The sequence below is a fragment of the Aeromonas hydrophila subsp. hydrophila ATCC 7966 genome (assembly GCF_000014805.1).
GTDB lineage: Bacteria > Pseudomonadota > Gammaproteobacteria > Enterobacterales > Aeromonadaceae > Aeromonas > Aeromonas hydrophila.
This window is the reverse complement of the sequence record NC_008570.1, coordinates 992,672-1,107,637: the sequence shown is the minus strand read 5'-3', so window position 1 is coordinate 1,107,637 and position 114,966 is coordinate 992,672. Positions and strand designations below refer to the sequence as shown.

The 114,966-nt window shown below is 62.4% G+C and carries 103 protein-coding genes, 1 pseudogene and 1 riboswitch (2 of these 105 only partly in view); of the genes and pseudogenes, 53 read left to right on the top strand and 51 right to left on the bottom strand.

What is annotated here, in order from left to right:
* Nucleotides 1–3,224, bottom strand: partial view of a response regulator gene (locus tag AHA_RS05135; protein WP_011704957.1) — the 5' portion only. Its footprint begins 205 nt before the window's first position; 3,224 of the gene's 3,429 nt are visible here — the first part of the coding sequence; its start codon is at nt 3,222–3,224; its stop codon lies off the left edge, out of view.
* A gap of 121 nt (nt 3,225–3,345) precedes the next feature.
* Between AHA_RS05135 and AHA_RS05130 the strand changes: the two genes are divergently transcribed.
* Nucleotides 3,346–3,984, top strand: coding sequence for a response regulator (locus AHA_RS05130; protein WP_011704956.1), 639 nt, complete (start codon nt 3,346–3,348; stop codon nt 3,982–3,984).
* Between the two features lie 24 nt (nt 3,985–4,008).
* Here AHA_RS05130 and AHA_RS05125 read toward each other — a convergent pair whose 3' ends face one another.
* The 4 genes from AHA_RS05125 to AHA_RS05110 all read right to left on the bottom strand — a co-directional run bounded on the left by AHA_RS05125 (nt 4,009) and on the right by AHA_RS05110 (nt 8,932).
* Nucleotides 4,009–5,166, bottom strand: a complete 1,158-nt coding sequence (locus AHA_RS05125; protein ID WP_011704955.1) for a hypothetical protein — start codon at nt 5,164–5,166, stop codon at nt 4,009–4,011.
* Nucleotides 5,167–5,185: 19 nt separating this feature from the next.
* Nucleotides 5,186–7,621 carry a fimbrial biogenesis outer membrane usher protein gene (locus AHA_RS05120; protein ID WP_011704954.1) on the bottom strand — a complete coding sequence of 812 codons (2,436 nt, stop codon included), beginning with the start codon at nt 7,619–7,621 and terminating at the stop codon, nt 5,186–5,188.
* Nucleotides 7,622–7,700: 79 nt separating this feature from the next.
* The gene (locus AHA_RS05115) at nt 7,701–8,180 is read right to left on the bottom strand and encodes a fimbrial protein (protein ID WP_011704953.1); all 480 of its coding nucleotides are present in this window, start codon (nt 8,178–8,180) and stop codon (nt 7,701–7,703) included.
* Between the two features lie 29 nt (nt 8,181–8,209).
* Nucleotides 8,210–8,932: a hypothetical protein gene (locus AHA_RS05110; protein ID WP_011704952.1), complete on the bottom strand. Its 723-nt coding sequence runs from the start codon at nt 8,930–8,932 to the stop codon at nt 8,210–8,212.
* Between the two features lie 252 nt (nt 8,933–9,184).
* Between AHA_RS05110 and AHA_RS05105 the strand changes: the two genes are divergently transcribed.
* From AHA_RS05105 to AHA_RS05095, 3 genes are all read left to right on the top strand, one after another.
* Entirely contained in the window at nt 9,185–9,922 is a 738-nt protein-coding gene (locus AHA_RS05105) for an EAL domain-containing protein (protein ID WP_011704951.1), read from the top strand.
* A 232-nt stretch (nt 9,923–10,154) separates the two neighbouring features.
* Entirely contained in the window at nt 10,155–11,516 is a 1,362-nt protein-coding gene (gene trhP / locus AHA_RS05100) for a prephenate-dependent tRNA uridine(34) hydroxylase TrhP (protein WP_011704950.1), read from the top strand.
* Nucleotide 11,517: 1 nt separating this feature from the next.
* Nucleotides 11,518–11,766: a YfhL family 4Fe-4S dicluster ferredoxin gene (locus AHA_RS05095; protein ID WP_005334896.1), complete on the top strand. Its 249-nt coding sequence runs from the start codon at nt 11,518–11,520 to the stop codon at nt 11,764–11,766.
* 113 nt (nt 11,767–11,879) lie between these two features.
* Here the strand turns inward: AHA_RS05095 and alr are convergent, their stop codons facing one another.
* The gene (gene alr, locus AHA_RS05090) at nt 11,880–12,953 is read right to left on the bottom strand and encodes an alanine racemase (protein ID WP_011704949.1); all 1,074 of its coding nucleotides are present in this window, start codon (nt 12,951–12,953) and stop codon (nt 11,880–11,882) included.
* A 468-nt stretch (nt 12,954–13,421) separates the two neighbouring features.
* Nucleotides 13,422–14,816 carry a replicative DNA helicase gene (gene dnaB / locus AHA_RS05085; RefSeq protein WP_011704946.1) on the bottom strand — a complete coding sequence of 465 codons (1,395 nt, stop codon included), beginning with the start codon at nt 14,814–14,816 and terminating at the stop codon, nt 13,422–13,424.
* 432 nt (nt 14,817–15,248) lie between these two features.
* Here dnaB and AHA_RS05080 point away from each other — a divergent pair, with 432 nt between their 5' ends.
* The 6 genes from AHA_RS05080 to AHA_RS05055 all read left to right on the top strand — a co-directional run bounded on the left by AHA_RS05080 (nt 15,249) and on the right by AHA_RS05055 (nt 21,767).
* On the top strand, nt 15,249–16,103 hold the full coding sequence (locus tag AHA_RS05080; protein ID WP_011704944.1) for a Tim44 domain-containing protein: 855 nt from the start codon (nt 15,249–15,251) through the stop codon (nt 16,101–16,103).
* 178 nt (nt 16,104–16,281) lie between these two features.
* Nucleotides 16,282–17,823, top strand: coding sequence for an EAL domain-containing protein (locus tag AHA_RS05075; RefSeq protein WP_011704943.1), 1,542 nt, complete (start codon nt 16,282–16,284; stop codon nt 17,821–17,823).
* 232 nt (nt 17,824–18,055) lie between these two features.
* Entirely contained in the window at nt 18,056–19,894 is a 1,839-nt protein-coding gene (locus AHA_RS05070; RefSeq protein WP_011704942.1) for a bifunctional metallophosphatase/5'-nucleotidase, read from the top strand.
* An 86-nt stretch (nt 19,895–19,980) separates the two neighbouring features.
* Nucleotides 19,981–20,322: a DUF2956 domain-containing protein gene (locus tag AHA_RS05065; protein WP_011704941.1), complete on the top strand. Its 342-nt coding sequence runs from the start codon at nt 19,981–19,983 to the stop codon at nt 20,320–20,322.
* 126 nt (nt 20,323–20,448) lie between these two features.
* Nucleotides 20,449–20,784 carry a hypothetical protein gene (locus AHA_RS05060; RefSeq protein ID WP_005303968.1) on the top strand — a complete coding sequence of 112 codons (336 nt, stop codon included), beginning with the start codon at nt 20,449–20,451 and terminating at the stop codon, nt 20,782–20,784.
* Nucleotides 20,785–20,897: 113 nt separating this feature from the next.
* Nucleotides 20,898–21,767, top strand: a complete 870-nt coding sequence (locus AHA_RS05055) for a tetratricopeptide repeat protein (protein WP_011704940.1) — start codon at nt 20,898–20,900, stop codon at nt 21,765–21,767.
* 89 nt (nt 21,768–21,856) lie between these two features.
* Here the strand turns inward: AHA_RS05055 and AHA_RS05050 are convergent, their stop codons facing one another.
* Together AHA_RS05050 and fkpA are read right to left on the bottom strand one after the other, a co-directional pair.
* The gene (locus tag AHA_RS05050; protein WP_011704939.1) at nt 21,857–23,263 is read right to left on the bottom strand and encodes a sigma-54-dependent transcriptional regulator; all 1,407 of its coding nucleotides are present in this window, start codon (nt 23,261–23,263) and stop codon (nt 21,857–21,859) included.
* Between the two features lie 151 nt (nt 23,264–23,414).
* Nucleotides 23,415–24,221: an FKBP-type peptidyl-prolyl cis-trans isomerase gene (gene fkpA / locus AHA_RS05045; protein WP_011704938.1), complete on the bottom strand. Its 807-nt coding sequence runs from the start codon at nt 24,219–24,221 to the stop codon at nt 23,415–23,417.
* Between the two features lie 119 nt (nt 24,222–24,340).
* Here fkpA and AHA_RS05040 point away from each other — a divergent pair, with 119 nt between their 5' ends.
* Together AHA_RS05040 and AHA_RS05035 are read left to right on the top strand one after the other, a co-directional pair.
* Nucleotides 24,341–25,309 carry a WD40 repeat domain-containing protein gene (locus AHA_RS05040; RefSeq protein ID WP_011704937.1) on the top strand — a complete coding sequence of 323 codons (969 nt, stop codon included), beginning with the start codon at nt 24,341–24,343 and terminating at the stop codon, nt 25,307–25,309.
* Nucleotides 25,310–25,323: 14 nt separating this feature from the next.
* Nucleotides 25,324–25,539: a SlyX family protein gene (locus AHA_RS05035; protein ID WP_011704936.1), complete on the top strand. Its 216-nt coding sequence runs from the start codon at nt 25,324–25,326 to the stop codon at nt 25,537–25,539.
* A 64-nt stretch (nt 25,540–25,603) separates the two neighbouring features.
* On the opposite strand, the gene AHA_RS05030 is transcribed toward AHA_RS05035, so the two are convergent.
* Together AHA_RS05030 and AHA_RS05025 are read right to left on the bottom strand one after the other, a co-directional pair.
* Nucleotides 25,604–26,242 (bottom strand): FKBP-type peptidyl-prolyl cis-trans isomerase, encoded by a 639-nt coding sequence (locus AHA_RS05030; protein WP_011704935.1) that lies wholly within the window; start codon nt 26,240–26,242, stop codon nt 25,604–25,606.
* A gap of 146 nt (nt 26,243–26,388) precedes the next feature.
* On the bottom strand, nt 26,389–26,595 hold the full coding sequence (locus AHA_RS05025; protein ID WP_011704934.1) for a YheV family putative zinc ribbon protein: 207 nt from the start codon (nt 26,593–26,595) through the stop codon (nt 26,389–26,391).
* 39 nt (nt 26,596–26,634) lie between these two features.
* On the opposite strand from AHA_RS05025, the gene AHA_RS05020 reads away from it, so the two are divergent.
* From AHA_RS05020 to AHA_RS05010, 3 genes are all read left to right on the top strand, one after another.
* The gene (locus AHA_RS05020; protein WP_115586404.1) at nt 26,635–27,321 is read left to right on the top strand and encodes a hypothetical protein; all 687 of its coding nucleotides are present in this window, start codon (nt 26,635–26,637) and stop codon (nt 27,319–27,321) included.
* A 181-nt stretch (nt 27,322–27,502) separates the two neighbouring features.
* Nucleotides 27,503–28,402, top strand: coding sequence for a chemotaxis protein (locus tag AHA_RS05015; protein ID WP_011704932.1), 900 nt, complete (start codon nt 27,503–27,505; stop codon nt 28,400–28,402).
* A gap of 67 nt (nt 28,403–28,469) precedes the next feature.
* Complete coding sequence (locus tag AHA_RS05010) at nt 28,470–29,453, top strand: hydrolase (protein WP_164927557.1); 984 nt, start codon at nt 28,470–28,472, stop codon at nt 29,451–29,453.
* Here AHA_RS05010 and AHA_RS05005 read toward each other — a convergent pair.
* Nucleotides 29,435–30,595 carry a sensor domain-containing diguanylate cyclase gene (locus AHA_RS05005; RefSeq protein WP_164927556.1) on the bottom strand — a complete coding sequence of 387 codons (1,161 nt, stop codon included), beginning with the start codon at nt 30,593–30,595 and terminating at the stop codon, nt 29,435–29,437. The two genes, AHA_RS05010 and AHA_RS05005, sit on opposite strands and share 19 nt — an antisense overlap.
* Before the next feature lie 83 nt (nt 30,596–30,678).
* On the opposite strand from AHA_RS05005, the gene AHA_RS05000 reads away from it, so the two are divergent.
* Nucleotides 30,679–30,921, top strand: a complete 243-nt coding sequence (locus AHA_RS05000; RefSeq protein ID WP_011704929.1) for a YheU family protein — start codon at nt 30,679–30,681, stop codon at nt 30,919–30,921.
* Nucleotides 30,922–31,350: 429 nt separating this feature from the next.
* Here AHA_RS05000 and AHA_RS04995 read toward each other — a convergent pair whose 3' ends face one another.
* On the bottom strand, nt 31,351–32,697 hold the full coding sequence (locus AHA_RS04995; RefSeq protein ID WP_011704928.1) for a UDP-glucose dehydrogenase family protein: 1,347 nt from the start codon (nt 32,695–32,697) through the stop codon (nt 31,351–31,353).
* A gap of 220 nt (nt 32,698–32,917) precedes the next feature.
* On the opposite strand from AHA_RS04995, the gene arnB reads away from it, so the two are divergent.
* From arnB to AHA_RS04950, 9 genes are all read left to right on the top strand, one after another.
* The gene (gene arnB / locus AHA_RS04990; protein ID WP_011704927.1) at nt 32,918–34,054 is read left to right on the top strand and encodes a UDP-4-amino-4-deoxy-L-arabinose aminotransferase; all 1,137 of its coding nucleotides are present in this window, start codon (nt 32,918–32,920) and stop codon (nt 34,052–34,054) included.
* A 6-nt stretch (nt 34,055–34,060) separates the two neighbouring features.
* On the top strand, nt 34,061–35,041 hold the full coding sequence (gene arnC, locus AHA_RS04985; RefSeq protein WP_011704926.1) for an undecaprenyl-phosphate 4-deoxy-4-formamido-L-arabinose transferase: 981 nt from the start codon (nt 34,061–34,063) through the stop codon (nt 35,039–35,041).
* Nucleotides 35,038–37,029 carry a bifunctional UDP-4-amino-4-deoxy-L-arabinose formyltransferase/UDP-glucuronic acid oxidase ArnA gene (gene arnA, locus AHA_RS04980; protein WP_011704925.1) on the top strand — a complete coding sequence of 664 codons (1,992 nt, stop codon included), beginning with the start codon at nt 35,038–35,040 and terminating at the stop codon, nt 37,027–37,029. Before arnC ends, arnA begins: the two co-directional genes overlap by 4 nt.
* Nucleotides 37,022–37,921 (top strand): 4-deoxy-4-formamido-L-arabinose-phosphoundecaprenol deformylase, encoded by a 900-nt coding sequence (gene arnD / locus AHA_RS04975; RefSeq protein ID WP_011704924.1) that lies wholly within the window; start codon nt 37,022–37,024, stop codon nt 37,919–37,921. Before arnA ends, arnD begins: the two co-directional genes overlap by 8 nt.
* A gap of 69 nt (nt 37,922–37,990) precedes the next feature.
* Nucleotides 37,991–39,634, top strand: coding sequence for a lipid IV(A) 4-amino-4-deoxy-L-arabinosyltransferase (gene arnT, locus AHA_RS04970; protein ID WP_011704923.1), 1,644 nt, complete (start codon nt 37,991–37,993; stop codon nt 39,632–39,634).
* Complete coding sequence (locus AHA_RS04965; protein WP_011704922.1) at nt 39,634–39,978, top strand: EamA family transporter; 345 nt, start codon at nt 39,634–39,636, stop codon at nt 39,976–39,978. The genes arnT and AHA_RS04965 overlap by 1 nt, the downstream gene beginning before the upstream one ends.
* The gene (gene arnF, locus AHA_RS04960; RefSeq protein WP_011704921.1) at nt 39,975–40,418 is read left to right on the top strand and encodes a 4-amino-4-deoxy-L-arabinose-phosphoundecaprenol flippase subunit ArnF; all 444 of its coding nucleotides are present in this window, start codon (nt 39,975–39,977) and stop codon (nt 40,416–40,418) included. Before AHA_RS04965 ends, arnF begins: the two co-directional genes overlap by 4 nt.
* A gap of 175 nt (nt 40,419–40,593) precedes the next feature.
* A complete protein-coding gene (locus AHA_RS04955) occupies nt 40,594–41,463 on the top strand; it encodes a phosphoribulokinase (RefSeq protein WP_011704920.1) in 870 nt (289 codons plus the stop codon).
* Between the two features lie 15 nt (nt 41,464–41,478).
* A complete protein-coding gene (locus tag AHA_RS04950; protein WP_011704919.1) occupies nt 41,479–42,009 on the top strand; it encodes a DUF4136 domain-containing protein in 531 nt (176 codons plus the stop codon).
* Between the two features lie 57 nt (nt 42,010–42,066).
* On the opposite strand, the gene AHA_RS04945 is transcribed toward AHA_RS04950, so the two are convergent.
* The gene (locus tag AHA_RS04945) at nt 42,067–42,363 is read right to left on the bottom strand and encodes an MliC family protein (protein WP_011704918.1); all 297 of its coding nucleotides are present in this window, start codon (nt 42,361–42,363) and stop codon (nt 42,067–42,069) included.
* 49 nt (nt 42,364–42,412) lie between these two features.
* Complete coding sequence (locus AHA_RS04940) at nt 42,413–42,817, bottom strand: OsmC family protein (protein WP_016349708.1); 405 nt, start codon at nt 42,815–42,817, stop codon at nt 42,413–42,415.
* A 311-nt stretch (nt 42,818–43,128) separates the two neighbouring features.
* Here AHA_RS04940 and crp point away from each other — a divergent pair, with 311 nt between their 5' ends.
* On the top strand, nt 43,129–43,767 hold the full coding sequence (gene crp, locus AHA_RS04935) for a cAMP-activated global transcriptional regulator CRP (protein ID WP_011704916.1): 639 nt from the start codon (nt 43,129–43,131) through the stop codon (nt 43,765–43,767).
* 125 nt (nt 43,768–43,892) lie between these two features.
* Nucleotides 43,893–44,693, top strand: a complete 801-nt coding sequence (locus AHA_RS04930; RefSeq protein ID WP_011704915.1) for a putative RNA methyltransferase — start codon at nt 43,893–43,895, stop codon at nt 44,691–44,693.
* Between the two features lie 58 nt (nt 44,694–44,751).
* On the opposite strand, the gene AHA_RS04925 is transcribed toward AHA_RS04930, so the two are convergent.
* The 4 genes from AHA_RS04925 to AHA_RS04910 form a co-directional block, all read right to left on the bottom strand.
* On the bottom strand, nt 44,752–46,674 hold the full coding sequence (locus AHA_RS04925; RefSeq protein WP_244832120.1) for a glycoside hydrolase family 19 protein: 1,923 nt from the start codon (nt 46,672–46,674) through the stop codon (nt 44,752–44,754).
* 83 nt (nt 46,675–46,757) lie between these two features.
* A complete protein-coding gene (locus tag AHA_RS04920; RefSeq protein ID WP_011704913.1) occupies nt 46,758–49,136 on the bottom strand; it encodes a M66 family metalloprotease in 2,379 nt (792 codons plus the stop codon).
* Nucleotides 49,137–49,208: 72 nt separating this feature from the next.
* Nucleotides 49,209–51,818 carry a glycosyl hydrolase family 18 protein gene (locus AHA_RS04915; protein WP_011704912.1) on the bottom strand — a complete coding sequence of 870 codons (2,610 nt, stop codon included), beginning with the start codon at nt 51,816–51,818 and terminating at the stop codon, nt 49,209–49,211.
* A gap of 110 nt (nt 51,819–51,928) precedes the next feature.
* Nucleotides 51,929–52,016: riboswitch (cyclic di-GMP riboswitch) on the bottom strand.
* A 174-nt stretch (nt 52,017–52,190) separates the two neighbouring features.
* Nucleotides 52,191–55,691 carry a hybrid sensor histidine kinase/response regulator gene (locus AHA_RS04910; protein WP_011704911.1) on the bottom strand — a complete coding sequence of 1,167 codons (3,501 nt, stop codon included), beginning with the start codon at nt 55,689–55,691 and terminating at the stop codon, nt 52,191–52,193.
* Between the two features lie 219 nt (nt 55,692–55,910).
* On the opposite strand from AHA_RS04910, the gene AHA_RS04905 reads away from it, so the two are divergent.
* Both AHA_RS04905 and AHA_RS04900 read left to right on the top strand, forming a co-directional pair.
* Complete coding sequence (locus AHA_RS04905) at nt 55,911–56,522, top strand: DUF2975 domain-containing protein (RefSeq protein ID WP_011704910.1); 612 nt, start codon at nt 55,911–55,913, stop codon at nt 56,520–56,522.
* A 7-nt stretch (nt 56,523–56,529) separates the two neighbouring features.
* On the top strand, nt 56,530–56,739 hold the full coding sequence (locus AHA_RS04900) for a helix-turn-helix domain-containing protein (protein ID WP_011704909.1): 210 nt from the start codon (nt 56,530–56,532) through the stop codon (nt 56,737–56,739).
* A gap of 84 nt (nt 56,740–56,823) precedes the next feature.
* Here AHA_RS04900 and AHA_RS04895 read toward each other — a convergent pair whose 3' ends face one another.
* Nucleotides 56,824–57,963, bottom strand: a complete 1,140-nt coding sequence (locus tag AHA_RS04895) for a 3-phenylpropionate MFS transporter (protein WP_011704908.1) — start codon at nt 57,961–57,963, stop codon at nt 56,824–56,826.
* A gap of 288 nt (nt 57,964–58,251) precedes the next feature.
* Nucleotides 58,252–60,345 (bottom strand): TonB-dependent hemoglobin/transferrin/lactoferrin family receptor, encoded by a 2,094-nt coding sequence (locus AHA_RS04890; RefSeq protein ID WP_011704907.1) that lies wholly within the window; start codon nt 60,343–60,345, stop codon nt 58,252–58,254.
* A 188-nt stretch (nt 60,346–60,533) separates the two neighbouring features.
* Here AHA_RS04890 and AHA_RS04885 point away from each other — a divergent pair, with 188 nt between their 5' ends.
* The 3 genes from AHA_RS04885 to AHA_RS04875 are packed head-to-tail and all read left to right on the top strand — an operon-like array spanning nt 60,534 to nt 62,558.
* Nucleotides 60,534–61,502 (top strand): ChaN family lipoprotein, encoded by a 969-nt coding sequence (locus AHA_RS04885; RefSeq protein WP_011704906.1) that lies wholly within the window; start codon nt 60,534–60,536, stop codon nt 61,500–61,502.
* A gap of 60 nt (nt 61,503–61,562) precedes the next feature.
* A complete protein-coding gene (locus AHA_RS04880; RefSeq protein ID WP_011704905.1) occupies nt 61,563–62,114 on the top strand; it encodes a cysteine hydrolase family protein in 552 nt (183 codons plus the stop codon).
* A gap of 39 nt (nt 62,115–62,153) precedes the next feature.
* Complete coding sequence (locus AHA_RS04875; RefSeq protein ID WP_010634919.1) at nt 62,154–62,558, top strand: lipoprotein; 405 nt, start codon at nt 62,154–62,156, stop codon at nt 62,556–62,558.
* Nucleotides 62,559–62,628: 70 nt separating this feature from the next.
* On the opposite strand, the gene hutZ is transcribed toward AHA_RS04875, so the two are convergent.
* Both hutZ and hutX read right to left on the bottom strand, forming a co-directional pair.
* Nucleotides 62,629–63,186, bottom strand: a complete 558-nt coding sequence (hutZ, locus tag AHA_RS04870; protein WP_011704904.1) for a heme utilization protein HutZ — start codon at nt 63,184–63,186, stop codon at nt 62,629–62,631.
* Nucleotides 63,183–63,695, bottom strand: a complete 513-nt coding sequence (gene hutX / locus AHA_RS04865; RefSeq protein WP_011704903.1) for a heme utilization cystosolic carrier protein HutX — start codon at nt 63,693–63,695, stop codon at nt 63,183–63,185. Before hutX ends, hutZ begins: the two co-directional genes overlap by 4 nt.
* Nucleotides 63,696–63,863: 168 nt before the next feature.
* On the opposite strand from hutX, the gene AHA_RS04860 reads away from it, so the two are divergent.
* From AHA_RS04860 to AHA_RS04850, 3 genes are read left to right on the top strand one after another with little or no spacing between them, the layout of a single operon-like run.
* Nucleotides 63,864–64,703, top strand: a complete 840-nt coding sequence (locus AHA_RS04860; protein WP_011704902.1) for a heme/hemin ABC transporter substrate-binding protein — start codon at nt 63,864–63,866, stop codon at nt 64,701–64,703.
* Complete coding sequence (locus AHA_RS04855) at nt 64,700–65,731, top strand: FecCD family ABC transporter permease (protein WP_010634923.1); 1,032 nt, start codon at nt 64,700–64,702, stop codon at nt 65,729–65,731. Before AHA_RS04860 ends, AHA_RS04855 begins: the two co-directional genes overlap by 4 nt.
* Nucleotides 65,732–65,745: 14 nt before the next feature.
* A complete protein-coding gene (locus AHA_RS04850) occupies nt 65,746–66,534 on the top strand; it encodes a heme ABC transporter ATP-binding protein (protein ID WP_011704900.1) in 789 nt (262 codons plus the stop codon).
* Nucleotides 66,535–66,639: 105 nt separating this feature from the next.
* Here the strand turns inward: AHA_RS04850 and AHA_RS04845 are convergent, their stop codons facing one another.
* Entirely contained in the window at nt 66,640–67,266 is a 627-nt protein-coding gene (locus AHA_RS04845) for a YitT family protein (RefSeq protein WP_011704899.1), read from the bottom strand.
* A gap of 322 nt (nt 67,267–67,588) precedes the next feature.
* Here AHA_RS04845 and AHA_RS04840 point away from each other — a divergent pair, with 322 nt between their 5' ends.
* Entirely contained in the window at nt 67,589–68,602 is a 1,014-nt protein-coding gene (locus AHA_RS04840; protein WP_011704898.1) for an NAD-dependent epimerase, read from the top strand.
* Between the two features lie 5 nt (nt 68,603–68,607).
* On the opposite strand, the gene AHA_RS04835 is transcribed toward AHA_RS04840, so the two are convergent.
* The 4 genes from AHA_RS04835 to xapA all read right to left on the bottom strand — a co-directional run bounded on the left by AHA_RS04835 (nt 68,608) and on the right by xapA (nt 72,554).
* The gene (locus tag AHA_RS04835; RefSeq protein ID WP_011704897.1) at nt 68,608–69,519 is read right to left on the bottom strand and encodes a DMT family transporter; all 912 of its coding nucleotides are present in this window, start codon (nt 69,517–69,519) and stop codon (nt 68,608–68,610) included.
* Between the two features lie 56 nt (nt 69,520–69,575).
* On the bottom strand, nt 69,576–70,379 hold the full coding sequence (gene deoC / locus AHA_RS04830; RefSeq protein ID WP_011704896.1) for a deoxyribose-phosphate aldolase: 804 nt from the start codon (nt 70,377–70,379) through the stop codon (nt 69,576–69,578).
* Nucleotides 70,380–70,441: 62 nt separating this feature from the next.
* Nucleotides 70,442–71,701, bottom strand: a complete 1,260-nt coding sequence (locus AHA_RS04825; protein WP_011704895.1) for a NupC/NupG family nucleoside CNT transporter — start codon at nt 71,699–71,701, stop codon at nt 70,442–70,444.
* 25 nt (nt 71,702–71,726) lie between these two features.
* Entirely contained in the window at nt 71,727–72,554 is an 828-nt protein-coding gene (gene xapA / locus AHA_RS04820; protein ID WP_011704894.1) for a xanthosine phosphorylase, read from the bottom strand.
* A gap of 330 nt (nt 72,555–72,884) precedes the next feature.
* Here xapA and AHA_RS04815 point away from each other — a divergent pair, with 330 nt between their 5' ends.
* A complete protein-coding gene (locus AHA_RS04815) occupies nt 72,885–73,823 on the top strand; it encodes a LysR family transcriptional regulator (RefSeq protein ID WP_011704893.1) in 939 nt (312 codons plus the stop codon).
* A gap of 197 nt (nt 73,824–74,020) precedes the next feature.
* Nucleotides 74,021–74,209 carry a hypothetical protein gene (locus AHA_RS04810; protein WP_011704892.1) on the top strand — a complete coding sequence of 63 codons (189 nt, stop codon included), beginning with the start codon at nt 74,021–74,023 and terminating at the stop codon, nt 74,207–74,209.
* A 33-nt stretch (nt 74,210–74,242) separates the two neighbouring features.
* Here the strand turns inward: AHA_RS04810 and AHA_RS21820 are convergent, their stop codons facing one another.
* On the bottom strand, nt 74,243–74,605 hold the full coding sequence (locus AHA_RS21820) for a hypothetical protein (RefSeq protein WP_237701966.1): 363 nt from the start codon (nt 74,603–74,605) through the stop codon (nt 74,243–74,245).
* A gap of 181 nt (nt 74,606–74,786) precedes the next feature.
* Between AHA_RS21820 and AHA_RS04800 the strand changes: the two genes are divergently transcribed.
* Both AHA_RS04800 and AHA_RS04795 read left to right on the top strand, forming a co-directional pair.
* Complete coding sequence (locus AHA_RS04800) at nt 74,787–75,641, top strand: lytic transglycosylase domain-containing protein (RefSeq protein WP_011704890.1); 855 nt, start codon at nt 74,787–74,789, stop codon at nt 75,639–75,641.
* 108 nt (nt 75,642–75,749) lie between these two features.
* Nucleotides 75,750–76,586: a phosphorylase family protein gene (locus AHA_RS04795; RefSeq protein WP_164927555.1), complete on the top strand. Its 837-nt coding sequence runs from the start codon at nt 75,750–75,752 to the stop codon at nt 76,584–76,586.
* 90 nt (nt 76,587–76,676) lie between these two features.
* On the opposite strand, the gene AHA_RS04790 is transcribed toward AHA_RS04795, so the two are convergent.
* Together AHA_RS04790 and AHA_RS04785 are read right to left on the bottom strand one after the other, a co-directional pair.
* Complete coding sequence (locus AHA_RS04790; protein ID WP_049047672.1) at nt 76,677–77,186, bottom strand: YgjV family protein; 510 nt, start codon at nt 77,184–77,186, stop codon at nt 76,677–76,679.
* Nucleotides 77,187–77,243: 57 nt separating this feature from the next.
* On the bottom strand, nt 77,244–77,819 hold the full coding sequence (locus AHA_RS04785) for a Crp/Fnr family transcriptional regulator (RefSeq protein WP_011704887.1): 576 nt from the start codon (nt 77,817–77,819) through the stop codon (nt 77,244–77,246).
* A 240-nt stretch (nt 77,820–78,059) separates the two neighbouring features.
* On the opposite strand from AHA_RS04785, the gene ettA reads away from it, so the two are divergent.
* The 3 genes from ettA (at nt 78,060) to AHA_RS04770 (ending at nt 81,834) form a co-directional block, all read left to right on the top strand.
* Nucleotides 78,060–79,727 (top strand): energy-dependent translational throttle protein EttA, encoded by a 1,668-nt coding sequence (ettA, locus tag AHA_RS04780; RefSeq protein WP_011704886.1) that lies wholly within the window; start codon nt 78,060–78,062, stop codon nt 79,725–79,727.
* A gap of 163 nt (nt 79,728–79,890) precedes the next feature.
* A complete protein-coding gene (locus tag AHA_RS04775; protein ID WP_077392336.1) occupies nt 79,891–80,226 on the top strand; it encodes a hypothetical protein in 336 nt (111 codons plus the stop codon).
* Nucleotides 80,227–80,490: 264 nt separating this feature from the next.
* Entirely contained in the window at nt 80,491–81,834 is a 1,344-nt protein-coding gene (locus AHA_RS04770) for an NCS2 family permease (RefSeq protein WP_005304142.1), read from the top strand.
* 76 nt (nt 81,835–81,910) lie between these two features.
* Here AHA_RS04770 and djlA read toward each other — a convergent pair whose 3' ends face one another.
* Genes djlA through AHA_RS04755 form a run of 3 tightly spaced genes read right to left on the bottom strand, consistent with a single transcriptional unit; the run spans nt 81,911 to nt 84,436 of the window.
* Entirely contained in the window at nt 81,911–82,741 is an 831-nt protein-coding gene (gene djlA, locus AHA_RS04765; protein ID WP_011704885.1) for a co-chaperone DjlA, read from the bottom strand.
* Nucleotides 82,742–82,760: 19 nt separating this feature from the next.
* Nucleotides 82,761–83,429, bottom strand: a complete 669-nt coding sequence (gene murU / locus AHA_RS04760) for an N-acetylmuramate alpha-1-phosphate uridylyltransferase MurU (RefSeq protein WP_011704884.1) — start codon at nt 83,427–83,429, stop codon at nt 82,761–82,763.
* The gene (locus tag AHA_RS04755) at nt 83,426–84,436 is read right to left on the bottom strand and encodes an aminoglycoside phosphotransferase family protein (RefSeq protein WP_011704883.1); all 1,011 of its coding nucleotides are present in this window, start codon (nt 84,434–84,436) and stop codon (nt 83,426–83,428) included. The genes murU and AHA_RS04755 overlap by 4 nt, the downstream gene beginning before the upstream one ends.
* 174 nt (nt 84,437–84,610) lie before the next feature.
* On the opposite strand from AHA_RS04755, the gene lptD reads away from it, so the two are divergent.
* Genes lptD through AHA_RS04725 form a run of 6 tightly spaced genes read left to right on the top strand, consistent with a single transcriptional unit; the run spans nt 84,611 to nt 91,379 of the window.
* Nucleotides 84,611–87,043, top strand: a complete 2,433-nt coding sequence (lptD, locus tag AHA_RS04750; RefSeq protein WP_011704882.1) for an LPS assembly protein LptD — start codon at nt 84,611–84,613, stop codon at nt 87,041–87,043.
* Nucleotides 87,044–87,073: 30 nt separating this feature from the next.
* Nucleotides 87,074–88,372, top strand: coding sequence for a peptidylprolyl isomerase SurA (gene surA / locus AHA_RS04745; protein ID WP_011704881.1), 1,299 nt, complete (start codon nt 87,074–87,076; stop codon nt 88,370–88,372).
* Nucleotides 88,372–89,367 carry a 4-hydroxythreonine-4-phosphate dehydrogenase PdxA gene (gene pdxA, locus AHA_RS04740; RefSeq protein WP_011704880.1) on the top strand — a complete coding sequence of 332 codons (996 nt, stop codon included), beginning with the start codon at nt 88,372–88,374 and terminating at the stop codon, nt 89,365–89,367. The genes surA and pdxA overlap by 1 nt, the downstream gene beginning before the upstream one ends.
* Nucleotides 89,357–90,184, top strand: coding sequence for a 16S rRNA (adenine(1518)-N(6)/adenine(1519)-N(6))-dimethyltransferase RsmA (gene rsmA, locus AHA_RS04735; protein WP_016349619.1), 828 nt, complete (start codon nt 89,357–89,359; stop codon nt 90,182–90,184). Before pdxA ends, rsmA begins: the two co-directional genes overlap by 11 nt.
* 4 nt (nt 90,185–90,188) lie before the next feature.
* On the top strand, nt 90,189–90,551 hold the full coding sequence (gene apaG / locus AHA_RS04730; RefSeq protein ID WP_011704878.1) for a Co2+/Mg2+ efflux protein ApaG: 363 nt from the start codon (nt 90,189–90,191) through the stop codon (nt 90,549–90,551).
* 6 nt (nt 90,552–90,557) lie between these two features.
* Nucleotides 90,558–91,379, top strand: a complete 822-nt coding sequence (locus AHA_RS04725) for a symmetrical bis(5'-nucleosyl)-tetraphosphatase (protein WP_011704877.1) — start codon at nt 90,558–90,560, stop codon at nt 91,377–91,379.
* Between the two features lie 165 nt (nt 91,380–91,544).
* Here AHA_RS04725 and AHA_RS04720 read toward each other — a convergent pair whose 3' ends face one another.
* Complete coding sequence (locus AHA_RS04720) at nt 91,545–92,045, bottom strand: 2TM domain-containing protein (RefSeq protein WP_011704876.1); 501 nt, start codon at nt 92,043–92,045, stop codon at nt 91,545–91,547.
* Between the two features lie 235 nt (nt 92,046–92,280).
* Complete coding sequence (locus tag AHA_RS04715) at nt 92,281–93,270, bottom strand: luciferase-like monooxygenase (protein ID WP_011704875.1); 990 nt, start codon at nt 93,268–93,270, stop codon at nt 92,281–92,283.
* A gap of 155 nt (nt 93,271–93,425) precedes the next feature.
* On the opposite strand from AHA_RS04715, the gene AHA_RS04710 reads away from it, so the two are divergent.
* The 3 genes from AHA_RS04710 (at nt 93,426) to AHA_RS04700 (ending at nt 97,311) form a co-directional block, all read left to right on the top strand.
* Nucleotides 93,426–96,398, top strand: a complete 2,973-nt coding sequence (locus tag AHA_RS04710; protein ID WP_011704874.1) for an HD domain-containing phosphohydrolase — start codon at nt 93,426–93,428, stop codon at nt 96,396–96,398.
* A 132-nt stretch (nt 96,399–96,530) separates the two neighbouring features.
* Nucleotides 96,531–96,881, top strand: coding sequence for a hypothetical protein (locus AHA_RS04705; protein ID WP_011704873.1), 351 nt, complete (start codon nt 96,531–96,533; stop codon nt 96,879–96,881).
* Between the two features lie 76 nt (nt 96,882–96,957).
* Nucleotides 96,958–97,311 carry a hypothetical protein gene (locus AHA_RS04700; protein ID WP_011704872.1) on the top strand — a complete coding sequence of 118 codons (354 nt, stop codon included), beginning with the start codon at nt 96,958–96,960 and terminating at the stop codon, nt 97,309–97,311.
* Between the two features lie 42 nt (nt 97,312–97,353).
* On the opposite strand, the pseudogene AHA_RS04695 reads toward AHA_RS04700, so the two are convergent.
* The 5 genes and pseudogenes from AHA_RS04695 to rplU form a co-directional block, all read right to left on the bottom strand.
* Nucleotides 97,354–99,048 (bottom strand): annotated as a pseudogene (locus AHA_RS04695) (AMP-binding protein).
* A 171-nt stretch (nt 99,049–99,219) separates the two neighbouring features.
* Nucleotides 99,220–100,590 (bottom strand): YjiH family protein, encoded by a 1,371-nt coding sequence (locus AHA_RS04690; protein ID WP_011704871.1) that lies wholly within the window; start codon nt 100,588–100,590, stop codon nt 99,220–99,222.
* Between the two features lie 394 nt (nt 100,591–100,984).
* Nucleotides 100,985–102,187, bottom strand: coding sequence for an Obg family GTPase CgtA (cgtA, locus tag AHA_RS04685; RefSeq protein ID WP_011704870.1), 1,203 nt, complete (start codon nt 102,185–102,187; stop codon nt 100,985–100,987).
* Nucleotides 102,188–102,377: 190 nt separating this feature from the next.
* Nucleotides 102,378–102,635, bottom strand: coding sequence for a 50S ribosomal protein L27 (gene rpmA, locus AHA_RS04680; protein WP_005339028.1), 258 nt, complete (start codon nt 102,633–102,635; stop codon nt 102,378–102,380).
* Nucleotides 102,636–102,652: 17 nt separating this feature from the next.
* Nucleotides 102,653–102,964: a 50S ribosomal protein L21 gene (gene rplU / locus AHA_RS04675; RefSeq protein ID WP_005304210.1), complete on the bottom strand. Its 312-nt coding sequence runs from the start codon at nt 102,962–102,964 to the stop codon at nt 102,653–102,655.
* Nucleotides 102,965–103,206: 242 nt separating this feature from the next.
* Between rplU and ispB the strand changes: the two genes are divergently transcribed.
* On the top strand, nt 103,207–104,178 hold the full coding sequence (ispB, locus tag AHA_RS04670) for an octaprenyl diphosphate synthase (protein ID WP_011704869.1): 972 nt from the start codon (nt 103,207–103,209) through the stop codon (nt 104,176–104,178).
* Between the two features lie 87 nt (nt 104,179–104,265).
* Here ispB and AHA_RS04665 read toward each other — a convergent pair whose 3' ends face one another.
* From AHA_RS04665 to AHA_RS04620, 10 genes are all read right to left on the bottom strand, one after another.
* On the bottom strand, nt 104,266–104,454 hold the full coding sequence (locus AHA_RS04665; RefSeq protein WP_011704868.1) for a DUF2065 domain-containing protein: 189 nt from the start codon (nt 104,452–104,454) through the stop codon (nt 104,266–104,268).
* 111 nt (nt 104,455–104,565) lie between these two features.
* Entirely contained in the window at nt 104,566–105,450 is an 885-nt protein-coding gene (gene hflC / locus AHA_RS04660) for a protease modulator HflC (protein ID WP_011704867.1), read from the bottom strand.
* 3 nt (nt 105,451–105,453) lie between these two features.
* The gene (gene hflK / locus AHA_RS04655) at nt 105,454–106,605 is read right to left on the bottom strand and encodes an FtsH protease activity modulator HflK (RefSeq protein ID WP_011704866.1); all 1,152 of its coding nucleotides are present in this window, start codon (nt 106,603–106,605) and stop codon (nt 105,454–105,456) included.
* A gap of 91 nt (nt 106,606–106,696) precedes the next feature.
* A complete protein-coding gene (hflX, locus tag AHA_RS04650) occupies nt 106,697–107,983 on the bottom strand; it encodes a ribosome rescue GTPase HflX (RefSeq protein ID WP_011704865.1) in 1,287 nt (428 codons plus the stop codon).
* A gap of 63 nt (nt 107,984–108,046) precedes the next feature.
* Nucleotides 108,047–108,310 (bottom strand): RNA chaperone Hfq, encoded by a 264-nt coding sequence (hfq, locus tag AHA_RS04645; protein ID WP_011704864.1) that lies wholly within the window; start codon nt 108,308–108,310, stop codon nt 108,047–108,049.
* 70 nt (nt 108,311–108,380) lie between these two features.
* Entirely contained in the window at nt 108,381–109,298 is a 918-nt protein-coding gene (miaA, locus tag AHA_RS04640; protein ID WP_011704863.1) for a tRNA (adenosine(37)-N6)-dimethylallyltransferase MiaA, read from the bottom strand.
* Nucleotides 109,299–109,390: 92 nt separating this feature from the next.
* Nucleotides 109,391–111,259, bottom strand: coding sequence for a DNA mismatch repair endonuclease MutL (mutL, locus tag AHA_RS04635; RefSeq protein WP_011704862.1), 1,869 nt, complete (start codon nt 111,257–111,259; stop codon nt 109,391–109,393).
* Nucleotides 111,260–111,488: 229 nt separating this feature from the next.
* Nucleotides 111,489–113,054, bottom strand: coding sequence for an N-acetylmuramoyl-L-alanine amidase (locus tag AHA_RS04630; RefSeq protein ID WP_011704861.1), 1,566 nt, complete (start codon nt 113,052–113,054; stop codon nt 111,489–111,491).
* Nucleotides 113,045–113,518, bottom strand: a complete 474-nt coding sequence (gene tsaE, locus AHA_RS04625) for a tRNA (adenosine(37)-N6)-threonylcarbamoyltransferase complex ATPase subunit type 1 TsaE (RefSeq protein WP_011704860.1) — start codon at nt 113,516–113,518, stop codon at nt 113,045–113,047. Before tsaE ends, AHA_RS04630 begins: the two co-directional genes overlap by 10 nt.
* Before the next feature lie 8 nt (nt 113,519–113,526).
* Nucleotides 113,527–114,966, bottom strand: the 3' portion of a protein-coding gene (locus AHA_RS04620) for a bifunctional ADP-dependent NAD(P)H-hydrate dehydratase/NAD(P)H-hydrate epimerase (protein WP_011704859.1). The gene runs 72 nt beyond the window's last position; 1,440 of the gene's 1,512 nt are visible here — the last part of the coding sequence; its start codon lies off the right edge, out of view; its stop codon occupies nt 113,527–113,529.

The window sequence follows — 114,966 nt, the reverse complement described above, 5'->3', positions numbered from 1 at the left end:
CAATTTGCAAGCGCCTTGTCATCCTCATGGCTCAAGCCAAGGGACTGTTCCAGCTCCTGACGAAACGACACCAGCATTGTCTCAAGTGAAGAACCAAATGCTGCCTGTAACAGGTTGATATCGAGCAACCTGAGTACCGGCAATATCTGCCATTTCATCAGCATCTGGCGCAGTCCGTCCATGAGTACGGGCTTGCCCAGCACATCATTCATGCCGGCCGCCAGACAACGCTGTGCCTGCTCCGGCAACACATTGGCCGTCATGGCAATGATGGGGAGTTGTGCCAGCCCCTCTGTGGCCCGCACCCGACGGGTAAACTCATAACCATCCATCACCGGCATCTGGCAATCGCACAGGATCAGGTCATAGCGATGAAAAGTCAGCATGGCGAGCGCCTGTCGACCATTCTCAGCCAGATCGCACTGCAGATTGAGCTGTTTGAGCTGGCGCTGCACCAAAACCTGATTCAGGTGGTGATCCTCGACGACCAGCAATCGCTGTGGCAACAGTGGTTGATCCGCTCCAACTGACGAAAAATCGGACGACAGTTGCTCGGCCAGGTCCAGCTGGCGATAACAGACATCCCTCACGGCCTGCCAGGTCAGGGGATTACTGTTGAGGCAATAATGACCATCATCACGAAGCTGATAACCCAGCACATTGCCAAGCGGCGCGACCCGGATGGCGGCCGGCTCATTCAGGTCGCCAAACAACAAGTGCGCGCCCTGTGGGGCCTCACACAGCCGCAACCCCAGCGACAGCAGATGCAACCGTAGCGTGTGGTGCAGTTTGCCATCCGGCAATGCCATGAAGACGTTCAGCCCCGCCAGCTTGGGATCCGGCTCATAGCGCGCTTCCAGTGCCAGGGGGATAGACAAGCCGATATGGGTACCCAGCCCTGGGGCACTCTCAAGCCTCAATCGCCCCCCCATCAAGGTCGCCAGTGTCTGACTGATACTGAGACCAAGTCCGGTCCCGCCATAACTGCGGGTCGTGGCGCCATCCGCCTGCTCGAAGGCATTGAAAACACGGGCCTGCACATCTTCGCTCATACCGATGCCGGTATCCTGCACCCCAAGCAACAGCCACTGCTCTTCATCCGTCTCTCCCTCTACTCTGATCGACAGTTCGATGAAGCCGCGCTCGGTGAACTTGATCGCATTGCTGGCCAGGTTGAACAGCACCTGCTTGAGCCTCAGCACATCACCATAGAAACGGGCGCCCACTTCATCATCAACACGCAGATAGAGTTGCAACCCTTTGCGCTGCAACTCGCTACTGGTCATTGTCAGCACGCTGTCGATAAGCTCACGCAGCAGAAAGCTGGTGGGTGCCAACGCCATCTTGCCGGCATCCAGCTTGGAGTAATCCAGCACATTGCCTATCAGCTGGAGCAGTCCTTCCGCCCCCTGATTGATGATACCCACCATCTGGCGCTGCTCAGGATCGAGCGAGGTAAAACGCAGCTGCTCCGCCATCCCGATGATGCCGTTCATGGGGGTCCGGATCTCGTGGCTCATGGTGGCGAGGAAGTCGGCCTTCTGCCTGGCGGCCAGCTCGGCCGCCTCCTTGGCTAAAGCCAGATCGGCCTCCACCTGACGCCGGCGGGTTATCTCCTGGCGCAGGTGAAAGTAAGCGATAGAGAGTGAAAGAATAAACAGGGTGATACCGGCGCCGACAGGGATCAGGGTACTGACCAGCTTGTGCCACGAGATCCCTTCGCTGTAGTTCACCGCCAACCAGCTGTTGCGGATCTGACGCTTCTCCTTGTCACTCATGCTGTCCAACACCCGGTTAATGAGTGGCAGCAAAGGGGCATAAATCTCTCGTACGGCAACCGCGAGCTCATCCCTGAAAGGTGTAGGCGCGACAATATGCAGCGAGTCATCAAAGTGCTCGTTGATGAGCCGTGATATCACCGCCAGATTGCCCATATAGGCATCGCCCTTGCCGGAGGCCACCATCGCCAACCCCTCTTTTGGACTGGAAACAACCGTGGTCTGTATGTCAGGGATCCGGGACTTCAACTCGGTAATCAGCAAGCTGTCGGTGACGATCAAGTGCTTGCCCGCCAGCTCTGCAAATCCCCCAAAAGTGCTGCTGCCACGAGACATGGCAATGACCACGGGAAAGGACGCAATAGCTTGGCTCACCTGCCAACCCGCAACCCTCTGGCTGATTCGAATAGGAATGACCGCAATATCAGCGTCTTGATGAAGCAATGCCTGCAGCAGCTCTGGCCAACTCTGATCAACACGGTATTGATAGGCCAAGCCCAGCTTGTCCTTGAACACATCCAGATAATCGCCTATCAACCCCGTCAATTTACCCTCGTGATCCGCATAGGAAAACGGCACCCACCCAGGAATAAAACCCAGCCTGAGGGGAGGCAGACGGGAGAGCCACTCACGCTCATCAGGGCGCAGTAAAAAACCGCTGTGTCCCTGAAAACTCAAGCTGCCATCACTTAACCAGCTCTGTTCAAGAGCACTGCGCTCTTCCACCGTCAGCGCCTGAATCGCGGTATCAAACCGGACTCCCAGTCTGGATTTATGTTTGCTGATACCAAGGTGCAGGCTCTCCATCAACAAGGGGGCCTGAGCAACCACGGCCAGTTCTGGATGCTGGGCAATAAACTGATTCGTGACATGCAAATTGCCGATATAGGCATCGGCTCTCTTGTCCAAAACGGCTTGCAGAGCCATGTCGGTATCTCGAAACAACAGACGCAATACATCCGGATAGTAGGCTCTAACCAGCTTCTCGGTTAAAAAACCTGCCTCTATAGCCATTCGAGATTTACTTAACCCACTGACATCTCTAAAAAAAGGAGAGTCATGACGTACCACCACCACTGTTGGTGAAGAGTAATAAGGACGACTGTAGGTAACACACTCTCGTTCATCTGCACGAAAGGCATCCAGCAGAATATCAACCTGACCCGCACAACTCGCCATATATAACTGGTTCCAATCCGGATAGGCTTTCCATTCAATGCGATAGTCAAGGTTCTTGGCCAATATGGTAATCAACTCGACACTGAAGCCGCTGGCATTATGTCCATCCCACCGCTGAAATGGTCCCCAGCCGCCAGCTAATAACCCGACTTTTATTGTTGGTAATAAGGTGTCTTTATGAGCGAATGCTAACTTTGGAAATATGCAAAAATTAAATACCGTTATAACGATTATGCATCGATATATGCTCATATGAAGACATCTCACTATACCAATTCTGAAAAGGCAGACATTATCTGAATACTAAAAAAATGGTCGTGCAAAGTAGTATAGAAATGAAATGTTTGCTAGTGTAAATATTACTCTAATTTTCATATAGGGCTCATATATGTCTTCCAAGATCATTCTTGCCGACGATCACCCGCTGATACTTACCGGGATCCGCAGCCTTATTGCACAACACCAAGCTGGTTGCGAAATTGTTGCCGAAGCACATCAAGTTTCTGAATTATTCAAAACATTGCAGCAACATCACTGCGATCTTTTGATAACTGACTTCAGTATGCCGGGTGACTCACGTAGCGATGGCCTGGCCATGATCCAGAGTTTAAAAAGGAATTACCCACAGCTATCCATTATCGTGCTGACGCAGATACAAAATGCCGGAATACTCCGAGCCTTGCTGCAACTTGGTGTCAGTGGAATATTATTGAAGAAAGCTGTCATCAGTGAACTATCGGATGCCATTCACCATGTTTTGTCTGGTCAAGAATATCTTGGCCATTCGGTGAAAATGTTATTGGCAGAAAGCGGTATGACTAACCCAGATGAACCACTGCAACTGACCCCCAAGGAAAATGAAGTCGTACGTCTACTGGCCAGCGGCATGTCAGTTTCTCAAGTTGCCGAGTATTTGAATCGCAGCATCAAGACCATCAGCACCCAGAAGAAGAGCGCCATGCAGCGGCTCGGTCTGCACAGCGACAGTGCGCTGTTTCAATATGCCAAAGAAAAAGGGTTGGTTTAACCCTTTTTACCAATATCAAACGACCTATATAATTGCATCAAATACAATGACTACAGTTCCTGTGTATACCCCGCCTGGATTTTTTAAGACCTGACTTAAGTTGGCTTTATCTATTCTAAAAATAATCTTCTGATCTTTACCAAATATCCCCGCTCCATCCTTATCAACAGGAAATCTGTTAGCACTAACGGGGGAAAGCATGGTTTCCTCTCCCAGCGCGTTCATATTGTATACTGTCAGCCGAGACGTATAACCTGTCTGTGAATTTTTCAATAAACAATTTGTGCCACTGAGACTACCACACCTTACAAATACAGCATAATCAGAAGTTGCCCATATTTTATATGATATATCACCTTCCAAATAAGGAGGGGTTCTTCCAGTTTGCATCCATTCAGTCCAACCATGAGGAGGCTTCAGCTCAACTTTACTTGCATCAGCTGGCATCTCCACCTTTATCTGGTGCTTGACCGTTATGACAAGATTAACCTCCCAATATGTATCACCATACGTCCCCCCGCCAAGGTCAAAATCTTTATTTTCCCCCATTAGAAAGACCAATTTCCCACGATAAACACCATTTTCCATAAGTAACGGGCTGGGAGATTGCAGTTTATACCCCAAATACAGATTGGCAATTCTGACCGTCTTGCTCAAATGGTTTTTGTCGCTATAGCAGAGGCCACCAGATAACTGCCTGGACTCCTTTATTTTGCTAAAATGAAATGATGCGAAATTACTTTCAGAATATCTATCATTAATGCAATCACCTTGTTCTGGCAGCATATTAGGGTAATCCATCAATATCTGGGTTCCAATATGTGTCAAGATAAACTTGAAGGTATAGGAACGCCCCGTTGACGAATTGAAAACTGATACATCCCGAGCAGCCGGAAACGTAAGGTAATGAATGCCCCAGCGCTTGTCATCGGTATTTTTCACCTGCCGATAGGTATTGGTCGAAATCATAACCGCATGGGGTTTATCGATCGATGCCGTGCCCGACGAACACCAGTTCACCGACGCCTGGGCACAAGGGGTGGTATTGATAAATATCGCCCGGTCTTCAACATAGTTGGCCGGGTTATACTCGGCCGTGATGGTAATCGCGCCGGCATGAGCCAACCCGGTCAGACAGGACAGCAACAGCCACCCATAACGATACAGCATTGCAGCCTTCATCTTCTTTTCCTACGTAACATCATTGACGAGCCAACTCCTGAGCCATGCAGGTCAGATCCCCCAGCAAGAGCACCTCCTGCTGACGCTCGACCCGGCTCATGTCGAGCGATACATCACACCGCTGACCGCCGTGATGTTCTACCTGCAAGCTGGGATTGTGCTCGCTCATCTCGACGGCAAAGAAGCCGTCAGCTTCGCTCACGGTACGGCCAGCGTGGTTGATAACCATGGCCCCCTTTATGGGAGAACCCTCACCGTCCAGCAAACGACCTATCACGGTCACCGTTTTCATGACATTGACCTTGTGATACGCCACTCCCCCCTTATTAAGGTGGTAGGGCAACACGTTCGGTCGGATGTTCATCGATGGGGCATCGTGCCCAGCCAGGTCGAGCTGCACCACACTGCGGCGATAGGCGGTCACAGGAACCAGATTACGGCCCGGTTTCAGCACCGTATAACGGCCCTGCTCGTCATCGGCCCGCAGGGTCAGCTCAGGCATATCAGACTCCACATCCACTATCATCCCTGCTTCATATCCTTGCGGTTGTCCGGTTATGGCCAGACTTCCGTCATTACCCAACGCCATGGTGCTATCCAGATTGAGCCCACCGCTGACGGCCTGGTTGTAGGAGGAGGATTGCAAGTGGACATCACCACTCAGCTGCTGTCCCTCAAAACGGGCATATCCAGCCGTTCCCACCCCGTAGCTATCGGACGTCAAACTGGCACCGACACTTTGCAACGCCCCCCATTCCAGCAACTGCTGATAACTGAGGGATCCATTGCGTTCCTGTCCACCGGAGCGGGAGGTTCGACTGCCGATACCGATGGCCAGCAGGCTGCGCTCCCCCCCCAGGTTCATGCTCAGGGAAAGCATGCCCCCCCGATCACGGGCATAGGCCGTGCTGATGCTGCCGGGCCGGTCAAACACCGTCAGACTCCAGCTCATGTTCTGGCTGAACAACTCGCCGTTATAACGCCATCCGAGGTCAGCACCGGCCCCGTAACCCGGTTGATGGGATAAATAGAGGCTGGCTGAGTGACTGTCACTGAGGCGCTGCTGCAGCGACAGCGTGCTTTGGGTCGTATTGTCAGGCGCCTCGCTCTGACTCAAATATTGCTGCTGATGACCCAGCACCACACTGCCGGAACCATAGTGATGGAGGAGCTGCAAATCGAAGCCATGTCCTACCCCTTGGGTGGTCATCAGGTTGCCAAGCAGTCGCCACTGCTCAGTCAGGCCCCAATCCGCTGACAGACCGTTTTGCCAACGTTCATCGATATATTGGCTGGATGCGCCGACGATGACGGAAGGTGCCAGCAGATGGTTGACCATGACCCCGCTGCTCAAGCTGCTGACATCACTCTCATCCCAATTGCTGAGCAAGCGGGTCTGCTGACCGGCAAACAGGTTGAACCGCCAAGTCTCGTCCGGATTCCGCCAATTCATCGGCTTGTAGATCGTCTCACGTCGCCGCTCGGTGACTTGACCATCTTCCAATATCCGTAGCTCTACTTCGTAGATACCGGCTGGCAGCACTCGGGTATCCAGCGCCTGTAACCCGGCGATCACTTGCTGCGAGTTGATGAGCTGTCCATCCCGGTATATTTCAACCATACCGGGCCGACTCGGCGTCACGTAAACAGGAGTCGCGCTCGCCTGCCCTTGCTCAATCAACAAGGTATCGGAATCACCCAGCATCACCCCCAGCACGGTAGGGGTACGTCCACCAAACAGTGCCGGCTGACGAACCAATCCCTGGGCATAAGGCGAGAAATATCCCAATCGGTAGAAACGGCCAGCCCCCTCATGCTCGGCATAGAGTTGCTGAATATGGTGCAACGTCCCCTGACCGTCACCAGATTGACTTAACTCCCCTTCCAACAGTGGACTCCACTCGCCCATACTGCCCTGCGCCGTCAGGTTGTAGCGACCGCTGCGCTGTTCGCCTTCTCCTTGGCTGAGGTTCAACTGATGGCGCAGCAGAGCGCCGTAACTGCCCCCCTCGGGCAGAGCATGGTAGCGGGTCGGCTGTCGTCCCTTCTCCACGTTGGCGGTCAAGACGGAGAGCTGGGAGTTTTCAAGGCTATATTCCAGCGCTAGCACTCCGTCCTTGCACTTCTGCAGGCAAGGCCCCAATTGATGGGGACTGGATAAAATCTGGCTCCAGTGCTGGCGATCTCGCTCACTCAACTCGGATTCGTAGCTGTCCGTCAATGTCAATAATTGCACGCTGGTATCTTTGCCCAGCACTACCTCGCCTTCCCCCAGCAACTGCCCATCCAACAGGATGCGCACCGCCAGCGGAACACCGAAGAAGTGATCGGCAAAGTCATCAGGCAAGCTTTCCGCTTGCTGCAAAAGATCAAGCGGCTGCGTTACACGTGCCTCATTGGCCCAGGCCGGCCAGCACAACACCACCAGGACCAGCAGGAACGGAGAATACAACACTGTTCATCTCACTCTTCTCGATGCAGACAGAAAGGCCCCCTGTCGCAGGGAGCCTTGAAAGGAAGGCTTATGCGCCAGCCTAGGGTGCTTCTGATTCAAAAATCATGTTGACCACGCCCTGGTAATTACCTGGCTTGTAGCCAGTGACGGGGGCATCGGCAGGGATCACTTCCAGCTCGAGCAGCTTGCCGGTCTTGGCATCGTCAGCCTTGATCACTTCAGCAGACGTCGTGGACAGCGCAACACCACCAAGCTTGACGCTCAGCGCGATGTTGTCACTGCCGCTGGCAATCACGGCCGGGTTGGTCAGGTAGCCGGTGATGGCGCCGATCGTGCTCTTGGCTTCCATCTGCTTGCTCAGCTTGTCCAGCTTCTTGGTGTAAGGGTTGTAGGCCAGCTTCTGCGGGGTGCTCATCCAGTCGTCACCACCGATGGGCTGCACATAGAACGCCTCGGTCGGGATCTGGGCGGTCACGGTGACCTGATGCTCGACACGTTCGGCAGCCATCAGGTTGGCTGACATCAGCATGGCCAAAGGCGCTGCTATCCATACTTTCATTGCTCTCTCCTTTTTTGAAATACGAAACATCAGTGACCGATCACCATGTTTCTACTCTTGTCACCCTCTATCAGTGCAAACCGATATAGGTGATCGCTCTTCTTCATCAACTGCTTTTTCATATTTGGCAACAGATGAATTTTGGTTGGACTGGAACAGTTCTTTTTCCGTCCATCACATTCTTCAAAAAAATCCAGCATGAGTGTTGTGTTGCCTTTATTGATAATGGTGGTCATCTTCTCATCTTCGATAATTTGAGTATCAAAGTGACTTTGTCTAGGCATCACGAACAGGATTGAACCAAACCCGGTCAATATGTTTACACCAGCAGATACTTGTTCACGCTCTTCCTGGATAGTCGCAGCATCAATATCAAAGCCATCCTCTGCCTTGGGCAGGACTGGTATAAAACGTACCCTGAAGTAGCGCTCTTTATCGCGCTCTCCCATAAACAGAAAACGGCTTGCCTGCACACCACTTGCCGGAATAATGAGCCTGGAGGGGCTAGCAACCAGTGCCCTGTTGCCTTCTGTCAGCTCAGGAGACTCCTGTGGCTGGCCTTCACTGTCATAAGTGATTTCGTGGATCGCCACCTTTACAAAGGCGGTTGCATCGCCTTGATTGCGAACCCGTTTCAAATAGGTGCTCTGCTGGCCAGACATATAATCATATAGAGTACCGATACTGATTTCTGCCGATGCAGAAGCATTGCCGCTGAACAGCAAAAACAAGATTGAATATATTTTTCTCATTACCACCCCAGGCGTTTACCTATACAGGCGGGGATGAATTAAGCAATCACCATGGTCAAGTGTTAAGGCTCTTTAATAATCATCCCACCGTATATTTACCCGGCCAGTTTATGACGCAAACGAGCCAGCGTTAATCGGAATAGTCCTATATTGCAGGCGTTAATTAACGTCAATTATCAGACGATTCCTACAGGCTTTTCCGATCTCTTCTGCTGTATTATCCGCAACCCTATCCGTCAACAGGTGAGTGCCGTGTTTGCATTTCAAGAAGAGTACCCAATCAGTGACATGGCAAGCATCGCGGTGGCCGATCTTGCCGTGCCCTTTTATCAGCCGATCATCGGTCGGGATCATCAGGTCAAGGGTTATGAGGTGCTGGCCAGACGCTGGGAGCCGGCCCAGCAGAGCTATCAGGGCATCGACTTTGCCTCTCTCAGTGAGGAGCAATCCCTCCATCTGGACATCGTCATGCTGCGGGCCATCATGCGGGATCTGCCGACCCTGGCAAAAGGCGGACCCTATTTTCTTTCCATCAATCTCAACCCGACCCTGAACAGCCCCACCTATCAGAACCTGTTGCTGCTGGTGCTGATGCAAGCGCGCAAGCTGGGGATCGAGATCTGGTTCGAGGTGCTGGAACAGGCCCCGCTGCTACGGCAGCACAGGGCGCTGATCGAGGTACTGCGCAGCCACGGTGCCCATATCGCCTGCGATGACTTCGGCACCCTCGAGTGCAACTTCCAACGCATGCTGGCGCTGCCCTACGAGGTCATCAAGCTGGATCGCTCCTTGCTGCTGCAAGCCAGCAAGACACCCCATGCCCTGCGCATGCTGACCGGTCTGGTGGAGTACCTGCAGCGGCTCGGCATGAAGGTGGTGTGCGAAGGGGTCGAGACCCTGCAACACATCGAAATCGCCAACCGGCTCGGTTGCGACTATCAGCAAGGCTACGCCTACGCCATGCCCTCCCCCCTCTCTCGCTGGGCCTGAACCGCCCATTTTTGGCCGCCGACTCGCGCCGGGGGCGTTCCCCTGCCAAATTGCATGATGCGGTGAGGGCGAGTACAATCTCGCACCCCGTTTATCCGGTGCATGCTGCTGCAGCACGGATATGCCGTTATCGGGTCGCGCCGAGCGAGTACCCACTCCCGGCGCAGCTCAACCCATACGGCGCCATCAGGTGGCGCCGTCCTGATTTGCAATCAGATACGAAGAGTCCGCCATGTTTAAACCAGAATTGCTCTCCCCCGCAGGTTCCCTCAAGAACATGCGTTACGCCTACGCCTATGGCGCCGATGCCGTCTATGCCGGTCAGCCCCGTTACAGCCTGCGGGTGCGCAACAACGAATTCGATCACGAGAACCTGCAGCTCGGCATCAACGAAGCCCATGCCCTCGGCAAACAGTTTTACGTGGTGGCCAACATCCAGCCCCACAACTCCAAGCTCAAGACCTTCATCCGCGACATGCGTCCGGTGGTGGAGATGAAGCCGGATGCGCTGATCATGTCCGACCCCGGACTCATCATGATGATGCGCGAAGCCTTCCCCGACATGCCTATTCACCTGTCGGTGCAGGCCAATGCGGTCAACTGGGCTACAGTGAAGTTCTGGCATCAGATGGGCCTGACCCGGGTCATCCTCTCCCGCGAACTGTCGCTGGACGAGATCGAGGAGATCCGCATGCAGGTGCCGGAGATGGAGCTGGAAGTGTTCGTCCACGGGGCGCTGTGCATGGCCTACTCCGGCCGCTGCCTGCTCTCCGGCTACATCAACAAGCGTGACCCCAACCAGGGCACCTGCACCAACTCCTGCCGCTGGGAGTACAAGGTGCACGAAGGCAAGGAAGATGACGTGGGTCAGATCGTCCACCGTCAGGAGCCCATCGCCATCCGCCCGGACAACACCCTGGGCCTGGGCAAACCGACCGATGCGCTGGTGCTGCTGGAAGAGTCCAACCGCCCGGGCGAGTACATGAGTGCGTTCGAAGACGAACACGGCACCTACATCATGAACTCCAAGGACTTGCGCGCGGTCGAGCACGTAGAACGACTGACCAAGATGGGCGTGCACTCCCTGAAAATCGAAGGCCGCACCAAGTCCTTCTACTACTGCGCCCGCACCGCCCAGGTCTATCGCAAGGCGATCGACGATGCGGTAGCCGGCCGGCCGTTTGACCGCAGCCTGATGGGTACCCTCGAAAACCTGGCCCACCGCGGCTATACCGAGGGCTTCCTGCGCCGTCACAACCACAGCGAATACCAGAACTACGACTACGGCTACTCCGTCTCCGACACCCAGCAGTTCGTCGGCGAGATCACCGGTCGCAACGGTGACATGGTGGAAGTCGAGGTGAAGAACAAGTTCCTGGTGGGCAACAGCCTGGAGCTGATGACCCCGCAGGGCAACCTCAGCTTCAATCTGGAGCAGATGCAGAACCGCAAGGGCGAGCTCATCGACACCGCGCCGGGCAACGGCCACGTGGTCTATGTGCCGGTGCCGAAGGAAGTGGACGTGAACTACGGCATCCTGCTGCGCAACCTCGGTGAGCGCCAGGATACCCGTCAGCCGCACTCGGCCGCCTGAGATGGCACTGCTCATCACCGACAAGTGCATCAACTGTGACATGTGCGATCCCGAGTGTCCGAACCAGGCCATTAGCCTCGGCGAGGAGATCTACGAGATCGACCCCAGTCGCTGCACCGAGTGCGTCGGTCACTACGAGAAGCCGACCTGCATCAGCGTCTGCCCCATCGACTGCATCATCTGGGATCCCGCTCACGTGGAGACAGAAGATCAGCTGATGGAAAAGTTCGTGCGGATGCACCGGCAGTAACCTCTGCATCAGTGTCTACGACTCACAGGCATTAAGAAGAAGCCTCAGCTCGCGACAACATCATAAAAAAAGCCCCGCATACGGGGCTTTTTGACGTTTGGCGCTCACGGCACCTAGACGTATTCCATAAAGACGCGGGAGGTGAGCTTGGTGATGAGCTCGTAAGGGATGGTGCCGATCTGGTCGGCCACCCGCTCTACCGGCAGCCCTTCACCCCACAGCACCGCCTCGTCGCCAGCCTTGTCGGTGGCGCCGGGGCCGAGATCCACCGTGGTCATGTCCATGGAGACCCGACCCACCAGCGGCACGATGCGGCCGTTGACCAGCACCGGCGTGCCGTTGGGGGCCATGCGTGGATAGCCGTCGCCATAGCCGATGGCAATCACCCCGAGCCGGGTATCGCGATCCGACACCCAGTTGGCGCCATAGCCCACCGGCTCGCCCGCCTTGTGATCCCGCACTGCAATCAGTTGTGTCTTGAGGGTCATCACCGGCTGCAGGTCGTAATCGGCCGCCACCGTGTTGGGGAAAGGGGAGACGCCGTAGAGGATGACGCCGGGGCGCACCCAGTCGCAGTGGGAATCCGGCCAGGCCAGGATGCCCGCCGAGTTGGCCATGGCCCGCTCACCCAACAGCGGCGCGGTCAGCTGGCTGAACAAGTCGATCTGCTCGCGGGTGGTGGGCTGCTCCAGCTCATCGGAGCGGCTGAAGTGGGTCATGATGTTGAACGGTTGAACCACGTTCTTGCACTTGGCGAGGCGCTCGATAAAGGCCGGCATCTCGTCGGCCCGCACGCCGAGGCGGTGCATGCCGGTGTCGAGCTTGAGCCAGGCCACCACGGGAGCAGGCAGATCCGCCTGCTCCAGCGCTTCGAGCTGCTCCCAGGTGTGCACTGCGGTCTGCAGGTTGTTGGCCGCCAGCACCGGCAGGTCAGCCGCGCTGAAGAAGCCTTCCAGCAGCACGATGGGTTTGACCACGGCGCAGGAGCGCAGCATCAGCGCCTCTTCGATGCGGGCCACCGCATAGGCATCCGCATCCACCAGGGTGCGGGCGACCGGCAGCAGCCCATGGCCATAGGCGTTGGCCTTGACCACGGCAATGATCTTGCATTGGGGGGCGTGGCGTTTCACCACGGCGAGGTTGTGGCGCAGGGCCGCGGTATTGATTTGGGCGATAGCCGCTTTCATCTGTTTTCCCTTACGAGGGCATGATAACGCGCGAACGCGCCAGGCACCGGGGGGTGTCAGCCCTTAATTGTCATCGTCTAAGGCCGGACCGGCAGAATTGTCGAACCGGGAAAACTGTTTCTGGATACCGGGAGCAGGCTCCCGGCTTACTTAGTAGTCATCATCAAACGCCGGGCCCGCGTAGTTGTCAAAACGCGAGAACTGACCCTGGAAGGTGAGGCGCACCTGGCCGCATATTGGCACCGTTACGCGGCTTTGCAGCGATGACTTTCACCACTTTCTTTCTCTTCAGGATCACGCTGACGATGATCAGTAGTCATCATCAAACGCCGGACCCGCGTAGTTGTCAAAGCGCGAGAACTGACCCTGGAAGGTGAGGCGCACCCGGCCGCATATTGGCACCGTTACGCGGCTTTGCAGCGATGACCCTCACCACTTTCTTTCTCTTCAGGATCGCGATGACGATGATCAGTAGTCATCATCAAACGCCGGACCCGCGTAGTTGTCAAAACGTGAGAACTGACCCTGGAAGGTGAGGCGTACCCGGCCTATGGGGCCGTTACGCTGCTTGCCGATGATGATCTCGGCGATCCCCTTGTCGGGGCTGTCGTCGTGATAGACCTCGTCGCGGTAGATGAACATGATCAAGTCCGCATCCTGCTCAATGGAGCCCGATTCCCGCAGATCCGAGTTGACCGGGCGCTTGTCGGCCCGCTGTTCCAGGCTTCGGTTGAGCTGGGAGAGCGCCACCACCGGGCACTGCAACTCTTTCGCCAGCGCCTTGAGGGAGCGGGAGATCTCGCCGATCTCCAGGGTCCGGTTGTCAGAGAGCGCCGGCACCCGCATCAGCTGCAGGTAGTCGATCATGATCATCGAGAGGCCGCCGTGCTCACGGGCGATACGACGGGCGCGAGAACGCACGTCGGTCGGGGTGAGGCCGGAGGCGTCATCGATGTACATCTTGCCCTTCTCCAGCAGCAATCCCATGGTGGAGGAGAGCCGCGCCCAGTCCTCGTCGTCGAGCTGACCGGTTCGCACCTTGGTCTGGTCGATGCGCCCCACCGAGGCGAGCATACGCATGATGATCTGCTCGGAGGGCATCTCGAGGGAGAAGATCAGTACCGGCTTGTCGGCGGTGAGCGCCGCATGCTCGCACAGGTTCATGGCAAACGTCGTCTTGCCCATGGAGGGACGGGCCGCGACGATCACCAGATCCGAGCGCTGCAGGCCGGCGGTCATCTTGTCGAGATCACCGTAACCGCTCGATACCCCGGTCACCCCGTTGTGGGGCGTCTTGAACAGCTCTTCAATCTTGTCGACGGTCTGCTCGAGAATAAGCTTGAGCGGCTGGGGCCCCTCGTTGGCGCTGCTGCGCTGCTCGGCAATCTTGAATACCTTGCTCTCGGCCAGGTCGAGCAGATCGCCGGAGGTACGCCCTTGCGGCTCATAGCCTGCTTCGACTATCTCGTTGGCGACCGAGATCATCTCCCGTACTACCGCCCGCTCACGCACGATCTCGGCGTAGGCACTGATGTTGGCGGCACTCGGGGTGTTCTTGGCGATCTCCACCAGATAGGCGAAGCCACCGGCCTCTTCCAGCTGTTCGGAGCGCTCCAGCTCCTCCTGCAAGGTGATGAGGTCGATGGGATTGCCCGCGTTGGAGAGGCGGGTCATGGCCTGGAAGATAAGGCGGTGCGGGCGGCTGTAGAAATCCTTGTCGATCACCCGTTCGGCAACCCGATCCCAGGCCTCGTTGTCCAGCATCAGGCCGCCCAGTACGGACTGTTCGGCCTCAAAAGAGTGGGGAGGTACTTTCAGCTGTTGTGTCTTGGCGTCTTTTTTCGCCGTCACTTGCTCTGCCATACACATAAAAACCGCAGCGGGAAGGGGACGGGAATTTTACAAAAGAAACCCCGTCATCGCGAGTGCAAATGCACGCTATTCACTTCTGTCAGCCACAACCGCCCTCCTGATGGTTGCTGGCGCCGCCTGCCGATGAAATCCGTCTCGCATTCATACAATCATGAAGGGCCAGACCAGGGTCTGATCCTGCGGTTTGGCTCTCGCCTTGTTGCGCAGCTTGCGCTCCTTGCGGCTCGGTCGTCGACTTTTCATGGCCTGTCTCCTCGCAACGCCCCCGATCGGGGCAATCTGTTCATGAATAATTCATGCCAATCGTGTTAATCATAGTCGCAAGCTGCAATACAACGAGGGACAGGCAGCCTGCCATGCGCCTCGCTGAGCTTGCCAAAGCAGAGCATGCCCCACCCACTGATGAGAGTGAAAAGAGTCAAAATGAAAAAGATGCTGACCCTGTTTGCCGTGATCCTGGCCATTGGCCTGGGGGCACCCATTGCCGAGGCCAAGAAATTTGGCGGCGGCAAATCCTTTGGCAAGAGCTATAAAACGGCTCCGGCCCAACCGGCCGCCAAACCCGTCGACACCAAGAACCCCACCGTGGGCGCCCAGGCACCCAAGAAGGGCGGCATGATGGGCGGCCTGCTCGGCGGCCTGCTGGCCGGCGGTCTGTTCGCCTACCTGCTAGGCAGCGGCGCCTTCGAAGGTCTGCAAGGGATGGACTTCCTGCTGATCGCCCTGCTGGCACTGGGGGCCGTATTCCTGATCCGCACCCTGCGCAAGGGCAAGATGGCGGCGCCACAGCAACAGACGGCCTATGCCGGCTATCAGCCGCCCCAGAGTGCGGCGCCCCAGCAGTTCGAGCAGAACCACAGCGCCCCGCAGGCCACCGGTTTTGCCGACAGCGACGTGCCGTTCCGCCTGCCGCCAGGTTTTGACATGAACGGTTTCCTCGCCGGGGCTCGCGATCACTACCGCACCCTGCAGGAAGCCTGGAACAAAAACGATCTGGAAAAGGTACGCGAGTACGTGAGTCCTGAGCTGTTTGAACAGCTCAAGGCCGAGCGGGCCGAGCTCACCGGTGAGCAGCATACCGAAGTGATGTATGTGGACACCCAGCTGGTGCGCGCCGACTACGGCAGCGACTGGGCCCAGGTCAGCGTGCGCTTCAGCGGCCGCTACATGGATCGCCAGGAGCAGGTCGAGGAGGACATCAAGGAGGTGTGGCACCTCGAGCGCAACCTCGCCAAGGACAATGCCCCCTGGCATATCGTCGGCATCGAGCAGCTGTAAACGCGCTTTTCCTGCGATGACAAACAAAGGCGGCCTGCGGGCCGTCTTTGCTTTTTGGCATTTCCAACCCCCTGCGCCCGCCCATGCCGCCCCTTGTACCGGCTATGAGATTGAGGTGTGATTGTGTAGTATGACCGACCTTTTTTTGTTCAATTGACTCTTCATCGAGGCGTGGCCCATGGCTCTTCCCTTTCTGCGTCGCAGCAACATGCCTCGTCTCCTGGCCAGCCTGCTGTGCTGCGCCACCCTGATCCTCATCTCCCTCGTCACCCTCTACTGGCAGACCTGGTCGATGACGCGCCAGCAGGCCCAGACCGCCGCCGAACGCGCCATGACTCAGATCGACAGCGCACTGCACCACTCGACCCTGGCGGCCAAGGCGGCGCTGCCGCTGGCCAGCCGTCCCTGCCGCGAGGTGGCCCGCGAGCTGCGGGTGCTGGTCGCCACCTCCCCCTATGTGCGCTCGGTCAATCTATCCCGCAACGGTCGCCTCTACTGCTCCTCCATCTTCGACGAGATCGATCTCAAAGACCGGCTGCAGAACAGCCAGCACGAGCTGCTCAGACTGGAGGCGGTCACCCAGCTCGGACGCAAACCGTCGCTGCTGTTCTACCACCTGAGCGAAGGGGATCATGCGGTGGTGGTCGCCATCAACCCCTATCATCTGAGCAAGCCGTTGCAGTGGCACCTCGCCGGGCCCCACAGCTGGGTGCAAATCGGTGAGCAGTGGCTCGACCTGCAGGGCAAGGTGCACGATGGCCAACCGCCCAGGCTGCGGGGCTTCAATTACCGGCTCGACTCGGCCACGTTCGGCTACAGCCTCAACCAGGGGTTCCCGCTGAGTGCCGTACTGGCCATGACTCTGCAAAAGCAGGGCAGCATGGTGCTGCTGATCCTGGCCTTGGGGGGGCTGGCCGGCCTTGCCACCTACCGCTGGTGGAGCCATATCTCGACCCCAACCCAGGAGCTCAGGCGCGCCATCATCAAGCAGGAGTTCGTGCCCTATCTGCAGCCCATCGTCGTCAGCCAGAACGGCCAGCTGCATGGCTGCGAGGTATTGATGCGCTGGCAGCACCACCGCCAGGGGCTGATCCGGCCGGATCTCTTCATTCCGCTGGCGGAGGAGAGCGGCCTCATCATCCTGATGACCCAGACCCTGATGCAGCAGGTGCGGCTGCAGTTCGCCCCCCATGCGGCGGCGCTGCCGCCCCGCTTTCACTTCAGCTTCAACATCTGTGCCCGCCACTGCCAGCAGCTGAGCCTGCTGGATGACTGCCGCAGCTTTCTCGCCGCCTTCACCGCCAACCCGATCACCCTGGTGCTGGAGCTGACCGAGCGCGAGCTCATCACCCCCAACCACCTCACCGAGCGGCTGTTTGAGGAGTTGCGGCAGATGGGGGTCAGGATCGGGCTGGACGACTTTGGCACCGGCCACTCCAGCCTCACCTATCTGCAGCAGTTTCACGTGGACTATCTGAAGATCGATCAGAGCTTCGTCGCCATGATCGGCACCAACGCCCTCTCCCGTCATATTCTTGACAGCACCATCAGCCTGGCGACCCGGCTGGGGCTGCAAACCATCGCCGAAGGGGTCGAGACCCAGGAGCAGGCCGACTTTCTGGTCGAGCGGCAGGTCGATTACCTGCAGGGCTACCTGTATGGCCGCCCGCTCACTCCGCAGCAATTTCTGCAGCAGCTGAGCCCCACGCCTGCGCCTTGAAGCTCCTCTGACGCCAATGGGGTTGCATTGACACCCATGCTGGCGGAAAATCCCCGCCGCGCCTTCCTCTGCTCTGCCAAATAGAGCAAACGTTTATTTGCTTTATTAATGTGCAGTAGCTCAAAGGAATCAGCTCTGTTTATTTCCAATTATTACTTTTTGCCTAGAATCGCCACACTCCTGTCATGCAGGAACGATATACAGGACTATAACAACAAGAGGAATATTACCGATGAAGAAGACGCTACTGGCCGTCACCGTCTCTATTACCCTGTTCGGGCTGACCGCCTGCAATTCAGAAAACAGCAGCAAGGAACATATTCCGCTGGATCTGACCATTGCCCACATCAATGATACCCACGCCCACCTCGACCCGACCGAAAATGCGCTGGCGATCCAGCCCACCGGCCAGGAGCTGTTCAAGTTCAACGCCAAGCTGGGCGGCTATCCGCGCCTGAAGTTCAAGCTGGACGAGCTGCGCAGCCAGGCTGCCAACGAGGGCCGCAACTTCATGGTGCTCAACGGTGGTGACGCCTTCCAGGGCACCCTCTATTTCACCCAGTTCAAGGGTGAAGAGGAGTCCCGGCTGCTCTCCGACATGGGTATCGATGCCATGGTGCTCGGCAACCACGAATTCGATCTGGGCAACCAGGCTATTAAAGACTTTGTCTCACGGGTGAATTTCCCGGTATTGGCTTCCAATATGGTGAAATCCAGTAGCGCCACCCTGAAGGACAGTGAAAATATTCATGAATATGTCATTAAGGAAGTCAATGGCGAGAGCGTGGGTATTTTCGGGCTAGTGCTGGAAAATATGCATGACATCTCCTCACCGGATACCGACACCAAATTCCTGCCGATGATTGAGACCGCCCAGAAAATGGTCGACACCCTCAAATCCAAGGGTGCCAACAAGATCATCATGGTCACCCATATCGGCCTGCAAAATGACCAGGCGGTCGCCAAGGCCGTCAACGGCATCGACCTGATCGTCGGCGGTCACTCCCAGACCTTCCTCGGCGACATCACCGAGCTCAACAGCATCGGCTACACCGCCCACAACCAGAACCCGGCCGACGACAATACCTATGCCCAGATCGTCAGCAACCCGGACGGTGGCAAGACCTGTATCGTGCAGGCCGGTGAATGGGCCAAGGGCTACGGCCTGGTCAACGTCTCCCTCAGCAAGGAAGGCCAGCTCACCAAGTGCGAGGGCCGCAACACCCTGATGACCGGCGACGACTTCACCAAGGAAGTGGCCAAGAAGAAAGTGCCGCTCAGCGGCACCGAGCAGACCAACGTGGTCGACTTCATCAACAAGTCCCCGGTCATCGAGATCGTGCCGGAAAACACCGCCATGCGCGATGTGATCGACACCGAATACAAGCCGGCCGTGGCCGAGCTCGAAGCCAAGATCATCGCCGACGTACCGACCAAGCTGACCCACGTGCGCGTGCCGACCACCCCGGACGGCGCCGGCCTCATCGATCCTCTGGTGGCCGAGTCGCTCTACTGGAAGCTCAACAAGCTCAACACCAAGGTCGACTTCACCATCCAGAACGCCGGTGGTGTGCGTGCCGACGTGAACGCGGGCCCGCTCTCGGTCGGTTACGTGATGGGTACCCTGCTGCCGTTTGGCAACAAGATCGCCGCCTTCAACCTCAAGGGCAAGGACGTTCGGGCCACCCTGGAGTACGCCGTTGACTACTCCATCGGTCTGGAGACCGGGATCGCTGCTTCCAGCGGTGCCTTCCCCTACGTCGGCCACCTGAGCTACACCTACGACGGCAAGCTGGCCAAGGGCTCCCGCATCACCAAGCTGGAACTGCTGGACGCCAACGGCCAGTGGCAGCCGCTGGATGACGAGAAGGTGTACCGGGTCGGTGCCAACACCTACATCGCTTCCGGCAAGGATGGCTACAACGGCCTGCTCAAGCGTGAAGAGCTGCCCAACAAGGGTGACTACGTCGACTCCGGCGTCGGTGAGAACGAGATGTTCATGGAGTACGCCGAGTCCCAGGGCACCCTCAACCCGCTGCCCTACGCGACCGTGACCTACTACAAGCCCTGATCCGGCTCACAAGCTGTTGCAACGGCGCCTGAGGGCGCCGTTTTTATGGCATACTCCCCGCCAATCGATGCCGAGGAGACCCTTTGATGGCGAAGTACGACAAGATTTCCCCCGAGACCCAGCAGGAGGCGATGAAGATTGCCCGTGCCAACCAGAAGCCGGGGCAGACCAAGGAGCAGACCCAGCTGATCGCGCAGGGGATCCAGAAAGGCATAGACGAATACAAGAAACAGATGAAGGTGCGGGCCCGCGAGGCCAGCCGTCAGAAAAAGCTGCAGGCCAGGGCCAAACAGTCCCACGCAGCGCCGCAGGATGAGGAACCGGACGACATCGTCGAGCTGGTCGAGGTTTCCCGCCAGCATCCGCTGCCCTGGCTGCTGCTGGCCATCAGCTGGCTGGGCTTTGCCGCCTGGTTCTGGCTTCGCTGAAGCCCAGGCCGACAAACCTTTGCCCGGGATCTGCTTCACAGCCCGGGCCCTTGTGGCTGGTCATCCCCGCCCCGGGCTGATTAAATCCCGCCACTGCTGCTCACGCCTTTTTTCAGGATACCCGTTATGAACCCGGCTCCACTCTACCTGCTGGCACCCCTGGTGCTCTTCATCGTGACCCTGTTGCTCTATCGCATCTCGCCGCTGCGCGCCGTTGCGGCCGGCAGCGCCCGCTGGTTTATTCTGCCGGCCTTCACCCTCTTCATCCTGCTCATCATCATCAATGGTGCGGCAGACCCCAGCCTGCGCAACCCCGCCTTTCACTGGCTGATGCCGGGGCTCGGTTTCGCCCTCAGCCTGTTCCCGGCCCTGCCCAAGGCGCTGGTGCCGCGCCTCGCCATCAAGGAGGGAGCCTTCGCCGCCCTCGGCCTGATGTTGATGAGCCTGGCCATGGTCTACTGACCGGCTCGCCACTGATGCAAACATGACTCAAGGGGCACTCTGTGACGGGGGCCCCTTGTACAAACAATGGCCAGCAGGCATCTTGGGGGGAGGATAGCCAGCAAGGAGGCCAAATGGACAATCCGCCCGATTTCATGGCGCAGTGGGATTATCGGGCTCCCGCCGCCAGCGCCCCGCGTTTTCATGCCCTGTTGCCCGAGGCGCGCGCCGCCGCCGATCTGCAGTACGAACTGGAACTGCTCACCCAGATAGCCCGCACCCATTCGCTGCAACGCCAGTTTGCACAGGCGCACCAGCTGCTCGACGAGATAGAACCCCGCCTCACCGACGCCACTCCGCGAGCCCGCCTGCGCGCCCTGCTGGAGCGCGGCCGCACCTTCAACTCCGCCGGCGACAAGGCCAGCGCCAAGACGCTGTTTGAGCAGGCCTGGCAGCTGGGGCTCAAGCACAAGGAGCTCTATCTCGCCATCGATGCCGCCCACATGATCGCCATCGCCGCGCCGCTGGAAGAGCAGAGCCGCTGGCATCAGCTGGCGATGGAGCTGGCCGAGCGCAGTACCGATCAAAAGGTGCGCGGCTGGCTCGCCACCCTCTACAACAACCAGGGCTGGACCCTGTTCGAGCTGGGTCGTTTCGATGAGGCCAGAGGCTTCCAGCAAAAATGTCTGGCCTGGCACGAGCAGCACAACAACCAGGCCAAGGCCTTTATCGCCCGCTGGAGTCTGGCCCGCCTGCTGCGGGCCCAGGATCAGCACGAACAGGCGCTGGCCGACCTGATGCAGCTAAAGGCCGATATGGCGGCCGCCGGGGTGGCGGAGGATGGCTATCTGTTCGAGGAGCTGGGGGAGAATGCGCTGGTACTGGATGATCCGGCGGCAGCCGAATACTTCTCCCGTGCCTGGTTCCTGCTCTCGCAGGATCGCTGGCTCAAGGCCAACGAGGCCGAGCGGCTGGCCCGCCTCAAGCTCTTGGCCAAGCTCTAGCGAGCGACCGCCACAAACGCTGCGGGGCGGCCAATCGGCCGCCCCGCACATTTATCCCCCGGGAGGGTGACCCCCTCCCGACGCCGGCCTCACGCCAGACTCGCCTCTTCCCAGCCCTGTTTCTTGCGATAGATGGTGGAAGGGCTGATCTCCAGCAACGCCGCCGCCTTGGGGATGTTGCCGTCACAGCTGGCGATGGCCTGCTCTATGGTCTCTTTCTCCACCAGCCAGAGCGGGCGGATCGGGGCATTGGCCACCACCACGGCACCGCTGCCGGTCGCGGCCGCAGCGGGGATCGCCGCCAGCAAGCTGGCACGGCTGCCGTTGAGCGGGGGCGGCAAGATGTCGGGGCTCACCAGCTCGCGATCGTTGAGCACCACTATGTTGCGCACCACGTTCTGCAGCTCGCGCACGTTGCCGGGCCAGGGGTAATCGAGCAGCACCCGCGCCGCCTCGGCATCGAAATCCTTGAAGCGCTTGTTCTCTTCCTTGGCATAACTCTGCAGCAGGGTTCGCGCCAGCAGCAGTATGTCCTCGCCCCGCTCGCGCAGCGGCGGCAGGCTGAGGGGGATGACGTGCAACCGGTAGTAGAGATCCTCGCGAAAACGCCCCGCCTTCACCTCCAGCAGGGGATCGCGGTTGGTGGCGCAGACGAAGCGCACGTCCACCGTCTCCAGCTTGCCGCTGCCGACCCGCTGCAGGGTACCGGTCTGGATGAAGCGCAGCAGCTTGCTCTGCAGGTCGAGATCCATCTCGCAGATCTCGTCCAGAAACAGGGTGCCGCCATCCGCCAGGCTGGCCGCCCCCTTGCGATCCCCCTGCGCGCCGGTGAACGACCCCTTCACGTGGCCGAAGATCTCGCTTTCCATCAGGTCGTGGGGAATGGCGGCGCAGTTGAGGGCGATGAAGGGCTGCTCGCGACGGGGGCTGCACTGGTGGATGGCCTCGGCGCACACCTCCTTGCCGGTGCCGCTCTCGCCGGTGATGAACACGGTCGCCTTGCTCGGCGCCGCGCTCTCGATGATGCGATAGACCGCCTGCATCGGCATGGAGGCACCGATGAAGCCGGCAAACGAGCTGCGCTCGAAGTTCTCCCGGTACTGGGCCACCAGCGAGCTGAGCTGCTGGTGCTTGAGGGCATTGCGCGCATTGGCGCACAGCCGCTTGCCGTCGAACGGCTTGGTCAGAAAGTCGAAGGCGCCGAGCCGCATCGCCTCCACCGCCACATCCACCGAGCCGTGGGCGGTGATCACCACCACCGAGCAGGGCAGCTGCTGTTCGGTGATCTGCTGCAGGATGTCCATGCCGGACATGTCTGGCAGCTCGAGATCCAGCAGCACCACCGGCGGCGGGCTGCTCAGCAGCTGCGCCAATGCCTGCTGGCCGCAATCGGCCCGCAGCACCTCGTAGCCATCCTGGGCCAGATACTGTTCATAGACCACCGCCAGACTGCGGGTATCTTCCACCAACAGGACTCGAGGTTTGCTTTCCGCCACGGGAGCCATCCTTGCAATTGATTTTGTTGTCTATTTCGGGTGTCGCTCGCCATGTTAGCACAGTTGGCGATACTCTCTTTTATCCCGCCATTCGGGCGGAGTTACAAGTAAAAACGGCTCCCTAAGGAGCCGTTTTTTCAACGTTTTCCGCTTACTTCTTGGCGTTGTCGCCATCGGCAGCCGGCTTCTCGATAGCCAGCAGCTCAACGTCGAATACCAGCACGGCATTGGCCGGGATGGAACCCGCACCGTGCTCGCCATAGGCCAGCTTGGACGGCAGGAAGAACTTGAACTTGGAACCGACCGGCATCAGCTGCACGCCTTCGGTCCAGCCCGGGATCACCTGGTTGAGCGGGAAGGTGGCCGGCTCGCCGCGATCGACGGAGCTGTCGAACTTGGTGCCGTCGGTCAGGGTACCGGTGTAGTGGACCTTGACGATGTCGGTGGCCTTCGGCTTGGCGCCGGTACCCATCTTCTCGACCTGGTATTGCAGACCGGATTCGGTGCTCTTCACGCCCTCTTTCTTGGCGTTGGCAGCCAGGTACTCTTCACCCTTCTTCTGGTTTTCCACGGCATCCTTGTCAGCCTTGGCCTTGGTCAACTCGTTGATCTTGGCGTCGTACTGCTGCAGAACCTTCTGGATCTCCTCGTCGGTCATCTTGGCTTCTTTGCCCAGACCGTCGGTCACACCCTTGAGGATGACGCTGTTGTCCAGCTTGATGCCGAGTTCCTGCTGACGTTCCAGGGTATTGGCGATATAACGACCCATGGAGAGGCCAATTGCATAGCCGGATTGCTCTTCAAAGCTCTTGGCTTCAGCCTTGGGGGCCTCTGCCGGCTTGCTGGCTTCTGCCTTGACCTCTGCGGTATTCGCAGCAGTCTTCTCGTCTTTTTGGCAAGCAGTCAGACTCACGGCAACTGCCGCGGCCAACAGGGACACCTTCAGAAAATTGTTCATCAGTTTCTCCAAAACTCTAAATACCGCTCTCGGTTCCTTCGTGAAATGAGAGGTTTATCGTGATAAGCGCCTTATACTAACGCCGTGATCGCAGGTAACGAAAGCATGAGACAGGAAAAATGATAAAAAGTGCCATTTATCTCGTCGCGATTTGCCTGATGCTGACAGGCTGCGAACAGAGCTCATCGCCGGACCGACAACTGACCCTCGCCAACCAGGGGCTGCTGAGCGCCGATCTGGCCAGCGACGGCAAGCAGGCCATCGTCTCCAGCCTGAGCCAGGGCACTGTGGTGTGGGACCTGGAACAGGGCAAGGAGCGCTGGCGCTGGCGCCAGTCCGACAATCCGGACAACTTCATCATCATCACCCGTTTCTCGGCGGACGACAGCCACGCCGTGACGGCCACCCCCGACAGTTTCGGGATCTGGCGCCTGCAGAATGGCCAGTCGCAAGGCTACTATTCGCTTCCTGAATCCAGGCTGAGGGACATCGCCCTGTCGGCCGACGGTCGCCAGGTGCTGATCGGCCGGGAAGACGGCAAGGCGGAAGTGGTGGATACCCGCACCGGCCGCCGGCTGCAGTTTCTCGGCCACACCGAGCAGGTCAACACGGTGGATCTCTCCCCCAACGGTCGTTACGCCCTCACCGGCGGCAACGACTACAGCGCCTACCTGTGGGACACCCGCAGCGGCCAGGTGGTGTGGCGCTTCAACCATGCCGGTCGGGTGGTGCTGGCCCGGCTCGACCCGAGCGGACGGCTCGCCTTCACCGCCGACAGCCGCCAGGCCAGCATCTGGGATCTGACAACCGGCAAGGAGCTGAGCCGGCTGCAGTTCGATCACCGCTTCGAGGTCTACACCGCGGCGCGTTTTGCCAACGACGGCAAGTGGCTCATCACCGGCGCCCCCTCCCGCCAGCTCTCCCTGTGGCAAGTGAGCGACGGCAGCCTGCTGCAGAGCTGGCGCGTCTCGCCCCATCCCAGGGTGAAACCGCCGAGCGCAGTGGTCTACGGCGTGGCTTTGCGCGACAATAGCCACCTTGTCAGCGCCAGCTCCAGCGGCCTGGCCGAAATCTGGACTATCAAGTAAGGACCAAAAGGCCCATGAGTCAGCAATTAAACGATCGCCTCGAAACCCTGGAAAGCCGCCTCGCCTTCGCCGAATACACGGTGGAGCAGCTCAACGACGAGGTCACCACCCAGGGCCGCGAGCTGGATCGGCTCAAGCATCAGATCCAGCTGCTGGTGGACAAGCTGCAGAGCGTGCAGCCGAGCCAGATCGCCAGCATGGCCGAAGAGACCCCGCCACCGCACTACTGATGAGTGCCAGCCATAAAAAAACCCGCGCCAGGCGCGGGTTTTTTTATCATCGGCAATGCCGTGATCAGTGCTGATGGCCCTTGCCACCGCAACCGCCGCCACCGCAGCAGCCGCCGTGACCGTGGTCGTCGCCGTGGTCATGACCGTGATCGTGGCCGTGATGACCACCACCGCAGCAACCGCCGTGCTCATGACCGTGGTCGTGATCATGGTCGTGGCCATGATCGTGACCGCAACCACCGGCACCGTGAACGTGGCCGTGGGCCAGCTCTTCGGCAGTGGCGGCGCGCACGTCCTTGATCTCGACCTTGAAGCCCAGGGTCACGCCGGCCAGCGGATGGTTGCCATCCACCTTGACGAACTCTTCGGACACTTCGATCACGGTCACCGGGCGGTGGCCGTCGTCGGTCTCGGCCACAAAAGTATCCCCTTCAGACACTTCCATGCCGTCGAACAGCTCGCCGGGCACTTCCTGCACCAGGTTCTCGTCGTACTGGCCATAGGCCTGCTCCGGCGTCAGGGTGACGTCGAACGCCTCGCCCACGCTGCGACCTTCCAGCTCGGCTTCGAGGCCGGAGACCAGATAACGGGTACCGTGCAGATACACCAGAGGCTCTTTACCGACAGTGGTGTCGATGACTTCACCGTGTTCGTCGGTGACCGTGTATTCCAGCGTAACCACGCTCAGGGGAGCTACTTTCATGTCAGGGATCCTGCGGATAGAAAAAAACGGGCCCAGAATACCTCAAAAAGGCAGACAAGCATATGGTCGGTCCGGCTTCAGCGTGATGAAAAAGCCATCAACAGCGACCAGCCTGACCGGCGTGCCATCACCTTGAGGCACGGCACTCACTCGGGACGAAACACACCGATTACCTGTTCCGTCTCCCGGGTCACCTTGTCCACCTCGGCCTGGGTCTGTACCTGGGTATCCCCGCACTCGACACAGGTCACCTTCTCGACTCCATGCTCCATATACAGCATCATGGTGTCCATTTTGCCGCACGCCGGGCAAACCGCACCGGCAATGAAGCGTTTTTTACGTCTGGTTTCCATTTTCGTTACCTCCAGGCAGCATCATATCAGGGTTTTTACATGCATCACGCCATCGAATATCAGCATTTTTCCACTTCGCATCTGCAAGTCGGTGCCCGCAAGCGCGTGCCGGTGGGCCAGCTGCTGCGGATCACCCGGGGCGCGGCGCTGCTGCGACTCGGCGCCCATGAGTGGCTGATGCCGACGGGAAGCCACTTATGGCTCTGTGCCGATGCCCTGGCCGCATTCACCCCGCTGGCGGGCTGCCAGCATGATCTGCTGACCTGCTCGGTACGCGTGGAGCAGCCAGAGCGGGCGGGCTGGCTGCAGCCCACCCCGCTGCTGGCGGCGCTGCTCGACGGCCTGGCCCAGTGGCAGCGCCCCCGCGACTGGCAAGGTGCCTATGGTCACCGCTTGCAGGTAATTCTCGATGAGCTGCCGACCTGCCCCATTGCCTCCCAGCCAGACAATGCCCTGCAGGCCGCCTGGCAGGCGTTGGCAAACGGTCAGGAGGGCAGCGATGCGGCATGGCAGCAATGTCTGGTGCAGCGTGGCCTCAGCGACCCGGCGCTGGCGGGCGATGCGCTGCGCGCCCAGTGGCAGCTGCTGCAGGCGGTGCGGCTGCTCAAGAGCGGCAGCCAACGCGCCCAGGTGGTGAGCAAGCTGGGTTACGGGGATGAAGCCGCGCTCGCCCACGCCTGCCAGCAGTGGCTCGGCACCCCGCTGGAGGCGTTGCAGGCGCGCTGAACGCCCCGCCCATGAGGGCCCCAGGCAGTGCGCACAGGTGCGGATTGCGGCAATAAATGGATGAAATGAGTCCAGTTTTGCGGCCAATGGTCGTTAATAACCACAAGGCCATTTCTTCTATAATCCTTTATGCTAGGGGCCTGAATTGACTGATACCGTTTTGACTCACAGGACATCTGCCATGAAAAGCAAGGCCAACCAATCCCAGGGCATGTTGCTGTTTCATCTCTCGGCCAAGCAATCCTTCGCCATCGGCACCCTCAAGGTGAAAGAGATAGTGCCCTACACCCAGCTGACGGCCATGCCGCACTCGCACCCGACCGTGCTCGGCGCCGCCAGCATGCGTGGCACCACCATCCCGGTGATCGACATGGCCATGGCGGTGGGTTATCGCCCGATCAGCAAGGAAGAGATGCCGCACTGCTTCATCATCATCACCGACTGCCGCCGTACCCTGGTGGGCTTTCTGGTGCGCGGCATCGACAAGATCACCGAGTGCAACTGGCGCGACATTGAGCCGCCGCCCGCCACCCTCGGCCACAACGTGTTCGTCACCGGCGTGACCCGGGTCAATGACCAGCTGATCCAGCTGCTGGACGTGGAGCTGATCCTCTCCCGGGTCTATCCGGACGATCCCAGCCACCTCTACCCGGTGCTGACCGACGTGCAGCGGGAGCGGATCAAGCCGATGCGGATCCTGCTGGTGGATGACTCCTCGGTCGCCCGTCGCCAGCTGATGGCGGCGCTGGATTACATCAACATCCCCTATGAGGTGTGCACCAACGGCAAGGATGCGCTGACCCTGATGCAGACCCGCGCCAGCCAGAAGACCCCCATCGACATCCTGGTGAGCGACATCGAGATGCCGGGGCTCGACGGCTATGAGCTGGCCTTCGAGGTGCAGAGCGACGCCAAACTGGCGGGCGCCTACATCATCCTGCACACCTCGCTCTCCAGCGAGATAAGCGTAGAGCGGGCCCATCAGGTGGGCGCGCACGAGGCGCTGACCAAGTTTGAAGCCAACGAACTGATCCAGGCCATGCTGCGCGGTGCCGAGCACCACGACAGCCTGCCAGCCTGATCCCGACGGCGAGAAGCCCGGCTTCTCGCCGTTGCCTTTTCTGCCCCTGTCACCCCGCGGACCCAGCATGCTGATCGAAAGCCACTTCCACGCCCCCTGGTGGGCGCGCAATCCCCATCTGCAAACCATTTTGCCCAAGTGGCTGCGCCGGCAACCGGCCCGCTTCGTGGCGGAGCGCTTCGAGCTGGCGGATGGCGACTTCGTCGATCTCGCCTGGAGCGGCGAGATCAGCCGGGATGAGCGGCCGCTCATCGTGCTGTTTCACGGGCTGGAGGGGAGCATTCACTCCCACTATGCCAAGGGACTGTTCGCCCACCTGCAACGCCAGGGCAACGAAGCGGTGCTGATGCACTTTCGCGGCTGCAGCGGCGAGCCGAACCGGCTGCTGCAGGCCTATCACTCCGGCGCCATCGAGGATGCCCAGGCGCTCATCGCCGAGCTGGGCCGCCGCTTTCCCGGCAAGCCGCTCGTCGCCATCGGCTATTCGCTGGGGGGCAACATGCTGGTCAATCTGCTGGCGCGCGCCTGCCCGAGCGAGCTGACGGCGGCGGTGGTGATCTCGGCGCCGCTGCGGCTGGACAGCTGCGCCGATCGGGTCAATCAGGGCTTCTCGCGGGTCTATCAGAGCTATCTGCTGCGCACCATGCGCCACAACCTGCAGCAGAAGATCCAGCGGCAGGCGGCGGCCGGTGCCCGCTGGCAACCGCAGCAGGTGCGCGCCATCGCTACCCTGCGCGACTTCGATGAGCAGGTCACGGCGCCACTGCACGGTTTTGACAGTGCCGATCACTACTATCAGCGCTGCTCGGGCCTGGGGATGCTGGCACGGATCCCCATCCCCACTCTGATGATCCACGCCGCCGACGATCCCTTCATGACCGAGGCGGTGATCCCGCAGGCCGAGCAGCTCTCACCCATGGTGCGCTACGAGCTGAGCCGCCAGGGCGGCCACGTGGGCTTTCTGCACGGTACACCCTGGCGACCGCGGTTCTGGCTGGAAGAGCGGATCAGCCAGTGGTTGCAGGAGCAGACTCAGGGGGCGAGTCGATAGCCGTTGCGGCCAGCCTCCTTGACCTGATAGAGCGCCTCGTCGGCGCGCACCAGCATGTCGGCGATGCCATCCTGCCCCCCGTGCCACAGGGCAATGCCCTGACTCACGGTGACCCGATCCGACACCTCCGACAGCGCATGGAGGATGCCTCGCTCGGCCAGCGCGGCGGCAATGCGTTTGGCGATGGCGCTGGTGGCCAGCGCATCGGCACCGGGCAATAACAGCACGAACTCCTCCCCGCCATAGCGGGCCACCACGTCAGCCGGCTGGCGAATGGCCTCGCGCAGGCAGTCGGCCACCGCGATCAGGCAGTTGTCCCCCTGCAGATGGCCGTAGTGATCGTTGAAGCGTTTGAAGAAGTCCACGTCCAGCAGCAGGATGGCAAACTCGCCGTGCCGCTCTCTCGCCTCCTGCAGGATCTGCTCGCCGACGTTGTCGAAATGGCGCCGGTTGGCCAGCCCGGTCAGCGGGTCCCGCTTGGCCATGGCATCGAGCTGGCGGGCCAGGGTCAGGTTCTCGTGCTCACGGGATACCGCCAGCTCGAACCAGCCGTTGAGCATCCGCCTGCCCGTCTCCAGCATGATGATGAGGCAGCCCACCGCCATCCAGTGCACCGCCGGAAACGGCACCTTTACCAGCAGCGCCTCCAGCAGCAGAAACAGCAGCGGCGGGGTGCTGAAGCAGTAGAACAGCCGCACCTCGCAATAGAGCGCCACCAACGCCGTCATCAGCAGCATGCCGATGAGATCGAACGCCAGGCTGAAACCGCCTCTCAGCTCCACCAGGGCGATGGCGTAGCCGAGCAGCGCCCAGCCAGTCCCCCACAGCAGGGCACCGGCACGCAGGCAGGGCTGCCAGATGGCGGGGGGCTGACGGGAGAGCCAGTGCCAAAACAGCGGAAACGACAGGCAGGCCAGCGTCATCAGCACCAGCTGCACCTCGTAGCTCCAGGGCAGTACCCGGGCCACCACCAGATGGGCGTCCTGATAGACATAGAAGCGCGCCAGCAGGAACAGGATCGCTAGCTGGTTGACGGCCCAGAACCAGCGCAACCCCTTGCTCAGGGCGTGGCGGCGAGACTCATACAGATGGTGATCGAGGTGGCTGGAGAGACGACGTTGTTCATCAGAGAGCATGTTCATACCTGCTTGCTGCCATATAAATCCCTTGCGCTTGCTGCCGACAGATAGACAATACCCGCTCTCTGGTAACGGAAGATGAAACCATGATTATCCCCTGGCAAGAGCTGGATGCAGACACCCTCAACAACCTGCTCGAACACTTCGTGCTGCAAGAGGGCACCGAGTACGGCGAACATGATGTCAGTCTGGCCGACAAGGTCGCCGATGTCAGGACACAGCTGCAGCAGGGGCTGGCCGTGATCGTTTACAGCGAGCTGCACGAAAGCGTGAACATAGTACCCAAGGCGACCCTAGACCGGGCTCAGGTGGACGATATACCGGAATAGCCGGCCCATTGCCATCCCGATCTGGGTCTTGCCAGCCGGGCCGACACGTTGGCGGCACGAACCCGACAGTTCCCGCCGGGCTGGCGCGCCCTTTTCAGAAAATAAAAATGGCCTTCCGCACTGGCGGAGGGCCATTTTTATTGTGAGCAGAGTGAGCTCTGCCGGATGTTATGCATTGATTGGTGCCCCGCGGCAATATGCTGCGGGGAAATAGGCCATATCAATACCGGTTTAATTAATAGTGGCGAGCCATGCAGAGAACCTGGCCATAGCGGCAATATAAAATTAATAAAGTGAATCAGCTCACAACATTAAATAAATATGACAACGACGCTCACCGACAATAGTGACGAAAATAGTCTTGTTCAGCGTGAAGATATGCCGCACTGCCATGGCACTGAAACATGGTGGCAGCGTGGCATGGTCTTTTTATTTCATTACCGATTCGCCCCGCCCGATGGCGTAGTAATGAAAACCATGATCTTTCATCCGGCCCGGATCAAACAGGTTGCGGCCATCGACGATCAGCGGATGGCGCAACGCCTGCTTGATGGCGGCAAAATTGGGGGCCTTGAAATGGTTCCACTCGGTGCAGATCACCAGGGCATCCGCACCAAACAGCGCCGCCTCCTTGGTGCCCATCAGCCGCAGCTTGTCACAGTTGCCGTAGATCTGCTGGGCCTCCTGCATCGCCTCGGGATCGTAGGCCTGCACGGTCGCCCCGGCCTGCCACAACGCCTCCATCAAGGCCCGGCTCGGCGCCTCGCGCATGTCGTCGGTGTTGGGCTTGAACGCCAGCCCCCACAGGGCGATGGTCTTGCCGGCCAGGCTCTCCCCTTCGGCGCAAAAGAACGCTGACAGCAGCTGAAACAGCCGCGATTTTTGCAATTCGTTGACTCGCTCCACCGCCCGGATCAGCGGCGTGTCGTACTCCAGCTCCTGGGCCGTGGCCAGCAAGGCTTTGACATCCTTGGGAAAACAGGAGCCGCCATAGCCACAACCCGGGTAGATGAACTGATAGCCGATGCGCTGATCCGAGCCTATCCCCTGGCGCACCATCTCGATGTCGGCGCCGACCCGCTCGGCCAGCCCGGCCATCTCGTTGATGAAGCTTATCTTGGTGGCCAGCATGCAGTTGGCGGCGTACTTGGTCAGCTCGGCGCTGCGCACATCCATGAACAGGATGCGATCGTGGTTGCGGTTGAACGGCTCGTAGAGCTCGCGCATCAGCTGGCGGGAGGCCTCGTTGGCGGTGCCCACCACGATGCGATCCGGCCGCAGGCAATCCTGGATGGCGGAGCCCTCTTTCAGAAATTCGGGGTTGGAGACCACGTCGAAGGTGAACGACTGATCCCGCTGCTGCAGGATGGCGTTGACCCTGGCGGTCACCTTGTCGGCGGTGCCCACCGGCACGGTCGACTTGTTGACGATGATGACGGGCCGATCGCGATACTGGGCGATGGTCTCGGCCACCGTCAACACGTGGCTCAGATCGGCGGAACCATCTTCCCCCGGTGGCGTGCCTACCGCCAGAAACTGCACATCGCCGTGTTTGACGGCCAGCACGGCGTCCGTGGTGAACACCAGGGAACCGCTCTTGATGTTGCGCTGCAGCAGGGATTCGAGACCGGGTTCATAGATGGGCACCTGCCCATCCATCAGGGCTGCCACCTTCTGTTCATCGACATCGACACAGATAACCTGATGACCGACGTCGGCCAGTACGGTGGCCTGAACCAGGCCCACGTAGCCACTTCCAAATACAGTAATGTTCATATTGATACAACCAAAATGTCAGAGAAGATGTAATTTGGAAAAACAAGAGTTGGGGGGGTTATAAATATTTATCACATTACCTAAGATGACCGCACCAGTTAATTGTTACCAGCTGTTTCTGGACCATTGCAGGCCCGCTTTTATATCCGTATGTTGAGTAAAACAGTTTGGGGGAGCCCAATTTAATGGGCGCTGATTAATATTCTTCGTTGGATCTCTTATGCAAGATTTTCTGCCATTTTCGAGGCCCGCCATCGGTGATGCCGAGATAAGTGCTGTCTGTGACGTATTGAAATCGGGCTGGATCACCACGGGCCCGAAGAATCATGAACTGGAACAGCAATTCTGCGACACATTCGGCTGCCAGCACGCGGTAGCGCTCTGCTCCGCCACCGCCGGCATGCACGTCACCCTGCTGGCGCTGGGCATAGGCCCGGGAGATGAGGTGATCACCCCCTCCCAGACCTGGGTCTCCACCATCAACATCATCACCCTGCTGGGGGCCGAGCCGGTCTTCGTCGACGTGGACCCGGATACCCTGATGACCAGCGCCGAGCTGATCGCGCCGCTCATCACCGCCAACACCAAAGCCATCATCCCGGTCCACTACGCCGGTGCCCCGGTCGATCTGGATCCGATCCTGGCGCTGGCCCGCCGCCACGGCATTGCGGTCATCGAGGATGCCGCCCACGCGGTCGGCACCCGCTACCGGGAGCGCTGGATTGGCGCCAGCGGCACCGCCATCTTCTCCTTCCACGCCATCAAGAATCTGACCTGCGCCGAAGGGGGCATGCTGGTGACCGACGACAAGGCGCTGGCGGACAAGGTTCGGATGCTCAAATTCCACGGCCTGGGGGTGGATGCCTTTGATCGCATGAGCCTGGGCCGCAAGCCGCAGGCGGAGGTGATCACCCCGGGCTTCAAATACAACCTGGCCGACATCAACGCCGCCATCGCCCTGGTGCAGCTGGCACGGCTGCCCGAGCTCAACGCCAAACGGGCCGAACTGGTGGCCCGCTATCAGGAGCGACTGGCCGGTCTGCCGCTGGCGCCGCTCGCCGTGCCGGGCTACCCCCACCTGCACACCTGGCACCTGTTCATGGTGCGAGTCGACCCCGATCGCTGCGGGCTCGACCGGGATCAGCTGATGCAGGCATTGCAGGAGCGCGGCATCGGTACCGGTCTGCACTTTCGGGCAGCCCATACCCAGAAATACTACCGTGAACGCTATCCGACCCTCAGCCTGCCTCATACCGAGTGGAACTCGTCACGCCTGTGCACCCTGCCACTCTTCCCGGACATGACGCTGGCCGACGTCGACCGCGTGGTCGCGGCTCTTATCGACATATTGGAGTAATGCAACGTGAACAACACTGACATCAAGCTGGTTTCGGTGGTCATCCCCGTCTACAACGAGGAGGCCAGCCTGCCCGCGCTGCTGAGCCGAGTCACCGCCGCCTGCGATCAGCTGTCACAGAATTACGAAGTGATCCTGATCGATGACGGCAGCCACGACGGCTCCACCGAGCTCATCAGAGACGCCGCCGCCGTTGAGGGCAGCAAGCTGGTCGGGGTGCTGCTCAACCGCAACTACGGTCAGCACGCAGCCATCATGGCCGGCTTCGAGACCGCCAAGGGGGATCTGGTGATCACCCTGGATGCGGACCTGCAGAACCCGCCGGAGGAGATCCCTCGCCTGGTGGAAGCCGCCATGCAGGGCTACGACGTGGTGGGCACCATGCGCCGCAACCGGCAGGACTCCTGGTTTCGCAAGACCGCCTCCAAGCTCATCAACAAGTCGGTGCAAAAGGCCACCGGCGTGCACATGAGCGACTACGGCTGCATGCTGCGCGCCTACCGCCGTCACATCATCGACGCCATGCTCTGCTGCCAGGAGCGCAGCACCTTCATCCCCATCCTGGCCAACAGCTTCGCCCGCCGCACCATCGAGCTGGAAGTGGGCCACGCCGAGCGGGCCCACGGCGAGTCCAAATACGGGCTGATGCACCTCATCAACCTGATGTATGACCTGGTCACCTGCATGACCACCACCCCGCTGCGGCTGCTCAGCATCGTCGGCAGCGTGGTGGCGGGCATCGGCTTTACCTTCTCCATCCTGCTGATCCTGATGCGCCTCATTCTGGGCGCCGACTGGGCCGCCGATGGCGTCTTCACCCTCTTTGCCATTCTCTTCACCTTTGTCGGCGTGCAGCTGCTGGGCATGGGGCTGCTGGGAGAATACATAGGCCGCATGTACACCGACGTGCGCGCCCGTCCCCGCTACTTCATCCACCAGATCGTGCGCAGCGCCACCACCCCTTCGCAACAGGAAGCTGAACAATGAAAGTCGTCGTCTTTGCTTATCACGATATCGGTTGCACCGGTATCGAAGCCCTGCTCGAGGCAGGCTACGAGATCCAGGCCGTCTTCACCCACGCCGATGATCCGGGCGAGAACCGCTTCTTCGGCTCGGTCGCCCAGCTCTGCGCAGAGCACAACCTGCCGGTCTACTCCCCCGAGGACGTGAACCACCCGCTCTGGATCGAGCGCATTCGCGAGCTGGCGCCCCAGGCCCTCTTCTCCTTCTACTACCGCAACATGCTCAAGCAGGCGATCCTCGATATCCCGACCGTCGGCGCCTTCAACCTGCACGGCTCCCTGCTGCCCGCCTACCGCGGTCGCGCCCCCATCAACTGGTGCCTGGTCAACGGTGAGGCCGAGACCGGCATCACACTGCACCAGATGACCGCCAAGCCCGACGCCGGCGCCATCGTCGCCCAGCAGGCGGTGACCATTGCCGATGACGATACCGCGCTGACCCTGCACGGCAAGGTGCGCCTCGCCGCCCGGGCGCTGCTGGAGCAAGAGCTGCCCAAGCTGCGCGCCGGCGACATCCGCCTCACCCCGCAGGATGAGAGCAAGGCCAGCTACTATGGCCGCCGCACTCCGGCCGATGGCGAGCTGCACTGGCACCGCCCGGCCCGCGAACTGCACAACCTGGTGCGCGCCGTCACCCAGCCCTACCCGGGCGCCTTCAGCTTCGCCGGCGATCGCAAGCTGACGGTATGGAAGAGCCACTGGCTGGCCCAGCAGAGCGACAAGCAGCCGGGCACCATCCTGAGCCAGGAGCCGCTGCGCATCGCCTGCGGTGAAGGGGTGCTGGAGATCGTGGCCGGTCAGGCCGAAGGCGGACTCTATGTGCGCGGCGCCCAGCTGGCCCGCGAACTGGGGCTGGTCGAAGGGATGAAGATCGGCGCCAAGGCGAGCAATGCCCTGCGCAAGGCGCGGCTGACCCGGGTGCTGATCCTCGGCGTCAACGGCTTCATCGGCAACCACCTGACCGAGCGCCTGCTCCAGGATGGCGGCTATGAGGTGTATGGCCTCGACATCGGCTCCAGCGCGGTGGACCGTTTCATCGGTCACCCCAACTTCCACTTCGTGGAAGGGGACATCAGCATCCACACCGAGTGGATCGAGTATCACATCAAGAAGTGCGACGTGATCCTGCCGCTGGTGGCCATCGCCACCCCCATCGAGTACACCCGCAACCCGCTGCGCGTGTTCGAGCTCGACTTCGAGGAGAACCTCAAGATCGTCCGCTATTGCGTGAAGTACCACAAGCGCATCATCTTCCCCTCCACCTCCGAGGTGTACGGGATGTGCGACGATCACAGCTTCGATGAAGACAGCTCCCGCCTCATCGTCGGCCCCATCAACAAGCAGCGCTGGATCTACTCGGTCTCCAAGCAGCTGCTGGATCGGGTGATCTGGGCCTACGGCAAGAAAGAGGGGCTCAACTTCACACTGTTCCGCCCCTTCAACTGGATGGGGCCGCGTCTGGACAGCCTAGACTCCGCCCGCATCGGCAGCTCCCGCGCCATCACCCAGCTGATCCTCAACCTGGTAGACGGCACCCCGATCCAGCTGGTGGACGGCGGCGCCCAGAAGCGCTGCTTCACCGACATCGAGGACGGCATCGAGGCCCTGTTCCGCATCATCGAGAACAAGGAGAACCGCTGCGACGGCCAGATCATCAACATCGGCAACCCGGACAACGAGGCCAGCATCCAGCAGATGGCCGAGATCCTGCTCGCCAAGTTCGAGGCTCACCCGCTGCGCGACCACTTCCCGCCGTTTGCCGGCTTCAAACTGGTGGAGAGCAAATCCTTCTACGGTGACGGCTATCAGGACGTCTCCCACCGCCGGCCGAGCATCGCCAATGCCCGCCGCCTGCTGGACTGGGAACCAACCATCGAGATGGAAGAGACCATCGGCAACACCCTGGACTTCTTCCTGCAAGGGGCGGTCACCACGGGAGTCGAGCATGACTGAGGTAGGTCTGCGGATCGACGTCGATACCTTCAGGGGGACCCGTGACGGGGTGCCCCGCCTGCTGCAACTGCTCGACAAGCATCAGGTCAAGGGGAGCTTCTTCTTCTCGGTCGGACCGGACAACATGGGGCGCCACTTGTGGCGCCTGCTAAAACCCCGCTTTCTGCTCAAGATGCTGCGCTCCAACGCAGCATCCCTCTATGGGCTGGACATATTGCTGGCCGGCACCGCCTGGCCCGGCAAGTCCATCGGCAAGCAGCTCGGCTCCCTGATGCGCGACACCGACAGCGCCCGTCATGAGGTGGGGCTGCACGCCTGGGATCACCACGGCTGGCAGGCCAACACCGGCCGCTGGGACGAAGCCGAGCTGGCTCGTCAGACCCGGCTCGGGGTGGATGCGCTCAACCAGATCCTGGGGCGCGAAGTGGACTGCTCCGCCGCCGCCGGCTGGCGGGCCGACCCGCTCACCACCCAGGCCAAGGAGCCGTTCGGCTTTCGCTACAACAGCGACTGTCGCGGCAGCGGCCTGTTTCGGCCCCTGCTGCAGGATGGCCGCCCCGGCACCCCGCAGATCCCGGTCAACCTGCCCACCTTCGACGAAGTGGTGGGCCATCAGGTGACGGTCGACGATTTCAACCGTTTCCTGCTGGATCAGCTGGCGACCCCGCCGGCGCAGGGCCAGCACGTCTACACCATCCACGCCGAAGTGGAAGGAATCGTGATGGCGGATCAGTTCGATGCCCTGCTCGGCGAAGCCAGGGCGCGCGGCATCCGCTTCGTGCCGCTCGGGGATCTGTTACCATCCGACCCGACCACGCTGCCGACCGGCCGGCTGGTCCGCGGCACCCTGCCCGGACGGGAGGGCTGGCTCGGCTGCAAGGCCGAGGCCTGAGATGAATGACGCCACCTCGGGTGGCAGGACTAACCATCGCGCTAATCACACCATGCAACAGAGGATGTCATGACGTTGACCAAGTGGGCCCTGCCCCTGTTCTTTCTCTTCTTTTACCTGCTGCCGCTCGACCAGCGGCCGCTCTGGAGCCCGGACGAAAACCGCTACGCCGAGATCAGCCGGGAGATGGTAAGCACCGGCGACTGGGTCGTGCCCCACTTCCTGGGCTTGCGCTACTTCGAGAAACCCATCGCCGGATACTGGTTCAACAGCATCAGCCAGCAGCTGTTCGGTGACACCAACTTCGCCGTGCGCTTCGCCTCGGCCGCCGCCACCGGCCTCAGCGCCCTGCTGATCTTCTGGTTTGCCCTGCAGCTGTGGCAGTGCCGGCGCAAGGCCTTCCTCGCCAGCCTCATCTATCTGTCGCTGTTGATCGTCTACGGCATAGGCACCTACAGCGTGCTCGATGCCATGGTCACCCTCTGGCTCAACGCGGCCATGGTGAGCTTCTACATCATCCGCAAGGAGGGCTCCCTTGGCAGCCGGATCGGCGGCTATCTGCTGTTCGGCCTTGCCTGCGGCATGGGCTTTCTCACCAAGGGCTTCATCGCCCTGGCGGTGCCCGTGGTGGTCATCGTGCCCTACGTCATCTATCAGCGCCGCCTGCTCGAGCTGGTGCGCTTCGGGCCGCTGGCCATCCTGAGCGCGGTCCTGCTGGCCGCCCCCTGGGCCATCGCCGTGCACCTGCGCGAACCGGACTACTGGCACTACTTCTTCTGGGTTGAACACATCCAGCGCTTCGCCGCCGACAACGCCCAGCACAAGGCGCCGTTCTGGTACTACCTGCCCATGGGGCTGCTCGGCACCCTGCCCTGGCTCGGCCTGTTGCCAGGCGCCCTGCGCAAGGGCTGGCAGGAGCGCAAGATAAGCCCGGAAACCCTCTACCTGCTGGCCTGGGTGATCCTGCCCCTGCTGTTCTTCAGCATTGCCAAGGGCAAGCTGCTCACCTACATCCTGCCCTGCTTCGCCCCGCTCGCCATGCTGATGGCCGCCAACGCCGTCGACCTGCTCAAGGAGGGGAAAGAGCGGGCCTTCAAGGTCAATGCCTGGCTAAACGGCCTGTTCGGCCTCATCTGCCTGGTGGTGCTGGCCGTGCTGGCGTTCTCCCCCAGCCACGCCGTCTATGGCGAGGAGGATCAGGGTGCGCTGGCGGTGGCCATGGTCATCTTCGCCGGCTGGAGTCTGCTCGGCTTCATCCAGTTGAAAGAGGTCAGCCGCCGCTGGACCCTGAGCGCGCTCTGCCCCATGGTACTGGCCATCGGCCTGCCCTGGGCGCTGCCGCAATCGCTGATCGACTCCAAGCTGCCGGAGCGCTTCATCGAGGCCAATCAGGCCGTGCTGATGAAGTCGGGCACCTTGCTGGCCAACGACGTCGGACTGGCCTCCTCCCTCGCCTGGGGCACCCAGCGCAGCGAGATCAACCTGTTCGACAGCAAGGGCGAGGTGCATTACGGCCTCGGCTACCCGGATGCGGCGGGGCGCTACGTGGCCCGCGCCGACTTCCCGGCCTGGCTGGAACAGGCGCGCAAGAATGGTCAGGTAGCCCTGCTGATGAAGACCGATCGCGACGGCAACACCGGGCCCGTGCCCACCGCTGACGAGACCATCGTCAGCCACCGGCTGACCCTGCTCATCTACCACGGAGCCCAGTGATGGACATCCTGCTGCTGTTGCTGGTGTGCCTGCTGACCTGCGGCGGCCAGATGCTGCAAAAGCAGGCGGTCGTCAGCTGGCAGCGCCGGCCCTGCAACCACTGGCAGAAGCTGCGCTCACCCTGGCTCATCGCCAGCGTGGCAGCGCTCGGCTGCGGCATGCTGCTCTGGATCTACCTGCTGCAGCGGCTGCCGCTCAGCATGGCCTACCCCATGCTCAGCATCAATCTGGTGCTGGTGCTGGTGGGTTCCAGGCTGTTCTTTCACGAGCAGATCAGCTACCACAACTGGCTGGGGGTAGGGGCCATCATAGTGGGCGCCCTGCTGCTGGGAGGCTTGCTATGAGCAACGACCATCCGCAGGGCCAACTACCGGCCAGCCCTGCAAGATCGGCGCTGAAGGGGTATCTCTACGTGCTCGGCAGCATCTTGCTGGTGACGGCCGCCCAGCTTGGCATGAAGTGGGGGGTGATCCAGCTGCCGACCTGGCAGATGGATCTCGCCGTGATGCTGGCCCATCCGCTGCCGCTGCTGGTGATCCTGGCCGGGGTGGGCTGCTACGCCCTGTCGCTGCTCTGCTGGCTGGCGGCGCTGCACTCCACCCCGCTCAACATCGCCTACCCCCTGCTCAGCACCAGCTATGCGCTGGTCTACCTGCTGGCGGTCAACATCCCGCTCTTCGCCGAACCGCTGGAGCCCGGCAAGGCGCTCGGGGTGCTGTTCATTCTGCTGGGGGCCGTGCTGGTGGGGATCAAGCCTGCAGCCGGTACCAAGCAGACTGGCTAGTTTTTCTCTTTGCTTGTCGCAAGGGCTGCCACCGCAGCCCTTTTTTGCGTCTGCGACCGATGCCCGTACGCTGGCACGCCCGCGAAGCAGTTGCGCGGTGGTACTGTCAGGTCGCACACTTGACCGCACTCGGAACATGCCTTTATAACGGAACTCCCAAGGAAGAGAGAATTCTATGTCGGCAAAGCATCCCATCATTGCGGTTACCGGTTCGTCCGGGGCCGGCACCTCCACCTCCACCAACGCCTTTCGCTCCATGTTTCATCAGCTCGGTTATCAGGCGGCCGTGGTGGAAGGGGACAGTTTTCATCGCTACACCCGCCCGGAAATGGATGTGGCGATCCGCAAGGCGCGCGAACAGGGGCGCCACATCAGCTATTTCGGCCCCGAGGCCAACGACTTCGGCCTACTGGAGAGCTTCTTTCAGGAGTACGGCCAGAACGGCAGCGGCCAGTATCGCCGTTATCTGCACAGCTTCGACGAAGCGGTGCCCTTCAACCAGATGCCGGGCACCTTCACCCCCTGGCAGAACCTGCCAAGCGACACCGACCTGCTGTTCTACGAAGGGCTGCACGGCGGCGTGGTCACCGATGAGCACAACGTGGCCCGCCACGTGGACTTCCTCATCGGGGTGGTACCCATCGTCAACCTGGAGTGGATCCAGAAGCTCATTCGCGATACCTCGGAGCGCGGCCATTCCCGCGAGGCGGTCACCGACTCCATCGTCCGCTCCATGGACGACTACATCAACTTCATCACCCCCCAGTTCTCCCGTACCCACATCAACTTCCAGCGGGTGCCGACGGTGGATACCTCCAACCCCTTCAGCGCCAAGGTGATCCCGAGTCTGGACGAGAGTATGCTGGTGATACGGTTTCGCGGCATCAAGCAGGTGGATTTCCCCTACCTGCTGTCGATGATCGACGGATCCTTCATGTCACGGATGAACACCATCGTAGTGCCGGGCGGCAAGATGGGCTTCGCGATGGAGCTGATCCTGCGCCCGTTGATCCAGCAACTGATTGAAACCGGCAAGATCACCTGAGCCAAGGAGCTGATGATGCGGTTAGCGTTTATCTCTGTGGGATTGGCCGCCCTGCTGGGTGGCTGCAGCAGCGGCCCGGCCGCGCCGACCCTGGAAGCGGGCACCATGGTGGTGCGCCCGGCGGCCAGCTGGCCATTCGGGGCGACGCCACGCTATGCGCTGGCCGAGCAGTTCCAGTATGCCGGCGACAGCGCCGAAGGCTGGCTGGAGCCGGTGCAACAGGCGGTCAATCAGGAGCTGGGGCGCAAGGGGTGGCAGAGCGTACCCCTCGACGAGGCCGATGTGTGGGTCGCCATCGGGGTGGCCGGCAGCAAGGATCTGAGCGATGGCGAGATCTTCGCCCGCCTCGGCATGACCCCTGGGCTGCAGGCCAAGGCCGATGCCCGCAAGGGTACCCTGGCCATCGTGCTGCTCGACCGGCGCACCCAGCAGGCGGTGTGGAGCAGCGCCATCTCCCTGGCCAGCGACGTGGCCATCGCCGAAGGGGAGCGTCAGCAGCTGAGCCAGCAACTGGCCGCCAAGATGCTCAACGCCCTGCCGCACTGACCCCCAATATGCAAAACGGCCTGCATTGAGCAGGCCGTTGTCATCACACCATGAAGATCACTTGCGCTGGCAAGTCAGCAGGGTTACCCCTTTCTGGCTGAGGATGGCCTGCTTCTCCTGATTCCAGAAGGTGGTCACCCCGTCGGAATACTTGGCACCGGACTCCGCCTCGACCCGGCCCAGCTTGTGATAGACCCCGGCATAGGGGAACTGCACCATGTCGGCCTGGGCATCATAGGTCACGGCCAGCAACTCCTCACCGCACTGATACTGGCTGTACTGGTACTGGGTCGGTTGCGGCATGCTGCAGGCTGCCAGCCCCAGCAGGGGGAGTAACGCTATCATCTTTTTCATTGCACTTTCCTTATGTCATGGTGTTATTCGATCGGAAGAGCCACTGCTATCAGGCTTCAAGAATTTGATAACTATGGGTAATTTCTACCGCTTTTTCCAACATCAGGGAAACTGAACAATATTTTTCCATCGACAGATCCACCGCGCGGGCCACCTGCTTTTCGGCCAGCCCCTTGCCGGTCACCACGAAGTGGAGGTGGATCTTCTCGAATACCCGCGGCACCGAGTCAGCCCGCTCTCCGGCCAGCTCCACATGGCAGGCGGTCACGGATTGACGCGCCTTCTCCAGGATGGAGACCACGTCGATCGAGCTGCAACCGCCCACCGCCAGCAGGATCATCTCCATCGGGCTGGCACCTTCGCCGGGGTTGGCACCGTCCAGGATCACCTTGTGACCGGACTCACTCTCGCCCACAAACTGCATGCCTTCCACCCAGCTGACCTTGGCTTTCATTTCACATTTCCTCTTGATGACGACAGATCTGACTGACATAGCATACCGCAGACGACGCGACAGCGGCACATATCCGCCATTTTCACGAACTTCCTGACTAACTAGATCAAAATCAACATCTGATGCCCCCATCTTCCCTACAATGGCGAACGGAACGCAGCAGGGGTTGCAAGGGGAGCTGGCAAAAGCCCTCAAAGCCTTGTCAGCACAGACAAAGGCTCTTATCCTACTGCGACTAATACAAGGAATGGCAAGGTTGGCAGCTTGCCCGGACGCACGAGTCCATAAAAAGACACTACAGAGGAATTCTCATGGTCATTGGCAAACCGCAAAGCGATCCCACCCTGGAATGGTTCTTGTCGCACTGCCACATTCATAAGTATCCCGCCAAGAGCACCCTGATCCACGCGGGTGAGAAAGCGGAAACCCTCTACTACATCGTCAAGGGCACTGTGGCCGTCTTGATCAAGGACGATGAAGGCAAGGAGATGATCCTCTCCTATCTGAACCAGGGCGACTTCCTGGGCGAGATGGGGATGTTCGAGGAGAGCGAAAACCCGGAGCGTTCCGCCTGGGTGCGTGCCAAAGGTTCCTGTGAAGTGGCCGAGATCTCCTACAAGAAGTTCCGCCAGCTGATCCAGGTCAACCCGGAAATCCTGATGCGCCTCTCCGGCCAGATGGCGGCCCGCCTGCAGCACACCAGCCAGAAAGTCGGCAACCTCGCCTTCCTGGACGTGACCGGCCGGATCGCCCAGACCCTGCTGAACCTGGCCAAACAGCCGGACGCCATGACCCACCCGGATGGCATGCAGATCAAGATCACCCGTCAGGAGATAGGCCAGATCGTCGGCTGCTCCCGTGAAACCGTCGGCCGGATCCTCAAGATGCTCGAAGAGCAGGAGCTGATCTCCGCCCACGGCAAGACCATAGTGGTGTTCGGCACCCGCTGATCCCGCTACTGGCGGCCCCGCACTGGGTCGCCGGATAAAAAAGGCTGCCACGGCAGCCTTTTCTGATCGTCTCCCCTATAATCCCGAACGCCCCTGCCGTCATGGCCTTCGCCAAGAGAAATCCTATGCACCTGCAATGCCCTATCTGTCGCAGCCCGCTGCAACTACATGAAGCCTCCCGCGGGGTCTACTGCGCCAACAAGCACCATTTCGATCCCGCGCCGGAAGGCTATCTGGATCTCATCCCCGGCAAGAAGAACCCCAAGGACAGCGACAGCCGCGCCCTGATGCGCGCCAAACGCCACTTCCTCGAGCAGGGCCACCAGCTGCCGCTGGTCGAGGCGATGGCCAGCCTGCTTGCCCCCCTCGAACCGCGCGAGCTGATCCACCTGGGCTGCGGCGAGGGTTACTACTGCCGGACCCTGGCCGAGCGCCTGCCGGGCTGGCAATTTGCCGGCGTCGACATCGCCAAGAACACCATCTTTGCCGCCAACAAGGCGCAGCCGGACGCTCAGTTCGTCATCGCCGATCCGGCCCGCGCACCGATCATGCCGGGCACGGCCCAGCTGCTGCTGGTCAACGATCTCAAGGTCAAGACCGAACAGCTGGTCAGCTGGCTGGCACCGGGCGGCTACCTGCTCTACCTGCAGCCGGGCCCCCGCCACCAGTGGCAGCTGAGGGTCAGCCTCAACCCGGTCAGCATGGAGCACCCGCTGAGCTGGCCGAGCCTGGCCGGCCTCAACCCCATGGGTCAGCTGCGCTGCCAGTTCAGCATGCAGATGGACCAGGGGCTGCGCAGCTTCATCCTGGAGACCAGCCGCCTCGGCTGGCGCGCCAGCGGCGAGCAGCGCCACGCTTTCAGCCATCAGGGACCGGACGAACTTGAGCAGGATCTGCTGCTGAGCCTGTGGCAAAAGCCGCTGTGAGCGCACTCACCCCATGAAAAAGGCCCTGACGGGCCTTTTTTATTGCGCGGAGATGCCGTTACAGCTTGATCCAGGCATCGCTCCAGGCCGTGCCCTTGCCGGGCTCATAGGCCCAGGCTGCGCCGGCACACCAGCCGGTGTAGGGATGGGGCTTGCACTGGTAGTTGCCGCCCAGGTTGCTCACCTTGTCACCGGCTTTGTAGGCGGTGCCCTCCTTGTAGGGCGGGTTGCCATCCGGCGGCGTGGTACCGCCGCTGCCCTTGATCAGGATCTCGTGGGTGGCGCTGCGGCTCAGCCCCTTGTCGTCGGTCACCTTGAGCACGAAGCCGTAGCGGGTGTCGCTGGTCGGGGTCGGCGGCAGGATGGCGCTCAGGGTGGACTGCGTCAGATCCGAGGCGCTGGCCCCGGCAGGCAGGGTCCAGGCGTAGCTGAGGGGCTTGCCTTCCGGATCGCTCGAGCCCTGGCCGGAGAGCAGCACGGTGGCGCCGCCCAGCGCCTCGCTCGGGCCGCTGATGCTGACCACCGGCGGCAGGTTGGTGCCACCGCCGTTGTCCTCGATCACCACCTCGGGGAAGAAGTGCTGCACGCAGCGGCTGTAGTCACGCTCCTTGAACGCGCTGAAGCGGGTCTGGTAGCCCACCAGCTTGCAGGCGTAGCTCTTGCCACCGTTGGGGTTGCCCGGCACATAGCTCCAGTCGTTCTCCCAGTAGATGGGCAGGGCGCCGGCGCCGGCCTCGTCAAAGTACTTCATGTTCTTGCAACCGAGCACCTCGTCGGCAGGCACCGGCACGCCCAGATACTGGGCCTGGGCCTGGTAGTAGGTGATCCGGTTCTGGGACTGGGCATGCTCGGCCGCACCGCCGCACTCCACCCCGCCGTTGATGATCTGGGTGGTCACCCCGAAGCCCGGCACCAGGCCGTTCTGCCGGTCGTGGGCGTTGGGCTGCCAGGTGCCATCGATCACGTGCAGCATGGAGGGCTTGGGCGGCTGTGGATAGACGAAGAAGAACACGGCGCTGGCCAGGTTGAGCCAGGTGTCCGCCACTTTCTCCGGGTTGTCCAGCAGGGTGCGCACAGTACCGAACATGGCCTCGGAGAAGGGGCCGTAGTTGTAGTTGTACGACAGCTGCTTGGCGCCACGACCGAAGTAGCTCTTGAACTCGCCGTTGTCGAACTTGCCGCACGGCCACTGCTGACCCTGCCACACATCCGGCCGACACTCGGCGTTGTAGCCGCCGCGCATCTGCTCGGTCCAGCCCATCTCCCGCACCCACACCAGGCCCTGGCGCCACTCGGGCTCGGGGCGCCAGCTCTCGTGGCCGCCGGTCTCCTGGGCGAAGTGGGCGAACATGGTGGCCAGCGACTTGCGGCAGATGGCCTCGGCGTTGCGCCCGTCGCTGTAGTCCCCGCAGAAGGCCGGGAACTTGGCCACCGCCTGCAGGAAACCGCGATAGGTGTACTCCGGCGCCCGCAGCGGGAACAGGAAGTTGAACTGAGCCTCGCTCAGCAGCCCCTCCACCCGTTTCACGTTGGCGGGGTTGAGCGGCAGGCCGGGGGCCACCGCCTCGACCACGGCGTTGTCGCGGGTGGCGATGGAGGCCTTGACCGCCGTCATGGCCGGGAAGTCGGTGAGCGCATGCTCCTTGGCATCCAGCTCGCTCTGGCTCAGGTAGACGGTGCTGCCGTCAGCGGCGCCGCTGCCTCCCTGCGCGGGCGGGGCTATGCCCTCCCCGTCACCCGGTGGCGTCGCCTCGCCCGCCCCCAGCAGGGCCCACGGAGAATCCCACTCGTTGGCGACCTGCACGCCCGGGCTCTGGCCCGGATTGGCATACCACTTGGCCTCGTAGATCTGGCCGTTGAAACTGACCTGGCTGCCGCCGCCATAGCCCTGGTTGATGTCATAGGCGCTGGCGGCCCACAGCTGACCGCTCAGACAGAGCCCGGCCAGCAGGGTGGCCACAGAGGACTTTCTTGTCATCATATTTACCTCTTGCTTGATGAAAGGCGGGGCTTGGCCCCCGCCAGTGGCACCTCGCATTGCGCGAGGAGAAAGGAGAAAAACACTCAGCGCGCCGCCAGCGGCATGCCATTGACCGTGTAGCCGAGCCCGGCCGGGGCCGGGGCAAGCTGGGCCTCGGCCTGTGACTGGTTGCGGCACAGCACGCTGGCGCTGCGCGGCTCGCTCGCGCTCGGCACGTTGACGTGGAACTTGTTCATCACGCTGGCGCTCAGCCGGTGGTTGGCCAGCTTGAAGCGCAGCAGGCCGTCGCGGGTCTCCACCTGCAGCTGGCAGTCACTGTTGCCGAGCCGCTCGCCGTCATCGCCATAGGCAAAGCCGTAGGCGCCGTGCAGGGCCGGATAGAGGTAGCTCGGCAGCTGCCCCTGCGGGTCGTAGTAACCGACCAGGGTGGTCACCGGCACGCCGAAGACAGCGGGCTTGCGATCAGCCGCCAGATCCGTCGGCGCCCCCTCGTTCCAGCGGCTGCCGTCGGAGCGGTAGCTCTTCTTGAAGCCGCGCGAGACGGTGATCTGCTGGCCGTTGATGAAGAGGGTGCTGTTGTAGCCGGCGTTGTGGTCGATGCTGACGATGCGGCCGCGATTGACCGCCGAGGCGGCCGGCAGCTGGATGTTGCGGGTCCAGTTGCCATCCCACATGGCCACCTTGACCAGATCGTACTCGGCCAGCAGGGCGGCCAGCTTGACCTCCCCCAGATCGCTCACCGGCGCGGTGATCTGCTCGGCGAGGTCGACCCGGTGGCGGTAGGGCTCCATCCTGGCCTGGCTTTCGTTCCACTTGCTGAAACCGGTGGGGGACGCTGCGTCGAACACCGCCTTGCTCTCGAGGAAGCGCTGGATGATGGCGGCCGAGTTGGGGGTATAGAGGGTGAAGCGGTTGAAACCGGAGAGCGGCTCGCCACCGGCCATGGCGTCGAAGCCGAACTTGCGGCCGTCAAACGGGGCCTGGCACTGACCGTCGAGGCAGGCGCTCTGGCCGCTGCGGCTCGCAAAGAAGTTGGGGATGAAGCGGTTCTTGTCGCCATCCCAGCCCCAGGTGGCATTGATCTGATCGGCGCTGCGGTGCACCGAACCGGCAAAGCCGCCCACGTAGTGGCCGAGACCGTAGTTGTGGCCCACCTCGTGGCTGAACTCGTTGCCAAGGGAAGCGTCCAGGGTGACGATACCGCCCCCGCCGGAGCCGCCGTGCACCTGCACCCCGTTGGCGTACTTGCCGCGGCTGTTGTGGGCCGCCAGCTGGGCCACCACGTAGGGATGGCTGTTCTCCCCCTCCCCGGCGGTGCTGTTGATGCCGTAGTTGGCATTGTCGATGCCAAGGGAGATGAGCTCCTTGCCGATGCGCTGGCGCATGGTGCCGCCGTGCCAGCCCCCCTCGCTCGGATCAAAGTCGGTGAGCAGGGTGCCATCCGGCAGCATCACCTCCGGCAACGACAGCGGCGCATACTGGCTGACGATGAGCCGGCTGGCGGGAATGGTCTGGAAATACTCCCGCTGGGCTTCTTTATCTTTGGCAAAGGCGAACTGGTCGCGCGGGCTGGTCAGCATGCCGATGTCGATGGTGTGAATGAGCAGCTCCCCCGGCGCCCCCACCTTGAGGTCGTTCAGCTCACCGCTCAGATCCCCCTGGCTCAGGCGCAAGGTGAGACCGGGCATGATCCACTCGGCCGGCAGCACGGCGCTCCAGGCATCGCTGGCATAGGTGATGCCGTTGTTTTCCAGCTCGCCATCACGGATCCACTGGCCACGCACGAACTTGAACTGCTGGCTCTGGCCGCGGGAGATTGTTACCTGGCGGCCACTGAAGTAGACGGTGGAGTTGTAGCCGGCATTGGAGGCGAGGCGCACCATCTTGCCCTCCAGGCTCGCGTCGCGCGGCAGGTGGATGTCGCGCACCCAGCGGCCGTCGGCGGTCTGGATGGTGACCAGGGCATGGGGCTGCAACTTGCCGAGCAGGAAGGTGCTGTTCGGATCGCTCAGCCTGGCCAGCTCGCCGCTGCTGTTGATGACGGTGCTGGTGCCGGGGCCCGGGGTGAAGTCGACCCCCTCCTCCGGCGTTCCTTCCAGGTAATAGGCGGTCTTGGGCAGGCGGGAGGGCGGATCCAGCGTGAGGCTGCCGAGCAGCTTGCCGGCACCGTCGCGGGCCTCGAGCGCCAGCGGCGCCTGGTTGCCGGCCTGCAGCGGGCGCACCAGCAGCAGGCTCTTGCGCAGGGCGGTGAGGCGGGGCTGGTTGTCCCCCTCCCGCGGGTGGGCAGGCAGGATCTGGCTCTGGGCAAACTGGACGCCGGCCAGCAGCGACCCCTGCAGATCGTTCTGCGGACGGGTGGCGTCAAAGACCTGCGGGGTGGGTGGCTGAACGGCGGCCAGCAGCGGGCCGCTTGCCAGGGCTGCGCCGATCAGGCAGGCAAGACGTGTGGTGCATGTGGTCATGGTGGTGCTCTTTGTTGTTATGGGGAAAAAAGGGGGCATGCCTGGCATGCCCCGATGGGTTTGACGGTGAGGTTATTTGCAGCTGGCGGCGCCGATGTCCTGCCAGACGTCGTGCTTGCCGGGCTCGTTGCCGCGGGTCCAGTACTGGGCCTTCCACTGACGGCCGTTGTGGGTGGTCACGTCACCGGCGTTGTAGGCGACACCGGCATCCCAGCCCAGCTGCACCTGGCTTATCAGCTTCCACTGATCGGCGGTGCGGCTCGGTTCGTTGCCCTGGGTCCAGTACTTGGCCTGCCACACCAGCTGGTTGTGGCTCACCTTCTCGCCACCGTTGTAGGTGGTAGAGGCCTTCCAGGCCGGCCAGTTGGCGGCATCCGGATCGGTGGCGTTGCAGTCGCCGCCACCGCTGACCGGGGTCACGGTGAGGCGGGTCTTGCCCTGGGCATCCAGGGCGCCGTCGGTCACGGTGACGGTGAGGTCATAACCGGTCTCCACGGCGACGCTGGGGCCCGTCACCACCAGGGTCTTGCTGTTCTGACCGCTGGCGGTGAGCCCGGCCGGCACGCTCCACTGATAGCTCAGGGTGTCGCCGTTGGGGTCGGTGGCGCTGGCGGTGATGCTCACCTGCTTGCCGGCCTGCACCGAGACCTTGTCCTGCACCGTGACGACCGGCGGCAGGTTGGGTTGCGGCGCCTTGTTGGTCACCACCACCTGATCCTTGGCGCTAAGGTTGTGGTCATCGGTCACGGTCAGCTCGAACACCAGATTGACGTCCTGGCTCACCGCATCGACGCTCACCTTGGCCTTGGCCTGGGTGGCATCGCTCAGGGTCGCCTTGGGACCGGAGATCTGGGCCCAGCTGTAGCTCAGCACCGCCCCTTCCGGATCGCGGGAGGAGGAACCGTCCAGCACCAGCTGGGCCGGCCCGGTCACCGCGAGATCGGTGCCGGCGTTGGCCACCGGCGGCTTGTTGACCGGCGGTGTGCTATCGCCGTGGCCCAGCCCCTCGTGCATGGCGTTGAGAATGTCGCCGTTGTCGGCGTCGATTTCCCAGGCGAACAGGCCGCCGAGCTGGTTGGCCAGCACGTACTGCCCCTTGGCCTTGACCGAGCGCTCGTCATCGAAGGTGATGAGCTCGCCGGTGGCAGCCTTGAACACGGACGGTGCCTCGGCCACTTCGTCATAGCTGTACTGCCAGTCGCCAGCCATCTTGCCCTTGGCGATGCCGCGGTAGTCGATGACCCCCTTCTCCCAGATCCCTTCCGCCTCGGTCCCCGCAATCGGGCCGGTGGCGGTGCCGGTGAAGGGGTTGTTGCCCTGATACCCGCTGACGCCGGTCCAGCCGCGACCATACATGGCGGCACCCACCACCACCTTGCCCGGCTCGACGCCCTGACCCAGCAGCGCCTTGACCCCCTTGTCGGTGGTGTACTTGGTGTTGGGATCCCAGCTCGACTCGTAGAGCGCGGTCTGGTGACCCAGCCCGGTGTTGGTCCAGGCGCCGTTGAAGTCATAGCTCATCAGGAAGATGTGATTCATGTATTGCTGGGCGGCGCGATAGTCCACCTTGGCAATCTTGTCACCGCCAGCGCTGATGGCGGAGGTGAGCTCGTAGGTGCGGCCGGTCTCTGCGCTCAGTTCGTCGAGCATGGCGCGCAGCTCCTTCATCAGCAGCACATAGGTTTCGCCGTCGGAGGCGCTGCCGAGGTTGGGGTTGGCCCCCAGGCCACCCGGGAATTCCCAGTCGATGTCCACCCCGTCGAAGAATTTCCAGGTTTGCAGATACTCCTTCACCGAGGCGACGAAGGTGTCGCGTTTGGTCTTGTCACCGAAGAAGAAGAAGGGATCGGAGAGGGTCCAGCCACCGATGGAGGGGAGGATCTTCAGGTCCGGATAGGCCTTCTTGAGCGCCATCAGGTTGCCGAAGTTGCCCTTGTAGGGTTCGTCATAGGCGGTGAGATTGCCCTGCCCCATCTGGATGGCGGCCCAGGGATCGTGGATGGAGACCTTGAAGTCCTCGCGGCCGGCACAGGAGCGCTGCAGCGCCTCGAAGCTGCCGGAGATCTCTTTCAGGCTGTCGTTGATGCCGTTGCCACCACAGATCGGGGTGAAGCCGTAGAGGATGTGGGTCAGGTTCTGGGCCGGGATCTTGTCCACGGTGAACTTGCGACCATAGACCCCCCACTCCACGTAGTAGGCCCCCATCACCTTGCCGGTCTTGTTGACGTAGGGCTTGTTGTTCTCCTTGAGCGGCGCCTTGAGCGGCAGCAGGTGGCTGCCGTCGGTGTCGGCCACCAGGATCTCTTTCTTGTCGGAGAGGGTGCAGCCGTCGGCGTTGCACAGCGCCACCTGCATCTGGTAGCGGCCCCCCTTGGTGACCTTGAAGTTGGCGGTGCCGGAGGCGGACGCGGCGCCGGACCACACCTCCTTGCCGTCGAGCAGTACCTTGGCGGTCTGGCCGACATCACCGGACCAGAGGTTCCAGCTCACGCTGACCGGCGCGCCATCGGCGTGCACCTTGACCAGCTTGTTGTAGGAGGTGGCGGCTTGATCCACTTCGACGATGGCGAACTTGGTTTCGCCCCAGCCGATGGTGGGTTTGCCGGGGGCGGCAGCGAAGGCGGAGGAGGCACACAGACCCCCGACCAACAACGCCAGTACGGAGGGTTTTGGACTTAACATAGTTGAATATCCTTATTTCGTTCTTGGAATAGATAACGAAAAAGGCAACGCAACCTGACAGGTAACGCAGACAACATCGCGCCATGGCTTGGCCCATGGACGAAACAACCTGTGGTGGCCCCGCTATCTTAGGTACTGCTGACCCTTAGACCGGAAGCTTTGCGTCCCGGACTTTCATCCGGTTTGCCTTTTGCACAACTTGATTTGCGACAAAAATAATCGCGACCTGACTATAAGGGAGTCAAAGGAGGGAGGGCAAACCCCCGAACGGTTATTAATAAACCACTTTTTATCGAAAATGAGCCTCAAACGAGAAGAAAAGGCACTTTTTTGTGTCAGAAAGTGCCGATCTTGCTGGCTGGGAGCCGGCGATTAAAATTCGGACGAATTCCCGGTTTCGTGATCATCATCAAGTTTGGCCGGCCGCAAGATGCTGTTCATCAGCGCTCGCAGCTTGAGCGGTTTGACCGGTTTGCTGATGTAGCCGTAGCCGTGTTCGCGGATCTGCGCCTGCAGCTCGCTCTTGCGATCCGCACTGATGATGATGCCGCCGATGTCGTTGCCATGGGCGAGACGCAGCATGTGCAGCGCCTGCAGCCCGGTCTTGCCGTCGTCCAGATGGTAATCGGAGAGCACCAGCTGCGGCAGGAAGCCGCCGGCAATGAGATCCTCCGCCTGGGCCAGGCTCTGGGCACAGACCACCTCGCAGCCCCAGCGTCCCAGCAGGGAGTGCATGGCGATCAGGATGTCGCTCTCGTTGTCGATGCAGAGCACCCGGATCCCCTCCAGCTGGCTGTCGCGCTGGGTGGGGGCCGCCACCTGCGTCGTTGCGACAGGACGGGTCGCCAGGTTGAGGGTGATGGCAAACACCGAGCCCGCCCCCGGCCAGCTGCGCAGGGTCAGGTTGTGGCCGAGCACCAGGGCGATGCCGCGGGCGATGGCAAGGCCGAGCCCCAGCCCCTGCTCCCGCGCGGTGCGGGAGTGATCGAGGCGGGAGAACTCGTCGAAGATCGCCTCCTGCTTGTCGGCCGGAATGCCGGGGCCGTTGTCCCACACCTCTATGCGCACCTTGTCGCCAAGCCGGCGGCAGCCGAGCAGCACCCGCCCGCCCGGGTTGTAGCGAAAAGCGTTGGTGAGGAAGTTTTGCAGCACCCGCCGCAGCAGGCGCACGTCGCTGTAGACCGCCACACCGCTCTCCACCACCGAGAACTGGATCCCCCCCGCCTGCGCCAGCACGCCGAACTCCGCCTTGAGGTTGTCGAACACGTCGCGCAGGGCGAAATCCAGTTTCTTGGCTTTGAACTTGCCCGCTTCGAGCCGCGAGATGTCGAGCAGATCGGTGATGAGATCCTCGGTCGCCCCCAGCGCGTCGTCGATGTGGCGGGCGATGCGGGCCGGCTCGTCCATCGGCGGCAGCATCTCCAGCAGGGAGGAGGTAAACAGCTTGGCGGCGTTGAGGGGCTGGGTCAGATCGTGGCTCACCGCCGCCAGGAAGCGGCTCTTGGAGTGGTTGGCCCGCTCCACCTGCTGGTTCACCAGCAGCAGCTGGCGGTTGAGCTCGGACAGCTCGTGGGTGCGCTCGGCCACCCGCGCCTCCAGGTGCTCGTTGGCCTCGCGCAGCACCCGCTCGGCGTCGCGAAACGGGGTGATGTCGGTAAAGGTCATCACGAAACCGCCCGCCGGCATGGGGTTGCCCTGCATCTCGATTACCCGGCCATCGGGGCGCTCACGCGCCGAGATATGCTGGCTGCCGCGCTGCATGAAGGCGACCCGCCGCGCCACATGGGCCTCGACATCGCCCGGGCCGCACAGCCCCTGCTCGGCGTTGTAGCGGATGATCTCCTCGATGGGGCGGCCCACCTGAATGAGGCCGGGCGGATAGTGGAACAGCTCGATGTAGCGCCGGTTCCAGGCCACCAGTTTCAGCTCCCTATCCACCACCGAGATCCCCTGCCCCATGTGTTCGATGGCCCCCTGCAGCAGGCCACGGTTGAAGCGAAACACGTCGGAGGCCTCGTCCACTATGGTGGCGATCTCTTCGAGCTGCATGTTGCGCCCCTGCAGGGCCGAGGCCAGCACCAGGCGGGCGGACGAGGTGCCGAACACCCCGGCCAGCAGCCGCTCGGTGTGGGCAATCAGCTCGGCGGAGGCCTGCATCTGGGGCGCCAGGGTGCCGCCCCGCTCGCCGGCGAAGCGGCCAAAGGCCCGCTTGACCCGGCTCGATCCGACGAAGCGGGCCGCCAGCATCTCCAGCTCCTTGACCGAGACCCGCGCCTGATAGAGCGCCGTAGTGTCGCGGCTCGGCTTGCCGACGAAGTTGGCCGCCTGCAGCCGCTCGCTCACCGCCGCCTGCGACAGCAGGGAGCCAGCCACGTAGCCGATGAGATTGAGCAACAGGCTCAGGAAGATGCACCAGGCCCCCAGGCTGAGATCGCGAAATGCCGGCCAGTCGGGCGGCGCCAGCAGGGCCGCCAGCGGCGAGCCGGCCAGCAGGCCGCTCTCCGCCAGCAGGGTGGCGAACCAGAGGCTGACCCCGAGGGCGAGGCCGAGGTAGACCCCCTTGCGGTTGCCATGCCGCCAGTAGAGGCCGAGCAGCAGCGCCGGGGCGAACTGGGCCACCGCGCCGAACGACAGGTAGCCGATGCGCGACAGGCTGGTGAGATCCCCGAGCCAGAGGTAGAGCCCCCAGGCCGCCAGCAGGATCAGCAGGATGGCGCCGCGGCGCACCTGCAGCAGCAGGCGCACCAGCCGCTCGTCCCGCCCCTGCTGCCAGAAGCGGCGCAGCAGCACCGGCAGCACCAGATCGTTGCTGACCATGATGGCCAAGGCGATGGTGCAGACGATCACCATGCCGGTGGCCGCCGAGGTGCCGCCAAGAAACGCCAGCAGCGCCATGCCGTCGAAACCGAGCGACATGGGCAGGCTGATCACATAGGTATCCGAGGCCATGCCGGCCCCCACCCACTGCTTGCCCGCCAGCGCCAGCGGCCAGATGAACAGCCCCATCACGAACAGGTAGAGCGGAAACAGCCAGCGCGCCCAGTGCAGATCCTGGCCCTGGTTGTTCTCCACCACGGTCACGTGAAACTGGCGCGGCAGGCAGATGACGGCGCACATGGCGACCAGGGTGTAGATGGCAAGCTCCAGCAGGCTGCCCGGCGTCACCGCCACCACCGCATCGAGAAAGTCGCTGGCCACCAGGGTGCGGGCCTGGCTCGGCTTGCTGAGGATAAGCCAGAGCGCAAAGCCCCCCACCGCCATGAAGGCGAGCAGCTTGACCACGGATTCGAAGGCGATGGCCACCACCATGCCGCGATGGTGCTCGGTGGCGTCCAGATGGCGGGTGCCGAACAGGATGCTGAACAGCGCCAGCAGCAGGGCCACGCCGAGGGCCAGCCCGGCGGTATTGCCGGTAGGGCCGGCAGGCACAGAGTTGGCCATCAGCAGATCCAGCCCGGTGACGATGGCTTTCAGTTGCAACACCAGGTACGGCAGTATGCCCATGATGGCGATCAGCGCGATCACCATGGCCAGGCGCTGGGACTTGCCGTAACGGGCGGCGATGAAGTCGGCGATAGAGGTGATGTGCTCGCGCTTGGCCACCAGGATGAGGCGAGCCAGCAAGCGCCAGCCGAACAGGAACACCAGCATGGGGCCCAGATAGATGGGCACCGGTGACCAGGGCGACTCGCTGGCCTGCCCCACCGTGCCGAAGAAGGTCCAGGAGGTGCAGTAGACCGCCAGCGACAGGCTGTAGAGCAGGGGCTGCCCCTTTAAACGGCGACGTTTGTTCTTGTCCGCCACGTAGGCGATCAGAAACAGCAGCCCCAGATAGGAGAGCGACAATCCAATCAGCAACCATCCCTGGTGCATCTGTAACCTCTTGTCCGTGTTGAAGATTCAAGCGCAGCAGCAGCCAGTCTAGAGAGCCGCCCGAAAAATGTCATCTTCTTATTGCAGCAAGAATTTATCGTTTTTCAATAAAAAACGGTTGAATAAATATCGAAAAACGATAAACATCTGGCTGTGTTTATTGATAAACGATAACTCGGTGCTGCGCGTGGCCCACCCTTTCACTCCAAGAGGTAAGCGATGAAACACAACAAGCTCGAACGCATGAGCAATCTGATCGAATGGATCCTGCTGTTCGCCCTGCTGGCCACCCCGATCATGACGGTCATGGGAGTCTGGTCCCAGCTGCTCGGCGGCAGCGACTACCTGCAGCAGGAGCTGATCGACGCACTGGCGGTGCAAGACAGTTCGGTGCTCAACCATGTCCCCCTGACCATGGCACAGCCGGCGCTGGCCAGCACGGCTCCCTCGATTGCCGACTACCCCCTCAGCCTGGGCACCCGCCTGCTGGGCACCCTGGTGATGCTGCTGCCGGATCTGGTGTTCATGCTGATGCTGTGGCAGCTGCTCCAGCTGTTTCGCGGCTATCGGCAGGCCATGCTGTTCACCTTCAGCCAGATCCGCCGCTACCAGTTGATCGGCCTGCTGCTCTGTGTCAGTTTCGTCACCAAAATCATCACCACCCCGCTGCTGGACCTAGTGCTCACCCTGCCGGGCCCCGAGCTGCACGGCCAGATCAACATAGGTTCATCGGACTTCCAGTTGCTGCTGGCCGGGCTGATCGTATCGGCGCTGGCGCTGGTGATGCGCGAGGCCAAGCGGCTGGCCGATGAACAACAACTGACGGTGTGAGGAACCCATGCCCATCATCATCCGACTCGATGCCCTGCTGGCCGAACGCAAAATGACTGCCCGCGAGCTGGCCCTGCGGGTCAACATCACCGAGGCCAACCTCTCCATCCTGAAAAACGGCCATGCCAAGGCGGTTCGCTTCTCTACCCTGGAGGCTATTTGCCGCGAACTGGGCTGCCAGCCCGGGGATCTGCTGGCCTTTGAGCAGGAGTCCTGAGCCAGCCGTCACCATGCAACAAGGGGAGCCGAGGCTCCCCTTTTTCGTTGCTGATCAATGTGGTTGCGAACCGGATAGGGCCACTCAGGCGGCCTTCAGCTCGCCCTCCCGCAGGCGCAGCACGAACACCGGCAGCACCACCAGCACCATCAGGAAGAAGATGCCGCCCCCCAGCGGTTCGAACAGCAGGCCGCACAGGGTCATCAGAGCGGCCACCGTCATGCCGAGCCCCAGCGCCGCATAGAGCGCCTGGGTCGGGATCAGCTGCTCGGCCGGCAGCTGACGGGTCATGAAGCGCACGGCGCCGAGGTGGCTGACGCAGAAGGTGACCGCATGCAGCAGCTGACCCGCCACCAGCACCAGCAGCTCGGTGGAGGCACCGAGCAGGATCCAGCGCACCACGCAGCCCAACGCCCCCACCAGAAACAGGGTCTGGGCGCCGAAGCGATTGAGAAAGCGCTTGTCGGCGGCAAACATGCCGATCTCCGCCACCACCCCCAGCGCCCACAGATAACCGATGGTGGTGCCGCTGTAACCCGCCGCCTTCCAGTGCATGGCGCTAAAGCCGTAGTAGGCGGCGTGGCTGCCCTGCAGCAGGGCTGAGATCAGCAGGAAGCGGCGCACCTGGGGAGACTTGAGGGTATCGAGCAGGGAGGCCTTGGCCCGCTCGCCCTGAATGTCCTGCGGCGCCGGATGCAGCGGCAGCCAGCTCAGCAGCAGCATCAGCAGCAGCCCGGCCACCATGGTGTGCAGTATCCAGTCGCTGCCAAAATTCCCCACCAGCGCCCCCACCAGGGTCGAGGCGACGATGAAGGCGAACGAGCCGCACAGGCGCACCTTGCCGTAGTCGAGGTGTGCCTGCACCACCATGCGGGTGGCCAGCGCTTCCCCCACCGGCATCAGGGTCGGGTAAATGAAGTTCGCCACCAGGGTCAGCCCCACCAGCCACCAGAGGTTATGGCTGAGATAAAAGCCGAGGAAGGCCAGCAGGCTGAGCAGGCAGAGCAGGCGGGTGACCGGCAGCAGGTGCCCCGCCCCCTTGATCTGCCCCATCACCATCAGATTGCCGGCAAAGCGGATCGCCATGCCCGCGCCGAGCAGCAGGCCGATCATCTCGGCGCTGACCCCGATCCCCTCCAGCCAGAGCGACCAGAACGGCAGATAGGCACCGTAGACGAAGTAGAAAGCGCCAAAAAACAGGGCTAACCAGGAGAAGGCGGGCATAGATCCTCGACACTGAGAAACGGGGGCACAAATGATAACCGATTTGTCGGTGGGGATCCTGCGATCCCGGGTGGGACGCCGCGCAGATAATAATGAAAAACATCAATAAAATTGAACTATTGGCGCAAGGCCGGTGTCTATTGAGTAACACCTCCTCCTGGTTAGTGTTGCAATCCTTCCACCCGCCTTCGGCGGGTTTCTTTTTGGCCGCCTTTTTGTCCGCCATCGGGGGCCCGGTCCCCGCCATGAAAAAGGGGCCCGCAGGCCCCTTGTCGTGGTGTGCATTCATCAGAACACGTACTTGACCCGTGCACTCAGGTTGCGACCCGGCTCGGTCTGGCGGCTGGTGCTGGCACTGGCGCTCTGGCCGGTGATGCTCTCGTAGTTGACGTACTCCTTGTCGAACAAGTTGAAGACGCCCACGTTGAGCTGCAGATCCTGCACCGGCTTGAACTGGGCATAGATGTCCACCACGCCCCAGCCCGCGCTCTTGATGTTGTCGTTGCCCTTGGCATCCTTGCCCACCTTGCTCATGTCGTCGGCAAAGCGCAGGGCGGTGTTGATGTTCCAGTTGGGCTGCTCCAGTCGAACCCCCAGGGTCCCCTTGAGCGGGCTCAGGCTGTTGATGTAGTTGCCGTCGCCATCCTTGCCCTCGATGTAGGAGAGATTGCCCCAGACGTTGACCAGATCGTTCAGCCAGTAGTCCGCCTTGGCCTCGGCCCCCTTGGTGGTCGCCTTGTCCAGGTTCTGATACTGATACAGCGCGGTGCGGCCCTCGGTGCCGACCCCGGCCAGCTCGATGAAGTCTTCGAACTTGTTGTAGAAGGTGGCCACTTCATAGCTGAAACCGCCGGCACTGCCGCGCACACCCAGATCGATGCCGTCGCTGCTCTCGGGCTTGAGGTCCGGGTTGGGCTCGATGCGATAGCCATATGCCTGGTGGTTCAGGGTCGAGAAGGCGTTGTCATACATGGGGGTCTTGTAGCCGTGGCTGTACTGGGCGAACAGATTGGCCGCCTCGTGCGCCTTGAACACCAGCCCCAGCTTGGGCGAGAACTCCCCTTCGGAGAAGCGCTTGAGGTTCTCGCCGGTGTAGGCGGGATCCTGATCCGGGTTCATCCGGTAGTAGTCGTAGCGGGCACCCGGCGTCAGCACCCAGCGCTCACCGAATTTCAGCTCGTCGAACGCCCACAGGGCGCCGTGCTCGGTGGTGGTGGAGGGGAAGCTCAGCTCGTTGTAGCCGACGAAATCCCCCGGCACGGTCGGCGCCTTGAAGCGGGTCCGCTCGTTGTCGGTGTGCTCATACTCCAGGCCCCAGGCCAGCCGCTGGCTCGCCAGCGCCTTGCTGAACTTCAGCTGGGCACCCAGGCTCTTCTGCTCGAAACCGTTGTTGTCCAGCGAGTTCTTGGTTACATAGGGGTTGGTCGGCCGCACCGGGTATTTGGAAGAGGCGTACTGATCCATGGTCTGCTTGGTGCGGGCGTAGTAGATCTTGCTGTCGATGCGATCGACCCAGGGCGCGTTCAGGGCGATGCCGTGATCCAGCACCAGCGACAGGTTGTCGGTCTCCTTGTCGGTGATCGGCTGGTTGAAGACCGAGCCCGCCTTGGTGAGGTCGACGGCATCGGGGTCCTGCCCCTCGTTGAAGTAGTCGACGGTCAGCTTGAGGAACTGGGCATCGCTCAGGTTCCACTGGCTCTTGAACAGCACGGCCTGGCTGACGATGTCGAACTCGTTCTTGTCGCCGTCGTAGTTCTGGGTCACCCCGCCGTCACGCCAGGTGTAGCGCAGCAGGTTCTCGAACGCGCCGGCGCGCAGGGCCCCGGTAACGCCGGCCATCTTCTGGTGGCTGCTGGAAGCATAGCCGGTGGTGGCATCCAGGTAGCTGTCGCGCCCCTTGAGGAAATCAGCCGCATCCTTGGTGGTGATGGCGATGACGCCGCCCAGTGCATCGGAGCCGTAGGCTGCCGAGGCCGGTCCCTTGACCACCTCGACCTGCTTGATCATGTCGGTGTCGAAATAGCTCTGACCCACGCCGCCGTTCTTGTAGGCATCGTTCTGGCGCACGCCGTCGCGCACTATCTTGACCCGGTTCTCGCCCATGCCGCGAATGACGAAGGTCTGGGCATCGCCGGCGCCGCCGAGGGCGGTGACGCCCGGCTCGTAACGGAACAGGTCGGCGACGTTGCTCACCACCTGCTCTTCAATCTGTTCGGCGGTGATGACCGAGATGGGGCCGGAGACATCCTCCAGTTTCTGCTCCATCCGAGAGCCACTGACCACCATGACTTCATCTGCTTTCTTGTCCGCCGCAAAAACCGGGGAAGCGAGGCCAGCCGCCACGGCAAGGGCGACCAGCGATAGGGTGTTGTTATGGGCCACTGCAAATCCTTATTGAGAACTGTTATCAAACAGCTGGCATCTTACCCACCTCTCAACAAAGATCAATAATAAACGGAATCATTCTCATTTTCTTTTGTCGTAATTCGGTTCTACACTACGCCCCTCTGTTTTCCCGCCCGCCATGCTGCCATTGTATGGTGCAGGCACCTCATCGCTGCGAGACATCCATGACCCGACTACTGCCCCTGTTCACCCTGCCCCTGCTGCTGGCCGCCTGTACCACGACGGCCCCCGTCAACGATGCCGGCACCCTTTATCACTATCAGCTCAAGGCCACTCAGGGGAACGATCTGACCCTCGAACAGGCCCTGGCCCGGGTGGCGGATGCCGACATAGTGCTGGTGGGCGAGCTGCACACCCACCCGGCGGTGCACCTGCTGCAGGCCAGAATGCTGGCGGGCCTGGCCGCAGACGGTCGCCCTCTGGTGCTCTCCATGGAGCAGTTCAGCCGCGCCGATCAGCCGGTGCTGGATGCCTACCTGGCCGGTCGCATCGGCGAGGCGGCGCTCATTCGCGACGGCAACGCCTGGCCCAACTACCAGAGCGACTATCGCCCGCTGGTGGAGTTCGCCAAGGCGCACCACCTGCCGGTCATCGCCGCCAATGCGCCCAAACCGCTGGTGAGCTGTGTCGGCCAGGAGGGGCCGGCCTGGCTGGAGCAGCTGCCCGCCAGCCGCCGCAGCCAGCTGGCCCGCCCCCTCACCCTCGGCGATGATCCCTATCGCCAGAAGTTCATGGCCTCGCTCCATCATGGCGATGCCGACAGCAACGCCCGCCGCTTTGCCGCCCAGACCAGCTGGGACGACACCATGGCCGAGAGCATGGTGGATTACCTGCGCAGCCACCCGGGCCAACGCATCATGCACATCGCCGGCAACTTCCACGTAGAGGGCGGGCTGGGGCTCGCCAGCCGCATCGCCAGCCGCAACCCGGCGCTCAAGGTGGCGCTGGTCGTGCCGGAGCTGACGACGCCGCAAGCGGGTGACGGACAAGCAGCGGCCGGCCGGGTTGCCGACGTGCGGGTCGGCATCGCCCCCCTGCCGGAACGCTGGCTAAATGCCGATGAAATGAAGCAAGATATGGGCGCACTGCATCAATCCCGCAGTCGTGACTGCAGCCAGTGGCTGCAACCCTGACCTTGCGTCTGAGGAGCCCAGTGGCTGCCACCCTGACAAACATTTGCCCAAGGATTTCATATGGATGTGTTACTGGTCATCGACATGCAACAGGGGCTGTTCACCCAGCCTCGCCATCAGGACGCCCAGGTCATCGCCAATATCAATCGATTGGCCGAGCGCGTGCGGGCAGAACAGGGTCGTGTCATCTATGTGCAGCACGACGAACCCGGCACCGAGCTGGATCCCGCCAGCCCGGGCTGGCAGCTGCACGCCGATCTCGCCCCAGAGGGGCATGACAGCCGGGTACGCAAGACCGCCTGCGACAGCTTTCTCGACACCGAGCTCGGTTTCCTCTTGGCGGAGCAGGCGGTGGACAGGCTGCTCATCTGCGGCTGTGCCACCGACTTTTGCGTCGACACCACCTTGCGCAGTGCCGCCGCTCGCGGCTTCGAGGTGGTGGCGGTGACCGACGCCCATACCACGGCGGACAGGCCCCACCTGAGCGCGGAGCAGATCATCGAGCACCACCACTGGATGTGGCGTCACCTCAGCCTGCCAAAAGGCAGAAGCGTGACCCTGCTCACGACGGATGAGCTGCTCGGCGCCACCCAACCCGAGCCGGCATGTTAATCTGCCCGCTCTGAAGCGATCACCCGATTGGAGTCTTGTGTGCGTCTACTCTCTGCCGTTGCCTTCACGCTGCTGTTACCGGCAATCACCGCCTGCTCAGGCCTGCCGGGGCGCCAGCCGGATGGCCCGGCCCCCCTGTTCAGGACCCACATCAACGAGGAGGGGAGCAAGCGCTTCACCTTCGAAGCCGCCCCGCTCGATACCCTGCCCACCCGCCTGCAGGACGATGACGGCAGCCGCCTGAGTCGCAGCAAGAGCCTGCTGGAGCGGCGTGAAGCGCTGCAGGATGCCCAGCTCACCCAGGCGCTGGCCGAACGCAAGTACTGCCGCGAAGGCTACATAGTGCTCAGCCAGACCTCCTGGAAGATCCGGGGTGAGTGCAACGAGACGGCCACCCGGGCCGACCGCGACGCCTTTCCCAACAAGGCCTCCTGGCAGGATTGAGGGAAAACCGTCCATAAAAAACGGGCAGCCCCAGGGCTGCCCGTTTTGTCATTCTGGCGATCCGCGCGGATCAGACCGGCGCATCGGCCGGGCTGGTCAGCTCGGCGCCGTTGTCGACGCGCTTGTGCCCTTCCACCAGGTGGACGAAATCCACCAGCTCGTCGCCGGAGACCCGGAACGCCTGGCCGAAGCCCTTGACGAACAACCCCTGCTCGGGCTTGAGCCGAAACAGCACGAAGTCCTTGAGGTTGGAGAGCCCTTTGACTATCTCGCCGAAGCGCCCTTCCAGGGCGGCGATGGCCTGCTCCCAGCGCACGTCGTCGCGGGCCACCACTTCGGCCACCGCATCGAAGGTGAGGCGCTTGCGGGCAAACAGTTCGCGGGCCCCGTTCTCGTCCTCGATCAGCATCAGCGACACCTTGGGCACCTGTTGCAGGTTGCGGGCGTGGCGGGCGATCTCGGAGATGAGCACATAGTAGCCATCCTCCTGCAGCACGAAGGGGGCATAGCTGGCATTGGGGTTGCCTTCACTGTCCACCGTCGCCAGCTGCAGGGTGCGGCAACCGTCGCGAAACTCGCGGATCTCCGGTTGCAGGCGGTTCTGCAGACGCTCCTGACGTTCACTCATGCTTTGACTTCCTCTTGATACTGGTGGCGCAGGGCCATGAAGCGTTCCACCTGGGCCGGCAGCAGCTGACGCTGCTCGTCACGCCCCAAATAGACCTTGAAAATGCAGCGACCGCTGTGGCCGAAGAACTGGAAGGAGTGCCCCTCCTTGCCCATGAACAGCTTGCTGACCAGGGCGATGCCGACCACGTTGTCGAGCTTGAGGTGGCCGTGCATCTCGCCGTCGCGCCCCATCAGGTTGTAGTAGCCGCGGGCGCTCTTGCCACGGGGGAAGGGGGCCTTCACCTCGAAGATGGAGCCGTCGGACTCGACGATGGTGGTCACCTGGCCCCAGTCGGCCAGATCCGCCAGCAGGGCTTCGGCCTGCTCGGCGGGCACCAGAGTGACCAGCTCGGCCGGCAGGTGGCGTACCACCTCCCATTCGCTGACGGCCAGCTCGGCGGCGATGGTGGATGGGTGAGCGCTGGGATCTTGTTCCAGCAGCCCATGAATGCGTTGTGCAATGCTCATCGGTTCTCCCTTGGGGTGCCTGCGGCATCCCTGTTCTGTCATGGCGGATACTGTAATGAAGGCCCCAAACCAATGCAATTGATAATCGCTTTCATTCTCAGTGCATTTTTTTCGACGGCTTGATATTCTCGGCGGCAACCCAACTTCATTCACCCTTCGGAGGTTAGCATGGGCCGTCGTTTTGCCCTCGCACTCAGCCTGCTCGGCTGCTCAGCCCTGTCCCTGCCCGTTCTGGCGCAGGAACGTATCGTCAGCATAGGCCCGGCCACCACGGAACTCATTCTGGCGCTGGGCGGTGAGCAGAGCCTCATCGCCACCGACATCAGCAGCCCGGAGCCGAAAAACCTGCCACGGGTCGGCTATCACCGCGCCCTCGCCGCCGAAGGGATCCTGAGCCTGGCGCCGACCCGGCTGGTCGGCAGCGACGAGATGGGGCCACCGCCCGCCCTGGAGCAGTTGCGCCGGGCCGGGGTCGAAGTGGACGTGCTGCCCACCGCCCCCACCCTCGCCAACCTCAACCAGCGCATCGATACCCTGGCCGCCCTGCTCAAGGACCCGGCCGCCGGCTCCCGCCTGAAGGCCGAGATCCAGGCCCAGAGCGAGCAGCTGGCCGCCCAGGCAAAGCAGAACAAGCCGCTCAAGGTGGTCTTCCTGCTGCTGCACAAGGGCCAGCCCACCAGCATCGCCGGCGGCAACACCACCGCCAGCGCCCTGCTCACTCTGGCCGGCGGCGTCAACCCGGTGGCCCAGCTGCAAGACTACAAACCCGTCTCCACCGAATCCCTGATCGAGCTGCAGCCCGATCTGGTGCTGGTGAGCGGCCGCGACTGGCAGCAGTATCAGGATCCTGAAACCGTGCTGAGCCAGGTGCCCGCCCTTTCCGCCACCCCGGCCGGCAAGAACAGAGCCATCCACGCCATCGACGGTCACGCCCTGCAAGGGGGGCTCAGCCTCACCTCGCTGCAGCAGGCCAGCCAGATCGCCAAGTGGATCAAGCTGGGTTCATGATGCGTCTGCCACTGCCCTGGCTGCTGTGCCTCACCGGCGGCGCACTGGCGCTGCTACTGGTCGGATCCTTGGCGACCGGCCCCATGGCCCTCTCCTTTGGCGAGAGCCTGCGCGCCCTGTTCGCCGGCCAAGGGAGCGGGATTGAGGCCCACAAGCTGCTGATCGTGCAGGAGATCCGCCTGCCTCGTACCCTGCTCTGCATCGCGGTGGGGGGGATTCTCGGCCTCTGCGGCGCCGTGATGCAGGGCCTGTTTCGCAACCCCCTGGCCGACCCCGGCATCATCGGGGTCTCCGGCGGCGCGGCGCTCGGCGCGGCGCTGGCCATCGTGCTGCTGGCCCCCCTCGGCCAGCAGTGGCAGAGCCTGCTCGGCATCGGCCTGCTGCCCCTGCTCGCCTTTCTCGGCGGCGCGCTGACCACCACCCTCGTCTATCTGCTCGGCACCCGGGAGGGGGGCACCTCGGTCACCGTCATGCTGCTGGCCGGGGTGGCCGTCACCGCGCTGTCCGGTGCCGTGATCGGCCTGCTCACCTATCTCGCCGATGATCAGATGCTGCGCAACCTGAGCCTGTGGCAGATGGGGTCGCTGGCGGCGGGGAAGCCGGTGGACGTGGCGCTGGCGCTGCTGACCCTGGTTGCCCTGCTCATTCTGTTCTTGCGCGATGCCAACCCCCTCAACGCCCTGCTGCTGGGTGAAGGGGAGGCCCGCCACCTCGGCATCCAGGTGCAGTCCCTCAAGCGGCGGCTGATCCTGCTCACCGCCGCCGGAGTCGGCGTAGCAGTGGCGGTGGCCGGCATGATCGGTTTCGTCGGCCTGGTGGTACCCCACCTGGTGCGGCTGCTGGCCGGCCCCAACCACGTCCGGTTGCTGCCGCTCTCCGCCCTGCTCGGGGCTGCCCTGCTGCTGGGCGCCGACATGCTGGCCCGCACCCTGCTGGCGCCGGCCGAGATGCCGGTCGGCATCATCACCGCCCTGCTGGGCGCCCCCTTCTTCATCTGGCTGCTGGTCAAGGGCCGCCGGACGCTTTAACCGGAGGACTCCTCTTGTCTGCTTCATCGACCCTGCTGCACTGCCGCCAGCTCAGCCTCAGCCGGGGCGGCCGCCCCATCCTGGACAGGCTCGACCTCAGCCTGCAGGCGGGCAGCCTCACCGCCCTGCTCGGCCCCAACGGCGCCGGCAAGAGCTCGCTGCTCAAATGCCTCACCGGCGAGCTGGAACATCAGGGAGAAATCCGCCTGTTTGGCCGGGAGCGGCAAGAGTGGGCCGGCACCGAGCTGGCCCATCGGGTCGGGGTGCTGCCGCAGAGCTCGTCCCTGAACTTCCCCTTCCTGTGCGAGGAGGTGGTGGCCATGGGCCGGCTGCCCCACAGCGAGCCGGCCAGCCGGCGCGACGAGATAGTCGGGGCCGCCATGACCCATGCCGGGGTCGATCACCTGGCCGGCCGCCTCTATCCCGGCCTCTCCGGCGGGGAGCGCCAGCGGGTGCAGTTCGCCCGGGTGCTGGCCCAGATCTGGCAGGCACCGGACGAACCGCAGCAAGCGCGGCTGCTGCTGCTCGATGAGCCCACCTCGGCGCTTGATCTCAAGTACCAGCACCAGCTGCTCACCATGGCGCGCGCCCTCGCCGCCCGCCATACCGCCGTGCTGGTGGTGCTGCACGACCTCAATCTGGCGGCCCGTTACGCCGACCGGCTGGTGATGCTGGAACAGGGCAGAGTGATGGCAGACGGCACCCCGCGCGAGGTGCTGACGCCCGATCTCATCGACCGGCTCTACGACTACCCGGCCCAGGTGATCCTCCACCCCGAAAGCGGGCTGCCCATGGTGGTGTAATGGCAGTGCGGCAGATAGCAACAGAGCGCCATCAGGCGCTCTGTTTGTTTGCAAGGCGTGGCGGGCTAATCGCCAGCCAAACAGCCTCATATGATTCTTTTCTCGTCAAGCGATCTGATAGCGGCCCGGCTTGTGGTTGAGTGTCAACACCAGGTTACAGATGATGGCCGCCACCACCGAGAGCGCCAGGATCCAGGGCTGCACCACGAAGAAGGAGGCGATGACGATGGTGCAATCCAGTCCCATCTGCAGCTTGCCGGCGCGGATGCCGAACCGATCCTGAATAAACAGCGCCAGGATGTTGAAGCCGCCCAGACTCGATTTGTGGCGGAACATGATGAGCAGCCCCATGCCGATCAGGGTGCCGCCGATCAGCGCCGCGTAGACCGGTTCAATCTTGCCGATTTGCAGCACGGCGTTGAGGTGATCCGTCATGAAAGAGACCGCCGCCACCGAGACGAAGGTGTTGAGGGTGAAGCGCGGCCCCATCCTCAGCCACGCCAGGGCATAGAAGGGCAGGTTCATGCCGAAGAACAGCAGGCCGAAGCTCAGCCCCGTCACCTGCTGCAACAGCAGCGCCAGCCCGGCGGTGCCGCCGGTCAGCAGACCAACCTGATGAAACAGAAAGATGCCGAGGGAGACGAAACCGGCCGCGGTCAGCAGGGCGATGACGTCTTCATAGAGGGGGTGCGCAGTCCGAACGGAGTGCGCCGAGCCAGGGGTGTTGTCCATAACCGGTATCCAATAGCGAAGTGAAAGAGTGTCTGTTGCCCGTCTGGCGGGCGCGAGCCCTGTCCGCAGGGCTTCGTTATGGGGTTCAGTCTATTTTTTGCGACCATGATCACAATAGTCGCCGCCCACGCCCCGTTTTGGTGCCTGTCATTCTCCATTGACAGCCGCTGCACCAAGATGCAGCATGCCGCGCCTGAGCCGCCGCCCGTCGCGCCGACACCGGCGGTTTGCCATGGCACAGACGCGCCGGCTCTGCTACAAAGCGCGCAACCCCTTTTCCCATCACCGTCAGGAGCCCCATGATCTGCACAGGACCCCAACCATGAAGTATCTGGTCACCGGCGCCGCCGGCTTTATCGGTTTTCACGTGGCCAGACAGCTGTGCGAGGCGGGTCATCAGGTGGTGGGGCTCGACAACCTCAACGACTACTACGAGGTGAGCCTCAAGGAGGCCCGCCTGGCGATGCTGACCCCCTTCCCCCATTTTCGCTTCGTGCAGGGCGAGCTGGCGGACCAGGCCGGCATGGCCGCCCTGTTTGCCGAGGGGCGGTTCGAGCGGGTGATCCACCTGGGCGCCCAGGCGGGGGTGCGCCACTCGCTGGAAAACCCGTTTGCCTACAGCGAGAGCAACCTCACCGGCATGCTGACGGTGCTGGAAGGGTGCCGCCAACACGGCATCCAGCATCTGATCTACGCCTCCTCCAGCTCGGTCTACGGCATGGGCGAGCAGCTGCCGTTCAGTGCCGATCAGCAGGTGGACCACCCGGTCTCCCTCTATGCCGCCACCAAGAAGAGCGGCGAGCTGATGGCCCACGCCTATTCGGCGCTCTACGGTCTGCCCACCACGGGGCTGCGCTTTTTCACCGTCTACGGCCCCTGGGGCCGGCCCGACATGGCCATCGCCAAGTTCACCCGCGCCATCCTGGCGGGCGAGCCCATCGACGTCTACAACCAGGGCGATCTCAGCCGCGACTTCACCTTCATCGACGACATCGTCGAGGGGATCCTGGCCGTCGCCGAGCTGCCGCCCCGCCCCAACCCTCACTGGCATGCCGGCGAGCAGAGTCCGGCCGAGAGCGCCGCCCCCTACCGCATCCTCAACATCGGTCATGGCCAGCCGGTGCGGCTGCTCGATTTCATCGAGGCGCTGGAACAGGCGCTGGACAAGCCCGCCATCAAGCGGATGCTGCCGATGCAGGCGGGCGACATGCACGCCACCTGGGCCGACAGCGAGCCCCTCCACACCCTCACCGGCCTGCGCCCCGCCACCTCCATCAAGGAAGGGGTTGCCGCGTTCGTGCGCTGGTATCTCGACTACTACCAGCCCGCCCGCTGACCCATTCAGGCACGGCGGGCCTGCCGAGTGGGCACCAGCACCATGACCGCCATGGTCAGCAGCACGCCGAGCACGCCCCAGCCCACCTGCCGCCAGATCACCTCCTCCCCGCTCAGCATGCCAATCAACAGCACCAGCACCGGGATCAGGTAGGTGTAGGCCGAGACCTGCTCCGGCTGCAGCACCACGCTCCCCTGCTGGAACAAAAAGAAGCTGAGCGCCGTGGCAAACAGCGCCAGATAGGCAAGGCCGAGCCAGAGCGGCAGCGACACCTGCTGCCAGTCGGTTGTCAGCAGCCGCGGCGCCGCCACCAGGGTGAGCAGCAGGGTGGCGCAGATCAGGGTCCAGCAGGTGAGGTGGGCAAAGGACTCGCCCCGGTAGTAGCGCTTCACCAATATGGGGTTGAGCGCCATCCCCACGCAGCCCAGCAGATAGATGCGGTTGCTGGGGGTGAGGCTCAGGCTCGCCAGCTGGCTCAGCTCACCGCGAAAGATGATGAGAGCGGCCGCCACCATCCCCCCCAGCAAAGCGAACGCCATCGACCAGCCAATGCGGCGCTGGAAGATCAGCATGCTGGCCAGCGCGCTGATGAGGGGCACCGTGGTGTAGAGCGCGCTGGCATCGAGGGCGCTGGTCTCCTGCAGCGCCACGAACATGGCGACGAAGTAGCAGAGAGCCGGCAGCGAGATGAGGGTATAACGCCCCAGATCCCGCAGCGAAGGCAGCACCAGACGGCGCTGGCAAGCCAGCAGAATCACGAAGGTGAGCGCCGCCAGCAGGTAGCGCGCCCAGGTGACCACCAGCGGGTCCAGCACCGCGGTGAGGGCGCTGCCGATGGGGAAGGAGAGGCTGATGAGCAGGGTGAACAGCAGCACCTTGCCGTGGGCCTGCACGAAATGAAAACGGGGATGGGACATGGCATGCACCTGTGCAAAGGGGCGCCCCGCCGGGCGCCGCACTGGATGGGAATGATTCAATAACTGCCGTCGGCAGCAACCGGCTTCTTGCCCTCGATAGTGGCCAGCAACTGACCGAGCAGGCTGGAGGCGCCGAAGCGAAAGCGCTCGGCAACCAGCCACTCATCGCCAAAGAGTGCGGCCGCCATGGCCAGATACTCCCCCGCCTCCTGCGCGCTTTTCACCCCGCCTGCCGCCTTGAATCCCACCCGGTGCTGCGCGCCGCACTCGGCGATGGCCGCCAGCATGGTGCGGCACGCCTCGGGGGTGGCATTGACCGGCACCTTGCCGGTGGAGGTCTTGATGAAATCGGCCCCCTCCTCGATGGCAAGCAGGGAGGCGGCGCGGATAAGCGCGGGCTCCTGCAGCTCGCCGGATTCGATGATCACCTTGAGCAGCCGCGTCCCGCACAATACCTTGCAGCCGCGCACCAGCGCCCGGGCGGGCGCCTCGTCCCCCGCCTTGAGCGCACGCCAGGGGATCACCAGATCGATCTCGTCGGCGCCAGCGAGGAGGGCTGCGCGGGTCTCGGCCAGCACGCTGGCCAGCTCATCGTCGCCATGGGGGAAGTTGACCACGGTGGCGACCTTGATTTCGGGGGTGCCCTGCGCCGCCAGGGTGAGCCTGGCCAGCCCCACGAAGCGCGGATAGATGCAGACCGCGGCGGTGTTGCCAAAGGGAGTCTGCGCCTGGTGGCAGAGGGCGATGATGCGCGCATCGTGGTCATCGTCATTGAGGCTGGTGAGGTCCATCAAGCGGATGGCTCGGCTGGCGGCCTCGGTGGCAGCGCAGGCAGGTGCAAAAGCAGTAGCTGGAATCATGGAAGGCTCCTGTCGGGATAAGAAAGGGGCGCCGCAGCGCCCCGGAACAAGGGATGGGACGCTCAGGCCAGGGAGAAGAAGATCCCGGCGATGGCGGCGCTCATCAGGTTGGAACAGGTGGCGGCCAGCACGGTACGCAGGCCGTAGCGGGCGATGAAGTCGGTGCGGGAGGGGCAGAGGGTGCCGAGGCCACCGATCAGGATCCCCATGGAGGCCAGGTTGGCAAAGCCGCACAGGGCGAAGCTGATGATCACCTTGGACTTCTCCTCCAGCACCTGCAGGCCGGCGGCGGTCACAGTGCTGGCGTCTTTCAGGTAGGGGGAGAGGTCGCTGTAGGCCACGAACTCGTTCACCACCAGCTTCTTGCCGATCATGGCGCCGGCGATGCCAATGTCCGCCAGCGGCACCCCGAGCAGGAAGGCGAGCGGCGAGAAGATCCAGCCCAGGATGAGCTCGAGGGAGAGCGGCATGCCCACCATCTCCCCCACCCCGCCCAGCAGGGTGTTGACCAGGGTCACCAGCCCGATCATGGCGATCAGCATGGCGCCGATGGCCGCCGCCAGCTTGAGGCCGCTGCTGGCCCCCTCGCCTGCCGCCGCCAGCACGTTCTCCGGCTTCTTGCCGTCAAACTGGATGCTGTTGTCGAACACATAGTCCGGCTGGCTGGTTTCGGGAATGATCAGCTTGGCGAACAGGATCCCGCCCGGCGCCGCCATGAAGGAGGCGGCCAGCAGGTACTGCATGTCCACACCCATCATGGCGTAGCCCGCCAGCACGGTGCCGGAGACCGAGGCCATGCCGCCGCACATGACGGCGAAGAACTCCGAGTCGCTCATCTTGGGCATGTAGGGCTTGACCACCAGCGGCGCCTCGCTCTGGCCAACGAAGACGTTGGCCACCGCCGACATGGATTCGGTCTGGGAGGTGCCGAGCAGCCGCGCCATGGCGCCGCCGATGAAGCGGATCACCAGTTGCATGATGCCGAGGTAGTAGAGCACGGCGATCAGCGCCGAGAAGAACACCACCAGCGGCAGCACGTTGAGGGCAAACACGAAGCCGATACCGTCCACCGAGAAGTTGACCAGGTTGCCAAACAGGAAGTGAATGCCCGCCTTGCCGCTTGCCAGCACGGCGTCGACCCCGTGGGCCATCCCCTCCAGCGCCCGGCGCCCCAGCGGTACATAGAGCACCAGGGTACCGATGGCGACCTGCAAGGCCAGCGCCAGCCCCACGGTGCGCAGGCGAATGGCCCTGCGGTTGGTCGATGCGAGCACGGCGATGAGGATCAGCGCCGCCATACCGAGAAATCCTGCTGCAAACATAACTGACCTCCTGGTCGTTCCCTACTTACTGGAAGTGGTGCTGGATAAAGGTGTTGATGAGGCGGATGAAGTCCGTTTCCGCCAGCTTGGCGCACTTGAGGGTCTGCTCGTGGGAGAGCTGCACGTCGCCAAGCCCCTCCGCCATGTTGGTGATGGCGCAGATGGCCAGCACCGGCAGGCCGCAGTGGGCGGCGCTGACCACTTCCGGTACCACCGACATCCCCACCACGTCGCCACCGATGATCTGCATCATGCGGATCTCGGCGGCGGTCTCGAAACAGGGGCCGCTGTAGGAGACAAACACCCCCTGATTGACGGCGATCCCCTCCCGCTCGGCCAGCGCCAGCGCTTCGCTGCGCAACCCCTTGTCATAGGCATTGGCCAGGCTGAAGAAGCGCGGGCCGTAGGCCTCGTCATTGGCGCCCGTCATGGGGGTGCCCGGCATGGTGTTGATGTGATCGTTGAAGATGACCAGGGAGCCGACCCCGATCCGCTCCGGGCGCAGCGAGCCGGCCGCGTTGGTCACCAGCAGCAGCTCGCAGCCCAGCCGCTTGAAGGTGCGCACCGGGGTGGTCATCACCTTCATGGTTTCGTGTTCGTAGTAGTGGCCGCGCCCCTTCATGCAGACCACGTCCACCCCGTGCAGCTTGCCGAGCACCAGCTCGCCGCTGTGGCCGGCCACCGTGCTGACCGGGAAGCCGTCCAGCTCCTCGTAGGGAATGGTGACCTTCTCCTCCAGCGCATCGGCCAGCACGCCGAGGCCGGAGCCCAGGATCATGGCGGCGCGGGGGGCGAAACCCGGCTTGCGGGCGAGAATGGTGGCGACGGCGTTGAGTACCGGATCTTGTTGCATGAGCTGCACCTCTTGAGGCTGTAAATGGGACATGGCGCTCACTCTAGGGGAGGTATTGGGCGATAAAAATCGCTAAAATCGGCCTGACTATCCTGATTTTCAGCATAATTTCCCGCCGGGAAATGGCTGAAAACCAAAGGAAGCGGCATGAATGGCGCTGATTGGCCCCGTTTTTCCGCCAACCAGCCCCGGTACGGTCAAAACGGGTCGGCAAAGGTGTGAGCCGGATCGACCATCCGCCGGGCAGCGGCCCTGCTGCTGCCCGCACCGGTCGCGCAAACTTTGACGGGGATCGCACCCGGCCCTCAATCAGCCACCGAAGGAGGTCGCTTGGCCCTCGACAGTCACTGGCGCGATCGCGTCACCCTCAAGATGCTGCGCTACTTCCATGCGGTGGCCAGCCAGGGACACTTCAGCCGGGCCGCCCTGCAGCTCAATGTCTCCAAGTCGCCGCTCAGCGCCCAGATCAAGGAGCTCGAGTCCCTGCTGGGGCTGGCGCTGTTCGAGCGCCACACCCGCCAGGTGAGCCTCACCGCCACCGGCCGGCTGCTGCAGGCCGAGTGCGCCCTGCTGTTCGACGTGCTGGAAAGCGGCCTCAACCGGGTGGTGCAGGCGGGGCGCATGGAGCGCAACCAGATCCGCATCGGGCTGGTCAGCTCCATCTTCTGGGCCGGCTTTGGTGAGGTGATCCGCCAGTGCCACCAGCGCCACCCCGAGTTCGAGATCACCTTCACCGAGCTCTCCCCCGAACGGCAGAAACAGGCGCTTTCGCGCAAGGAGATAGACCTCGGCCTCGCCCGCTTCGCCGACACCGTCAACATCCATCCGCTGCTGGCCGAAACCATCTATCGCGAGTCCATGGTGCTGGTGGTGTCGGACGAGCATCCGCTGCGGGATCGCAAGCTGGTCTCCCTGCCCGAGCTGGCGGGGGAGCCGTTCGTGCTGATGAGCCGCGCCAACTCCTCCTCTACCGATCTCATCATCAACGCCTGTCTGGTGGAGGGCTTCTACCCCCATCTCAACCAGGAGGTGGTTGAACCCAACACCCTGATGGCGGTGGTGGCCACCAGCCTGCAGGTGGCGCTGGTGCCGGCCAGCTACGCCCGCCAGAAGTGGCCCCACGTGCGCTTCATCCGGCTCGAGCAGGCGATCCCCGCCGATCTCTGCGTGCTTTACGCCCCGCCCGGCGACGGCCAGCCGGCCGCGGTGGCGATCCGCCACTTCATCGACACCATGAGCGCGCAGATGAACCGGCCGACCGCGGATTGATGAGTTAATCGGATGGCGCTTCGCCGCCTCCCTCCTTAGGATAAAAATCTGAAGCGGATGGCGCTTCACCTCCGCCCTTAGGATGGGGATGTGAAGCGGATGGCGGTTTGCCGGGCACCGGCTGGGGTATACTGGCCACACTTGGTGCCACACGGGCACGCATCCGCGCCCTCACCATGATGAGAAGGAGTCACCTCATGATCCGTATTCTGCTGTTGCTGGGCGCAGCCCTGTCTGCCTACGGACTGCAACAGAGTCACACCCTGGCGCCGCTGCTGAGCCTGCTCGGCCTGCTCTCGCTCTGGGTGGCGAGCGAAATTCGCCTGATGTATCGCCAGCTGCCCGCCGCCGAACCGGACGAGCAGCCCTATCACCTCGACGTCTGAGGGGCCAGCAAGGCCCTTCTCTTCTCTCCTTGTTTATGCCTGGTCAATTCCATGAAACCGACTCGTACCCTCTGCTCTCTGCTGTTGCTGCTTGGCTGCCTGCACGGCGCCCCGCTGCAGGCCCGCACGCCCTGTCCGGCTGGTGATGACTGTCCGCCGGCGGACAATGGCCAGTGGCTCCCTGAACCGGGCAGCAATGGCAGCGCCGGTGCCGACGGCATGGATGGTGCTGATGGTATTGATGGCGCTGACGGTATCGATGGTGCCGATGGTGCCGATGGTGCCGATGGTGCCGATGGTGCCGATGGTGCCGATGGTGCCGATGGTGCCGATGGTGCCGATGGTGCCGATGGTGCCGATGGTGCCGATGGTGGCCAGGGGCAACTTATCTAGCAACCCCTTTGTTGGCGGCGACCCTTATGAGCCGTCGCCAACCCCTGCCGCATCAGCCTCGGTCATTGGTTCCATACCGTTTTGATCTCTGGATACCCGGATCCATAACAACAGGATCCACTGGATTAATGGCAGAACAGGCCATGTTCCCCTATATCTTCTGTACCCCAACAGGAGAGAATCCATGTCGAGTTCCAGCGAAAACAGGCTGTTTTTGCTGCTTTTTTTATCGCTGTTGCTGGCCGGCACCGGGCAGGCAGCGGCGCAAAGCAGGGATTTCAGACAGGCGCCCAAGGCGCTCAGCGCACTGAAGAAAGGTCAGCAGGCACAGAGTCAGGGCAACCTGACCCAGGCCATCCACTTCTACTGTGCCGCTGCCACCACGGGTAACCCGGAAGGGTATTTTCGCATCGGCCGCCTGCTCGCCACCGGCCCGGGCTCGGTTCGCAACCCCCGCATGGCCAACGCCTACCTGGCCATGGCGATCCGCCTTGGCAACCAGCAGGCCGCCCGCTACTACAACAGCCGGGTCGGCAATGCCGTGATGGGGGATCAGTGCGGCAGCGGCGTCGGCGGAGCCGGCGGCTACTTCGCCGCCATCCCCACCACCCCCTTCAATCTGGAGGCCTATCTGGCCCGCCAGTCGCCCGCCAAGCAGAAACTGGCCACCATGCTGCGCCACGCCGCCAAGCGCCACCGCATCGACGAGCGGCTGGTGCTGGCCATCGCCATCGCCGAATCCAACCTCGACAGCCGCGCCGTCTCCCCCAAAAATGCCCAAGGACTGATGCAGCTCATTCCCGAGACCCAGCAGCGCTTCGGGGTGACCCGTCCCTTCGATCCGGAGCAGAACATCAAGGGCGGCGTGGCCTATCTCAAGTGGCTGCACACCCATTTCGATGGCAACTGGACCCTGATGTCGGCAGCTTACAACGCCGGCGAAAAATCGGTGGAACAATATGGCGGCATCCCCCCCTATCAGGAGACCCAGCAATATGTGCGGCGGGTGCTCTACTTCGCCGGCCACAAGCAGCCCTGAACCCGGTTCCCTGCCGGCCTGCTATTGACAAAAACCACACCCGCATTTGCGCAACCGTTTGCCTTTCGGTAGGATCCGGCGCTTTCTCGCACGTTCTACAGGTAATCCATGAATTTCATCAAACGCTGCTCGCGCCTGCTCACCCTGTTTGCCCTCTTCTCCTCCGCCGTCGTGGCGGCCAAGCCGGCCTCCGCCCCCATCCTGATCCAGGGGGCGATGGATGTCGAAGTCGAGACCCTGGTGGCCGCCCTCAAGGACAAGCAGGAGCTGACCGTCGGTTCCTGGACCTACTGGCAGGGCACCCTCTCGGGTTATCCGGTGGTCGTCTCCCGCACCGAGGTGGGACTGGCCAATGCCGCCGCGGCCACCACCCTCGCCATGGAGCGCTTCCAGCCGCGCCTCGTCATCAATCAGGGCACGGCGGGCGGCCACGATCCGGCGCTGCACCGGGGTGACATCGTCATCGGTACCAAGAGCTTCAACATGGGGGCCTACCGCAGTGATCTGACGCCCGCCGAGCAGGGCGTCGACCCGAGCAAATGGCACAACTTCGAGGTCACCATGCGCCTGCGCGACAACGGCAAGCTGGTGGAACACTCCTCCTTTGCTGGCGATCCCGAGCTGGTCGGCCGCGCCCTCGGCATGGCCGACCGTTATCGTCACGGTCGGGTGGTCCCCGGCATCATAGGCACCGCCGACGAGTGGAACCGCCAGGTCGCCCGCATCAACTGGCTGCATCAGACCTACCAGACCGCCGCGGAAGAGATGGAAACCTCCTCCGCCGCCCTGGTGGCAGAGGCCTACAAGGTGCCCTTCGTCGGGATCCGGGTACTCTCCAACACCGATCTGCACGGCGAGGAGTTCGATCCGCAGACCGCCATCCACTGCCAACAGTTCGTCATCGATTACGCAAAAGCGCTCATCAACGGCTTCAACAAAGCCTGATGAACCCAAGAGGCCGCCACTGTGGCGGCTTCTTTTCTTGGTAATCCCTACCAGGCGGGACTTGGCCCACGGTTTCTCCCGCAGCCGATATCAACGCCCCGGACATGCCCTGCGCCCATAGTGGCGGTAGTAGCCCACCAGATTGCTGACCAGAAACAGCCCCTCCATCAGCGCCGCCACGGGCGACCCCACCAGCAGGTTGTTGGCCAGCCAGCAGAGCGTGCCCAGCAGCATCCAGCGCCGCAGCAGGCGATCATCTAGGCAAAACGCAGCCCGGGTCTGCAGCAGACTGGCCAGCAACCCCAGCAGGGCGAGCGGTCCCTGGTAGGTGGCGAGCACCGCTAGGCAGGACAACCCCATAAAGAGCCACATCAAGAGGCGGCGCGTGGCCAGCATGCTGACCACGAAGCGCAGGCTCGCCAGCCAGAGCAGCAGGGCGGCCGACGCTTGTCCCAGCAGCGCGAAATGGGCGCCATTGAGGGCGCAGGAGAGCGCCAGGCAGGCCAGAATGGCCCGGCGCGTCCGCAGCTGAAACGATAGCAGATCCAGCAGCAGCGCCAGACTCACCACCAGTTGTGACCACAAAAACAGCGACATCATCCCCACTCCAGGCTTGTTCGAGGGGCCCAGCATGGCGGGAATGGGCAAGGCGCGGCATTAACCCGTGTTAATGCGCCGGCGGATCCGCGACAGGGTGACCGGGCTGATGCCGATGTAGTTGGCGAGCTGCACCTGAGTGAGCCGCGCCGGCCAGTGGGGGAAGGTGCGACAAAGCTCCCGGTAGCGCTCTTCGGGGGAATGGAGCAGCAAGAAGGCCTCCTTGCGCTCCTTGTAGCACAGCTGCTGGCGCAGCAGGGCCATGCAGACCGGTTGCCAGGCAGGCTCATCCAGCAGGGCCAGCGGCACCCGCACCAGTTGCAGCGTCGTGACGGCCTCCAGCTGGTAGCGGGCAGGCGACCCGCTGAGCCAGCTGTCGTAGAGCAGACAGAGCTCCCCTTCGAAGTAGAACTCCTTGCAGCGCTCCTGCCCGTCCCGGGCATAGTGACAGGCGCGAGCGATGCCCCGCTCGATGTAGAAGGCCGACTCCTGTATCGCCCCCTGAGCCAGCAGCGGCTGGCCCGGCTGCAAGGTCAAACGGGGCAGGCGACCGGCAAGCGGCTCACCGATGGCGGGTGCCAACCCCATGGCGGCGAGGGTGGCCGCCAGAGGCGGGGCTGAAGGCAGGCTGGTCATGCAAACTCCGGGGCAAACTGGGCCTTCATCATGCCAAGTTTGGCGGTCCGTTGCAGCAGGCTGTGATGGCCCCGGCAAAGGAGATGGCCGACCGGGTGCCACCTTTGCCCCCCCTCGCCCATTGGTTTACAATCGACGGGTTTTTTGGAACCCGGTTGACCTGCGTCGACCTGGCCCCACCACGACATCAGTCTGTTAGTGCCAAGACATTAACCTGCTGAAAAGGAAGAGAATTAGCCAATGGCTCAATTTATTTACACCATGAACAGGGTCGGCAAGGTAGTGCCGCCCAAGCGTCATATTCTCAAGAACATCTCCCTCTCCTTCTTCCCGGGCGCCAAGATCGGCGTGTTGGGTCTGAACGGCGCCGGTAAATCGACCCTGCTGCGCATCATGGCAGGCATCGATACCGAGATCGAAGGGGAAGCCCGTCCGCAGCCCGGCATCAAGATCGGCTACCTGCCGCAGGAGCCGAAGCTGGATCCGGAGCAGACCGTGCGTGAAGCAGTCGAAGAGGCGGTCGGCGAGGTGAAACGCGCCATGGCCCGGCTGGACGAGGTCTATACGGCCTACGCCGACCCGGATGCGGATTTCGACAAGCTGGCCCGCGAACAGGGCGAGCTGGAAGCCATCATCCAGGCCCAGGGCGGCCACAACATGGAAAACCAGCTGGAGCGCGCGGCCGACGCCCTGCGCCTGCCGGCCTGGGATGCCCAGATCAAGCACCTCTCCGGTGGTGAGCGCCGCCGGGTGGCGCTGTGCCGCCTGCTGCTGGAAAAGCCGGACATGCTGCTGCTGGACGAACCGACCAACCACCTGGATGCGGAATCTGTGGCCTGGCTGGAGCGCTTCCTGCACGACTACGAGGGTACCGTCGTCGCCATCACCCACGACCGTTACTTCCTCGACAACGTGGCCGGCTGGATCCTGGAGCTGGACCGCGGCGAAGGTATCCCGTGGGAGGGCAACTACTCCTCCTGGCTGGAGCAAAAAGATGCCCGCCTGGCACAGGAAGCCAGCACGGAAGCGGCTCGTCGCAAGTCCATCGAGAAAGAGCTGGAGTGGGTTCGCCAGAACCCGAAAGGCCGTCAGGCCAAATCCAAGGCCCGTATGGCTCGCTTCGAAGAGCTCAACACCAACGACTACCAGAAGCGCAACGAGACCAACGAGCTGTTCATTCCGCCCGGACCGCGCCTCGGCGACAAGGTGGTGGAGGTGGCCAACCTCTGCAAGTCCTACGGTGACCGCCAGCTGATCGACGATCTCTCCTTCTCCATTCCGAAGGGGGCCATCGTCGGCATCATCGGTCCGAACGGTGCCGGTAAATCGACCCTGTTCCGCATGATGTCGGGTCAGGAGCAGCCGGACTCCGGTTCCATCACCCTGGGTGAGACCGTGGTGCTGGCCTCGGTGGACCAGTTCCGCGACAGCATGAACGACAAGAAGACGGTGTTCGAGGAAGTCGCCGACGGCCAGGACATCCTGCGCATCGGCAACTACGAGTTCCCGAGCCGGGCCTACATCGGCCGCTTCAACTTCAAGGGCGCCGATCAGCAGAAACGGGTCGGCGAGCTGTCCGGTGGTGAACGCGGCCGTCTGCACCTGGCCAAGCTGCTGCAGACCGGCGGCAACGTGCTGCTCTTGGATGAACCGACCAACGATCTGGACATCGAAACCCTGCGCGCCCTCGAGAACGCCCTGCTGGAGTTCCCGGGTTGCGCCATGGTCATCTCCCACGACCGCTGGTTCCTCGACCGCATCGCCACCCACATCCTGGACTACCAGGACGAAGGCAAGATCGCCTTCTTCGAGGGCAACTTCACCGAATACGAAGAGTGGAAGAAGAAGACCTACGGCGCCGAGGCCATCCAGCCGCACCGCGCCAAATACAAGCGCATCGCCAAGTAACAGGGCAAACAAGTACGGCTGCTACATCAGCCACACCGTTCCCACCACGACAAGCGAATCGCCAAGTCAACCGGCACATGCCACAAGGGGAGCCCAGGCTCCCCTTTCTTGTGCCCGATCGCTTACAATCCAAGACGGATACCTTATGCATGGATGTAGCAAGATGACGACCCAGCCCACCACAGAGAAGAAACTGACCATCCAGATCCGGGTCGAGCCCGGCTGCCTCGGGCCGGATGGCAAGGCGCACATCGAGACCTTCTGCACCGCCGCCGCCAAGATTTTCGCCGCCGTGGAGCCCGAGCTGGTGAACTGGACCCTGCTGCCCCGCTATGACAAGCAGTTGCCAGAGCAGGAATTTTTCATCGACGGCCGCAAGCTGACCGAGGAGCAGGCCAGCCTGTTTCTGCGCCGCCTGGGGCGGGAGCTGGGGGAAGTGCTGGAGACCCTCGACTCCGTGCTGGCCCAGCTGGTGGAGCGCTACTTCAAGACCCTCTGATGGGTCGCTGCCCACGCAAAAGGTTCTCCAGCGAGAACCTTTTTTATTTCTGGCGGGGCAAACGTTTGAATTTTTGCTCTGTTCATTGATCCGCCTCGCAGATCCGGGGTTTGTAAACGGCGCCGCCTGTGTAAAAATGTGCGCGCTGTCACGGTATCAGGACGAGTCTGGTTGTTTAACCACCAGAAACAGGGCATCACGCCCGCATGGATGGGACCGGCTCCTCGCCTGCTGCTTATTTCACGTCACCTATTGGAATCCAACATGAATCAACCACACCAGGCCCCCGCACAGGCCGCCGGGCAAGGATTGCTTGAGCGTCTGTTTGCCCTGAAGGGCCATGGCACCAACGCCCGCACCGAAGTGATCGCCGGCATCACCACCTTCCTGACCATGGTCTACATCGTCTTCGTCAACCCGCAGATCCTCTCTGCGGCCGGCATGGACACCCAGGCCGTGTTCGTCACCACCTGCCTGATCGCCGGCATCGGTAGCATCCTGATGGGCCTGCTGGCCAATCTGCCCATCGCCCTGGCCCCCGCCATGGGCCTCAACGCCTTCTTCGCCTTCGTGGTGGTGGCCGGCATGGGCTACTCCTGGCAAGTGGGCATGGGCACCATCTTCTGGGGTGCCATGGGCCTGCTGATCCTCACCCTGCTGCGGGTGCGCTACTGGCTCATCGCCAACATTCCGCTCACCCTGCGGGTCGGCATCACCGCCGGCATCGGTCTGCTGATCGCCCTACTCGGCCTGCACAACGCCGGCATCGTGGTCGCCAGCCCCGCCACCATGGTGACGGTGGGCAACCTCACCTCCCTGCCCTGCCTGCTGGGGCTGCTCGGTTTCTTCCTGATCTGCATCTTCTCCGCCCGCGGCGTCCACTCCGCCGTGCTGATCGCCATCGTGGTGACCACCACCCTGGGCTGGCTGTTTGGCGACGTCACCTTCAAGGGCTTCGTCTCCATGCCCCCCAGCATTGAGCCGGTGTTTGGCCAGCTGGACCTGATGGGTTCGCTCGACATCAGCCTGGCCGGGATCATCTTCTCCTTCATGCTGGTCAACCTGTTCGACTCCTCCGGCACCCTGATCGGCGTGACCAACCGCGCCAAGCTGGCCGATGACAAGGGTCACTTCCCGCGCATGAAGCAGGCCTTGCTGGTGGATAGCGCCAGTTCCGTCGGCGGCGCCTTCATGGGCACCTCCTCGGTCACCGCCTTCATCGAGAGCAGCTCCGGCGTCGCCGTCGGCGGCCGTACCGGTCTGACCGCCATCGTGGTCGGCCTGCTGTTCCTGCTGGCGATCTTCTTCTCTCCGGTGGCCGCCATGGTGCCGGCCTACGCGGCGGCGGGCGCCCTCATCTACGTGGGCGTGCTGATGTGCTCCGAGCTGACCCGGGTGAAGTGGGAAGACCTGACCGAAGCGGTGCCGGCCTTCATGACCGCCGTCATGATGCCGTTCAGCTTCTCCATCACCGAGGGGATCGCCGTGGGCTTCATCTCCTACTGCGTGATGAAGGCGGGCACCGGCCGCTGGCGCGAGATCAACCCCTGCGTGCTGGTGGTGGCCCTGCTGTTCGTGCTCAAGTTCGTCTGGGTCGACAGCCACTAAGCCGTGACGCACAAACACAGCGCAAACAAAAATGCCCGTCAGTGACGGGCATTTTTTATGGCTGACGAAGGGGCGCTCAGCGAATGCCGCGCGCCTCGCGGATCCACTCCCAGGCCTGCTGGATCTCCTGGGTCTTCTCCTTGGCCATTTCCATCATCTCCGGCGGCAAGCCCTTGGCGGCCAGCTTGTCCGGGTGATGCTTGCTCATCTCCTTGCGATAGGCGCGCTTGATCTCCTGATCGCTGTCGCTCTCGCTCACCCCCAACAGCTGGTAGGCATCCTTGAGCCGGTCACGGGAGGGGGCCTCCTGACGGTACTGCTGCCCGCCGTGCCCGCCATCCTGATACTGGCCACCGTGCGCCCGGTTGAAGAAGTTCATCTGCGCCTCGGCCATCGCCAGAATGCGGGCCAGCTCGATGCGGCTGAAGCCCAGCTCGTCGGCGATGGTGTGCAGGATGGCGCGCTCGTTGGCCTCGACCTTGCCATCGGCGAAGGCGGCCTGCAGCTGCACCTCGAGGAAGAAACGCAGGATATCGCGCTGGCCCTGGCTGGCACGGCGAAACTCGGCCAGGGTCTCCCGCAGCGGGAAGTCCGCCTCCTTGCCCTGGCGGAACGACTCCTGGGCGCGAGCACGCTGCTCGCCTGCCAGCCGCATCCGATCCATCAGGTTGGAGGCGACCCGGATCTCCTGCTCGGTCACCTGGCCGCTCGCCTTGGCGATGTGGCCCATGACGGCGAAGGTGGCGTGGAAGAAGACCGCCTGTTGCTGCTGGGTAGGCGCGCGGCGAAAATTCAAGCCCATGCCACGATCGAAACGGTGGCCGATCCAGAGGCCCAGCAAGGCACCGAAGATATTGCCGAGCAGAAAACCGAAGAAGGCGCCAAGCACCTTACCCCAAATACGCATGGTTCAAGACCTCGTGAAATTAATGAGTGCGTCCTTGCAACTGATCGTCCAGCGCCTGCAGCCGCGCCACCGTGCCGATGTCGCGCCACTCGCCGGCCAGCAGGCTGCCGCCCACCCGGCCTTGTGCCATCCACTCCCGCAGCAGCGGCGCCAGCTTGCGCGCCCCCGGCGGGAGTCCGGCAAAGGCGGCGGGATCATAGAGTCCGACTCCGCTGAAGGTCAGCGCCTGGGTATCGACCACCTTGCCCGCCTGCAGCGCAAAGTCCCCTGCCGGATGCTGCGGCGGGTTGGGCACCAGCCAGAGGTGGGCCAGATCCGTGCCCAGCGGCTGGGTCACCAGAGTGCGGTAGTCCAGATCGAGCCAGGTATCGCCGTTGATCACCAGAAACGGCTCAGCCCCCAGCAGCGGAAACGCCTGAATGATGCCGCCGGCGGTCTCCAGCGCGCTCTCCTCCGCCGACCATTGAATGTCGACGCCGAACTGACGGCCATCGCCGAGGGCCTCTACCAGCTTGTGGCCGAGCCAGGCGTGGTTGATGACCAGGTCGGTCACACCGGCAGCCTTGAGCTTTTCGATATGGTGCACGATGAGCGGCTTGCCTCCCACCGCCAGCAGCGGCTTGGGCAGGCTGTCGGTGAGCGGGCGCATCCGCTCGCCGCGACCGGCAGCCAGGATCATCGCCTTCATGACGTTACTCCGCTGCGGACCAGCCCGGGCAGCACCACCTGCGCCAGCCACTGGCCGAAGCGGCCCAGCACCGGGAAGGTCGCGCCATGGCTGTGGCAGACATCCACCACATAGCCGAGGGTGCGGGGAATGTCCTTGAGGTAGCCGGCCTTGCCATCGCGGTGGTAGAGACGGGTGAAGATGCCCGCCGCCTTGAGGTGGCGCTGCATGCCGGTCAGGTCGGCGGCGCGACGAAACGCGGCGTAATCGAGCTCGCCCAGCAGCTTGGCCTGCTGCAGGGTATCGAAGCCCTGCCGCATGCCCTGTTCAATCACCGTGCCCGGCCAGCGCACGTAGCAGTCTTTCAGCAGCGAGACCAGGTCATAGCTGAGCGGGCCTGTGACCATGTCCTGGAAGTCGATCACCGCCAGCCGGCTGTCGGCCGGGGTCTCGCCACTGCACACCATCAGGTTGCGGCTGTGAAAATCCCGGTGCATCACCCCCTGCGGCTGGGCCAGGTTGTTCTCGGTGAGGCAGGCGAAGGTCTCAGCGAGCAACTGCTGCTCTTCATCGCTCAGGGCCAGTTGCAGATGGTGACCCAGCAGCCACTCGGGGAAAATGCTGTTCTCCCGCGCCATAAAGGCGGAATCAAAAGGCTCAAGGTCCAGTTCAACAGCGCCGAGACGGGGCAGCAACGCGATAGCCTTGCCGTACCAGGCCAGCACGTTGTCTGCGTTCAGGCAGCCGATAAGCTGGGTGTCCCCCAGATCCGTCACCGCCAGCAGCCCCTGCTCATAGTCCACCGCCCGCACCTCGGGGGCCAGCAGGCCACCGGCATGCAGGGCCGAGGCATTGCGGACAAACTCATGATTTTTTTCGGTTTCAGGATTGGCATCCACCCAGATCAGGCCACCGCCACGGTGGTAGCGGCGAAAACTGGCGTCACCGGAAATGAGGGTCAACTGCAGGCTGGCATCACCGGAAATCCGGCGCGCCCAGTGCAACAAGAGGGAATCGCGATCGTGCATAAGTCGGGGACCAAATTGGAAAGCAGCACTTGGCTGTTAGCCCTGGCCGCAATAATGCTTTATCATTGCCGGCTAACATAAAGCAATGACATGCAATGTCAACTCGATGAATCCTGTCGTAAAATGCATGTCTTGAATCAGCCGTAGCTACCACGGATTGCGCGAGTCTTTCACATGACAAAACGGACACTGGGATACTCCTATCCCATCGCCCTGACCATCAGCCTTGTTCCAGCCCTGACCCCGGCCATCGTGCAGGCGGCGCCGCTGACGCCGCCGCCCGCCACCGGGATCCTGGACGGGCTCTGCTATGACTATGTCCCCAAGATTGAGAAGCTGGCGCCCGGCAAGGACGCCAACGCCCAACCCGTGGAAGTGGATGCCGATCGGCTCGAAGCCAAGCAGGGCGGCACTGCCGTCTACCAGGGCGACGTCAAGGTGCGCCAGGGCGTACGCAAGTTCGATTCCGACTACGCCGAGCTCGATCAGAAGAGCCGGGACGTCATCGCCATCGGCAACATCTACTACAACGATGGCCAGATCACGGTCACCAGCGACAAGACCCTGAAATCCAACCTGGATACCAAGAACTCCGAGCTGGAAGAGGGCAAGTATCAGGTGCATGGCTCGCCGGTGCGCGGCTCAGCCGACCGGGTCACCATGACCAACAACAACCAGAACATCACCCTGGAAGGGGCCCAGTACACCACCTGCCCGCCGGGTCAGGAAGTGTGGACCCTGAAGGCGGGCAGCATCGACATCGATCAGACCGAGGTGTTCGGGGAGGCCTGGAACGCCAGTCTCTGGCTCTACGACTACCCGGTGTTCTACTTCCCGTACATCAACTTCCCCATCAAGGATGAACGCAAGACGGGCCTGCTCTACCCGGGTTATACTCAGAGCTCCAAGAACGGCATGGACATCACCCAGCCGTTCTACTGGAACATAGCCCCCAACTACGATGCCACCATCACCTCCCGTTTTATGGACAGACGGGGCCTGATGGAACAGGTACAGTTCCGCTACATGCCGGATCCGGCCCACGTCGGCAGCCTCTATTTCGAGAACCTGGCCAACGACAAGCAGTACGACGAGACCCCGAGCCTCAACCAGGCCATGTCTGACGGTCACCGCTACCTGCTCAACGCCAACCACACCTCGCTGTTTGCCGACAACGCCATGCGGGTGTCGCTCGACTACACCAAGGTGCGGGACCGGGATTACAACTACTTCAACGACTTCTCCCCCAAGGTGGGCACTCAGGTCGAGAACCAGTTACAGCAGTCCCTGATGGCCGGTTACTTCCAGCCCAACTGGAACATCAACACCGAGGTGCGCACCTACCAGATCCTGCTGGCCAGCGCCCAGCAGCCCCACGAGTTGATGCCGCGCATCGACCACAACTATTACCAGCAAGGCAGCTGGTACGATCTGGCCTGGAACACCGAGATCACCAAGTTCGGCTACAACAACGCCCAGGCCATCGCCCAGAACCAGGGCGGTGCCTACACCGGCACCCGGGTCTACACGGCCCCGACCCTGACCATGCCGCTCATCAACGAGGCAGGCTACTACCTCGACAGCCAGTACAAGCTGATGTACACCCGTTACGATCAGGAAGTGCCGGACAACATGAGCCAGACCTTTGTCAGCCGCTTTACTCCTGAAAACGGCAACGGGGTCACCCTGGACGAAGGGATCATCACCCGCACTCTGCCCTCCTTCCGCCTCAAGGGCGGCATGACCTTCGAGCGCAACCAGAACTGGTTCGGCGGCGATGCCAACCAGACCCTGGAGCCAGAGTTCCAGTACCTCTATGTGCCCTACAAGAACCAGGACAACATAGGTGTCTATGACTCCACCAGCATGCGTCAGGACTACTACAGCCTGTTCAGCGACCGCCGCTACGCGGGCCTGGATCGCATCAGCGACTCCAACAGAGTCTCCATCGGTCTCACCAGCCGGGTATATGATGAGGCCGGTGATGAACGAATTCGGCTGGCCGTTGCCCAAGCTTTCGATTTTGTTGCGCCCAGGGTCAAGCTCTATCCCAGCGAGACCCTGACCACCAACACCCGCTCCCCGCTCTCCTTCGAGGGGGATGCCAAGATCAACGAGCAGTGGTTTGCCCATGCCGGCGCGCAATATGATGTGGACCAGAGCCGGCTCAGCTCCGCCAACAGCGCCCTCGAGTATCGCCGCGAGAAGCTGATCAGCCAGCTGAACCATCGTTTCGTGCGCGATGCCAACTACGATCTTGAAAACAAGGGACAGGTAACCGACCTCAACCAGATCGGCCTGCTGTTGACTACCCCGCTCAACGACCAGTGGCACCTGTACGGGGGTTACTATCAGGAGCTGAATCAGAGCGTGAAGTCTGATCGCAAGGTAGGCCTGAAGTACGACTCCTGCTGCTGGAGCATCAACTTCAACCTGGAGTGGGTCAACACTCCGGACAACGTGACCATGCGTCCGACCTCGGAGCGCAGTCTGGGCATTCAGTTTGAAATGAAAGGATTGGGTAGCGTGGGTACCGGCTCCAAGGGCACTTCCCTGGACACCGAAGCACTGCCTTACATTCGTCCGTTTAACCTGCGAGATCAATAAGCGGTCTGGCAAACGCCTTGAGAGATGGATATGAAGAAGACGTTGATTTCCCTGCTGACTGCAGGCCTGTTCGGAGCCATGAGCCAGGGTGCCTTCGCCGCCCCCGAACTGATGGACAAGGTGCTTGCCGTGGTCAACAAGGACGTGGTGCTGGCAAGCCAGCAGGAAGCGCTGGTGCAGAAGGTGAAAGCCTCTGCCCAGGAGAGCGGCCAGTCCCTGCCCGATGACGCCACCCTGCGCAAACAGGCACTGGATCGGCTGATCCAGGAGAGCCTGCAACTGCAACTGGCGGATCGTCAGGGCCTCAAGATCAGCGATACCCAGCTGGAGCAGGCTATCCAGAGCATCGCCGCCGACAACAAGATGACCCTGGATCAGCTGCGGGCCCAGCTGGCCCGTGAAGGGCTGACCTATGCCCAGTATCGGGAAGAGGTGCGCCGCGAGATCCTGATGAACGAGGTGCGCCGCAATCAGGTGCGCCGCCGCATCAACATCTCCGAGCAGGAGGTGAAGCAGGTGGTCGACATCCTCGCCAAGCAGGGTCAGCAACAGCAGCAATACCATGTCGGCCACATCCAGGTTGCCCTGCCGGACAACCCGAGCGCCGAGCAGCTCAACGCCGCCAAGAGCAAGATTGAACGCATCCTGGCCGCCCTCAAGCAGGGCGCCGACTTCCGCAAGATGGCCATTGCCGAGAGCAGCGGACCCAAGGCGCTGGAAGGGGGTGACTGGGGCTGGATGAGCCCGCAGGAGATGCCGACCCTGATGGCCGAGGCCGTGCAAGGCACCAAGAAGGGCGACATCGTCGGCCCGCTGCGCTCCGGCGCCGGCCTGCACATCATCAAGGTGTTCGACACCAAGGGCCAGCAGCAGGTCGTGCAGACCGAAGTGCGCGCCCGTCACATCCTGATCAAGCCCTCCATCATCCTGAGCGAAGAAAAAGCCAAGGGCATGCTGGACGGCATCCTGCACGACATCAAGAGCGGCAAGGCCAGCTTTGCCAGCCTGGCGGAGAAGTACTCCGAAGATCCGGGTTCTGCGGTGCAGGGTGGCGAACTGGGCTGGTCTGATCCCAATGTCTATGTGCCGGAGTTCCGCGACATGGTCAACCGCCTGCAACCGGGCCAGATCAGCGAACCCTTCCGCACCACCCACGGCTGGCACATCGTCCAGCTGGAAGAGCGCCGCAGCCAGGATGCCACCAACAAGGCCCAGGAGCAGCGTGCCTATCAGCTGATCTACAACCGTCGCTTCACCGAAGAGTCCCAGGCCTGGCTGGACGAGCTGCGTGACGAGGCCTACATCCAGATCGAAGGCGCCGGCAGCTGATGAGTTGTCGTCGTCTAGCCATCACCCCGGGTGAACCGGCCGGGATCGGCCCGGATCTGGTGCTGCAGATTGCCCAGCAGGATTGGCCGCACCAGCTGGTGGTGATCGCCGATCCGGCGCTGCTGCGCGAGCGGGCTGCCCTGCTGGGGCTGCCCATCGAGCTGCAGCCCTATGATGCCGACCAGCCTGCCCGCCCGCAGCGGGCCGGTACCCTCACCGTATGTCCGGTTCCCCTCGGCGCCGCCGTGGTGCCGGGCATGCTCGACGAGGGCAACGGTGCCTACGTGCTGGCCACCCTGCAGCGCGCCTGCGACGGCAACATGAGCGGCGAGTTTGCCGCCGTGGTGACCGGGCCGGTGCACAAGGGGATCATCAACCAGGCTGGCGTCTCGTTCAGCGGCCACACCGAGTTCTTCGCCCAGCAGTCGGGCACCGCCGACGTGGTGATGCTGCTGGCGACCGAGGGACTGCGGGTCGCGCTGGCGACCACCCACATTCCGCTGGCCTATGTGGCGATGGCCATCACCGAGGATCGGCTCGGCAAGGTGATCCGCATCCTGGATGCGGATCTCAAGAGCAAATTCGGCATCGCCACACCCCGCATTTACGTCTGCGGCCTCAATCCCCACGCCGGGGAAGGCGGCCATCTCGGCCGTGAAGAGATTGACGTGATCGAACCCGCCCTGGCAGGCCTTCGCCAGGAGGGGATCGATCTGGTCGGCCCGTTGCCGGCCGATACCCTGTTCCAGGACAAATACCTCAAGGATGCGGATGCGGTACTCGCCATGTACCACGACCAGGGGCTGCCCGTGCTCAAATACAAGGGCTTCGGCAGTTCGGTCAATATCACCCTTGGACTTCCTTTCATCCGCACTTCGGTGGATCACGGCACCGCACTGGATCTGGCAGGCAAGGGCCTCGCCGACTCGGGCAGCCTGATCACCGCGATCAACCACGCCATCAAGATGGTAGAGAAAAAAAGATATGAGCAGTAAGGTGCAGAGCAACAAGGTGCACATGGGCCACACCGCCCGTAAGCGTTTCGGTCAGAACTTCTTGCACGATCGCTACGTGATCGATCAGATCGTCGCCGCCATCAATCCGCAGCCGGGTCAGAACCTGGTGGAGATCGGCCCGGGTCTGGCCGCGCTGACCGAGCCGGTCGCCTCCCAGATGGACAAGATGACCGTGGTCGAGCTGGACCGGGACTTGGCGGCGCGCCTGCGCGAGCACCCGACCCTCAAGGAGAAGCTGACCGTCATCGAAGCCGATGCCATGCGCTTCGACTTCGGCACCCTGATGGGGGAAGGCAAGGGGCCGCTGCGCATCTTCGGCAACCTGCCCTACAACATCTCCACCCCGCTCATCTTCCACCTGTGCGAGTTCGCCGACCGGGTAGAGGACATGCACTTCATGCTGCAAAAGGAAGTGGTCCTGCGTCTGGCCGCCGGCCCCGGCAGCAAGGCCTATGGCCGACTGAGCGTGATGACCCAGTACTACTGTCAGGTAGTGCCTGTGCTGGAAGTGGGCCCTGGCGCCTTCAAGCCGGCACCGAAGGTGGATTCCGCCGTGGTGCGCCTGATCCCGCACAAGAACCCGACCATCGTCGCGAAAGACATTCGTTGCCTGAACCGGGTCTGCACCGAGGGCTTCGGCCAGCGTCGCAAGACCATTCGCAACAGCTTCTCCAACTTCATCACGGACGCCCAGCTGACCGAGCTTGGTATCGATGGCAACCTGCGCCCGGAGAACCTCTCCCTCGAGCAGTTCGTCATGATCGCCAACTGGCTGGCGGATCAGCAACAGGCCTGATCCCGTGGCAACTCCGCACATAGTCATCCGCCCATACCCCCGTTATGTGGCGGATTCCAAAGACCCTTACCAGTTCCACTATCTCATCGAGATCGAGAACCTGGGGCCGGGCCCGGCGCAGCTGCTGCACCGGCGCTGGCTCATCACCGATGCCAATGGCAAGATGCTGGAAGTCGAAGGCCCCGGCGTGGTCGGCGAGCAGCCGGTGATCGCAGAGGGAGAGACCTTCCGCTATCAAAGCGGCGTGCCGCTGGCCACTCCGCTCGGGGTGATGGAAGGGAGTTATACCCTGCAAGGCGAGTCGGGGCAGCAATTCGAGGCGCCCATCGCACCCTTTACGCTGGCCGTCCCCCACATTATCAACTGAGGTTTCATGGCGAACTGTTTTGTTGGCGATATCCAGGGCTGTTACGACGACTTGCGCCGTCTGCTGGATCTGGCCGAGTTCGATCCCGCTAACGACGTGCTCTGGCTGTGCGGCGATCTGGTCGCCCGCGGCCCGGACTCGCTCAATACCCTGCGCTTCGTCAAGGGGCTGGGCAACCGGGCCGTCACCGTGCTCGGCAACCACGATCTGCACCTGCTGGCGGTCGCCGATGGCGTCGCCCCGCTCAAGAAGAAAGACAAGCTGCAGGAGCTGATGGAGGCACCGGACCGGGACGAGCTGCTGGAGTGGCTGCGCCACCGTCCACTGCTGGCGGAGCACCCCGACTTACCCATCATGATGGTGCATGCCGGCATCTCCCCGGCGTGGGACGCCCGCACCGCCCGCAACTGCGCCCGCGAGGTGGAGAGCCTGCTGCGCGGCGATCAGTACCAGTGGCTGCTGCACAACATGTATGGCGATCAGCCGGATGGCTGGCAGGACGATCTGGTCGGGATCGAGCGCTACCGCTACATCATCAACACCTTTACCCGGATGCGTTTCTGCTATTTCGACGGCCGGCTCGACTTCAAATGCAAGAAGGGCCCCAAGGAGTCGACCCCGGGCCTGCGCCCCTGGTTTGAGCAGCGCGAGCACCATGTGGATGACCCCATCCTGGTGTTCGGCCACTGGGCTGCCCTGATGGGCAACACCGGCAAGCAGGACATCAAGGCGCTCGACACCGGCTGTGTCTGGGGCAACAGCCTCACCCTGTGGCGCTATGAAGATGATGCCCTGATCGCCACCCCCTGTCCCACTTACGCCAAGTGATGGTTCAGAGGGCTGCACCTGAGCGACAAAGCCTCACCCTGTGGCGCTATGAAGATGACGCCCTGATCGCCACCCCCTGTCCCACCCACACCAAGCAGGTGGCAGGCAATAAAACAAAACGGGCCCGGCATTGCCGGGCCCGTTTTTTATGGTGCATCGCTCACCCTAGAGCTTGCGCCCCAACCGTTTCTCGATCTGCTGCCGCTCCCACTCGGGGCCAAACAGCTTGAACGGCTGGAACAGGTTGATGGCATGGGAGATCAGTCCCAGCCCCCAGCCCAGCGCTGGCCACCAGGCCCAGATATAGCCCGGGTTGCTCAGGTAGTTGATGACAAACAGCCCGCAAATCACCAGCAGGTAGCTGGCGATGTGGTAATAGAAGCCCTTGAGCCCCTCCACATAGCGCATGGCGGCCCGCTCCTCTACCGATACCCGTATCTCATCCCGTTCCATCGTGTCACTCCCTTTCATCTCGTGCTCCTGTTGGCTTGTACCGTCAAGTTGCGCCACCTCGAGCTCAAAGACGGCGGCCAGGGCCTTGAGGGATTCCAGTCCGGGCTGCTGGCCCTGCTCGATCCGCTGAATGGTGCGAACGCTCAGGCCGGTAAAGGCGGCCAACTGCTCCTGTGACCAGCCCCGCTGCAATCTCAACTTCCTGACGATCATCTCGAACTCCTTGTGGTTGATTGACGGGGCCAGCATAGGGGCCGGCGGGTGCCATGGGCCACGACAGCGCCCTGACACCAACCTGACTTTCCTTTGGATTCAGTGCATTAGATAAAAGGGCATGCTCAAAAATTCAGCTATTCCTCCCCACGACGCCCCCTTTCGATCACCTGACAGCAGGGCGACAGAGGTGGCGCTTTGTGCAAGATAGCGCCTTGGTATCGGGCAGGCGAGCTTATAGCGCCTGCATCAACTCGGCGGCAATCTCGAAAGAGCGCAGACGAGCCTGATGATCGACGATGGGACCGTTGAACATCAGCTCGTCGGCCCGGGTTTCCGCCAGCAACGCCTTGAGGCTGTGACGTATCTGGTCCGGGTTGCCCACCAGCGAACGGGCCAGGGTCTGCTCCATGGCCAGCAGCTCGCGCTCCGACCACTCCTCCCCCAGCTCGATGACGGGGGCCGGCAGCTTGCCTGCGTTGCCGCGATGCAGGCGCAGGAACTGCTGCTGCAGGGTGGTGAACTGGAAGCGCGCCTCTCGCTCGCTGTCGGCGGCGATCATGTTGATGCAGACCACCGCATGGGGCTTGGGCCAGCGGGCGGAGGGGCGATACTGGGCGCGGTAGATCTCCAGCGCCTGCAGCAGCATGGCGGGGGCGAAGTGGGAGGCAAAGCCGAACGGTAGCCCCATGGCCGCCGCCAGCTGGGCGCTGTAGAGGCTGGAGCCCAGCAGCCAGATGGGCAGATGCAGCCCCTGCCCAGGTACCGCCTGCACCGCCCCTGCTTCATCGCCAAAGTAATCTATCAGCTCGCGCACATCGGCCGGGAAGTCATCCACCTCGCCGCTGCGCTGGCGTCTGAGCGCCCGCATGGTGCGCTGATCGGTGCCCGGCGCACGGCCAAGCCCGAGATCGATGCGATCCGGATAGAGCGACGCCAGGGTGCCGAACTGCTCGGCGATGACCAGCGGCGAGTGGTTCGGCAGCATGATGCCGCCCGCCCCGATGCGCAGGGTATTGGTCCCGCCGGCCAGATGACCGATCAGCACCGAGGTGGCGGCGCTGGCGATGCCCGGCATGTTGTGGTGCTCCGCCAGCCAGTAGCGGCAATAGCCCAGGCGTTCGGCATGACGGGCCAGGTCCAGCGAGCGGCGAAACGACTCGGCCGGCTGGGAGCCTTCGGCCACGGGCACCAGATCGAGTACGGAATAGGGGATGGCAGACATGGGTCACTCCATTGATTCACAGACCAGTAACAAGTGGGGCAATGTAGCACGGGATACCTGAATGAATCACGTGCTCAGCCGGCAAAATTGGCCAGAGCGAGCGCCGAGAGCCCCGGCAGGAGCCGTTTCCGTCGGCCACATCCCGATATCCATGAATGGGTTATTGTGTTTTCTGTCATCCTGTTGGCACACTGCAAGCTGATCGTCTCTGCAATCGCCCGTGTGACAAGGATGTGTCCATGACAACTGCCAGGCCAGGTCGTAAACCCTTCTACGTGCATATCGCCACCCTCTTCATCCTGCTGTTCACCCTGCTCGGCAGCGCCCTCATCGCCTTGCAGTTCCAGCAAGGGGCGCGCCAGGGACTGGAGCACGAGCGACAGAACTTCCTGCAGTATCGCCAGCAGCTGGCCCTCGCCCTGCAACTGAACGAGCGACCGGCCCGCATGTCCCTCAGCCTGTTGCGCAGCGGCCAGCTGGCCGCCATGACCACGCTGACCGAACGCCTGGCCTACCTGCCACAACTGGCGGAGGTGCTGGCCAACAGCCCCAGCTATGGGGCCGTCTATGCCGGCTATGAGGATGGCGACTTCTTTCTGGTACGCAAGCTGACCGAGCGGGCCAGAGCCCAGCTGGGGGGCGTACCGGCCGCCAGTACCCTGCTGGTGCAGAGCCTCAGCCAGGGCAAGGGGGAATTTCTCTATTTCGATCAACGGCTGACCCTGCTCGAGCGCCGCCCCATGCCAAACTACCGCTACGATCCTCGTAGCCGCGACTGGTACAAGCAGGCCCGCTGGCGCGCGGGGATCGCCACCACCAGTCCCTATCTCTTCTTCACCACCAAGGAGCCGGGCATGACGCTGGCGGTGGAGAGCGACGACCGGCGCGCCGTGATCGGACTCGACACCAGCGTCGAGGGGCTGTCGGCCCTGATCGGCAAGCTGCAGCTGCCCGCCCAGAGCCAGGTGATCCTGTTTGACGAGTACGCCACCCTGCTGGCCGCCGACCCCAGACACCTGCCCAGCTTCGAACAGCTGAGCCAGCTGCCCATGCTGGCGACCCTGCCCCACCCGGCCCTGCCGGATCTGCAGCAGCGGATCATCAGCCAGCCCACCCTGCTGAGCGAGCCGGCGGAGCTCAACCTGACCGCCGCCGATGGCAGTGACTGGCTGGTCAACCTCGCTCCCCTCGGGACCGACTCCCCCTTCCATATCGCCCTGCTGGTCTCGGCCGACCTGCTCTATCAGCAGGCCCGGGACGAAGCCCTGGTCAACCTGGGTTGGGCTCTGGCGGGCCTGCTACTGCTGCTGCCGGTGATCTGGCTGGTCTCGCGGCGCACCGCCACCCCGCTGCTGGCGCTCACCCAGGAGGCGGAGCGGATCCAGCACTTCGATTTTGGCGAGAGCCGGGTCCCCGAGTCGGCCATCCGCGAGATCGACGATCTGGCCCGCACCATGTCCGGCATGCGGCTGACCCTCGGCAACTTCATGAACATGGGACGCGCGCTGGCGGCCGAACACCGCTTCGACTCCCTGCTCAGCCGCATTCTGCACGAGACCATCGCCGCGGTGCAGGCCGAAGGGGGATGCCTCTATCTCTCCCAGGAGCAGGGCATGGTGGTGGTACAGGCGCTGTGGCGCCAAGCGCCGCTGCCGGCCGGACAGATCCGCTGGCAGCAGGCCCTGTTTGGCGAGCTGGCCCGGGGCGAGCGGCTCAGCCTCGCCATCGACCAGAGTAGCTGGCAGCAGTATCTGGCCGACTGGGGCCCCTTCCCCGGCCCCTGCCAGCTGGTGGCCGAGCCGCTGCGCAACCATCGCCAGGAGCTGAGCGGCTGCCTGCTGCTGATCCTGCCTGACTGCCCGGCCCGTGAGCTAGCCTCGCGCATCAGCCTGATCGAGGCGCTGGCGGGCACTTCGGCCTCCGCCATCGAGAACCAGCGCCTGCTGGAGGAGCAGAAACAGCTGCTGGAATCCTTCATCGAGCTGATGGCTGGCGCCATCGACGCCAAGAGCCCCTACACCGGCGGCCACTGCCAGCGGGTGCCGGAGCTGACCCGGATGCTGACCGAAGCCGCCTGCGCCCAGCAGCAGGGGCCGTTCGCCGAGTTTCGGCTCAACGAGGAGGAGTGGGAGGCCATCCATATCGCCAGCTGGCTGCACGACTGTGGCAAGGTGACCACCCCCGAGTTCGTGGTGGACAAGGCCACCAAGCTGGAGACCCTCTACGACCGGATCCACGAGATCCGCACCCGCTTCGAGGTGCTCAAGCGCGACGGCTATATCGAAGCGCTGGCGGCCCGCCTGCCGGCATCGGAGCGGGAAGCGGCCAGGAGCGAGGTGGCCCCGCTCTGGAGCACCCTGGATCAGGAGTTCGCCTTTGTCGCCGAGTGCAACCTGGGCGGTGAGTGGATGGCGCCGGAAAAGCTGGCCAGGCTGGATGCCATCGCCAGCCGCACCTGGCTGCGCACCCTGGACGATCGGCTCGGCATCAGCCGGGAGGAGCTCAAGCTGCGCCAGAACGAGCCGGCCGCGCCACTGCCCTGCGTCGAACCCCTGCTGGCAGACAAGGCCGCCCACCTCATCCCCCGCCCCGTCCACGATCAGCTGGACGAGCGCAACCCCTGGGGCTTCAAGGTGCGAGTGCCCACTCACCTCTACAACCGCGGCGAGCGTTACAACCTCGCCATCGGTCGCGGCACCCTTACCGAGGAGGAGCGCTACAAGATCAACGAACACATCATCCAGACCATTCGCATGCTCGAGCGCCTCCCCTTCCCCCGCCATCTGCGCAGCGTGCCCGAGATTGCCGGCGGCCACCACGAGCGGATGGACGGCAAGGGCTATCCGCGCCAGTTGCTGGGCAGCCAGATGAGCATCCCCGCCCGCATCATGGCCATCGCCGACATCTTCGAGGCGCTGACCGCCAGCGATCGCCCCTACAAATCGGGCAAGACGGTCTCCCAGTCGCTGGCCATCATGCAGAGCATGGTGCGCGAGCAGCACATCGATCCCGCCCTGTTTGCCCTGTTTGTCAGCAGCGGCATCTGGCGCGACTATGCCGAGCGCTTCCTCGCCCCCGAGCAGCTGGATCCGGTGGATGAAACCGCCCTGCTGGCCGCGCTGGCCTAGGGCGGGTCATATTTTCTTACATTTGCGGGCTGGCCTGAGCGCCCCCGGCTGGTTATAACGGTGCCCCTATAGCGAAGGGGGAGCAATAGACTCCCCCTCACTCTTTATCACACCACACTGTTCAGGTTATCTATGTCAAAACATCTCGTTCTGCTCGGCGCGCTGACGCTATCCGGCTGCTCCCTGCTGTCTCCCCCCGCCCCCACCGTCACCCCGGTGCACCTGGCCGATGCCAGCCAGCGCGGCTTCTACATCGAGTGCAGCAGCATGACCGCCTGCTTCCAGCAGGCCAACCAGACCTGCCCGCAGGGCTACCAGGAGACCGATCGTCGCCAGCAGACGCTCTACAGCACCCAATATCTGGGGGGCAGCTACGACGAAGACAAGAAGGTCTACAAGGCAGCCAAGCCCTATCGGGTCGCCAACACGGTCCACTCCCTGACCATCCAGTGTCCGGTCGATATGGGCATCACGCCACGCTGATCCGCGCCTCACGGCCGGCACGGGAAACCCGAATCCTGGCCGGCCCTTCTCTTGTCTCACCGAGAACGAGCCTCTTATGTCACCCAGAATATGGCTGCTGGGCAGCATCTTGCTGTCCGGCTGCGCCCTGCTGCCGGCACCCGCCACCGTCAGCGAACTCCCCTCCATCAATCCTGCTCAACAACGCTTCCAGATCGAGTGCGGCGCGCCAGAGGAGTGCCAGCAACAGGCGCTCTTGAGCTGCCCCCATGGCTATCAGGAAGTCGATCGAAGCAAGCGCACCATCACCACTCACCAGATGAGCATGGGGGTCGCCGATCCGGTGACGGGATTTAGCCCAGGCTTCCCCCAGACCAGCACCTTCACCACCCACATGCTGCTGGTACAGTGCCCCCGCACACCGGCACAACCACATCCGCTTGGACGCTGACGAAAAAGGGCCCGCAGGCCCTTTTTCCGTTGTCACCGCCACTCAGCCCGTCGCCTCGGCGTGCTGGCGGGCCAGCTTGTCACTCATCAGCTCCCGCATCCTGAATTTCTGCAGCTTGCCGGTCACCGTCATGGGGTACTCCTCCACAAACCGGATGTATCTGGGCACCTTGAAATAAGCGATGCGGGCCGCCAGAAACTGTTTCAACTCCTCCTCGCTGGCCTCCTGGCGGGGTCTGAGCTTGACCCAGGCGCACACCTCTTCGCCATAGCGCTCGCTGTCGACCCCGAACACCGCCGCATCCTGCACCGCCGGATGATCGTAAAGACGCTCTTCGATCTCGCGCGGATAGATGTTCTCGCCACCACGGATGATCAGCTCCTTGCTGCGCCCGACGATCCGTACATAGCCCTCTTCATCCATGATGCCGATGTCCCCCGAATGCAGCCACCCCTCCTGGTCGATGGTCTCCGCCGTCTTGACCGGATCCTGCCAGTACCCCTGCATCACCCCGTTGCTGCGACAGCAGATCTCGCCCCGCTCGCCGATGGCGACTATCTCTCCGCTCGGGTCGACCAGCTTGATTTCGGTGTGGCCGATGGCGCGGCCGACCGTGGTGACCCGTTTGTCCAGCGGCGCATCGATGGCGGTCATGTGATTGATGGGGCTGCACTAGGTCTGGCCGTAGGCGATGGTCACCTCGGTCATGTGCATCAGGGTCTGCACCTTGCGCATCAAGGGCTCGGGGCAGATGGCGCCGGCCATGATACCGGTGCGCAGGGAGGAGAGATCGAACTGGTCAAACTCCGCCAGCTCCAGCTCGGCGATGAACATGGTCGGCACTCCGTGCAGGGCGGTGCAACGCTCCTCGCTCACCATCCGCAAGGTGGCCGCCGGATCGAAGGCTTCGGCCGGAAACAGGGCGCAGGCCCCCACGCTGATGCTGGCCAGGTTGCCGAGCACCATGCCGAAACAGTGGTAGAGCGGCACCGGGATGCAAAGCCGGTCCTGCTCGCTGAACGCCATGCCTTGCGCCACCTGGCGACCGTTGTTGAGGATGTTGCTGTGGCTGAGGGTGGCTCCCTTGGGATTGCCCGTGGTGCCCGAGGTGAACTGGATGTTGATGGCGTCATCGGGTTTGAGGGTGGCCGCCACCCGGGCCAGCCAGGCCGGGTTCTGCTGGTCCCCCAGTGCCAGTACCTCGGGGAAGTTGAGCATGCCTGCACTTTGTTCCTCCCCGAGCCGGATCACCATCTCCAGGCTCGGCAGGCGGGATGATACGAGACGGCCGGGTGGGCAGTGCGCCAGCTCGGGGACCAGCTCTCCCAGCATGGCGAGATAGTCGCAGCCCTTGAAGGCACTGGCACAGATGAGGGCCCGACAGCCCACGTTGTTGATGGCAAAGGCCAGCTCGTAGCTGCGGTAGGCGGGGTTGATGCAGACCATGATGGCCCCGATGCGGGACGTGGCGAATTGCACCAGGCACCACTCGATGTTGTTCGGTGACCAGATGCCGACCCGATCCCCCGGCCGGATCCCGAGCGCCAGCAGGCCCAGCGCCAACCTGTCTATCTGGGTCAGGTATTCACGGTAGTTCCAGCGGATCTGCTGGTGGCGCACCACCACTGCGGGCCGGTCGGGGAAACGCTCCGCCACCTGTTGCAGGTAGGCGCCTATGGTCTGGTGAAGCAGCGGCTGATCGCAGGGACCGGCCCGGTAGCTGAGCAGTGAGGTCATGGGGTGACTCCTGGCCACATAGGTTGGACGTGCCTACTGCTCGGCTGGCGTGTTTTTGCAGCCTGTTACATTAATGTAAAAACAAGGTCTGTAAAAGACTCACTTTGGTCTAATATCGGCCATAAAAAAACGGCCAACCGAAGTTGACCGTGTGACAAGGCGCGAGCCGGATCAGAACAGCAGGTGGGCCACCCCGGCGATGACCGGCAGGGTGATCAGGGTACGCAGCAGGAAGATCACGAACAGCTCCCACAACTTGACCGGGATCTTGCTGCCCAGCAGCAGGGCGCCCACTTCCGACATGTAGATGAGCTGGGTGACCGACATGGCGGCGATCACGAAGCGGGTGATGTCGCTCTCGATGGTGGAAGCCAGCACCGCCGGGATGAACATGTCGGCAAAGCCCACCATGATGGTCTTGGAGGCCGCTTCTGCCTCCGGCAGTTGCAGCAGTTCCAGCAAGGGCACGAAGGGGGCTCCCAGCCAGTTGAAGATGGAGGTGTGCTCTGCCAGCATCAGGGCGCAGGTGCCGATGGCCATCACCACCGGCAGCACGCCGAAGATCATGTCCAGCGCGTTCTTCACCCCTTCCCGTGCCACAGCCCCCATGTCGGTCATGCCCTCGGCCTTGGTCAGGGCCCGCTCATAGCCGTAGCTCAGCACGCTGTGCTGGTGCGGCACCGACTCCTGCTTGCGACACAGGGGAGTTCCGTCGCTGTAGACATCCTTCTTCCAGCAGAGCGGCGGCAGGCGCGGCACCACGATGGCGGCCACCACCCCGGCCAGACAGACGGTCAGGTAAAAGGGCACGAACATGTGCTCCAGCCGAACCTGGGAGATCACCACCAGGCAGAAGGTGATGGAGACGGCGGAGAAGGTGGTGCCGATGACGGCCGCTTCCCGCTGGGTGTAGAACTTGCCTTCGTACTGTTTGCTGGTCAGCAGGATGCCGACACTGCCATCCCCCAGCCAGGAGGCGAAACAGTCCACCGCGGATCGACCGGGCAGACGGAACACCGGGCGCATGATGCGGGTCATCATGGTGCCGACAAACTCCAGCAGACCGAAATCGAGCAGCAAGGGCAGCAGCAGGCCGGCGAAGATGAAGACGGAGAACAGCACCGGCAGCAGATCATGCAGCACCAGGCCGCCGGTCGCATCGGAGCGCAGGGCCGCCGGGCCCGCCTCGAAGAAGGTCAGCAGCACGAAGATACCGCCCAGCACCCGCACGCAGGCCCAGAAGGGGGAGACGTTGAACAGGCTGTTGAGGAAGGGGCGTCTGACCAGGATCGCCGGCTTGAACAGCCAGGCTACCAGCGTCATCAGCATGGTGGTGGTGATGATGGCGCTGACCATGACCACCAGATAATCGGCAAACACCGTCTGGACCAGCTTCGCCAGCACGGCCACGGGGATGGTGACGTTTCCGTCATAGATGACGGGGGTCATGAACAGCAGGATCCCGATGAGTGACGGGACCAGGAACATCAGCACGTTGCGGCGGGTATTGAGCGCAGGTGCTTGCAGAGTCTTTTCCAGCATGGTCTACAGCCTTAATGTTACTTTTCCTTAGCCAGGCAAACCTGCATATCCATGCTCTCGCCCAGCAAAACGGGCGCAAGAATACCCCAATAAAATGCACAAACAAGCTTTTAATGGATCATTTCAAGCATAAATATTTACACAGGCAAACCTTCCATAAGAATGCACGCAAGCAGATACGCATATCAATTCATTGCAATTGGTTAGCATATTGTTTCAGCAAGGTTACATTCAGGTGCGCAGTATAATCAGTTGCGGTTGGCAGGCAATAAGTGACATAAGAAATATATCTATATGGTGATCCGGTCGATCCCCATAAAAAAAACCGGAGCCTGGGAAGGCTCCGGTTTCTCAGCACCGGGTGGCGGTATCACGACCGCGCACGGGATCTGGATCAGTCACGCACGTAGATGACTTCCACGCCATCATCGTCTTCGTCGTCCCACTCGTCGTCGTCCAGCGATTCATCAAACGCTTTGGAGGCGGCCAGCGCATCGGCTTCAGCCTTGGCCAGCTGGTTCTTGTGGTAGTCGTCCCACTTGAACTCCACCTTCTCGATGGCGTCTTTGGCATCTTCCGCCAGCTGACGGGGCATGGTATCCAACAGGTCCAGGATGTCGTAGCAGACCTTCTTGGTCCCTTCCTTGCTGATGGCGGTGATGGCGTAGACAGGGCCTTCATGATTGAGGGCGGTCTTGACGCGATCCATCACTTCCTGCGCCTCTTCTTCCAGGATCAGGTCCATCTTGTTGAACACCAGCCAGCGCGGCTTGCTCGCCAGTTCCGGGCTGTATTTTTCCAGCTCCCGGACGATGGTCACCGCATTCTCGGCCGGATCGGAACCATCGACCGGGCAGATGTCCACCAGATGGATCAGCACGCGGCAACGCTCGAGGTGCTTGAGGAAGCGGATACCGAGGCCAGCGCCTTCGGCGGCACCTTCGATCAGACCGGGAATGTCGGCGATGACGAAGGAGCGGGAGTTCTCACCACGCACCACACCCAGGTTCGGTACCAGGGTGGTGAAGGGGTAGTCGGCCACTTTCGGACGGGCCGCGGAGACGGCACGGATGAAGGTGGACTTGCCGGCGTTGGGCAGACCCAGCATGCCGACGTCGGCCAGCAGCAACAGCTCCAGCTTCAGGGTACGCACTTCACCCGGGGTACCGTTGCTCTTCTGGCGCGGCGCCCGGTTGACGGAGCTCTTGAAACGGGTGTTGCCCAGACCGTGGAAGCCGCCCTTGGCGACCAGCAGCTTCTGCTCGTGGTGGGTCAGGTCACCCAGCAGTTCGCCGGTGTCTTCATCGCTGGCGCGGGTGCCGACCGGTACGCGCAGGATCCTGTCCTTGCCGCGACGGCCGGTACAGTTGGCGCTCTGGCCATTCTCGCCACGTTCGGCGGCGTGAAAACGCTCGAAACGGTAGTCGATCAGGGTGTTCAGGTTTTCATCGGCAACCAGATATACGTCGCCACCGTCACCGCCGTCACCGCCATCCGGGCCGCCGTTCGGAATGTACTTCTCACGGCGAAAGCTCACACAACCGTTACCACCGTCACCGGCATCGACTCGAATCTGGACTTCATCAACAAACTTCATAGGTAACCGTCACCTTAATTCGAAAAACCGATACGCAATTATAGTGGTACAGACCCCTGCGGGCGATACGCATCTTGCCAAGCATGCCCTTTCAGAGCCAGGGTCAGCTGCGTGCCGTTTTTTCGTAAACTGCTGCAGAAAAACAAAAGCCCCGCCTGTTGGCGGGGCTTCGGATCCTTGCGGTCCGTAATTACTCAGCAACGATGCTAACGTACTTACGGTTCAGCGGACCTTTAACTTCGAACAGGATTTTACCAGTCGCAGTAGCGAACAGGGTGTGATCCTTGCCCAGACCAACGTTGGTACCGGCGTGGAACTTGGTGCCACGCTGACGAACGATGATGCTGCCAGCCAGAACTGTTTCGCCGCCGAAACGCTTCACGCCCAGGCGTTTAGCTTCTGAATCGCGGCCGTTGCGGGATGAACCGCCAGCTTTTTTGTGTGCCATCTATCGTACTCCTCTAATTAAGCGCTGATGCCAGTGATTTTGACTTCAGTGAACCACTGACGGTGGCCCGCTTGCTTACGGTGGTGCTTACGACGACGGAACTTGACGATAGTCACTTTCTCGCCACGGCCGTGAGCCACAACTTCAGCTACAACCTTGCCACCTTCAACGAAAGGAGCACCTACTTTAAAAGTGTCGCCTGCAGCAACCATCAGCACTTCGTTGAAGTCGATGGTAGCGCCAGTCTCAACGTTCAGCTTTTCCAGACGAACGATTTGACCTTCGGCCACACGGTGTTGTTTTCCGCCGCTTTGGAATACCGCGTACATTTGATTAACTCCGTAAAGGCGTGTCTTTTGCTCAAGGCCAGACACGCGCAAAAACCTATAACAATGGGCCGGCATTCTACGCAAATCGATTTGCTCAGGCAAGGCCAATTTAGCAAAAAGTTTATTTTGTGCGCATATCTGCCGCCGTGAACAAACGCTTAACTGTAACCCATTGTGAAATCGTGTAGAATCCCCGCCATTGCTAAAATCGCAGTCATCACTGCCGTCACGTTACGAGACTTATGGACCAACAGACTATCCGTGCGCTCTGTGCCGCCGACATGACGGCGGTCAATGAACTGATCCTGGCGAGACTCCAGTCCGATGTCAGCCTGATCAACCAGCTGGGTTTCTATATTGTCAGTGCAGGCGGGAAACGGATGCGCCCCATGCTGACCGTCATGGCCGCCCGCGCACTGGGATACGAAGGTGAAGATCACCTGAAACTGGCTGCCATCATCGAATTCATTCATACCTCCACCCTGCTGCACGACGACGTGGTCGACGAATCCGACCTGCGCCGCGGCCGGGAAACCGCCAACGCCCTGTTCGGCAATGCCGCCAGCGTCCTGGTCGGTGACTACCTCTACAGCCGCTCCTTCCAGATGATGAGCGAGCTCTCCAACCTGCGGGTGATGGAGATCCTCTCCGATGCCACCAATACCATCGCCGAAGGGGAAGTGTTGCAGCTGATGAACTGCAACGATCCGGATACCACCGAAGAGAGCTACATGACGGTCATCTACTGCAAGACCGCCAAGCTGTTCGAGGCGGCCACCCGCCTCGCCGCCGTGCTGACCCATCAGCCCGAGCCCGTCGAGCAGGCGATGACCGACTATGGCAAGTATCTGGGCACCGCCTTCCAGATCATCGACGATGTGATGGACTACTGCTCCCAGAGCGACGAGATGGGCAAGAACGTCGGCGACGACCTGGCCGAAGGCAAACCCACCCTGCCGCTGCTGCGGGCCATGGAGGTAGGTAGCCCGGAAGAGCGCCAGCTGGTGCGCGATGCCATCGAGCACCGCAACGGCATGGAGCACCTCGACCGGATCCTGGCCATCCTCGATCGTACCGGCGCCCTGGAATACTCCCGCATGCGGGCTCGGGAAGAGGCCGACAAGGCCATCGCGGCCCTCGCCATCCTGCCAGACTCCCGGCATAAGCAGGCGCTGGAGACGCTGGCCCACATGGCGGTGCAGCGCAGCGCCTGATGCCAATCGGCGGACAACAAAAAAGAGGCCAAAGGGCCTCTTTTTTGTTGTCTGGCAAACACAGTCTGGCTCGCTCAGCACCATCCTCTAACGTGCCAGCGCCCACAGAATCACGGCCCCGGCCACCACCAGACAGCCGCCGATGCGGCGCAGCTGCTCGGTGGGCTGCTCGCTCAGCAGCCGTAGCATCTGTTGCCAGGCGCGCGGCATCAGCAGCGGTCCCAGCCCCTCGAACAGCAACAGCAAGCCCAGCCCCATCAAGATGGATGTCAGCATCACCTCTCCTCTCGACCACCAGGTCCACAAGCTGCCGGAACACCGGCAAACCCCCGGCCGGCAAACAAAAGGGCCTGAATCATCAGGCCCTTGGGTGTTATTACGACTCGCTTACTGCTTGCTGCCGTGCGGCGACTTGAGGTAGCGGAAGAACTCGCTGTCCGGCTTGAGGACCATCAGGTCATTGCCACCGGCAAAGCTCTTGCGATAGGCCTCCATGCTGCGCACGAAGCTGAAAAACTCGGGGTCTTTCTTGTAGCTGTCGGCGTAGATCTTGGCGGCCTCGGCATCCCCTTCACCACGCAGCTGACGGGCGTTACTCTCGGCGTCGGCGATCATCACGGTCACCTTGCGGTCGATGTCGGCGCGCAGGATCTCGGCCTGCTCGCGGCCCTGGGAGCGATGCTCACGGGCTACCGCAGTCCGCTCGGCACGCATCCGCTGATAGATGGAGCTGGAGACTTCCACCGGCAGGTTGATCTGCTTGATCCGCACATCCACCACCTTGATGCCAAGCTCGGAGGAGCGCGCCATCTTCATCAGGGCATCTTCCATCACGGTACTGCGCTCACCGGAGACGATGTCCTTGATGGTGCGGTTACCGATCTCGGAACGCAGACCGTTGTTGATCTTGCGCTTGAGCAGGTCTTCGGCCTGGATCTTGTTGCCACCACCGGTCGCCAGGTAGTACTTGGAGAAGTCCTCGATCTTCCACTTCACGTAGGAGTCGATGATGAGGTCCTTCTTCTCGGACGTAACGAAGCGATCCGCCTGCCCTTCCAGGGTCTGGATGCGGGCATCCATCTTGCGTACCTGATCGATGAGCGGCACCTTGAAGTGCAAACCAGGCTCATAGAGCCGCGGCTCGCCAGAGTCGACCCGCTTCACCTTGCCAAACTGCACGACGATGCCCTTCTGGCCTTCATCGACGATGAAGACCGATGAGAAGCAGACCATGGCGGCCACAGCGATGACACCAATAGCTATCTTTTTCATCTATTAGTTTCTCCCTGAGCTGAAACGGTCGCCGCTACGCAGCGGAGTCGGAGTGGAGTTGGCCCCTTCGTTGGACGGCGGGGTCTGTTCCACCACCGGCGCACCTGCCGGACGGGCCGGTTGCACTGCGTTCGCCTTGCCGGAAAGCTTGTCGAGCGGCAGATAGATCATGCTGTTGTTGCCAGCCGGCATGTCGACCACCACCTTGTTGGCCTGCTGATACAGCTCTTCCATGGTCTCCAGGTAGATACGATCGCGGGTCAGCTCGGGCGCAGCCTGATACTGGGGCAGCAACTCGTTGAAGCGAGCGACTTCACCCTTGGCCTTCAGCACGATCTGGGACTTGTAGGCTTCGGCCTCCTGCTCCAGACGCTTGACCTGGCCACGGGCCTTCGGCTCCACTTCACGGGCATAAGCTTCGGCTTCACGAATGAAGCGCTGTTCATCTTCCTGGGCGGAGATGGCGTCATCGAAGGCGTCTTTCACCTCTTCCGGCGGACGTGCCGGCAGGAAGTTGACGTCGACGATCTGCAGACCCATGTGATACGGCTCGATGATGCTGTCGATCACCTGCCAGGTCTCCTGGCGCACCTTCTCACGACCTGTGGTCAGCACATCGTCCATCCGGGTGTGGCCCACCACGTAACGCAGGGCGCTGTCGGTGGCCTGGCTCAGACTCTCGTCGGCGTTGGTGACGCTGAACAGATACTGCTCCGGGTCGACCACGCGATACTGCACATCCATCTCGACCCGCACCACGTTCTCGTCCTGGGTCAGCATGAAACCGGAAGCCGGCAGGGAGCGGACCGATTCCACGTCCACCGGGATCACCCGGTCGATGAAGGTCGGCTTCCAGCGCAGGCCGGGATCCACGTTGTGGGAGTATTCGCCAAAGCGCAGCACCACGCCCCGCTCGGCTTCACGAATGGTATAGAAGCCGCTGACGACCCACACCACTACCGCCACCATCAGGGCGATGGAGAGGCCAAACTTGCCTACATCGCCACCACCAGACTTGCCGCCACCGAGCAGACCACCAAAACGGCGGCTCACCTTGCGCAGCATCTCGTCCAAATCAGGGGGTCCCTGATTCTTGCCGTTGTTCCCCCAGGGGTCACGGTCTTTGCCGTTGTTACCAGGCTCATTCCAAGCCATCAGCGTCTCCATTAATACATGCGGATGGATATCATCTCTATCGGGCCATCAACCGTTGATGAAGCCAGCAAACATTCATCTCATCGACGAATCAATGCCTGATAAAGCGTTGTAAACTCTCACCTTCTTGTTTCATGAGGCGGTTCCAGTCAGCCAGTTGCAGGCGGACTTCCAACACAAAATCCCCCTCCTCGCTGAAACCTTCCTGCTCTATGCCCTTGAGGCGATAGAGCGCACTGCGCAATCTGGCGGCCGAAGGCGGCAACTGCAGGGTGTGGTGCACCATGGATCCGGCCAGCAATTCAGTCAGGGCCGTAAACAGGTCTGCACACCCTTCCCCGGTCTGGGCTGACAGCCAGACCCGCACCGGGCGCCCCTCTTCATCACGCTCCAGCCCGACCGGATGTTCACCCAGCTTGTCGATCTTGTTGCAGATCATCAGCTGGGGTCGGTCATCGGCTTCGATCTCGGCCAGCACCTGCTGCACCGACTCGATATTTTCCTGCATCTGCTCATCGGCACAGTCCACCACGTGCAGCAGCAGATCCGCTTCGCGGGTCTCCTGCAGCGTCGCCTTGAAGGCCGCGACCAGATCATGGGGCAAGTGTCGAATAAATCCAACTGTATCCGCCAGAATCACATCACCCACATCCTGGATCACCAATTTGCGCAGGGTCGGATCCAGGGTTGCGAACAATTGGTCGGCAGCATACACGCTGGCAGCTGTAAGTTGGTTGAACAAAGTGGACTTTCCGGCGTTGGTGTAACCCACCAGGGAAACGGTCGGCACCTCGTTGCGGTTGCGGGCACGACGCCCCTGCTCCCGCTGTTTGGCCACCTTGTCGAGCCGACGCAAAATCGCCTTGATGCGCTCACGCAACAGGCGACGGTCGGTTTCCAGCTGAGTTTCACCCGGGCCGCGCAGACCGATCCCGCCTTTCTGACGTTCAAGGTGGGTCCAGCCTCGCACCAGGCGAGTAGAAAGATGGCGTAACTGGGCCAGTTCGACCTGCAACTTGCCTTCGTGGGTACGGGCGCGCTGGGCAAATATATCGAGGATCAGGCCGGTCCTGTCCACTACCCGACACTGGAACAGACGCTCCAGGTTGCGCTCCTGGGCAGGGGTCAGGGCATGGTTGAAGATGACGACGTCGGCATCCAGCATCTGGACCTGGGACGCTATCTCTTCAGCCTTGCCGCTGCCGACAAAAAATTTGGCGCTGGGCGCACTGCGGCTGGTGGTAATCACCCCCAGCGCATTGACCCCGGCCGAGCTCACCAGCATCTTGAGCTCTTCCAGATCCTCCCGCTCACCCTCATCACTGAAGTTGACATGTACCAGAACGGCCTGTTCGCCTGCTTCATAACGGTCAAACAAGCGCTTGCTCCTTGACAGGAATCATGATGAATCTGGGTTGACGAGTCGCCTCGTCCCGGGATATCACGCCTCGGCTTCACCCTGCTCTTCGCCAGCCGCGCCCGGCGCATGCTGGTGGTGGTTGACGGCACGGGCCGGCACCACGGTAGAGATGGCGTGCTTGTAGACCATCTGGCTCACGGTGTTCTTCAGCAAAATGACAAACTGGTCAAACGATTCGATCTGACCCTGCAGTTTGATGCCGTTCACCAAATAGATAGAAACAGGAATCCGCTCACGGCGCAGCGCATTCAAAAACGGGTCTTGGAGAGATTGCCCCTTAGCCATCTTCTTTTCCTTATAGTTTGTTGTTTTTAAACACCGGATATCAATATAACAACCTGATTATACAGGAGTGTCAAGCCACTCCGGCACGGGCGACAACCCTTGCCAGATTGCCAGACTCACCAGATTCCAACCAGGTCACATCAGACCAACCGCGCAACCAGGTCATTTGACGCTTGGCCAACTGGCGGGTGGCAACAATTCCGCGATAGCGCATCTCATCATACTCCACTTCCCCCGCCAGGTAGTCCCACATTTGGCGGTATCCCACGCAGCGGATGGAGGGAAGATCCGGGGTGAGATCGCCCCGTTGGTAGAGCGCCCTGACTTCCTGTTCAAAGCCGCCCTGCAGCATCTTGTCAAAGCGCAGCTCGATGCGCTGGTGCAGCACGGCGCGATCGCTCGGCGCGATGGCAAACTGCAACACCCGATAGGGCAACCCCTCCCCCTGCACCTGAGTCAGCTCGGTGAGCGTCTTGCCGCTGATGCGGTAGACCTCGAGTGCCCGGCTGAGCCGCTGCGGGTCATTGGGATGGATGCGGGCACCGGCCACCGGGTCGATGCGCACCAGTTCATCGTGCAGTGCCTGCCAGCCAAGGCGAGCCGCCTCTTCCTCGATGCCGGCCCGAATGACGGGGTCGGCGGAGGGCAGCGGAGAAAGCCCCTCCAGCAGCGCCTTGAAATAGAGCATGGTGCCGCCCACCAGCAGCGGAATGCGGCCGCGCTCGGCAATCTCTTTCATCTCCCGTAGCGCATCCTTGCAAAAATCGGCCGCCGAATAGCTCACGGCAGGGTCCAGGATGTCGATAAGCCGGTGCGGCGCCAACGCCAGCTCGGCAGCACTCGGTTTGGCGGTGCCAATATCCATGCCGCGATAGATAAGCGCGGAATCAACGCTGATGATGTCGCAGGGCAGCGCCTGGCACAGTTCGATGGCGAGATCCGTCTTGCCGGAGGCCGTCGGCCCCATCAGAAAAATTGCAGTCGGCAAGTCAGCCACGTAAAAAACTCCCCTTGCATGGTCGCCGCCCGTGCGGCGCACCTGCAAAAAACTGGTTTATGGGTTCAAGAGGGACATTCCCCTCAATGGCCATCGGCAAACTCGGCCAGCACACTCGCCAGCGCCAGCGGGCGCACCATGCGAACGTTAGCCAGTTGGTCACTGAAATCGGCAACAAGTTCCGTCAGCAGGCGGTTGGCCGTGGCAAAATCGTATACTTTTTCGCGACTTATCCCCTGCTCCACCAGCCATTGGCATAGTACTTCAGCCTGCTGGCCGGCATCACTGTCAGATCCGCTCTCGATCAGTTGCAGCAATTCGGGTAATAAGCGCACCAGATCGGTCTGGCGCAGCAACGCCGGCACCCGAGTCAGGATCATGGTGTCGCGTCCGCCGCTTTTCAACTCCAGCCCCATCCGTTTGAGCAAACGATCCTGCTGCTCGACCAGCGCGACCAGGTTTTTCGGCAGCTTGAAGGAGACCGGCAACAGCAGCGGCTGGGCCGCCAGCCCCTGACCCCAGGTTTCCAGCAGCCAGTGGCGCAGCAGCAGGCGCTCGGCCCGCACCAGCGACAGCAGGGCCAGCCGGTTGTCTCGCTCCAGCAGCAGATAGGCCTGTTCCACCAGGGTCAATGCCCGCCACGCCCCCGCTTTGGCAGGCACGGCAGCGGCAACAGGTGCGGTTTCCGCCTCTGCCAGCGGCGTGCCCTGCACCGCCGGCAGGGTGGTGAGCAGCGATCCCATGCCGCGCATCGCCTCCCGACTGGGGGGCTCAGGCGGCTGGTAGTTGCCGGCCCGCCCGGTACTACTGCCTTCCCGCACTTCCCGGGCCGGCGCCCGGTAGTTGTGCTCGGCGCCATACCACTCGGCTCTGGGGGCCTGACCCGGATACTCGATGGGGGCACTGACCGGCAGCTCGACCAGGGTCTCGGCCAGGGGCTCGTCGCTGGCCGCTCCTTGCTGGCGCAGGGCAGTAAACAGCGCCTGGAAGATGAAGTCGTGAATGAGGCGTGCCTGATGAAAGCGCACCTCGTGCTTGGCCGGATGGACATTGACATCCACCTGGCGCGGATCCAGCTCGATGTAGAGCACGTAGGCCGCGAACCGGTCGGCCGGCAGCAGCTCGTCATAAGCCTGGCGGATGGCGTGGTTGATCAGCTTGTCGCGCATCATGCGGCCGTTGACATAGGTGTATTGCAGATCGTTCTGCGGCCTGGCACCCTCGGGGGTCGCCAGCCAGCCCCACAGCCGCACGTCGCTGTGTTCGCTCTCCACCGCCAGCGCGTAGTGCATGAAGGGAGAGCCGCACACCGCGGCGAGTCGACGCTCCTGTTCCGCCACCGTGTTGGCGGCCTTGTACTGACGCACCACCTTGCCGTTGTGGCGCAGGATCAGGGTGACGTCGAAGCGGGAGAGCGCGATGCGGCGCACCAGCTCGTCGATATGGGCAAACTCGGTCTTTTCGCTGCGCATGAACTTGCGCCGCGCCGGGGTGTTGAAGAAGAGGTCCACCACCTCCACCGTGGTACCCACCGGGTGGGCCGCCGGTTTGATGGTGACGCTCATCTCGCGTCCTTCGGCCTGCGCCTGCCAAGCCTCGCTCTGCTCCGCCGTGCGGGAGGTGAAGGTGAGCCGGGAGACCGAACTGATGGAGGCGAGCGCCTCGCCGCGAAAGCCCAGGCTGTTGATCCCTTCCAGATCGTCGAGAGTCGCTACCTTGGAGGTGGCGTGGCGCGACAGTGCCAGCACCAGCTCATCCTTGGCGACACCACTGCCATTGTCGCGAATGCGAATGAGCTTGGCACCGCCCTTGTCGATGTCGATCTCGACCCGGTCGGCGCCCGCATCCAGGCTGTTTTCCACCAGCTCCTTGACCACGGAGGAGGGCCGCTCCACCACCTCACCGGCAGCAATCTGGTTGGCCAGAATCGGCGGCAATATACGGATCGGCATCGCTTACTCCTGCTGGTTGAACGGGGTGGCTGTGGCAACCGCCCCGGATGAGAGCCACGCCGCCGTATCACAGCCCACGCTCGTCTGGCTGGCCAGAACAGGGGACAAGGTACGGATCGGCATCACTTACTCCTGATGGTTGAAGGCGCGGGTAATCGGCGGGTTCGATGACGGCTCACCGGGCCCGCCCCTGCCACCGGCAGGGACGGGTCCTGCGGCTCATCCAGCGCTATTTTTGCGGAATATAGAGCACCTGCCCTATCTGGATGTCCCGCGACTTGAGCTTGTTGATCTCCACCAGCCGCGCCTGGCTCACCCCGTATTTCTCGGCGAGCCGGGAGAGGCTCTGCCCGCGGGTGACCACATGACGGAGCATGTTGGCCTTGTCGTTGCTCTGCACGCTGGCGACCGGGGCACTGGGCTCCTTGGCCGCCACCACGTAGGGCTTGATCACCCCGGCGCCGGACGAGGATCCGCCGACGCTGCTGACCGGTGCCCCGCCATCGCTGCTGCGATTCGGCTCGGTAGCCGGCATCCGGTTGGTCACCACCTGCTGCACCGGTTGCGCCGCCGGCTTGCTGACGGCGACCGGCTTGCTGGCGGGGGCGGGTCGGCTGACCGCAGCCTGCTTGTTGCTGCCCTGTCCCTTGCCGGTGAGCATGGCTCCCTTGGTCGGATGGGCCCGGTAATAGTTGCGGATCCCCTCGAAGATGGCGCGGGCCAGCTGATCCTGATAGCTGGCGGTCGCCAGCAGCTGCTCTTCGGCGTGGTTGGAGATAAAGCCCGTCTCCACCAGCACGGAGGGGATATCCGGCGCCTTCAGCACCGCCAGACTGGCGTGCTCCGGTGCCTTCTTGTGCAACCGAGCTACCCGGCCCAGCGAGCGCAGGATCTGGCGGCTGACGTCATAGCCCTCGGCACGGGACTTGTCCATGGAGAGGTCGAGGAAGGTCTGCGCCAGATAGGGGTTCGGGTCCGATTCGGCCAACACCTTGCCGACGCCCCCCAGCAGCTCGCCCTGCTTCTCCTGTTTCTCCAGCCAGCTGCCCATCTCGCGGTTGGCGCGGTTGGTCGACAGTACCCAGACGGAGGCACCGCGCGGGGTCGAGTTGTGGAAGCTGTCGGCGTGTACCGACACCAGCAGGTCAGCCTTGGCCTTGCGGGCAATCTCGGAGCGCTTGTTCAGATCGACGAAATAGTCGCCGCGCCGGGTCAGCACGGCACGCATGCCGGGCTCGCGGTCGATGAGGGCGGCCAGCTTCTGCGACACCGACAGGGTCACCCGCTTCTCGTAGGTGCGACGCGGGCCGATGGAGCCCGGGTCTTCGCCGCCGTGGCCCGGGTCGATGGCGATCACCACCCCCTTGCCCTTGCCGCCCACCGGCGTGGCTTGCACCGCGGCGGAGGCCTTCTCTTCGTACGGCAGGTCGATCACCAGACGGTGGCCGTAGGGCCCCGCCGGTGCCAGCGGGAACACCACCGGCTTGATGGTGGAGCTGAGATCCAGCACCAGCCGCAGACCGCCCTTCTCCAGCGGCGAGCTCTCGCGGATCTTGCGCACCAGCTCGCTCTTGTTCTCGATGCGGGCCAGATTGGTGACGTTGCTCGCCCCTTTCAGGTCGATCACCAGCCGGTCGGGGCCGGTCAGGGTGAAATAGTTGTAATTGGGGGCGCTGCTCATGTCGAGCACCACCCGGGTGTTGTCCGGCGACGGCCACACCCGCACGCTCTTGAGCTGATTCGCCCAGGAGGGTAAGGCCAGCAGGGAGAGGGCAATAACAAGGATCAAGCGCACGTAGATGACAACCGTTCCAGAATGGCTTCGCCAATAGCGGTGCGGGCCTCTATCAGGACCTCGCGCTGCTCGTTTGCATAACTCAGGGTAATGTCGAGATCGGGGGCGGGCAGCCAGCCTTCCCCTTTCTCCGGCCACTCCACCAGACAGAGGGTGTTGGCGCCGAAGTAGTCACGGATCCCCATGAACTCCAGCTCCTCCGGGTCGGCCAATCGATAGAGATCGAAGTGGTAGAGCTGCCAGTCGGCCAGCTCATAGGGCTCGACCAGGGTATAGGTCGGGCTCTTGACCTTGCCCTCATGCCCCAGCCCCTGTACCCAGCCCCGGGTCAGGGTGGTTTTGCCGGCCCCGAGAGAGCCGTGCAAGAACACCGTGGTTGCCTGCTGGCAGGCGTGGGCCAGTCGGCCACCCAGTGCCACCGTTGCTGCCTCGTCCGGCAGTGTCATCATCAACTGTTTTGCCATGTTCTTCTTTAGCTTGTTATGGTGTCGGGATTTACCAGTCGACGGATAAAGGGCAGCAGGTCCGATGCCAGCATGCCCCGCTCTCCGTCTGCAGCGGCCAGATCGGCCGCTTCCCCGTGGATCACGGCGCCCAGTCGGGTTGCCTCGGCGGCAGACCAGCCCTGGGCCAAAAGGGCGGCGATTATACCAGATAACAGGTCGCCCATGCCGCCACTGGCCATGCCGGGATTGCCCTCGTCGCAGAGCGCCATCCCCTTGCCGTCGTGGATCAGCGTCCCCGCCCCCTTGAGCAGCACCACACCGCCGAAACGCTGCTGCAGACGCTGCACCGCGGCAAAACGATCCGCGGCAATCTCGGCAATGGTGCAGCCCAGCAGGCGGGCTGCCTCGCCCGGATGGGGCGTGAGCACCCAATTATCCTGATGACGGGGACATTGCGCCAGCCAATTCAATCCATCGGCATCCAATACCAGCGGCACCTGCTCGTTAACAAAAGACTCAAAATGGCGCCGACCCCACTCATCCTGCCCCAGGCCGGGTCCCACCACCCGCACCGAGGCCCAGCGCTCCTCGTCCCCGCCCTGACTGCCCATCAATTCGGCCTGGTAGAGGCTGGCGGGCAGCTGGTCAGGATGCTGGCACACCCGCACCAGACCGGCGCCGGCCCGCAGGCAGGCACGAGCGGCCAGCACGATGGCCCCCTGCATCCCCGCATTGCCCCCCACCAGCAGCACCTTGCCGTGGGAGCCCTTGTGGGACGAGCGCTGGCGCGGGGTCAGCCGGGGGTACTGGGAGGGATAATCGATGCGCTCGGCGGCCGCCTGCCACCCGGGCGGGACACTGACGCCGAGGGGGTCGCAGTCGAGGTGACCGACACAATCCACCCCGTCGGCGGTGAGCATGCCCTGCTTGATACCGATGAAGGTGAGGGTGCGGCTGGCACGCACCACGGCCCCCATGGCGCAGCCGGTGTCGGCATTGAGGCCGGAGGGGAGATCCACCGATAGCACGGGTACCTGCAAGCCATTGATTGTTGCGACGATCTTTGTCATAAGCGGTGACAGTCGGGTATGGACACCGGTGCCGAGCAGTGCGTCGACCACCAGGTCCGGCGCCGGCAACCGGCCGAGTTCGCCCGCCTCGGCCGCCACCACTGTGCCCCCCGTCGCCAGCCACTCGTCGGCGGCCCGCCTGGCGTCTCCCGTCAGCTCGGTAGGATCCCTCAGCGCTATCACCTGAGGCTCCAGCCCCAACTGCCTCGCAAGGCGGGCCAATACATAGCCGTCGCCGCCGTTGTTGCCGGGACCGGTGAAGATCCACCAGCATCGGCTGTGCGGCCAGTGGTGGGTTGCGTAGGTGCGCAGTGCCGCCCCGGCCCGCTCCATCAGGGTGTAGAGTGCCAGCCCCTCGCGCTCGGCCCACTCCCGCTCCAGGGCACGGATCTGTTC

Coding starts and splice junctions, on each gene's coding strand:
- AHA_RS05130 (WP_011704956.1), top strand. CDS start 3,346: ATGTCTTCCAAGATCATTCTTGCCGACGATCACCCGCTGATACTTACC.
- AHA_RS05125 (WP_011704955.1), bottom strand. CDS start 5,166: ATGAAGGCTGCAATGCTGTATCGTTATGGGTGGCTGTTGCTGTCCTGT.
- AHA_RS05115 (WP_011704953.1), bottom strand. CDS start 8,180: ATGAAAGTATGGATAGCAGCGCCTTTGGCCATGCTGATGTCAGCCAAC.
- AHA_RS05110 (WP_011704952.1), bottom strand. CDS start 8,932: ATGAGAAAAATATATTCAATCTTGTTTTTGCTGTTCAGCGGCAATGCT.
- trhP (WP_011704950.1), top strand. CDS start 10,155: ATGTTTAAACCAGAATTGCTCTCCCCCGCAGGTTCCCTCAAGAACATG.
- AHA_RS05095 (WP_005334896.1), top strand. CDS start 11,518: ATGGCACTGCTCATCACCGACAAGTGCATCAACTGTGACATGTGCGAT.
- alr (WP_011704949.1), bottom strand. CDS start 12,953: ATGAAAGCGGCTATCGCCCAAATCAATACCGCGGCCCTGCGCCACAAC.
- dnaB (WP_011704946.1), bottom strand. CDS start 14,816: ATGGCAGAGCAAGTGACGGCGAAAAAAGACGCCAAGACACAACAGCTG.
- AHA_RS05080 (WP_011704944.1), top strand. CDS start 15,249: ATGAAAAAGATGCTGACCCTGTTTGCCGTGATCCTGGCCATTGGCCTG.
- AHA_RS05075 (WP_011704943.1), top strand. CDS start 16,282: ATGGCTCTTCCCTTTCTGCGTCGCAGCAACATGCCTCGTCTCCTGGCC.
- AHA_RS05070 (WP_011704942.1), top strand. CDS start 18,056: ATGAAGAAGACGCTACTGGCCGTCACCGTCTCTATTACCCTGTTCGGG.
- AHA_RS05065 (WP_011704941.1), top strand. CDS start 19,981: ATGGCGAAGTACGACAAGATTTCCCCCGAGACCCAGCAGGAGGCGATG.
- AHA_RS05060 (WP_005303968.1), top strand. CDS start 20,449: ATGAACCCGGCTCCACTCTACCTGCTGGCACCCCTGGTGCTCTTCATC.
- AHA_RS05055 (WP_011704940.1), top strand. CDS start 20,898: ATGGACAATCCGCCCGATTTCATGGCGCAGTGGGATTATCGGGCTCCC.
- fkpA (WP_011704938.1), bottom strand. CDS start 24,221: ATGAACAATTTTCTGAAGGTGTCCCTGTTGGCCGCGGCAGTTGCCGTG.
- AHA_RS05040 (WP_011704937.1), top strand. CDS start 24,341: ATGATAAAAAGTGCCATTTATCTCGTCGCGATTTGCCTGATGCTGACA.
- AHA_RS05035 (WP_011704936.1), top strand. CDS start 25,324: ATGAGTCAGCAATTAAACGATCGCCTCGAAACCCTGGAAAGCCGCCTC.
- AHA_RS05030 (WP_011704935.1), bottom strand. CDS start 26,242: ATGAAAGTAGCTCCCCTGAGCGTGGTTACGCTGGAATACACGGTCACC.
- AHA_RS05025 (WP_011704934.1), bottom strand. CDS start 26,595: ATGGAAACCAGACGTAAAAAACGCTTCATTGCCGGTGCGGTTTGCCCG.
- AHA_RS05020 (WP_115586404.1), top strand. CDS start 26,635: ATGCATCACGCCATCGAATATCAGCATTTTTCCACTTCGCATCTGCAA.
- AHA_RS05015 (WP_011704932.1), top strand. CDS start 27,503: ATGAAAAGCAAGGCCAACCAATCCCAGGGCATGTTGCTGTTTCATCTC.
- AHA_RS05010 (WP_164927557.1), top strand. CDS start 28,470: ATGCTGATCGAAAGCCACTTCCACGCCCCCTGGTGGGCGCGCAATCCC.
- AHA_RS05005 (WP_164927556.1), bottom strand. CDS start 30,595: ATGAACATGCTCTCTGATGAACAACGTCGTCTCTCCAGCCACCTCGAT.
- AHA_RS05000 (WP_011704929.1), top strand. CDS start 30,679: ATGATTATCCCCTGGCAAGAGCTGGATGCAGACACCCTCAACAACCTG.
- AHA_RS04995 (WP_011704928.1), bottom strand. CDS start 32,697: ATGAACATTACTGTATTTGGAAGTGGCTACGTGGGCCTGGTTCAGGCC.
- arnB (WP_011704927.1), top strand. CDS start 32,918: ATGCAAGATTTTCTGCCATTTTCGAGGCCCGCCATCGGTGATGCCGAG.
- arnA (WP_011704925.1), top strand. CDS start 35,038: ATGAAAGTCGTCGTCTTTGCTTATCACGATATCGGTTGCACCGGTATC.
- arnD (WP_011704924.1), top strand. CDS start 37,022: ATGACTGAGGTAGGTCTGCGGATCGACGTCGATACCTTCAGGGGGACC.
- arnT (WP_011704923.1), top strand. CDS start 37,991: ATGACGTTGACCAAGTGGGCCCTGCCCCTGTTCTTTCTCTTCTTTTAC.
- AHA_RS04965 (WP_011704922.1), top strand. CDS start 39,634: ATGGACATCCTGCTGCTGTTGCTGGTGTGCCTGCTGACCTGCGGCGGC.
- arnF (WP_011704921.1), top strand. CDS start 39,975: ATGAGCAACGACCATCCGCAGGGCCAACTACCGGCCAGCCCTGCAAGA.
- AHA_RS04955 (WP_011704920.1), top strand. CDS start 40,594: ATGTCGGCAAAGCATCCCATCATTGCGGTTACCGGTTCGTCCGGGGCC.
- AHA_RS04950 (WP_011704919.1), top strand. CDS start 41,479: ATGCGGTTAGCGTTTATCTCTGTGGGATTGGCCGCCCTGCTGGGTGGC.
- AHA_RS04945 (WP_011704918.1), bottom strand. CDS start 42,363: ATGAAAAAGATGATAGCGTTACTCCCCCTGCTGGGGCTGGCAGCCTGC.
- AHA_RS04940 (WP_016349708.1), bottom strand. CDS start 42,817: ATGAAAGCCAAGGTCAGCTGGGTGGAAGGCATGCAGTTTGTGGGCGAG.
- crp (WP_011704916.1), top strand. CDS start 43,129: ATGGTCATTGGCAAACCGCAAAGCGATCCCACCCTGGAATGGTTCTTG.
- AHA_RS04930 (WP_011704915.1), top strand. CDS start 43,893: ATGCACCTGCAATGCCCTATCTGTCGCAGCCCGCTGCAACTACATGAA.
- AHA_RS04925 (WP_244832120.1), bottom strand. CDS start 46,674: ATGATGACAAGAAAGTCCTCTGTGGCCACCCTGCTGGCCGGGCTCTGT.
- AHA_RS04920 (WP_011704913.1), bottom strand. CDS start 49,136: ATGACCACATGCACCACACGTCTTGCCTGCCTGATCGGCGCAGCCCTG.
- AHA_RS04915 (WP_011704912.1), bottom strand. CDS start 51,818: ATGTTAAGTCCAAAACCCTCCGTACTGGCGTTGTTGGTCGGGGGTCTG.
- AHA_RS04910 (WP_011704911.1), bottom strand. CDS start 55,691: ATGCACCAGGGATGGTTGCTGATTGGATTGTCGCTCTCCTATCTGGGG.
- AHA_RS04905 (WP_011704910.1), top strand. CDS start 55,911: ATGAAACACAACAAGCTCGAACGCATGAGCAATCTGATCGAATGGATC.
- AHA_RS04900 (WP_011704909.1), top strand. CDS start 56,530: ATGCCCATCATCATCCGACTCGATGCCCTGCTGGCCGAACGCAAAATG.
- AHA_RS04895 (WP_011704908.1), bottom strand. CDS start 57,963: ATGCCCGCCTTCTCCTGGTTAGCCCTGTTTTTTGGCGCTTTCTACTTC.
- AHA_RS04885 (WP_011704906.1), top strand. CDS start 60,534: ATGACCCGACTACTGCCCCTGTTCACCCTGCCCCTGCTGCTGGCCGCC.
- AHA_RS04880 (WP_011704905.1), top strand. CDS start 61,563: ATGGATGTGTTACTGGTCATCGACATGCAACAGGGGCTGTTCACCCAG.
- hutZ (WP_011704904.1), bottom strand. CDS start 63,186: ATGAGTGAACGTCAGGAGCGTCTGCAGAACCGCCTGCAACCGGAGATC.
- hutX (WP_011704903.1), bottom strand. CDS start 63,695: ATGAGCATTGCACAACGCATTCATGGGCTGCTGGAACAAGATCCCAGC.
- AHA_RS04860 (WP_011704902.1), top strand. CDS start 63,864: ATGGGCCGTCGTTTTGCCCTCGCACTCAGCCTGCTCGGCTGCTCAGCC.
- AHA_RS04855 (WP_010634923.1), top strand. CDS start 64,700: ATGATGCGTCTGCCACTGCCCTGGCTGCTGTGCCTCACCGGCGGCGCA.
- AHA_RS04845 (WP_011704899.1), bottom strand. CDS start 67,266: ATGGACAACACCCCTGGCTCGGCGCACTCCGTTCGGACTGCGCACCCC.
- AHA_RS04840 (WP_011704898.1), top strand. CDS start 67,589: ATGAAGTATCTGGTCACCGGCGCCGCCGGCTTTATCGGTTTTCACGTG.
- AHA_RS04835 (WP_011704897.1), bottom strand. CDS start 69,519: ATGTCCCATCCCCGTTTTCATTTCGTGCAGGCCCACGGCAAGGTGCTG.
- deoC (WP_011704896.1), bottom strand. CDS start 70,379: ATGATTCCAGCTACTGCTTTTGCACCTGCCTGCGCTGCCACCGAGGCC.
- AHA_RS04825 (WP_011704895.1), bottom strand. CDS start 71,701: ATGTTTGCAGCAGGATTTCTCGGTATGGCGGCGCTGATCCTCATCGCC.
- xapA (WP_011704894.1), bottom strand. CDS start 72,554: ATGCAACAAGATCCGGTACTCAACGCCGTCGCCACCATTCTCGCCCGC.
- AHA_RS04810 (WP_011704892.1), top strand. CDS start 74,021: ATGATCCGTATTCTGCTGTTGCTGGGCGCAGCCCTGTCTGCCTACGGA.
- AHA_RS04800 (WP_011704890.1), top strand. CDS start 74,787: ATGTCGAGTTCCAGCGAAAACAGGCTGTTTTTGCTGCTTTTTTTATCG.
- AHA_RS04795 (WP_164927555.1), top strand. CDS start 75,750: ATGAATTTCATCAAACGCTGCTCGCGCCTGCTCACCCTGTTTGCCCTC.
- AHA_RS04790 (WP_049047672.1), bottom strand. CDS start 77,186: ATGATGTCGCTGTTTTTGTGGTCACAACTGGTGGTGAGTCTGGCGCTG.
- AHA_RS04785 (WP_011704887.1), bottom strand. CDS start 77,819: ATGACCAGCCTGCCTTCAGCCCCGCCTCTGGCGGCCACCCTCGCCGCC.
- ettA (WP_011704886.1), top strand. CDS start 78,060: ATGGCTCAATTTATTTACACCATGAACAGGGTCGGCAAGGTAGTGCCG.
- AHA_RS04775 (WP_077392336.1), top strand. CDS start 79,891: ATGACGACCCAGCCCACCACAGAGAAGAAACTGACCATCCAGATCCGG.
- AHA_RS04770 (WP_005304142.1), top strand. CDS start 80,491: ATGAATCAACCACACCAGGCCCCCGCACAGGCCGCCGGGCAAGGATTG.
- djlA (WP_011704885.1), bottom strand. CDS start 82,741: ATGCGTATTTGGGGTAAGGTGCTTGGCGCCTTCTTCGGTTTTCTGCTC.
- murU (WP_011704884.1), bottom strand. CDS start 83,429: ATGAAGGCGATGATCCTGGCTGCCGGTCGCGGCGAGCGGATGCGCCCG.
- AHA_RS04755 (WP_011704883.1), bottom strand. CDS start 84,436: ATGCACGATCGCGATTCCCTCTTGTTGCACTGGGCGCGCCGGATTTCC.
- lptD (WP_011704882.1), top strand. CDS start 84,611: ATGACAAAACGGACACTGGGATACTCCTATCCCATCGCCCTGACCATC.
- surA (WP_011704881.1), top strand. CDS start 87,074: ATGAAGAAGACGTTGATTTCCCTGCTGACTGCAGGCCTGTTCGGAGCC.
- pdxA (WP_011704880.1), top strand. CDS start 88,372: ATGAGTTGTCGTCGTCTAGCCATCACCCCGGGTGAACCGGCCGGGATC.
- rsmA (WP_016349619.1), top strand. CDS start 89,357: ATGAGCAGTAAGGTGCAGAGCAACAAGGTGCACATGGGCCACACCGCC.
- AHA_RS04725 (WP_011704877.1), top strand. CDS start 90,558: ATGGCGAACTGTTTTGTTGGCGATATCCAGGGCTGTTACGACGACTTG.
- AHA_RS04720 (WP_011704876.1), bottom strand. CDS start 92,045: ATGATCGTCAGGAAGTTGAGATTGCAGCGGGGCTGGTCACAGGAGCAG.
- AHA_RS04715 (WP_011704875.1), bottom strand. CDS start 93,270: ATGTCTGCCATCCCCTATTCCGTACTCGATCTGGTGCCCGTGGCCGAA.
- AHA_RS04710 (WP_011704874.1), top strand. CDS start 93,426: ATGGGTTATTGTGTTTTCTGTCATCCTGTTGGCACACTGCAAGCTGAT.
- AHA_RS04705 (WP_011704873.1), top strand. CDS start 96,531: ATGTCAAAACATCTCGTTCTGCTCGGCGCGCTGACGCTATCCGGCTGC.
- AHA_RS04700 (WP_011704872.1), top strand. CDS start 96,958: ATGTCACCCAGAATATGGCTGCTGGGCAGCATCTTGCTGTCCGGCTGC.
- AHA_RS04690 (WP_011704871.1), bottom strand. CDS start 100,590: ATGCTGGAAAAGACTCTGCAAGCACCTGCGCTCAATACCCGCCGCAAC.
- cgtA (WP_011704870.1), bottom strand. CDS start 102,187: ATGAAGTTTGTTGATGAAGTCCAGATTCGAGTCGATGCCGGTGACGGT.
- rpmA (WP_005339028.1), bottom strand. CDS start 102,635: ATGGCACACAAAAAAGCTGGCGGTTCATCCCGCAACGGCCGCGATTCA.
- rplU (WP_005304210.1), bottom strand. CDS start 102,964: ATGTACGCGGTATTCCAAAGCGGCGGAAAACAACACCGTGTGGCCGAA.
- ispB (WP_011704869.1), top strand. CDS start 103,207: ATGGACCAACAGACTATCCGTGCGCTCTGTGCCGCCGACATGACGGCG.
- AHA_RS04665 (WP_011704868.1), bottom strand. CDS start 104,454: ATGCTGACATCCATCTTGATGGGGCTGGGCTTGCTGTTGCTGTTCGAG.
- hflC (WP_011704867.1), bottom strand. CDS start 105,450: ATGAAAAAGATAGCTATTGGTGTCATCGCTGTGGCCGCCATGGTCTGC.
- hflK (WP_011704866.1), bottom strand. CDS start 106,605: ATGGCTTGGAATGAGCCTGGTAACAACGGCAAAGACCGTGACCCCTGG.
- hfq (WP_011704864.1), bottom strand. CDS start 108,310: ATGGCTAAGGGGCAATCTCTCCAAGACCCGTTTTTGAATGCGCTGCGC.
- mutL (WP_011704862.1), bottom strand. CDS start 111,259: ATGCCGATCCGTATATTGCCGCCGATTCTGGCCAACCAGATTGCTGCC.
- tsaE (WP_011704860.1), bottom strand. CDS start 113,518: ATGGCAAAACAGTTGATGATGACACTGCCGGACGAGGCAGCAACGGTG.